The organism is Psychrobacillus faecigallinarum (genome assembly GCF_014836595.1).
Classification (GTDB): domain Bacteria; phylum Bacillota; class Bacilli; order Bacillales_A; family Planococcaceae; genus Psychrobacillus; species Psychrobacillus faecigallinarum.
Window position 1 is genome coordinate 1 of sequence record NZ_JACSQO010000005.1, and the last position, 115343, is coordinate 115343.

Consider the following 115343-nt stretch of genomic DNA (forward strand, 5'->3'; position numbering starts at 1 on the left):
CAACATTTCTAGCTTTATCTCTTAAAAGAAAAAAGATTGTAGGCAAAACACCAAAATTCATGGTGTTTGTCTACAGTCTGAGAGCTGCTGAAGAAACAGCATCTACTTTATTTTCTAATTTTCCAAATATAACAATATTCTTTCCAATCCGATACTTAAAAACTGTATTTAAATCCTTTTCACTTGTACACCTTATTTCTATTATTTCCAACCGTTAAATTCTAAGAATTTATCTGGTATTCTTAATTCAAGCTGTTGTTCCAGTTCTCTTAAAAAGACATTCATATTTGCTTTATCGAACCATTGCTGACTATTATCTAATCCTATGCTAGACTTCCCATAGTTTATAGCACAACCAAAGCTGCCTCTATCATAGGTTAACGTAATGATGAAGTATTTATATGCTTGAAAATCTATGGAAAACGTTTGATGAGGTGTATCTGTTAAGTTATAGATTGAGTAATTATCTACTCGGTCTCCGAAATACTCTCTCATTGCTTTAGTAAATATCTTTGCAGTGTCCTTTGCAGTGACAGTATTATCTTTCTGCATACCACATTCCTCCTTCTTCAATTAGTTCAGTAAAGCCATGCTCCTTTTTTAAATATTCCCACTCCTGGTTAAGATAGCTTCCTTTGTAGTCATTGGGATTGTGAGAAAACCTTATTGCTTTGCCACTAGCAACAGCATCATCTAATGCTGGTACATTTAGGTAATCAAACATCTCTTGGTCGGACAAGTTATATTTTCTTTGAATTGTACCCCAGTCGCCTCCCAAATCAAAGTAAGTGGAATTATTTCCAGCTCTAGCAATATAAGAATCTGGTCCCGGCTTAGTCCAGTCTTCTTTTCCATTCTTGACAGAGGGCGTATATTTTCCAAGCGTCATAGAGCTTGCATCTGGATTATGAATAGAGGCACCTCTTATATGTTGAAATTCCTCTACTGGTATTTTATTACCTACTCTACCATCGACAATCTTTATTCCTCTAGCCTCAAGTACATCATCTATTTTATTTGTAGGGATATCATCAACATTGTCACCTAGTTTAGCTAATTTCCCCAACTTTGTTAACTTACCTACTGGTATAAATCCAGCAGCCGCTAGCCCTCTTTCCCATAAAGAAGAATCTTGACCAAAAAGAGCTTTAACGTCATCTAAAATGAGAAAGTCTAATATCCCTTTTGTCAATTTCATTTCTTCCTCTACCTGTGCATCCATTAACTTTCTTAGGAATAATTCCTTTTCCCCGTCAGACAAGGATGAAATATATTCAATATATTCATCTTCCCCTAATTTATAAGCTTCTTTTGGAGACAATATTTCCTCTTTTACTTCCGAGACAATCTCGTAATAAATGGTGCCGTCTCCTTTTAAACTATATTCTTTAATTACAAGTCCATTTTCATATTCGTGATAATTTATTAAAGTGAAATCACCAAATAATTCTCGCTCTACCGTTCTTTCTAGCTTACCCTTCATTAAATTAAAGGTATCTGCCGATAGCTCAGTGCCAATCAGCTTTTCATGTTCATTTTTAATTGAACAACTTAAAATAGGATACGTTTGAGTTTCTAATGCAACTGTTAGCTCGCTATTGACCGATAGTAAATTCCATTTATTATTTTGAAAGTCTTTATCTGTTAGTCCACTTTGCATTAATGCCTCTATATCAGTAACCCAGTTTTCCATTAAGCTTATACCATTTTCAATAGTTAACAAGGCAGTATACTGTGTATTATCAAACTCATATAGTTTATCTAATGTGTCATCTTTTTTAGTTCTAGATCTTACAACTCCATCCTGCACATCACTATCATCCAGATGAGGTAGCGAAACAATATCAGAGACCTGATCTATAATGCTATTTGTCGCTTCTACTAAATTTTTTGTAAGATCTGAGATCATCTTGAGTCCTTCTTCTATTTCACCATCCATATATCTTTCAACCATATGTCCTGCGGTACTTGGTTCAAGTGAAAGTAATGCGTTCTCGGTGGACTGCAGCACTCGTTTATATTCCGTAGTAAAAAGTTGAAAAAATTCAAGGAAGGGTAAGTGACACTCCTCATAAAAAGCCCGGATGGAATTCCCTCCGCGCCCTTTTAGTACTTCGTTCATACCAACTAACCCTTTAATATTTTGATGAATAGTCTCTGTTTCCGTTTGAAGTCTATCAAGCATAGAAATATTATCTTTTAACCCTATTTGTAATTGATCGACATCTAATACCTTCATAAGCTCCCTCCCATATCCATTTTATTGATAATATTGTATTCCATTTATTAGGATAAATGGAAATGAGAGATAGATATATATATAAAATAATTCTTATGTCGGAAAGTCAGATGAAATAATCATTACTAAAGACTTCTCACATTGTATATTTATGATGTGTTTTATCTTGTTTTATTAAAGTTACTCTCCTATCAAAACTTCTAAAATGTCTTCTTCGCTCATACTAATGAGCATATCCTTTTCGGAATGAATAACTTCCTCGATTAGACTTTGTTTTCTGTGTTGAAGCTGGGTTATTTTCTCTTCAATGGTACCCTTCGCAACTAGTCGAATGACTTGAACCTCATTTGTTTGTCCCATACGGTGGGCGCGGTCAGCAGCCTGCTGTTCAACAGCTGGGTTCCACCATAAATCGTACAGGATAACCGTATCTGCTCCAGTAAGGTTGAGACCAGTACCCCCTGCCTTTAATGACACGAGAAATAAGTCACCCTCACCGTTATTGAAACGTTCGCATAGACTGACACGTTCAACTGGAGGGGTTTGTCCGTCTATATAAAAGTAAGGTGCACCCTGTTTGACAAGCTGTCTCCGAATGATTGCTAGCATTTGAGTAAACTGTGAGAAAACAAGCACTCGTCTACCGGTCATACGACAATCCTCTAGAATCTCCATCAGTTGTTCATACTTTGCCGAGCTACCCTCATAGCCTTCAACAAATAGTGCTGGGTGGCAGCATAACTGTCTAAGTCTTGTGAGTCCCGCTAGAAACTTGATACGATTTTTTCGAAAGGTTTTTTTCTTCAAATGCTTCAGAGCATCATGCTTTAGCTCTGCCAAATGAGCTGCATAAAGCTTTTTCTGCTCCACCTGAAGCTCGGAGTAGATAACCATCTCGGTTTTCTTAGGCAGCTCTTCTAAAACATCTTTTTTCATACGACGCAATATAAATGGGCGAACCTGCTTCGCTATATGCTCTCTTCTCATTTCACTGAATTCTCTTCTGTTTGGCAATAGACCAGGAAATACTACGTAGAAAATAGACCATAGCTCGTCTAAGGAATTTTCTATCGGTGTTCCAGTAAGTGCAAATCGATGCTTGGCCTGTAGCATTTTTACCGCCCTAGCCGTCTTCGTCATAGGATTTTTAAATGCTTGTGCCTCATCAAAAAACACCGTATGAAAGAACATATCCCGATAACGGTCAGTATCCATTCTCAATGTAGGATAGGAGGTAACAATGACATCCGCATCTGTTGCAGTGAGCCATGCTGTATTTCTGTCCGCCTTACTACCGTCAATAATTCGTGCATCTATATGGGATGCGAACTTCTCTAACTCGTTTGTCCAGTTATAAAGCAGTGAGGCTGGGGATACTACTAATATTGGTTGCTTCCGTGCCCGAACTCCAGGTAGCACTGATTCTATAAAAGCAATGCTTTGCAGCGTTTTTCCCAGGCCCATATCGTCTGCGAGTATACCTCCAAATCCATAGGATGCCATAAGCTTAAACCATCTGTATCCTGCTTTTTGATAATCTCGTAGTACATTTTCTAACCCTGTTGGCACATTCTCTTCTAAATTTGCAGGGTCGTTTAAGTTTTTTAGAAGCTTCGCAAATTGTAAACCAGGCTCTAGTAAATCTCCATGACTCAACGACTGTGCAATTTGCATTCCTTTTAGGAGTGGAACTTTCATTCCTTCTCGGAAATGTTCACTGCTTACCTCCATATCCTCCATGAATCTTGCGAGATCCAAAAATTCGGGTGTTTCAAGCGATACTAAATTGCCATTTGGTATTCGATAAAATTTTCTTTTCTCTTCAATGGCTGTCATAAGGTGCTGAATTTCTTTTTCTTTTATACCATCCAGCTCGAACCGAAACTCTAGCCATTCTGTTCTTTCCTTCATCTCAATTCTTATCTTCGGACCCGTATATTCTTTTATAACTCGTATCTTTACAGCAGTAGAAGCATATACCTGCACCCATTTTTCCACGTTAGGCAGTACATAGTATAGGAAGTTATATTCGTCTTCCTCATCCATCAAGAAAAATCCCCCTGGTGTTTGGGTAAACCCACAGTCCAATAGGAGCTTCATGATTTCAAGCTCCTTTTCTCTTTGACGCCGCACTCCAGGAAAATGAGTAAAGGATTCCTCTGTTTCTTCACAGGGATTGACTAGCAGATGGCCATAATGGAATTCTAAGCCTGCTAGCAGTCGATTTTTTACCCTATCTAAAAATAACTTGGCCTTGAGTGGTGTCTCACCCATCCTTTTGGAAATAGGCTCCGCTATATATACCTGACCAAGCTTCATCAAGCCCGGCAAGACTGTTTTCATGAAATGGTCTATATTCTTCTCAAGAATAACTAGCTCGTGCTTCCCGGACTGATCCAGCATGCTTTTGAGTTCAGCGAGTCTGCTTGCTTCCTCTGGCTGAAGTTTATACAGCACCCCCTTGGAGAAGGCATAGCCGTAAGATCGGAAAACAGTCACTAAATCTAGACCTTTTACGTTTAACTGATAATCAGGCTTCTTCGCTTCATCAAATTCAAAACGAATAGGCAGCTCTTGTCCAAGCTGAATACCTTCATAATATAGATCATTATGCAGAAACTTGACCCTTGGTGCTTTTACAAGTAAAGGTAGGAGTCGCTCCCAATCCGATACCGAGATAAGTAAGATATCCTCTTGTATATTAGCCTTACTATTTAAGCGCTGACTTTTCATTAGTAATTGAAGTACCTCATCCGTTTCCTTTGAAAAGCTATAAATTTCCGGTGAGTAGAAGCTGCCTGTAGAATATTCGAAAGGCCTTCTTCTTTCCATCTCGTTTAAAAACTTCGCTACTTGCTTGATTTCATGAAAGGATTCGAGACCAATAGCTAACTGTATACCGAATCCATATGCTTCATCATCCAAGGGTACTGAACAGCAAGTAAACTCCATCTCCAAAATCTTTCTTTCATCAAAATGTAGTTGCTTACCTATAGGTGGCGATGTCTTTTTTTCAAACAAATTCAGCATTTTTTCTGCCAAATAATTATCTATTCGTTGCTTCTCTTCAATTGCAATTAGAACAGCAGCAATATGCTGACAATAGGTGGAAATGAATCCTACTGGGGGACATGTACAAGTTGCTACAACCTCTCCAGCAGAGTCAGCTTTTATAGTAACAATGAAATCTTCTCCAGCCTTCACAGTAGCCTCCATCACCTGTTGATTGTTCGGGCTAGGATGAAGATGTACCTTATCCGCAAGAAAATAAGCCTTACCCTTTTTATAAGCAGTAATGCCACATAGTTCTTTAATTTTCTTTTCGTTTATTGTACTTTTCATCATCTAAAACCCTTTCTATGTTTCTGTTAGCTCTATTTTAGCATGATAGGAATGTTTGTGCGTCCTGTACATACCTTTACCATTTCTAAACGAAAAGAAAAGGACGCCCATTGTTGGACACCCTTTTCCTCCTCTTATTTAGCTTCTAAAATTTCTTGTAAGTTTTCTACTGCCAGCTTATTACCTCTATGCTAGAATTTGCTCAATTGATGTTGTCTTATCAGCCACTAAATCATAAAAACCGATGTGTACGTTTTCTTCATATACCCAAAATAAATCTGTCCCATATGGTGCTTCAAAAATTTCTAGCATCTGAGGTGCCAGTGAATAGATAGTTTCGGCATTCACAATGACAAAATTATCAGGATTGTTCACATATTCATCATCGTCTAACTCCGAAAAAATATTCCATCCGTTTAATTGAGGAATTGTACTCGGTTCTCTAAAGCTATATCGGATGGGTACACCATTCAATACGTTTTTGGATATCATGAAACCGCCATATGCATCATTTCTATTATCCATGCTCATACTCCTTTACTATTTCCAAGAAGTCATTTCTCCAAGGAAACTCTTTCGCGTAGTCTAGAATCGATTTATTAAAAGTATCCTTTATATTTACATCCGATCCCTTTTCCACTAAATAATAATAAATATCCTTCATATCCTCTGTAGTGTTTTTATTGACTGTTATCGCATATTTTAATGGTATAGAGTTAAATTTGTCCACGGCATTTACGTCCACACCATTTTCTACTAGTAGTCTAACAACCGTTTCCATATAATCTTTTGGACCTTTCATAATGTTAAAGAAAAAAGTATGGAGAGCATTTCTATTATACAAAGAGTCTGTAAAGGAGACGTCTATGCCGTCTTTTAATAGATATTTAGTAATGGCAAGCTTATCCTCGGGATTCTTATCATTAAGCATTGCGGTAGACAACAAGTTAAACTTACTATGCGGATTAATCTGATTTGCCTCTCCGTTATAAAAATTTTTAAAATCCTCAAAGGTTCCCTTAAGTACTGCATCAAACACATTTGTAATTTTCATATCCTTATCATTTCCCTTCGAATTTACGACTTCTATTTGCTCCAGGACTCTCTATCCTAAAGTTTTCAGGATTAAACTGGAACTCTTTCAATTCTTCTAAGGTTATTTCACGATTCCTATATTTTTCAAACATAGGATGATACTCATATCCCTGTCGATGTCCAAAGTCTACTGCACCTTTTCTTGGTAGACCTGGCTTCCAATCAAGGACCTCCATCGTATTAGGATCACGTAAAATGCCATCAGGTCCAACATTGTTTTCATATACATTCCGTTCAAATTCTATTTTTTTGTCCCCTGATAATTGTGGTCTACCTCGTGGTTTTCCATTTTTAATATATGGTCCATTTTCAATAGGAGGTAACTTATCTACAATTTTAGAAGCATCTCCCACCTTATCTGCAGCTTTTGAGGCATCAACGGCATTGTCTATAGCTTTTACAGCTGTTGCGCCACCTTTTACTGCTTTTCCTACAGGAAGAGGGATAAGGGAGGCAGCAGCTATTCCTTTATCCAAAAAAGACGCATTTGGATCGGTTAATGTTCGGAAATCATCCATAAATAGAAAGTCAGCGGTAGCTTCAAAAAAGTTTTTGTCTTTAGGTTTATTCGCCTGTGCTTCCTCTACCTTGGATACTATTTCATATTGAATTGGGGCTGATTCGTTAGTTTGAAATTCTTTTACAATAAGTCCGTTGTCATAAATATGATACCTGACAAATAATGTAGTTTCATCTGGCTCACCCTCAACCGATTTAACCCTACCATTTTCCATAATACTCCGTATCTCAGAATCGATTTCTGTTCCTACTAACTCATCTATATTATCTATTCGCTTCGAAATTTACATCTGTTAGACCAGACATAAATATGGATTCTATTTTAGAGATCCATTGATTCATCATCTAAATCCCTTCCCAGGTGTCCTTTTCATTTGTGCTACACGCTTATCTCTATTTTATCACTTTTGAAATTTAGGCTTGATTATAAATACCTTTCATGCCTTACATTTAAAATGCAAAAAAGATTGCCCCTACCTAGGGACAATCCTCTCATATATACTTAGTTTAAAATAGATTATTCACCTTACAAAGCGAACATTTAGGAAATACCAATGGCAACAGCCACTAGTAATGCAAAGCATGCAATAATAGCCCAGCCAAGAATCATTTTCCATATAAATTTTACCCATCGTTCATAAGGAATACCAGCAACAGCCAAATAACCCATCAAAGCTGAAGAAGTAGGAATAATTGAATTGGTAATAGAGTCTCCATATTGGAATGCTAATACCGCCACTTGTCTTTCAAGGCCTAGCAGATCTGTTATAGGAATCATTATTGGCATTGTAGCTGCTGCCTGACCACTACCAGAGGATATAAATAAGTTAAGCACTGCTTGAATAAATAACATGCCGATCACACTAATTGATTGAGGAAGATTACCAATACCTTCTGCAGCATAATACACGATAGTGTCTATAATCTTCCCTTCCTCTAATACGACGGTAATTGCACGTGCAAATCCAACAATTAATGCACCAAATGTTACCGCTTTTGCTCCGTCAATAAAAGAGTCAAAAATACGTGTAGTGTTTAGACCACCTAGTAATCCTGCTATAATTCCCATTATTAAAAACGAGGCTGCCAGCTCAGTGATAAACCATTCCCAGTTAAAAACTCCATAAATATTAAATCCTATTCCAATAGCCATTGTCAAAAAAACTAGCTTGTGTTTACCTGTCAGTTTAGCAAAGTTTTTCATATCTGCATTAACTTCTTTTTGTTCAATATCATATATAACGCTAAGTTCAGGGTTTCGCTTCACCTTGAAGGCATAGCGCATCACATACCAAATCGCAAAGCCCAAAACTAATATGTATACAGCGAAACGAAAGCCAATACCCGAAAATAAAGGTACATCGGCTAACGACTGTGCTACACCTACCGTAAATGGATTTAACATACCTCCAAAAAATCCACTAGCAGCTCCAAGTGTAATCATTGCTGTACCTGTCACTGCATCAAAACCCATTCCTCGAGCTATTGCTATTCCAATTGGGACAAAAATGATGGCTTCCTCTGCCATCCCCATAGTAAATCCTCCTATAGAAAAGAGAATCATACTCATTGGAATCAGAAGCTTTTCTTTACCTTCTAAAGCACGTACTCCTTTATACACTCCAGCTTCAATAGCACCAGTTTTATGGATGATTCCAAATACACCACTTACTAAAAAGATATAGAAAATAATTTGTGCGCCTTTTTCTAAACCCATCGGAATAGCTGTAAACAGCTCAAAAAAGCTCACTGGATCGCTCTCTATTTCTTTGTAACTTCCATCTACTACAAGCGTTCTCCCTGATTCTTCATCTTCTACTCGTTCAAACTCTCCTGCGGGTACTACATAAGAAGCTAGTCCGGCAATTATAATAATAGTAAATATTAATGTATATGTGTGCGGTACCTTAAACCAGGACCTTTTCTTTTTTTCTCTCATCAATTACGCCCCTATTCATAATTTCAGATATTTCAATATTAATCGAATGTTATATTAAAATATAATAAATTAAATAGTAATAAAAGTATATATTTTTTTACTTACCTTAATAAATTTCCTAAAACAAGATAAAAACTTAAAAATATTATTATTTATTAGTAACCTTTTAAATCCTCATTATGCCCTAACATACTCTATTAATTTTGAATTTCTCTATGTTTTATAGAATTCTAACCCAACCAATCAATTTCTTACTATTATAACAATTCTAAATATTAACTTTACATCATCCTTATAAAGGCTTTAATATAGATATATGTTTCACAATTATCTTTAGGGGGTTTGGGAATGGGAAAGACTTTTAAAAAACTATCTATTTTGCTTTCCATTATGATGTTAGTTTTATTGGCAGCTTGTGGAACGGGAGAATCTTCAACTTCAAGTGGAGAAAATAGCAAAGGCGAGAATGGAACAATTTCAGCAAAAATTGGGGTTATCTCATACATGACAGGTCCTGGTGCTGCTTATGGAGAAGCAATCACAAATGGATTGAAATTAGCTTTAGAAGAAATTAATGAAAAAGGCGATGTAAAAATTGAGCTTGCAATTGAAGATTCAGTCGGAAAACAAGAGCAGGCATTATCTGTGGGTCAAAAATTGATGAGTCAGGACGATATTGTTGCAATCATAGGACCAACATTAAGTACAGAGATGAACGTTGTTGGACCTGAAGCTGATCTCAATGGTATCCCAATTATGGGGACTTCCACTACCGCGGCAGGTATTCCTCAGATTGGAGATTATGTATTCCGTAATTCTATACCAGAATCCCTAGCAATCCCTGCTGCATTGGAAAAAGCGGTAGACAAATATGGAGCTAAAAAAGTTGCTATTCTATATGGAAATGATGATCTATTCACTCAGTCCGGATTCGATACGATGAAGGCAGAAGCTGAAAATATGGGGCTTGAAATTTTAACAATCGAGACCTTTCAAAAAGGACAGTCCGATTATAATGCGCAACTTACTAAGATTAAAGATCTTCAGCCAGATCTAATCTTGGCTTCCGCTCTATATAATGAGGGTGCAGTAATCATGGACCAAGCAAGAAAAATGGGGATTGATGTTCCTTTTGTTGGAGGTAATGGATTCAACTCCCCTCAAGTAATTGAAATTGCCGGAGAAGCATCTAACGGATTAATTGTTGCAACTCCTTGGTTTGCGGATAAACCAGATGAAAAAGTTCAAGCTTTTGTAGAAAAATATGAAGAAGCGTATGGTCACAAGCCTGACCAGTTCGCTGCACAGGCCTATGATGCTCTTTATATTATTGCAGAGGCATTAAAAAATGCTGGAGAAGCAGACAGAGATGCGCTTCGTGATGCTCTGGCTGAAATTAAGGATTTAGAAGGCATCCTAGGGAAGATTTCTTTTGACAAGGACGGAGACGTAATAATGGATCCTACAGTTCTTATCATCCAGGATGGAGAATTCCAGTTGTTTGAGTAGTTCAAAATTTAACTAATACAGGTAAGGGTGCATAGCCCTTACCTTATTTTGAAAGGGTGAGCTTTCTTGCTTTTAGAACAAATCATTAACGGAATAACACTCGGAAGCATTTATGCGATCGTTGCCCTTGGATTTACGCTTGTCTTTGGAGTACTAGGTATCCTTAACATGGCCCATGGTGAGATTTTCATGATTGGTGCTTTTATAGGAGTGTTAGTAACAAGCGTATTAGGCTTACCACTGTGGGTAGCCTTTCTTTCAGCAGTAATTGTGACTGCTATCTTAGGGTACTTGTTAGAAAGAATTGCACTTCGCCCCCTACGCGGTAAACAGGGAGTTTCGCATCTAGCCCCTTTGATCAGTACGATTGGGGTTTCCATATTATTGGAGAATCTCTCCCATCATTTATTTGGCGCAGGTAATCATCCGTTCCGCCATTCTTTTGCACAAATTCAAATTCAAGTTGGTTCAATTACAATTTATTTAGTACAAATTTTAATTTTTGCTATTTCTATTACCTTGATGGTTGTACTTTCCTACTGGCTCGCTAAAACGAAAGCTGGAAAGGCATTACGTGCGACTGCTGAAAACTTAGAGACTGCCAGTTTACTAGGTGTGAATACGAAGCGAACCATTACAACTACCGTCATACTGGCATCCGCTCTAGGTGGAATTGCTGGAATTCTAGTAGGCATGGCCTTTAACTCTGTTAACCCTCAGATGGGCTTATCCATGGGTTTAAAGGGTTTAGCCATCATCATTCTAGGAGGAATGGGAAATGTAAAGGGTGCGATGGTTGGAGGATTACTCCTTGGTCTTTCAGAAACAATGATTGTTGCCTATGGAGACTCCGGATACAGAGATGCTGTTGCATTTATCGCCATTATTTTTATCCTTCTCATAAGGCCACAGGGTATTTTCGGCAATAAAACCGCTGAGGCAGGAAGGTGATGATGACATGCTAGGAGAAATCTTAAACCCATACCATCTACAAATTATCTCTTTCATTCTTATCAATATTATATTAGGGATAAGCATTTACATAACGCTTTCCTCTGGACAATTATCTTTAGGAAATGCAGGCTTCATGGGTATCGGAGCCTATACGTCTGCACTACTGACTATCAACTTTGAGGTTCCTCTGTATATAAGTATTATTTTAGGCGCTTTAGTTGCAGGTGCTTTTGGGGTTCTAATCGGTATACCTGCTCTAAGGTTAAGCGGGGTTTACCTAGCTATAGCAACATTAGGCTTTGGGGAAGTAATTCGAGTAATCTTTGTAAACTGGGACTCTGTCACGAAGGGCTCGGTTGGATTGTCAGGTATACCCCATCTTGGTAGAGAACTTTTTCAATTTTTAAGAGACTTAGGCTTTGACCCAGATATGCTTGGTCTTAAAAACAATCAAGCTATCTATTTAATAGTTGTACTTGTTTTACTAATAATTACTATTTCCATCATTTGGTTCTTTATCAGACAGAACAAGTCACGTGTAGGCAGAGCATACGCTGCTATTAAAATGGATGAAAAAGCCGCGGAAGCGATGGGTATTAATATCACTTACTACAAAGTACTGTCCTTCACCCAGGGAGCTATTTTAGCAGGCTTCGCAGGCGCTTTATATGCCCATGTATTAGCTTATATTAGTCCAGCAGATTTCGCTTATCACCGTGCAATAGATATTTTAATATTCTCCATTTTTGGCGGAAGTGAGGTTATTTGGGGAGCAATATTCGGCGCAACCTTTATGACGCTTCTTCCAGAAGCATTGCGATTCATCAGTGAATATAGATACATGATTTACGGAATAATTCTTATTTTGTTGATGGCTTTCCGCCCTCAAGGAATTATAGATGTCCCGGTATTAAATTGGCTAAAGAGAACATTTACATTTAAAAGGAGGGACTCCAATGGTATTAGAGCTAAAAAATATAACTAAAAACTTTGGTGGTATCTCTGCTTTAACTGATGTTTCTTTCCAAATCAACGAAGGAGAGATATTCGGCTTAATCGGCCCTAACGGTGCTGGTAAAACAACTATGTTTAATGTAATCACGAATATGTTCGCCCCTACCTCTGGGGAAATTCTTTTTCTCGGAGAAAATATTTCTGGTATTAAGCCACATAAAATCACTGATAAAGGCATCTGTCGTACGTTTCAAAATATAAGGTTATTTTCTCAAATGTCTGTTTTGGAAAATGTTTTAGTAGGTGCCCACTGTCGAAATAAATCTGGTGTTTTAACAAGCGTACTCAGAACCAAATCTCAAAAGCATGAAGAAAAGAGTAACCATGAAGTCGCTTTAGAATTACTAGAGTTAGTAGGTCTATCGAGATATGAAGATACCATTGCAGAAAATTTAGCTTACGGTCAGCAACGAAGATTGGAAATTGCCAGAGCCTTGGCAAGTAATCCAAAGCTTTTATTATTAGACGAGCCAGCAGCTGGCATGAATGAAACAGAAACAGAGAATTTATTTGATTTGATCAAAAAGGTTCAACAGCGTGGAGTTACTGTTTTATTGATAGAGCATGACATGCCTTTTGTTATGAAGCTTTGCGACAGAATTACCGTTTTAAATTTTGGGAAGAAGCTTGCTGAAGGTACTCCAACGGAAATACAAAACAATCAAGATGTAATTGAAGCTTACCTCGGCTCAGAGGAGGATGAAGAAATTGCTTAAGGTATCTGGTATTGAAACATTTTACGGGAAAATACAGGCTCTTAAAAATGTGAACCTAGTAGTAGAGCAGGGGCAGATTGTAACCCTACTTGGTGCAAATGGCGCTGGGAAAACGACTACGATGAAAACAATTGCCGGTCTGTTAAAACCGCAAAAGGGAACAGTTGAATTTTTAGGAGAAAACATTACAGGTATGAGACCAGATCAGCTTGTTCGAAAAGGTATCGCCCTTGTTCCAGAAGGGCGAGCTATCCTTTCTACGATGACCGTTCTCGAGAACCTGGAAATGGGAGCTTTCCATAGAAATGATAAGGACATAAAAAAGGATATCGAAAATGTTATGCAACAATTTCCTATTTTAAAAGAACGTGAGGACCAATTAGGAGGCACCCTTTCTGGTGGTCAGCAGCAAATGCTTGCTATAGCTAGAGCTCTACTATCTAAGCCGAAACTTTTGCTATTGGATGAGCCTTCTATGGGTCTTGCACCTTTAATCGTAGCGGATATTTTTAAAATGATTCGTGAAATTAAAGATAGCGGTACAACCGTTTTGTTGGTTGAGCAAAATGCGAAGCAGGCTCTTAAAGTAGCAGACTATGGTTATGTCATGGAGACAGGAAAAATAATTATTAACGGTGAAGCGAGTAACCTACTGGAGGACCCAAGAGTTGTCGAGGCATATTTAGGGAAAAAAACTAGTTAAATTTTGAAAGGATGATATGTATGACCAGTTCTATTTCTCATGTGGAACTACCACATTCTATTTCTCTGTTAGAGCAAATGGCTTCCAAGTCTATTGAAAAAGGGCCGTTTACCTATGTCCATAGCGGAGCCGGCAATGAAAGCACGCTTCGTGCCAATGAGGCGGCCTTTGAGGATTGGTATATCGTGCCCCAGTATTTGAATGATGTGAGCTTCAGGGACACTTCAGCTACTTTACTAGGCACTACCTTTCCTTCCTCCTTTGCACTTGCACCAATCGGCGTTCAAAGTATTTTTCATCCAGAGGGTGAGCTGGCTTCAGCACGTGCTGCTGCAGCTTGTGGAGTACCCTTTATAGCTAGCACATTATCCTCTTATCCTTTAGAAGATATTGCCGCCAACCTAGGAAACACCCCTCGTTGGTATCAGTTGTATTGGTCAAACGATGAAGAAATGGCAATAAGTATGGTGCGTCGAGCAGAAAAAGCAGGATACTCGGCTATTGTAATAACGATTGATACCTCTCTTCTTGGTAATAGAGAGCGTGACTTGAATAATCGTTATTCTCCTTTAAAATTGGGAAAAGGAGCTGCAAACTACTTACACGATCCTGTCTTTCAAGGTAGGTTTGCTAGTCCTCCTTCTGCAGACGATCCAGAGGTCATCAAGAATATTGTAGATATTATCTTTAATCCTTCATTAACATGGGAGAATCTCAAAACTATTAAGGAGCATACAAAGCTTCCTATTTTGCTTAAGGGTATTCTTCATGAGGAAGATGCAAGAAAAGCTTTACACCACGGAGTCGATGGAATTATAGTTTCAAATCATGGAGGCAGACAGCTAGATGGATGTATTTCATCACTAGAGGCCCTCCCATCCATAGCGGAAATCGTCCAGGGGAAGATTCCGGTATTATTAGACAGCGGGATAAGACGGGGCTCTGACGTCGTAAAAGCAAAGGCACTTGGAGCAGATGTAGTTCTACTTGGCAGACCTTTTATTTATGGCCTAGCTGTTGCAGGAGAACAAGGAGTAGAGCATGTTTTACGTAATATGATTAATGATATTGATGTAACTTTAGCTTTATCTGGGTTTGCCTCGATGAAAGAGGTCAACTCCTCTCTTATTAGAAGAAAGAAATAAGTTTAGTCAGAATAGCTAAAGGCAAGAATGCTGAAATCATGCATTCTTGCCTTTCTAAATTATATGGTTATAAGTTAGAATTCTGTGAGCAGTTGACCGATTATCAGCTTTAATCAATAGTAAACGTCCTATTCAGCCAGATTTCCTCTAGATTTAAAGCAGCTCTATAAAATATCGTTAATACGTTGAACATAAGGCTCTTTATCATAGGCAGAGTATAGCAGGCTTGCTACGCGTATTGGGTCTCCAAAGAAAAATCGCTCATATATAGTTTGCCTTGTACCGAATGGACTCATCGTGAGATCCCAGGCTAGTCGAAACAATTTTACCCGCTCTACAGCAGAGGCAGCCTTAGCCTGCATATAATGATCGAGATCCTTTCTAATTGGTGAGTTAAAATCATTTTCTGTTGGAATAGACATAAGTCCGCTGGCTCCTAATAGCTGAATGATTTCTGTCAGCCTTGGGTAGATACGTGGAAAAATAGTTATAGCTGCGTGCAATGTTAATCGATCTGGCTCCATGAGTCCGAATCTATTGATTTTCGCTTCCATCTCCGACTTCATTAACAAAGCTTTTAATGATTCTAATGCGACGATCACCTCTGTCGCCTTTTCCTGCACGTGCTGGTACTCTGCTATATTAATAGTTTTAATAATTGATTGTACAATTCCTAGGACAAATTCAGTTTTAATAATCTGTCGTGCTATCACCTGATGAAGGGAGAATGAGTGGAAGGAGCTACTAATCATAAAGTCATTTGCAACGGTCGTATCATCATAAAAAAATACACGCTCCCAAGGGATTAACACATTATCAAAGACTACAATGGTATCCATCTCTTCATACTTGGAGCTAAGTGGATAATTGAAGGTTGACTCACCACCAACTAGTGACTCACGACATATAAACTTTACTCCCTTCGTATTACTTGGGATAGAAAAGCAATAGCCCTTTCCTTCCTCTAATGAAGAACCTGTAGAGAGTACTAATATTTCATCGGTAATTCCACCCTGTGTAGCAAGAAGGCGCGCTCCTTTTATAATGATTCCTTGATCATTTTCACCAATAACCTTTGCCGCAATCGGCTCCTCTGCAGTTTCTAAATAGTAATACGCTCGATTCACTTGGGGCTCGATAAAGCTATGAGTCAAAGTTAAATCATTTTCCCGTACATATTCATAGTAAGATCGGAAATACTGAGGGAAACAGTTTTTTTTGCCTTCTAATAATTTAACAGAAGAGGCAAATGCCATTAAGGTCGTATTCATATAATCAGGACTTCTACCCATCAATCCATGAGTTACTCGAGCCCATTCCTGCACCATCATTCGTTTTTTTGCCAAATCTTCTTTTGACTTAGGCTCTAAAAAGGACAAGCCGACTAAATTTCCCGTGGTTGGCGAATCATAGGTTAATATTTCTTTGTATTGAGGGTCATGCTGCATATCAAACAACGCCGCCTGGGTCTTCATAATGCCTTTGAATGCCGGATGCTCTGATATGTTGCCTGTTACTTGCTTTCCATCAATCCATACTTCAGAATTCAACCTATTTATGCGTTCTATATACTGTTTTCCATTAATTGCAGGCATAAACACACTCCTAAATGTAACTTCAAATTATTTAATTTATCTGCTTATATTATTATTTTTTTTCTAAATTGGTGACAAAGAATAAGGGGTATCATTTGACTTACTAAATTCAGTATTCTAGGATAACTATTCAAGGAATAATTTTTTCATAATTATAAATAGTGATATATTCTCTAAATACAATTAAATAAATAATAAAGGAGTCATGCAAAATGAAAAAGTTATTAGTTGCTATGGTAGGTTTGTCACTACTTGCTGGTTGCTCCGATGGACAAGAAAAAGCTACAGATGGAACACTCACCGAAAACAGCTCTAAAGCAGAACTACCAAAGCAAAACCAAGTACTAAAGGACTTTCCTGAATTCCCAATTCTAGATGACATTATTGATTTACAAGTATATGTGGCAGATATTGAGACGGATAACAAAGGGTCACGAATAATTTTCTTTGAAGATTCTGATGGCAATAAAACATATAAAAGTGTTTTTGTTAAAGACGAGAATTATTTAAAAGTCATTCAGCTTAATGATGAAGGCATTCTTTACAATGAAATATTATAAAAAACAGTCCCCGAATTCTCTCGGGGACTGTTTTTTATATTCAAGCTATAATATTTCATTAAAGTAGTCATTCTTCAATTATCCGTGTTTTATCGGCAAAGTGGATTTTATGATATTATTTCTTAATTGAGCTTTGCTTTTAAAGTTTTTTCCATTTGATTAATGTAAGTAGTAATGCCATCAAACGGATTATCTATTGTTTTTCCATGACAAACCTCTAGCAGTTTCGGCCTTATATCATTTATGGCAGAAATTCCGCTTTCTGTAGCCTGCTTCATATCTCCAGTAAACATTGGCATAGGTTGATGCAGTTTTCCATTGCGCGTCGTAAATAAATCTCCGGCCAAAAGAACATCATCTAACTCATGGTAGTAAACCACATGCCCTGGGGAATGACCAGGAGTATATACTGGCTTAAGTGATCCTACATTTTGAAGCTCTCCTGCTAATTCATACAAAGACTGTGTCAGTCCGTTAGGAAGATTCTGCTCGAGCTTCTTTCGTTTTGGGTAGAGTATTTTGCCCTCTGCATACGGAATTTCTTTTGCGTGTGCAAATACCGGAACTTCCTTCCCCTTTACAATGTGCTCAACTGCACCCACATGATCTGCATGCCCATGCGTCAATACTATTCTTTTCAAGGGTCCAGCGTTTAGCTGTTCAATAAACCCCAATATTCCCTTAGCCATTTTTGGTAAGCCAGCGTCCACTAACGTAACACCGTCCTCCTCCTCCACTACCCATACTTGAACAGGTATCACTAGCCATATCATCCAAGATCTTATGCTCCAAATATTTTCTGAAACCTGTTTAATCTTCAATTTTTTCTCCCCCTATACATTTCCCCTTCATACCCTCTAACATAATCTCTACTGCCAAATCGAATGTCGGAATCAATCTTTCCATTAGCACTTCAAGCGGCTCGTGCTGGTAGGAATAGGTGCTAAGTATGCCATTTAAATTAAAATAAAATATACGAGAATAGGCTAGAATTTGCTGTTCTGATTTAATTTGCAGACAATTTGTAACCGCTGTTTTTAACAAATTAAATATAGAAAGACGTAATTTATTTATTTCCGTCACCGGCTCTTCATCTACCCTAGAAGACATTTCGTTAAAAAATATGCTATACATACTTTTGTTTTGTAGGCAGAAGTAAATATATTTTTTACTAATTATCTTTAACTTTTCTTCTACTGAAAAATTCATTTGTTGAAGCGTTTGTTCCATTTGAATGTATAAATCATTCAGATGTGGCATGGACAACTTGTAGAGAAGAGCCTCTTTATCCTTATAGTAAAGGTAAATAGTGGTATGAGAACATCCGGCCAACTTTGCAATTTCTCGTATGGTAACAGCATCAAAACCCTTTTGAGAAAATAATTGCTCTGCTGCATTGATAATTTCTTTCTTCGTTTCGTCTGAACGTGCACTTTGTCTATTTGTCATCTAATCACCTCAACTAACCATTGGTTATATTATAACCAATGGTTAGTGTTGTGTCAAAAATTGCTCTAAAGTCCTTTAAGACCTCAGAGCATTTTCTTTGCTTATAAATGGAAGCAGCTCAAACATAATCTTTGTCTACGCCTGTAAGGTTACTCCTCTAATGTCTCTTGTTTCTCTTCTCCTTTAACAAAATAGCTAATTGTGTTACCCTCTGTATCGATTTCGATAGCTTGGTCCACATCTACGGCAATTCTGTGCTCAGCAATTACTTGTTCATCTGTTTTAGAGTATTTATAAGTTGCTAGTGTTTTATTTTTATCGTCACTTTCTTGTGTGATGAGTAGCTCAGATCCATTATTAAATGTTATTTTATCGTTTAATATTTCTATTTTCATATTGGTTTCGATAGGTATGTTTTGTGAGATTGCCCACTTTTCCTCAGTCTCATTATACTTCCCTATTAGTAGGCCTTGGGGTTCCTCTTTAGCTTGCGTATAAGGAATAACGACTTCTGGAATAGTATCCTCGTCAAATTGAACAATTACTGCTTGTCCAAATTCTGGCTCAGTTAGTTCATTTTCCTCCCACCATTTGCTTTGGTTAGATAATGCTAGCCATTCTTCATCTGTTACCTCAAGTGAGAACTCCTCATCTTCCACAACTTCTTTCTCACTTCCCTCAACATCGTTATCTTTCTTCACTGTTGTCTCTTCATCTGAGCAGGCTGCAAGTAGTAAACTAAGTGCAGCTAAAAATAATACTTTTTTTAACATACTAGACCTCCTTTAAAAGATGAATGTGCGTAACACTTTGTGTTTAATAACAAAATTCGACATTCATTTTATCTATATAGCCTAAAAACATGGCTGATAAACTCAATACAGGAAAATTTAGTATTTAATTGATTGGAAACATGAATTTTAGATATTCATTCATTTTAAGAACCTTCTTTGAAGAACCACTCATAAATAAGACCAAATCACGAGTGAGTTGGCCTTAGAAGAGTTAAATTATTGCTTTTAGGAAGAAGTTACTTGCCCGCCGTTTACGTGAAGTGTTTGGCCAGTTACAAACCGAGAATCATCTGAAGCTAAATAAACAAAAGTAGGTGCTAGCTCAAATGGTTGACCCTGCCGCTCCATAGGATTGCCAGCTTGTGTGACCTCATCTGCAGAAAAGCTAGCTGGGATCAGTGGTGTCCAAATTTTTCCCGGAGCAATTGCATTGACTCTAATCCCTTGGCTTACTAGGTTATTTGCAAGTGCCCGAGTAAACCCTACATTAGCAGCTTTAGTAGCGGTATAGTCCATCAAATGCTTATGTCCCTCATATGCTACGACTGAGGCAGTTCCTCCATAATGGAGAAGGGTTTTCTGAAGTTAATTAATAGGAAAGCCAGCCTGCATCTGCTGTTATGACAGTTCCATTAACAAAGCTTGAATCGTCAGAAGCAAGAAATAATGCTACAGTTGCTATCTCTTCTGATTTACCCATTCTTGGATTGTTGCCCATTCCTAATCGAATACGCCCCATTCCTTTTTCACTCACACTCGTCATAGAATTATTTATGTTAGTTTCTACCCCACCCGGTGCGATTGCATTACAGCGAATGCCTTGGTCCGCATACATATATCCAGTATTTTTAGTGAACCCCACCACTGCATGCTTAGAAGCAGTATAAGCACCGCCAGCTCTAGATCCTTGCAGTCCACCAACAGAGGCTACATTGATAATAACTCCCTTTTGCTTATCTAAGAAGATTGGTAATACCTTACGTGTGGAACGCATGACACTCGTAGTATTAACTGAAAATATTCTTTCCCAGTTGCTATCTTCGATATCCCCAGCAGGCTCAAAGTTGTCCATTATACCTGCGTTGTTCACTAAAATATCAACAGTACCATACGTATTTACCGTCGTATCAATCAGATTTTGAATATCCTCTTCCTTTGCAACATTCGCAGTTATGGCTATTGCCTCTCCACCATTTGCTTTAATCTCGTCGACCGTAGCCTTCGCCGTCTCTTCGTTTAAATCCGAAACAGCGACCTTAGCCCCCTCTTTAGCATAGAGAACTGCAATCGCCTTTCCCATACCTGAACCCGCACCTGTTACTACCGCTACTTTGTCTTGAAGTCTCATTCCAACTACCTCCTCGGTTTGATTGAATGCGCTTACATTATTGTTTTAGTAGTTCACAAATCATCTCTTACTAGCTTTAGTTTAGTTAAAAAAATCCAATTTTACAATAGATAACCTGTGAACATTTTTGAAAAAATTAAACGTTTTTAATTCAATTCATAGAAAAGCCCAAAGACGAATTAATCGTTTTTGGGCTCTCCAACTTACGCTTTTTGTTCAGGCTCCTCTACAGGATCACTTATTAAGCTTGCCAAAACGTGAACGCGTAAAATCATTCCTTTCATCGTTCCTTCCTCGTCTGTTACAACAAGAGGATACTTAGAATCGAGGACTTGCTGAATCAAGTCTTGTACATATTCTTCAGGATGGACTGTATTCACATCCTTTGACATTGTTTCTTGTAAGGATTTCTTCTGCTTCATGCCCTCGATAGCCTGGTCAATGGTAATGATACCTTGCAACTGACGCTTTCTGTCTACCACAAAAGCACTCGAGTTCCCATTCTCTCTCATCACCTGGATTGCAACATTTAGTCCATCCTTTAATGATACTAATCCGTTGGGCTTAGACATAATATGCTCTGCTTGAAGAATTTTAGTGCGATCAATATCTCGTATAAACTCTGATATATAGCTACTTGCCGGATTTTCCAGAATCTCTTCTGGAGTGCCAATTTGCTCAACTTTTCCGTTTTTCATAACCGCAACACGGTCCCCAATTTTAAAAGCCTCGTTGACATCATGTGTGATGAAGATTATTGTCTTTTGAAGGCGATTTTGGATATCAAGAAGCTCTAGCTGCATTTCTCTACGGATTAATGGGTCAAGTGCACTGAAGGGCTCATCCATTAATAGTATATCTGGATCGTTAGCAAGTGCTCTGGCGATGCCTACTCGCTGGCGCATACCTCCAGAAAGTTCATCTGGATATTGGTTTTCATAACCTTTAAGACCAACTGTTTCTAAATGTTTCTGAGCAATTTCCTGGCGCTCGTTCTTAGACATTCCTCTTATCTCTAAACCATACTCAATATTTTCTAATACCGTACGATGGCTAAACAGCCCAAAATGCTGGAATACCATAGCTATTTTCTTTTGACGATAGTATTTTAACTGTGTCTTATTGTAATCCACGACATTTTCTCCATCGACGTATATAGCGCCAGAAGTAGGTCTATTCAATAAATTTAAACAACGAATTAGGGTAGACTTACCACTTCCTGATAACCCCATAATCACGAAGGTCTCTCCCTCCATGATTTCCATTGATGCATTGTACACTCCGACCGTATGCCCTGTTTTAGCTAATATCTCTTCCTTTGGTACACCCTTCTCTACCATCGGAATAATTTTTTTAGGTCGAGACCCAAAAATCTTCGATACGTTTTCTAATTTTAATTTTACTGTCATGCGGCATCCCTCCTATGTTTCTGAAGGCGATTCGCAATTCCTCCGGTAACGCGGTCGATGATAATCGCTAGGAAAACAATACTGATCCCAGCTTCAAAACCTAGTGAGATGTCTATTCGGTTAATTGCAAAGAGTACTCGTTCTCCAAGTCCCTGCGCACCAACCATAGAACCAACAACCGCCATTGCTAGCGCCATCATTGTTGTTTGATTTATACCTGCCATAATTGTAGGTAAGGCTTGTGGTAGTTGTACTTTCATGAGCATTTGAGAGGAAGAGGAGCCGAATGATTGTGCAGATTCTACAATCTCTTTATCTACACTTCGGATACCTAATTCTGTTAAACGGATTACTGGTGGTAATGCATAAATGATTGTTGCAATAACTGCTGGTACATTTCCGAGCGGAAAGAAGAAAATTACTGGTATTAAGTAGACAAAGCTTGGCATTGTCTGCATCGCGTCTAATATCGGACGCATGATTCTGGACATTGATTTACTAAAAGCCATTCCAACTCCTAGTGGTATTCCTATAACAAGAGACAAAATTACGGAGATTAAAACGATGGAAATGGTGGTCATTGTTTCTGGCCACAAATCAAAGGATCCAATTAAGAAGATAAATGCTGCATATAGCAGTCCTCCATATAGATTATTAAAAAACCATCCAATTAAAAAGATGATAACAATAAATAACCACCAAGGAATTGCTAGTAGACCCGCCTCAAGACCTTTAATCATGGAAGACGAGATGATAAAGATAAAATCAAAGAATGCATCAAAATTCATGGCAAGAAAATCCACGAATTTCTCTACTACATCCCCTATTGGAAATCGTACGTTTGGAAATTCTGTCATAGAATGGGACTGTAAAAGTACAGCCACAACCACCTTTCTTTAGTTAGATTAAGTAATGAATTATTTCAAAGAAGCTTTTACCTTTTCAGCCACTTCTTCGGACACCCAAGCTGTCCAAATATCTTCATACTCTTTCATCCACCAAATAGCGGCTTCATCTGCTTCAACATCATTTTCCTGCATATAGTCTAATGCACTTTCCGTTAAATCGTTACTAGTTTCATATTTACTTAAAAAGTCTACTACGTCCTTAGCTTGTGTTGGTAAATCCTTATGAACTGCAATAACTACATCATTTGGTGGAAACTCAGTTCCTTTTGATTCATTCCATTTTGCTTCGTCGTAAGGTGCGTCTTCTAATAGAGTTAAATCGTAGCTAGCTGTTACCCACGTTGGTGACCAATAATATCCTACCCAAGGCTCCCCTTTTTTATATGCTCCTGCTAAATCTGCAACAATTGCAGAATCAGAGCCGGGTGCTAGATAGTTATATTGTTCGTCAAGGCCATATGTTTCAAGTTTCGTCCCCAAATACTCACTTACTACCCAACTAGATGGAGCTCCGACCACTCGGCCTTTACTGCTATCTTCGGGATCTTGGAAAATTTCTGGATACTTCTCTAAGTCTTGAACTGTCTTTAAATCTGGAGCGATTGGTTCAATTCCTCGTTCTGCATCTCCCTCTATCACGTAAGTTGGAACATATAATCCTTGCGCGTTATCAGCGAAATTAGTAGCTACCTTCATGATATTTCCACTTTCAATTGCTTTTTCGTAGACATCTTTAATGTTATCGGTCCATACTTCCATATAGACATTTATGTCGCCCTTTTCAAGTGATTGCATCGTAGCTGCTGTTGTTCCACTTGTTACCTCGGTTTCATAACCATAACCTTCTTCGATGATAGTTTGAGCAATGCTGTTGTGTAGGCGTATACTATCCCATCCTGCATCAGCAAACTTAATCACCTCAATACTGTCTTTGCTTGTCTCGTTACCACAAGCTGTAAGTACTAAAAGCATGCAAAGTGAAAAAAATAACATAATTTTTTTCATTAGTCTGACTACCTCTTTTCATTCAATTTTTAAATTAGACGTTCGATCGTTCCTCCTTCAATACCTATAAAATAACTGCTAAAATTTCAAAACAATTAAACTTCCTAATACTGAAATTAAAGGACGCCTAATTTATAACTACTAATACTACTAAACAAATTTGTATATTGCAAATTACTTAAAGAGATAGTTGTTAATTTTTTATTTTAATCTGAATATTTAGCATTAATTTAGTAGACCAATACGATTAGATAAATAGGTAAATATTGTACAATATTCTCGTTTAAAAACAGTAATTTTTATCAAGTATTTGATAGATAGTGCTTTTGTATAGTTTTAATTGAAAAGTGCATGCTCACTTGCTTTCTACTAGATTAGGACATAGGATAGTAAGCTTGATTTCAGGTGGACACTTTCTGTTGGGTGAGCGATAAGCCATCCCCGTCGCATACTTACACCTTTCTTACCTCATAAAAAATGCCATGAATACTGGATTCATGGCAGCCTAGATTATAATTTTTTCCTTTAAACAACTCGATTGTCAGGTTCTTGTCCCTCTAAAACATTTTCAATTGCTTTAGCATTTATTTGCATCATAGCAAGTCTCGTATGAATACTTGCACTGCCGATATGGGGGAGGACTGTAACATTAGGCAAGGTTAAGAGTGGATGATCTAAAGGAACAGGCTCCGTCTCAAAAACATCTAGTCCAGCGGCCCATATTCTTTTATTTAGGAGGGCATCATAAAGGGATTGCTCATCTACGATTCCGCCACGTGCAACATTAATAAGAGCAGAGGTTTCCTTCATCAATCCTAACTCTTTTTTTCCAATCATCCTTTTAGTTTCTGGAGTTAGAGGTGTCAATATTACAACAAAATCAGATTCTTGCAATAATGTTTCTAGCTCCACATATGTAAAGTTATTTTGTTGCTCTGCCTCTAATTTTCTTGTTCTATTATGATATAAGACTTTCATATTAAAACCCTTCGCACGTCTTGCTACCGCTTCACCGATTCTTCCCATGCCTATGATTCCTAACGTAGCTCCAAAAACGTCCATTCCCGTCAGTTGCATCGGTGTCCATGATTTCCATTTACCTGCACGAATATCCTGTTCTGCTTCGGTAATACGACGAGCAGTAGCCAATAACAACGCAAAGGTTAGGTCTGCAGTTGTCTCAGTTAATACACCAGGAGTATTTGTTACCATAACCCCTTTTTCTTTCGCTGCTTCCACATCAATATTATTGAAGCCAACCGCTAGATTACTGATAATTTTTAAATTCGGTAAACTTTCTATAAGTTCCCGGTCCACTTTATCAGAGAGAACCGTCCACAGGGCATGGACGTCCTTTGCCTCCTTTTTTATATCTTCATAATCCATTGGAGTTTCCTCGCTGTGCCACATATTCACCTCAAATTTTTCTCTTAATGGCTGTACAATTTCCTCCGGTAATTTTCGAGTAATAAAAATTTTGTCCATTTAGTTTCCCCCTTATGTTTTCTGATAATTTAAGCATGGACGATTAGAGAAAAGAATTCAACCATATTTACAATTATATTTTTATACGCTATACTGTGGGCACATAAAGAAAACAAATTGTGTAAATTTATACACAACTGTAAAACTACATACCGTTTCTGCACTAGGGGTGCCCACTTTGGCTGTGATGAGAGCTTTTTAGCTCCGATCCCTTATTACTCGATCAGGATAATACCTGCGTGAGGAAGTGCGGTGACTTTCCTTTTTTCATAAGGGTTAGTGGCTGCATCTTCACGGATGTAGCTTTTTTTTATGAAAAAATTGAGGGAGGTTTTTAGGATGGAATGTGGTTTAAGCCCAATTGTAGGGTTTCGTTTTTCCCTACATCCGATGAGCAATGAATTTGTAAGTATTATTAAAGGTGCACTACAGAATACAGATGTATCCAATGTGTGGATGCATACGGATGATGTCTCAACCGTTATCAGAGGAAAACAAGTTCATGTATTTAATGTGGCAAAATCTATTACTCTGAATGCTGCCAAAACAGGGGTACATGTAGCTCTTTCTGGAACATTTTCAGCGGGTTGTCCTGGCGACACCACTGCTGACGTTTATTTAGACAAGGGAGATGAAGTGACAAATAAGGATGAAACAAACCAATATGTTTCTTCTCAATTTGCTTTATACCCTATGAACAATCCTAACTATATGGATGTGATCTACAGAGAGATTGAGCACGCTAAAGTGAAGGGTGTATTCAATGAATCTATGCATTATGCTAGCGGGATTCATGGGGATATCCATGACGTGTTTGCTTATTATGAGGCAGCCTTCAGCAGAGCTAGATCAGAAGAGCACAAGCATTTAGTGATGACTTTATCGATGAGCATTAATAGCCCTTCTCACGGAGATGACCTCCATGCTTAAATCATGGAAGCTAAAAGAAATTGTTTTAATGTCGGTCTTTGCAGTAGTGTTTGGGATTGTTTATTTACTCTTCCTTCATGTAGGAAACATTTGGTCTGGCTTCGTCGGACCAATCGCATATGAGTGGATTTTTGGTGTTTGGTTTATCGTTTCAATTATCTGTATGTACATCATTCGGAAACCTGGGGCGGCGGTTATCTCGGAAACTATCGCAGCAGCAATAGAGGTACTTTTAGGTAATGCCGTCGGGCCACGTCTTATCCTTTCTGGTGTCATACAAGGTCTAGGTGCCGAGGCTGTATTCGCCGCTACACGTTACAAACGGTTTGACCTTTGGGTTTTAATGCTTGCGGGAGCAGGATCCGCAGTTTTTAGCTTTGTGTATGGCTATTTCTTAGGAGGATTTGCCGTTTATACCACTGGATATGTAGTTTTCATGCTAGTTGTTCGTATTTTTAGTGGAACTCTCATTGCTGGTTTAGGTGGAAAAGCTGTAGCTGACGGCTTGCTTGCCACTGGTTCGTTAAGAGGATATGCTATTTCGCGTTCAAAAAAAGGTGATATTCGTGCCTAAAGTTATCCATTTTGAAGATGTCACCTTTTCTTATCCAGACAAGGATACTGCTGTTCTATCAAACTTTTCTATGTCTATCGAAAAAGGAGAGCGTGTCGTCATAACCGGACCAAGCGGCTGTGGAAAGAGCACTTTACTTTATTTGTGCAATCGTCTCTATCCAGAAAATTGCGATGGCATAGTGTCCGGTAGAATAGAACTTTTTGGTAAAGAAAATGATTCCTATCGACCTGGCGAGGTCAATCATCGTATCGCAACAGTATTTCAAGATCCCGATGCACAATTTTGTATGCCAACTGTAGAGGAAGAGCTTGCTTTTACTTTAGAGAATTTACTCGTCGCACGGGAAGAAATGGAGACGAAGATTTCTGAAGTATTGGAGTTAACTAGGTTAACGGATTATCGACATTCCATCATTCAATCGCTTTCTGGAGGTATGAAGCAAAGGGTTGCCACTGCTTGTGCAATGATTATGGAGCCAGAAATATTATTGTTAGATGAGCCTATCACCCATCTGGACCCGTATACCGCAAAACAATATATTGAATGGTTGGACTTACTTCAGCAAAAATCGAGTATAACCATCTTAGCGATTGAGCATAGACTCGACCTATGGGACAACTTCTTTCATCGAACAATTAAGTTAAAGGAAGATAGAATTCCGTATGAAAGCTATACCAAAAGGAAGAGCATGGTTCAAGCAGAAAAGTCTCTGCATGTGGAAAATATTAGTACAAAGCATTTTTTACAGCCAACTTCATTCTCTTTAAATAAAGGAGAAATCGCAGTGCTAGCTGGACCAAATGGCAGTGGGAAATCTACATTATTGAAGGCTCTTTCAGGTATTGTACCCTCTAATGGCAAAGTAAAGCCTAGCATGTTAGGCTATGTACCTCAATCACCAGAATTTTTGTTTATTACAGGGCAAGTGAAGGAAGAGGTTTCTTTCGGTGGTGTTCAAAATACGGAGGAAATGTTGGAGCGACTGAATTTATCTACTGTTTCAGATGCACATCCTTTTTCAATCAGTCATGGGCAAAAAAGGCGCCTAGCTATAGCCATTATGCTTTGTCAGAATCGTGAAGTGATACTGATGGATGAGCCTACTTCTGGCCAGGACTCCGCTACTTTAGCCGAACTGTTTAAAGTAATTGATAATCGTTCTAAGGCAGGTACTACCTTCCTAATTGTTACACATGATATGGAGTTTGCTTATAAGGTTGCAGACACCATTTTACTAATGAAAGACGGAGCAATTACAGGAAAATATCACTCTGACAGCTTTTGGGGTAAAGAAGATTTACTGCTAGAACATCAATTACTCTCACCTAGACGAGGTGCTCTCTATGCACACTAGCCTACATAGGATGAATCCGTCTGTTAAGTTTGTGATAGTAATGATTTGCATGCTGACACTTGCGTTTTTTTTCAATCCATGGACTCCACTTATTTTTTGGTTAAGTATTATTGTGGTGCAAATCTTTTTAAGCCATATATCCTGGAGAAAATGGGGCTTACTGATGCTACCATTTTTTATAGCAGCATTTGGCTATCTTTGGACTACTCTTTTATTTGCAGACAGTAGGACTGGTCCTGTTCTTTGGTCTATCGGTTCTGTTGAAATAACTATGAGTCAACTGAATCACGCCTTGTCCCTAAGCTTTCGCGTTTTAGCTTTTTCTAGCCTAAGCTTGTTATTTGCTTTAACTACCGATCCAATTATATTTATACGTAGCCTAATGCAGCAGTTAAAACTATCTCCAAAAATTGCTTACGGAATTATGGTTGGTTATCAATTTCTACCCCTCTTAAAGGATGAATTTATACTAGTTCAACAGGTACAGAAACTTAGGGGATTGGATGACCAATCAAATATTTTCAAGAGAATAATAGGTTTACGGCGCGTACTAATCCCCATGCTCGCTGGAGCTGTTCGTAAAGCGGAGAAAGTTGCATTTGCTATGGAAGCAAGGGGTTTCACAGGAGAACCAAGAAGGGTTTTTTATCATAAGGTTACTATTGAAAAGAATGATTTCATGTTAGCATTCTTGTTTATTGGTTTATTATTAATCAGTTGTTTCAGTAATTTTTGGTTAGTGTAAAAACAAAGAGAGTGACACCAGACTTGGGTGACACTCTCTTCCTTTAAATACAATCATATTTTATCAGCAAACTTTTGTTTTATATTCTCTTGCCAATGAAATAGTTCTTCTGCTCGCATAGGTTTAGCAAAATAATAACCTTGTAAAATAGGATTTTCGCAGGATGCCCTTAAAAATCCTACCTGTTCTTTTGTTTCCACTCCTTCAAAGACTATTTCTAGTCCGAGTGACGTTCCTAGTGCAATAATAGCCTGTACTATTAAAGAATCTTTATGAGAATTTGGAACTTCCTCAATAAATGTTTTGTCAATCTTTAAGGTAGAGATTGGTATTTGCTTTAAATAAGAAAGTGAGGATACCCCTGTTCCAAAGTCATCCAGGGCAACAGAGAAACCTTTCTCCCTAAATACTCCTACCGCCCGCATTGCTTCTTCAATATTACTTACAAAGCTAGTTTCCGTAATTTCTAACTCTATTTCATTTGGACAGATTTCATAACTACTTGTAATACTTATCAAACGTTTTAGTAGAGCTGAAGAGGTAACATAATGTCCAGGTATATTAATCGCTACTTTTCCTAGTGAAATATTTTCTTTCTTCCATTGGTACATTTGTTTACAAGCCTGTTCTACAATCCAGTCCGTAACCATTTCCATCTTCGAATTTTCCTCTAGTATAGGGACAAAGACAGCCGGAGACAAAAAACCATATTTTGAATTATTCCATCTTAGAAGAACCTCTACTCCTGCTACTTCCACATTTCGTAGATTTATTTTTGGTTGATACACGAGATATAACTCTTTGTTAATCATTGCTTTTTCAATTCCATCGACTAATTCTTTTTCAAACGTATGCGTATGTATGACCGGATCAAACATAATTACTTCATGTTTATGTTCAATGGAAGAGTCATTAAACACAGCTAGGGCATTCGAATAGATTGAATGAAGGTCTCGATAATCCTTTACCGCGGAAATAGCACAAACCCCTGGAAGTACTATTTTTTTGTTTTTAATTGTAATGGGTCTCTTTAAAATCTCCGCTATTTTTTCCATTGCTATTAGCATTTCATGGATATTTGTGTCATCAGTAGTTCTCATAATATAAGCGAAACGATTGCTTTCAAATTTAAATAAACGAGCTGATGGCGGCTTGTAATCCATGAAGATTTTAGTTAAATGTTGAATGACCTCGTCACCAAACATGAAGCTAAACTCTTGATTTATTTTTCCAAAGTCATGTAAATGCCAGACTGCTAGTGTTTGACCAATAACAGACTTTTCAATGTATGATTCAAAGCTTCTACGATTAGGTAGCATTGTGAGATTATCAAAATAATTGGCTCTATATTTTACGTACCTATCCATCATACTAGATAAAAGTAATACCCCTATTAGCATTCCAAGGAAAAAGGTTACAGTTACACCTAGAAAAGTATTATGCATCGAGTGATTTTCTGCAGTTGCGACTAAATAATCTCTCGGGGCGTAAACACTTATTGCTAATATTCCTACATAATGAGTTGTAGCAATTGCACAGCCAATTAAAATGGATGAAAAAGTTTTAGTAATAAAGTTTTTTGTCTTTTTAGATGAATATTTAATGGAAAATAAAGCAGTCTGCGTAAACATGATAGAGATACACAAAGCGATAAATATAGTAGGTCTATCGTAAACGTATTGCACATCCATCTCCATGGAACGGATTCCAATATAGTGAACTCCTGCTATCCCTAACCCCATTAAAATACTTGCAATTATATATTTCCACCAAGATTGAATTGGTTTATTTACCCAATAGAAAAAAATAAAAGATGCTAAAACACCTGGAATTAATGACACAAAAGTCAATATCCAATTGTAATGCATACTGATTGGCAACGTAATAGCGGTCATACCTACAAAATGCATAGCCCAAATTCCCAAACCAAGTGAAATAGATGCTAATATTAACCAAAATAAATAGTGAAAAAAACTATTTTTTTGGACTCTTTCATTTAGCGATAGCGCAGTAAATGAAGCAATACAGGCAACTATAATTGAAATTATCACACCGACCATTGAATACTCCGGTTGTAACTCTATAGAATATATGGGTGATATAGCACTAAAAAACAACTTTGTCATTCCTTTCGACGAACAACTTATCTGTTAAACTATACCATATCGACCAGACATATAACATAAAAACCATAATGTAATTGTATAATTTTGATTAAATCTTTTATTTTATAATATTTTTACAATATATGTGTGTCGAATTGTTGAAAATTGGTTCTTTATGATTACTTATTTTGTTATATAATTATTGCTAATATTCCAATACTGTTAAAAATAGGTATTATCAGAAAATTATATAGGAGGCTTTAAATGTCATCAGTAGCTCTGCTAAGAGGAATTAATTTAGGAAAGATTAATAAAGTAGATATGAAATCTCTAAAGCACTCTTTGAAGAATTGGGCTTTCATAATGTACGTACATATATTCAAACAGGAAACGTTATTTTTGATAACGGTGAATGTAGCGAGGGAAAATTAGAGGAAGCACTAAGAATCACCTATGGGTTCTCTATTCCGGTTACTTTAAGAACGAAATCTGAATTGGAAGAAGTACATAACCATCCACTTTTCTTAAATGACCAAACCTTTGTCATGTTTCTACAAAGGAAAATTACCAACGAACAGATTACTATACTTAAGGAAATAGTAGAGGACGAGTTTGTAATTCTTCATAGACGTAATTTGATCATTAATCATTCCAAGAACTATCACCAGACAAAGTATACGAATGCCTTCTTTGAAAAGAAGCTCCAAACGGTTTGCACAGCTAGAAACAAAAATACAGTGATAAAAATATTAGAAAGAATGTAGTATGTTTGACATAAGAATTTCTTATACCTTTTTATGAATTAAATAAATTTTTATTATCAGAAAACTTACGTTAAAATAAAGTTATTCATAAGGGGGTATGAAGCATGTCGTTTACTTTTAAAAAAATCGATCATATTCAATTAGCTGCTCCAAAGGGCTGTGAAGAAGAAGCTCGCCGATTCTTCACTGGAATTTTAAGATTGCCAGAAATAGAAAAACCACCTCTTCTAAAACAGAAGGGCGGTGTATGGTTTACATTAGGTAGCTATCAAATTCACATTGGAGTTGAAGAAAAGTTTTCTCCTGCCAAGAAGGCACATCCAGCATTCGAGGTGGAAAACTTAGAAGCTCTAAAAGAGCATTTATCCGAACAAGGAGTAAGCTTTGTAGTCGATGCAGAGCTACCAGGAGCTAATCGCATCTACATTCATGATCCATTTGGTAATCGAATCGAGATTTTAGAGTGGATGTGACTTAAAAAAAGCGCAGTCGTGACAAAAATGTTCTTCGATTTCCACTCTGCTTTGGTTTACGCTTTCAGGGGTAGCCAATAAGCCATCACCGCCGCTCACGCATCTTGCAGGAACACTTATATTTGAAAAAACGCCTATGGGAAAATGACTCCCACAGGCGTTTTTATTTTAATTAATTATCTTGTACTTCGTTACGTTTTTTCTTAAATAGCTTAGAAAGAACCTCATAAACGATTGGAACTATAATCAGCGTTAACAATGTTGAACTTGCTAGACCACCGATTACGGTAATACCTAATCCTTTAGAGATTAAACCACCGCCACCACCTGAACCAACCGCAAGTGGAACAAGTGCTCCAATTGTTGCAATGGCAGTCATAAGAATTGGACGTAAACGTGTTGCCCCAGCTTCTAAGATTGCTTCACGCATTGTCATACCATCACGTTCCATATGAATAATACGGTCCACAAGCACGATAGCGTTCGTCACAACTATACCTATCAGCATGAGGAGACCCATCATAACAGATACGGAAATTGTTTCATCTGCAAGCCATAGACCTGCAAATGAACCGATTACTGCAAATGGTAACGAGAATAGGATAGCAAATGGCGCTACACCTTCACCAAATGTTACTACCAAGATGAAGTAAACAATCGCAATCGCTGCAAGCATCGCCACTCCAAGCTGAGTAAATGTTTCATTCATATCTGCAGTTACCCCTGCAACTCCAACTGTTACACCCTTAGGTAAGTCTAATTCTTCAATCGCTTCATCTACATCTGCTGAAGCTTTTGAAATATCATCATCTAGGATTGTAGCTGATACAGTAGCATAGTACTCTCCTTTACTACGCGCAAGCGTATTTAAAGCGTACCCTTCTTCTACTGTTACAATTTCAGACAATGGGATTGTTGTTCCCATTGCTGTCGGAACTTCTTTTGCTAAAATATCATCAATTGATTTAGGTGTTTCTGTTTGTTCTTGTTGTACGATAACCTCTAAAGTATTACCGTCTTTTTCAACTGTAGTTAATACTTCCTGAGTAGTAGTAGGACTTAACATCATAACGATTTGACCTGTTGTTAACCCATATTGTAATAATTCATCCTGTGCTACTTGGAACGTATACTCTACATAGCTATCTTCGGCACTTGAAGAAACATCTTTTAATCCTTCTGTTTCTCCCATTACCCCTTCAACCATAGATACAGCTTCATTTAGTTTATCTAAATTTTCGCTATAGAATGTGTAGCTGATTTCATTTGTTGACATAGACATACTCGAGAAGTTTTGGCTCTTCCATTCGCCGGTTTGACCAATGTTAAAGACATACTCCTCAATTTCTTCACGAGCACCAGGGAAATCTTCCATGTCTTCATCAAAGATCAAGTACATTAACGCTCCGCCTGTACCCCCGCCCATCATAGCAGTCATGTCATTTGCACCGTCACCGTTAATAGATACTTGAGCGATATCGATATCTTTGCGTTTTAGCATCTCTTCTTCAACTTTTGTAACGTTAGCTAAGGTATCTTCTTTTAGTTCACCAGCTTTTGGTGTGTATGTTAAATACATTACTTTTTCTTCTTCACTTCCTAAGAAACTAAAGCCAATTAAAGGAGTAAGCATTAGACTACCTACTAATAATGCAATAGAAACAATAGAAGTAATAATTTTATGGTTCAATGTCCATTTTAGAATTTTCTTATAACCTTCAGCTAATTTGCCTTGCTCTTTGTGATTACTTTCTGTTTTTTCAGCATAAAGTTTTTTCTTAAATAAGAAATGAGACATTGCTGGTACAATCGTAATTGCTACCAATAAAGATGCACCAAGAGCAAAAGTCATTGTTAATGCGAATGGCATGAATAATTCTCCAACCATTCCACCGACGAAGATTAACGGTGCAAATACTGCCACTGTTACTAATGTAGATGAAAGGATTGGCTTGAACATTTCAATAGTCGCTTCACGAACTAAAGCACGACCTGATAATGGCTCACCTTTTAAATGTAAACGACGATAAATATTTTCTACTACTACAATGGAGTCATCAATTACCCGTCCAATCGCAACCGTAATTGCTCCAAGTGTCATAATGTTCAACGTTATATCTAACCAATTTAATAGCAGTAAAGCCATGAATATAGATACTGGTATAGATACAATTGAAATAATAGTAGATTTGAAATCGCGCAAGAATAGCAAAATGATTAATACTGCGATCAAACCACCAAAGACTGCTTTTTCTACCATCGTGAATACAGATTCTTCGATAGGAGCACCTTGGTCTAGAGATACATCAATAACAATACCATCAATGTTCTTTTCTTCTTCTGCGATTAAATCCTTCACTGCATTTACTACCGTTACTGTGTTAGCATCTTGATTTTTTACTATTTGAATTGCGATGGCATCCTTGCCATTAGTACGTGAAACAGACTCTACTTTACCAACAACCTCAACCTGTGCAATATCCCCTAATTTAACAAATGGAGATGGGTTGGTAGCAGATGGAGTCACAGGAATTAGCATTTCTTTTAATTCATCAGCAGTCATAAACTTACCATCGACTGCTACTGCCTGCTCACCTTCTTCAAATTCAAACAATCCTAATGATACAGCCATATCACTTGCTTGAATCATTTGCTTGACAGTGTCTTCTGTTACATCCAATTCAGCCATCTTCGCTTCGTCATATGTAAGCTCCACTTCTTCAATATGTTGACCTGTTATAGTCGCCGATGCAACGCCATCGATTTTATCAATTTTTGGAAGTAAAATATCTTCTACTGTCGATGTTAGTTCTACAATATCCTCTTCTGTACTACTTACACTAAGTGCAACTACTGGCATCATATTCATACTGATTGCTGTTATAGTTGGCTCCTGTGCACCTTCCGGTAAAGATATTTTATCCAAGGCAGATTCCATGGCGCGTTTTGCTTCATCCATGTCAGTGCCGTATTCGTATTCCACTTGAATGCTAGACATACTCGAATATGAATTAGAATATACAGACTTAACATCTTCTAATCCTTCTAATGCTTTTTCAAAAGGCATCGAAACGTCTTCCATTACTTTTTCAGGAGTCGCACCAGGATAAACATCCATCACCATTAAGAACGGAATCGAGATATCTGGAATGGTCTCCATTTTCATTCTTGTACCTGAATAAATACCAGAAACAGTTATAATAATCGTTAATAACCAAACTGCTAGTTTATTTTTCAGGACAAAATTTACTAACCCTTTCACCCTTACACCTACCCTCAATTGACTTATCGAACTCATTTATTTATAATAATGACTAATTGGTCATTTGTCAACAATATGCATTAGGAGCGATTATATATGGTAAAGAAACAACTAATTATGGATAAAGCGTTAGAACTGTTTGCTAAACAAGGTTTTGAAGCTACATCAGTCCAACAGATTACTGACCATTGCGGAATTTCTAAAGGTGCCTTCTACCTTTCTTATAAATCTAAGGATGAACTAATCATCTCTTTTGTAGATTGCTTTATGAAACAAATAATTGCTGATATTGACTCATCAGTCAAAGATTGTTCACATTCTGATGATATGCTATCTACATTTTTTTACACTACCAATAAAGCGTTTCAAGATAACTCTACTTTTGCAAAGATTTTCTTTAAGGAGCAAACCCATACAGTAAATGAAAACCTTTTGAATAGATTGTCTTATTATGATAGTAAGGTAAATGACATTATTTTATACATAATTGATCATTTGGTATTAGAAAATGAAAAGACTAAGTTTGATTTGCTAATTTGTATAAAAGGATTTATGAAGGTCTACGTGGATCTTTTCTTAATCTACGAATTACCTCTACTAGATCTAGATATCCTCACTAAATCGCTAGTAGAGAAGACAAACATCTTAGCTAAGTATTCTACTATTCCTTTTATCACCAAGGAAAGTGCACAGATCTTACAGGATCATATTGAAGGTACTGATAATAATTCAAAACAGATTATTGAATTAATCGAGCAGCTCATAATAGAAATTGAGGAGCCGATTGAAAAAGAATCATTGGAGCTCTTAAAAAATTGCTTACAAAGTGAAAACAATAGCCTCGCCATTATTAAGGGTTTATTGGAAAATATTAAAAACAACCCGCAATGTAAGTGGGTTGCCTATTTAATAAGAGAGAAGTACTCCATTCAACAATAAGGGTCATGCTGGGAATACTTATATCGAAAATAAAACAGTTATAAAATAAAGGGTGTCCAGAAATTATCTTTTCTGGACACCCTTTTTTGTTATTGAAATATCCTTCTTGTGAAAGAAAAGATGTTTTTTCCAAAAAGGAAGTTCTTTTATTTTAAAAATGCCTGTGTTGTTTTCACAGTTGCATAGATGCCATTTAATGCGGCCATAAATGCGTAATGAACATGATTAGCGGGAATAATTTTATCTTCAATTTGTAATGACGTAGTTGCACAAGCATCTTCAATCACTTGACATGTATATCCATGTTCAACTGCTGCACGTACTGTTGCATCAATACACATATGTGACATCATACCACATACAATTAATTCTTTAACTCCTTGCTCTTGAAGATGGGGGATGCAGAAACAATTTGTCGGGATATAATTGAATTTCAACAGACGTATCAAGTAGATGAGATCATTGTGATATCTAATATATACGAAACGAAAAAAGAAATTCATTCTTATGAGATTTTAAAAAAAGTTGTGGATGAGCTATTTGATTTAAAAATTAACTAAAAAGGAGGATGTTCATGACGTAGGTCACGAACATCCTCTCTAAATATAGACATTTGCGCTTTTCTTACAAGTCGTCAAAGCCATTATCGATGGCATTAACTTTTACATACTGGCGTGACTTTTGCTCGAAGAAGTCTGTTTTCGTGCCATCTATATTATCCGCATAGGCACGGATCCATTTCATAGGATTCTCTACATACTCTGGGTAGATTTCATGAAGACCGATAAGACGCAGCATCTTATTAGCGCGGTACTTAATATATCCATGCATATCATCTAAATCAATTCCCTCAATGTCCTTGAGTACATAGTTTGACCACTCTATTTCGAGCTCCACTGATTCTTTGTATTGATCGTACACCCAGTTCATCATGTCATCATTATTTAGCTCAGGATTTTCCGCCAGTACAGCACGGAATAACTCTGAGATAAATCGTCCATGCTCTAGTTCGTCTCTATTAATATAGCTAATCATTGTAGAGGTACCTACCATTTTGTTGTAGCGTGCAAGGTTATAAAAATAGGCAAATCCCGAGTAGAAAAATAAACCCTCTAGTAACGTTGTGTAAGTTAATGTTTTTAAAATATTTTCTGTCGATGGATTCTCCACAAATTCATTATAGTATTTCATAATATTTTGGTTGCGCTTTAATAATATCTCATCCGTTCTTCCAAATTCGAAGGATTTGTTTTGTTCATTAAGCGAAACAACTGAGGACAGCACATAAGAATAACTTTCATTATGTACAGCTTCCTGCTGCGCGATTACTGCCATAATAGATTGTACGGATGAATCTGTAGCGTAAAGTGACAGCAACAGAGCTGTACGAGTCTGGGGCGCATCTAATGTAGCAAGTAGACCAATTATTTTCAAATAGGCCTCCTGCTCCGATTTTGTTAAGCTATCAAATTGCTTAATATCATTCGACATATTAATCTCATCTGCTTGCCAATAGTTCCCTAGTAAGCGTTTATAGATTTTATGCCAATGCGGATAAGCTATATCATTCCAGTTTAAAATTCCACTCGATTTCCCATTAAATATCCCTGTGGATTTGTTTGGGTTTCTAGGTTCTAATGTTTTTGCCTTTAACATTTTCCAAAACTCCCTCTAGCCATTTTATAACTATTTTTTCTTGACTTCCTCTTGGTGATTGTTCTATTTTTAAACCTTCATATTCACAAGCATAAAACTCGGTTAGTTTGTTTACAGCATTGCAAAATAAGTCGTCGCCACCGAATTGTGTGTCTCCTGAACCAAAAATATAGACATTTTTCGGTTTATAGCCCACTGCTCGAACAAATTCCTTCACTTCATCCGGAATACCACCCTCGTCCCAAGTGAAGGTTCCTAGAAATAGGAAGTCATATGCAGATAGCTGTGGCACTATCCCATCACCTATTTCATACATGTCCACCATATAACCTTGTTCCTCTAAATTCACTTTTAATAGTTCAGCTATCTCTTCAGTATTCCCGCTATAGCTCAAATAACAAATGATGGTTTTCATTAGCTCGAACAAGACTCACATTCTACCAGTTCTATTGAAGTGGAACGTACATAATAAGTTGTTTTTAGACCACTATTCCAGGCATCTAAGTGTAGCGCTAACAATTCCTTAGCCTTAATAGTATTTTGAACATATAGATTTAGCGAAACACCTTGGTCGATATGTCTTTGACGGGCAGCATTTTGTTTTAACGTCCAATGCTGGTCGATAAAGTAAGCTGATTTGTAATACCATGTCGTCTCTGAATTTAAATCTGGGACTGTCACTGGAATTTTATAATCTTTCTTTTCCTCTGAATAGGTCTTTTGGAAAATCGGATCAATACTTGCCGTACTTCCCGCTAAAATGGAGGTAGATGAGTTTGGTGCAACCGCCATCAAATATCCATTTCGGATACCATTTTCAGCTACTTGCTCACGCAGACTTACCCATTCCTCTCCGTCATATTGACGGTTTTCAAAATAAGCCCCTGTTTGCCAATCAGAACCTTCGAATAAAGGGTAGGCCCCTTTTTCCTTCGCAAGATTTAAGGAAGCTTGAATCGTCAAATAGGCAATTCTTTCATATAAATTATCAGCAAGCTCTACTGCTTCCTCTGATTCCCAACGAATTTGCTTAAGGGCAAGTAAATGATGCCAACCAAACGTTCCAAGTCCAATTCCACGATACCTTGCGTTTGTGCGCTCTGCCTGTGGCACTGGAATCATGTTCATATCTATAACATTGTCTAACATTCTTACCTGGATGTTTATCAATCGTTCTAGTACATCCTCTGGTACTGCTTTACCTAAATTAATAGAAGAAAGGTTACAAACTACGAAATCACCAGGTTTTCTACGAGTTACAATCACATCGTCCTCTAGCTGGATGGATTCAAATTCAGTGGCACTTTGGTTTTGAAAAATTTCCGTACAAAGATTACTACTATAAATCATTCCAACATGCTTGTTTGGATTACGGCGATTCACTTCATCTCTATAAAACATAAATGGGACACCCGTTTCTAACTGGGATCGCATAATTCGCTTCATCAAATCTATTGCTGGAACTGTTTCTCGTGAAAGGCGATGATCCATTACACATTCTTCATACTTTTCTCTGAAAGAACCATCTCCACGTTTTTCATCATAAAAGTCTTCTAATGAGTAACCTTTGAGCTGACGAACCTCGTGAGGGTCAAACAAATGCCATTCTCCTCTTGCATCAACCTTTTCCATGAACAAATCTGGCAAGCATACACCAGTAAAAATATCATGTGCTCGAAGTCGTTCATCGCCATTATTTAGTCTTAAATCTAAAAATGTAAATATATCTTTATGCCACACATCCAAGTAAACAGCTACTGCACCTTGACGTTGGCCTAGCTGATCTACGCTGACAGCTGTATTGTTTAGTTGCTTTATCCATGGAAGAACCCCACTAGACGCTCCCACAAAACCTCTTATAGAAGAGCCACGGCTACGGACCTTGCCCATATAAACGCCTATTCCTCCTCCAAATTTAGAAAGTGTGGCTATGTCTGTGTTGCTATCATAAATTCCTTGTAGACTGTCATCAACCGTGTCGATAAAACAGCTAGAAAGCTGCCCGTGTGGCTTTCCTGCATTAGAAAGAGTCGGAGTAGCAACCGTCATATATAAATTGCTCATCGCCCAATAGGCTTCTTTAATTTTTTCTATGCGGTTTTCTTTTTCGTCCTTCATTAGCGTCATTGCAATAATCATCCAGCGTTCTTGTGGCAATTCTACAATAGTCTTATCAAAATCCTTCGCTACATAACGATCTAAAAGCGTTTTTAAAGCTATATATGTGAAGAGGAAGTCTCTTTCAGTAACGAGGATTTCTGCTAATTGCTCTAATTCCTCTGTAGAATAGGTTTCTATGATACGAGAATCATAAATTCCCTTAGCCGATAGCTTTTGAACGTTATCTGCAAACTTTGTATAGACTGCATCTGCCGTTGTATTTCTTCGTTCCGCTTGTTGCGAATATACTTCTGCTAAATAGATTCGAGCCGCCACAAATGTCCAATAAGGTTCATGTTCATCAAGAAAGCTCAGCGACTCTAAGGACATGGCTTTAGACCAGCTAGCAATATTGCCCTCTGGGTGTTTTTGTAGCCACTTGTCATGTGACCTCCTTAATGGTGCTATCTTTTCTTCCCCAAACTCCTGTGTTAATTGGTATAGTACCTGTTGTTTTTCTGTGTTTGAAATAGTGGTCATTTAGAATTCCTCCCTGTCTTTACATAACAAAAAAGCGATGGCTCTAGCCTCTTCGGCTGAGTCATCGCTCACGATTTTAAAGTAGGAAACAACAAGACGTATCGTTCGTTCAAAGATAGAGTCTCTCGCCCCCACCTCTCAACCCCCGAAGAAAGTGTTGCTTCACCGATAAACAGGCAGGTCTACTGGCTCGTGTTTCTTCCTTCTGCTGGCCTTCCCACGAAAAATCGCAGTGGCATATTCAACAGTCGTCCACACTTACAGTTGCGGGGACAGCTTCGGTATTTCACCGAATTCCCTTTTAAACCATAACGGTACCTTTTCATCGTATAAATACTATATATTGTGTTTTGATTACTTATATACCCTAACATATTGTGTTTAAACTTGTACATAGGTAAAAAGACTAGACGTTTGATACACAGCTTTATTTCTGTACATTAAACTAATTTCATATCCCTTTAATCGCTCTTTCTAATCTCTATTCTATATAAATTTTATAAGCTTTCGTAGCCGTATTATGAAAACTTACTTTCGTATTTATTCATACAGGCTTACCTTGCAGCTTTACCTTCTTTTTCTTAGCTTTCATATGACCGCTCCAGGAGAGGTTTGTACCCATTCGAAGAATCATTTCCAAGGGACCTCGTTTGAATACCTTCAAGTAGTAGTAGCTACCTATACATTGTAGAACAAAAATTACAAAGCCCAGCAAGACACTATTTAGCATGCCCAAAGAGCCAAATTGTCCTAAACCGTATCCGTAATAGATAAAAGTACAAATAACACTTTGCATAATGTAATTTGTTAAAGAAAGTTTCCCAACACTTTCAAAACCAATGAAAACCTTGTTACCTGAGAACTTTATAAATAGGATAGCAAATATACCAATATAGGATATACACAGTAATTGTGTACCCATTTGTAATAGAACTGCTGTCCAATTTGTTTCTTCTCCAATAATAGCGATAGATTTTAAAAGTAAACTAATTGGCAAAAGAGCCATACTTAATATATACCATTTTTGTTCTCGTTCCATGTGTAGAAATAAGCCACCCTTTGCAGCTGCCATACCAAACAAAAACATCGGTGACGTCAACAATGGTCCAAACAAAAGCATAAACAAGCTAAAAAATACTTTTTCCCCTTCACTTTCAAAATACAGTGGATCCTCTGTATTTCTGTGTTGCTTAATTTCCTCATAAGAGCCATTTTGATAGACTTCATTTGTAGTTTCTATGTATAATGATTGCTTTTCCAACTCTTCCTTACTTTTTTCTTCCATTCCATAACTAAGAGCACCAGTCAATACAAACAAAACAGTTCCCCATATAATTAAAGTTTTCTTTTTTCTATTTAAAAAAAGTAATAGGAATAATCCCATTAACCCGTAAAAGGCTAGAATATCCCCTTCCCATAAATAGGTTGAATGAAGTAAACCTAGAATAAAAAGAAATATAAAACGTCTCCATAAATGCCTTTTTACTTTTCCGTTCTTTATTTTAATTGATTCTGCTAGTTTTATTAATGAAAAACCAAACAAAAAAGTGAATATCGGCATAAAACTACCTTCTACTGCTATTTTAAGAATAGCATAAATAGTCTTGTCTGTGGCAGAAGCTGTAAAGTACTCTAATTCTTCCTTTCCCCATATACCGTAATGGAAAATTAACAAATTCGCTAATAATATACCAAACAAACTGATTCCTCTTAAAGCATCTATAAAACGCACTCTTTCTTCTTTCATCATGAAACCTCCTAAAAATATCTCTTAGTTAGTATAAAATGGTAAGCTTATAATAAATTGAAACTAACCTTACAGAAACCTTAAATATTTCTAGGAGTGATTTACTAATGGAAGAAACTAATATTTTGATAGTTGAAGACGAGCTTGCTATCGCTGAGATGGTAGAAATTATTTTAAGAAAAGAAAATTTTCGACATATTGATATTTGTGAAACTTACCAGAAGGCAAGTAATTATATTTCCAATATGCATTATGATTTATATATTCTCGATATAATGCTTCCGGATGGAGTGGGACTTGATTTAGCTAAACAAATTCGTTTTAAATCCGATGCTCCTATATTTTTTCTAACAGCAAAAGAAAGTGATGCTGACAAAATAAGAGGATTTATGAATGGAGCTGACGATTACATAACAAAACCTTTTAATCCACTGGAATTAGCTGCTCGAGTGAAAGCACACATGAAACGCTATACTTCTTCCTTTAAAGCTTCCGATGAAAAAGTATATAAATTTGGCCATTTTTTGTTAGATAAAAGAAGCGCAGAACTTACTGTGAACGGAGAAAAAAGCATTGTTACGGGCAAACTATTTCATTTACTACTCCTATTTTGTGAAAACGCCGGACAGATTTTATCCAAGGAGCAAATTTTTCTTTCTATCTGGGGAGAAGACAGTTATATAGATGACAACACAATCATGGTACATATACGGAGACTCCGAGAGAAGATTGAACAAAACCCTAGTAATCCTAAACAGCTGATTACAATTAGAGGGATTGGCTATAAGCTCCTAAACGAGGAGAAATAGTAATGAGACTTTCAAGTAAAATATCTCTAAGATTTTTAGTTTATTTTGTTGTATTTTATGCTGTATTATTTTTAGTCACATTTGGAATGTTTGCTTATATCATTTTCGATTTGCTTTCAAAGGAAGCTATCTCAGATATTCGTGCATTGGAAGCCTTTGAAATAGAAAGTGACATTGCAAAACAACCGGATGGCAGCTATGTATTTTCGGAGGACTTTATTAAATTGGCTAAGCAAAACTCCGGCCATTTATATCTTGTAGACCAAGCAGGCGAAGTACTTGCAACTACTGAACAAGAAATACTATCTATTGAATGGGTTGCCATACAGAAACAAGATCACGCTGTTTGGGAGTTAACAGACCAGCTGTTCTTACTTTTCATAGAAAACCAACCTGTAGATTTGTTGCTCGGTAAACTTTACATTAATAATAAAATTCAAATGAACGATGAGCTGAAAAAGGAGTTTTCATCTGTAGATGCAGCCGTTGAAATATATAACCAAGATGGGATAAGAGAAGAAATCCTTTATGGAGATGTATATAAAGCATTAAGTAGCATGGAGATAGTTACAAATAGTCAGGATTACTTTGAAAGAAAAGAAATTACTGCCTTTCAAACGATGGAAAACGGAAAAGTCCTAGTAGTACGAATGCCAAATACTAATTATCATCCCTTTGAACCAGCATTAATAGATACTATGAAAAAGCTAGTGTTCTCCATTTTAGCGTTCCATCTCTTCCTGTTTATCTTTACTATTCTTTTTTCCATTTGGATTGGATATCGATTTGGTCGTCCCTTACTATATTTCTTACATAGAATTGAAAAATTAAGCGTAAAGGACTACGATCCTCCAAATGACAAAAGATTACGTTCCCCAAAATCCGGTAGATTTAAACGAAAATACCGTATATACGAGGAAGTGGACAAGTCACTAGCTAGGTTAGCAAATACATTAAAAAGTAACGAAGAGAAAATAATAAAAACGGAAAAACTAAGAGAGGATTGGATCACTGGTCTCTCTCACGACTTAAAAACCCCTCTTAGTTCTATTTATGGATATTCTATAATGCTATCATCTAATGAGTACACATGGACCCCCATAGAGGTACAACGTTTCGCTAAAACAATGCAGGAAAAATCTATTTATATGAATGCGTTAATCGAGGATTTGACATATACTTACCAGTTGAAAAACGATGCGATTCAACTTAACAAAGAAAAGTTGAATCTCTTTGATTTTTTAAGGTCCTATGTTTACGCCTGTGATTGGAATGACATTCAAGAACCTATAGGAAACAAGGATATTACCGTCTATTTAGATGCAAAGCTATTTGAACGGGTTCTCGACAATCTTGTAGGAAATGCAGTAAAACATACTCCGAAGGGCACCAAGGTACACTTAGAAATTTATGAAAAAGATAGCTTAGCCTGTCTGGTCATCCGAGATGAGGGACCTGGTATTCCAAAGGTAGCTTTAGACAACTTGTTTAACCGTTATTATAGAGGTACAAATACTACCTCTGAAATTTCGGGCACTGGGCTTGGTTTAGCAATCTCCAAGCAACTAATAGAAGCACATAACGGAACGATACTAGTAGAATCCTCAAAAATAGGAACACTAGTGACCGTCACTTTTCCAATAGAATAAAAAAGCATTGGGAGCTCCCAATGCTTTTTGTTTTTCTTATAAAAATATAATAACTGCTAGTACTGCAGCTAATACAATACGATAAATTGCGAACGGAGTTAACTTGACTTTATCGATCAGTTTCAAGAAGAAGCGTATCGATATTAATGCAAAAACAAATGCGCTGACAAAGCCCACTGCATAGAAGCCAATGTGATCCATCTCTACATATTCCCAGTTTTTCAAAAGAGAAAGGAAGCTTGCCCCTGCCATAATCGGCACAGCCATGATGAAAGTAAAATCTGCCGCCGTTTTATGGTTCATCCCTAATAATACCCCACCGGAAATAGTTGATCCAGAACGAGAAAACCCTGGCCATAATGATAGACATTGTATAAGCCCTACAAGAATCGCCTGCTTATATGTAATCTTGTCTAGTGTATTCGTTTTCGGATGCTTAGGTCCTAACTTATCTGCTATAATCATTAAAATAGCACCAAGCACTAAACCTATTAAAACCGTCTTTGTTGTAAATAAATGCTCATCGATATAATCCTCAAATAACACACCAAGTACACCAGCCGGAATAAGACCAACAATTACGTGAGTCAGTTTTAACTGTTCACCTTTTGGCGCATCCTTTATTCGATATAAGCCTATTAAACTTAGTAGCCTTTTCCAAAAAACAACAACTACAGCGAGAATCGACCCAAGTTGAATAACAATTTTAAATGTATTTGCTGAATATTCCCCTAAAAAATCTTTTGTTTGCAGCCACATATCATCCACAATAATCATATGACCCGTAGATGATACTGGAGCAAATTCTGTCATACCTTCTACAAAACCTAATATTAGTGCTTTAAATAATTCTAGAATTTCCATAAGATCTCCTTAGTCACGTTTTTTAAAATACCATACTAAAAATGCAATACCTACAATTGCTAAAATAATATAAACTACGTTCGAATAGATATCCATATACCCTACGATATCTTCCCAATTTTCACCAACTGCTGATCCTACTGAAACTAAAATAGTATTCCAAATAAGAGTACCTAAAGTAGTAAATAGAAGGAACAGCCAAAACTTCATGTTTGACATCCCTGCAGGAATAGAAATCAGGCTTCTTACTAATGGAATAAGTCGTCCAAAAAATACTGCCCATACGCCGTATTTATCAAACCAGGCATCTGCCTTATGAATATCTTTTACAGTCAATCTCAAGAATTTACCGTATTTCTTTACAATCTTCTCTAAACGCTCTACATCTAATAACAAACCAATCCCATATAGAATGGCTGCCCCTATCACTGACCCTGCTGTAGCTGCCAAAATAACACCTAGCTTGGTCATGGAAGTAGATGTCGTCATAAATCCTCCGAGCGTTAAAATGACCTCAGAAGGGATTGGCGGAAAAACATTCTCTAATAAAATCAATAAAAATACGCCAAAATATCCAAACTGGTTCATCCATTCTGTGATCCAGGCTTCCATTAAACTTCCACATCCTCTAACTTAATCTCAATCGACCAAAGCTCTGATCGACTACCTAGTCGAATTGGTGGTCCCCAAAATCCAAAACCAGAAGATACAATCGCGTGCATACTCCCTTTTTCCCTATACCCATAATCCAGCTCAAAAATTCTTTGAGTAAACAAATGATTCGGCCACATTTGTCCACGATGCGTATGGCCAGAAACATGAAAGTCTACCCTTTCTTTCTCTGGTATAAGTAAATTGGAAGGTGTGTGATCCATCACAAACCAAGGTAAATTCTTTTCTTTTGGAGCCAATTCAGATAACTCTTTTCGATTTCTATTTGTTAAATCCTCACGTCCTGTCAAATAGAACGTATCTGCCACTAAGATTGTTTCATCTAATAGCATTTGCACACTAGATGCTTCCATTTCTTCTATTAAGAGTGGAATTTTCTTTCCGTAGTATTCGTGATTTCCCAAAACCCCATAATTACCATACGTTGATCGTAGCTGCTTCATCACCTCGGACATGCCTTTTTTTACAAACCAAATCGGGTCATCGTCCACTAAATCTCCAACCAATAAGACAAGATCAGGATTTTGTTCATTTGATTTTTTTACAAATCGCATTAAATGCGCTTTATTGGACAATAAGCCAAGATGGAAATCAGATGCAACGACAACTTTTAGACTGTCCACTGATGCATCCTTTTTTGGCATGGTAATTTTAAGCTCGCGAACAACTGGCGAGAAAGCGTTATATGTTCCTAGTAGCATTATTAACACAAAAAATAATAAAACAATCCCACCTATCAGCTTTAACTGCCCTGGAAAAACCCATGCAAATATAGTTGCAACAGGAAAAAGGAGAATCCCATATTGCATGACGATAAGCCAATAAGAACCTATTATACTAAAAGTTCTAAGTCTGTGGTCAAGCCTTGCGATAATAATCGCAAAAGCAAATAAGAACCAGATAACTAAAAACAGCCAAGAATTGATGGTAAAGAAAGCTTCTAACCATGTTGAAACGCTCCAACCAAAGTAAAAAACAATAGACGAATATATAATGATAGCTAATATAATAGAGCCAATTTTTTTCATTGTGAAATTCTCCATTTTTGTCTTTTCCCATTAGTATAGCAGATTTGAATAATTTACTCTTTCTCAGCCTCTAGACCGAGAAGAAAATCATGTTTAAGACCGTTTGGCTAAACACAAGGAATTGGTAAGCTATATATACAGACGAGAGGAGGAACAAACATATGAAAAAATTTGGTTTAGTTACACTTGGAATAATCGCTGGAATTGTCGCTTTGGTGAATCTTGGTCCGTTGTTAGGATTAGGGATATCCGCGCTATTCGTCTTTGCAGGTGTACATTTTTATCTAAAGAGCGACTCTAGCTTATTGAAAATCTTTTGGGCAATTGTTGGAATTATCGGGTTATTAACAGCTATTTCTAACATACCTGGATTTGTTGGTATCTTATCTATTGTCGCACTTTATTTCATCTGGAAGAAGTGGAAAAAGGACGACATCTCCCTTTCGATACCCAAAACTGATGACCCATTCGTAAACTTCGAAAAACAGTGGAACGAACTTAACAAATAAGGAGGAAACTATCATGACATCATTACTACAACGATTAAAGTATTCAGTCGAAGCAGATCTACACCGATTATTTGATAAAAAAGAGGAAAAAAACCCAATTGCTATGCTTAACCAATACATTCGTGAAGCGGAAAAGCAAACTGAACAAACAGGTAAATGGTTAGAGCGCCAAGGCAAACTAAAATTAGAGCTTGAAAAAGAATTAACAGAAACATTACAAATGGCAGAGAAACGTCAAAAACAAGTGGAGCTAGCTACCGCTACAGGCGAAGAGGATCTAATCTCCTTTGCTCAAGCTGAGGTAAATGCTTATAACGAGCGTGCTAAAACTTTACAAAACAGCATTCGTCAAACAATGGAGGAGCTCTTTGGATTAGAACGTAAGTATGAAGAGATGAAACACAAGGTGAAAGATATGAAGGTCCGACAATTACAGCTGATGGGGAAAGAAAATGTAACTCGCGCCCACCACCAAATGGATCAATTATTAAAGCCTGAAGAAACACAGAAAAACTTTGGTACTTTCCAAGACATGGAGCAATACATTGAACGTCTAGGACAGAAGATCGAAAAAGAGCATGAAATCACTTCAATGGAACAACGTTTAGAACAATTAGAAAAAAACGAACAACCAAAGGCTGAAATTGTGTAAAATATAGAAAAGGTTGTCCATTTTTTAGGACTAATGAGGAGAAGGCAAGCGCCTTCTCCTTCTCATGCATTACTATGCGAAGAAGGGAGAATACAAGCATGAAAGAAAACCAAACAAACAAGCTAGCTTTTTTTCTTATTTGTTTTGTTTTTCTCATTTTTATAGAAGCTACTATATTTGGGAATGGCAATATTATATTAGTCCTTCTTGGCATAGGAATGATGTACTTTAGCTTGCGAAAGCAGTCTAAGTATATTTTCTGGCTAGGTTTTATTTTTCTTATTTTGGCTGTCTTTTCGATGTGGAGTCTACGATTATTTTTAGTAGCCATCATTGTTTATTCCCTTTATAAGCTTTGGAAAAATGAACCCATCAGCCAGGTGATTAAACCATTTGGAACGGTATATGAAGAAACACCGAATAGTATTATTCAAAATAAGCTATTCACATCACAGTCTACTCCATTTCAAGCCTATGAATGGCAAGATGTACATGTGCAAAGCTTTTACGGTGACTACTTGATCGACGTGACGGAAACGGTGCTCCCAAAGGGTACCTCCCTTATTTCTATTCGTCAGTCTTTAGGTAAGGTCACTATTTATGTACCATATGAGATCCCAGTCCGCATACATTATACTACCGTTATCGGCGAAGCCCATATTCTTTCTCGTGGTGCTCGTCGTTTGTGGAACCAAACCGTTCTTGTAAAGGATGGGTATTCGGAAGATGTTGCTCATTCTGCTGAGCTAGTGATTACTGTTTCTACTTGGATTGGAGATATCGAGGTGATCCGGAAATGAGAATATTTTTGGGGCAAGGAATCTCCATCTTTACCTATTTAGTTATTATTATCGCTTTGCTTTTGTATGTTATTTGGGGATGGCCTAATGAAGAGGCATGGTTGTCGTTATTAGAGACGACCTATGCCCAAATCCCTTTTGGTGTGTGGATTGTATTTGTTCTAGCCTTCATAAGCTTTGGTTTTTCATTGAACACACTCCAAAAGGTACGAAGCCAAGAAAAGAAAATAGAAACGAGCCTACGACCTTTACTTGCAGAAACCTTTGAACCGAGCAAGAAGAAATATACTCAAACAAAGCGAATGCAGGCGACTGTTACCCAACTGGAACAGCTAATATTAACTCAGCGAAAAACATTGCAACGTATTACCAACGAAAAGGCAGAAACCCAGGACAGAATTATTCAGGAAAGACTAGTCCAAGAAAGACAAAGACTGGCTAGAGAGCTTCATGACTCTGTATCTCAGCAGCTCTTTGCAGCCTCCATGCTCCTCTCTACTATGGTTGAAATAGAGGAAGCTAAAAATGGAGAAGTGCCAAAGACATTAATGCAAACGGAAAAAATTGTGCAACAGGCCCAATTAGAAATGCGTGCTTTACTTCTTCATTTACGTCCTGCCGCTCTACACAATAAAACCCTGAAGGAAGGCTTAGAAGAGTTACTTCAGGAGCTTCAGGAGAAAGTGTTTTTTACTATTCGATACAGATTAGAAGAGGTTTCCTTATCTAAAGGCGCTGAGGATCATTTATTCCGTATTGCACAGGAAACTCTATCAAATACGTTAAGACATGCTAAAGCAACTGAAGTAGACATTCTATTCGTTGAAAGAGACAATCTTGCCATTTTCCGTGTACAGGATAACGGGGTTGGCTTTGAAGTAGGAGAAGGTAAAAATGGCTCTTACGGAATTCAAAGTGTCAGAGAACGTGCTGTTGAAATTGGAGCTACTTGTAAGGTAGTATCTGTTCCTTCTCAAGGGACAATTGTAGAAGTTAAACTGCCGATTGAAAAGCCAGTAGCCCAACCGATAAATTTAGAAAAAATTACAACCGCAGAGAGGAGTGAATAGAATGATACGCATTTTGTTAGCTGACGATCATGAAATGGTACGAATTGGGGTTTCGGCATACTTACAGGCACAGCCAGATATGGAGGTCGTTGCGGAGGCCGTGAATGGTCAAGAGGCCGTTGACTTGGCTCTTGAGCACAGACCTGACATCATCCTTATGGACATGGTCATGCCTATTTTAAACGGTGCAGAGGCAACTCGGGAAATTATACAAAAATGGCCCACAGCAAAGGTAATGGTTGTCACTAGTTTTATAGACGATGACAAGGTATACCCCGCACTAGAGGCAGGAGCAATCAGCTATTTATTGAAAACATCTAAAGCTTCTCATATAGCTGATTCTATTCGTAAAACTTTAAGTGGGAATGCCGTATTAGAGCCAGAGGTAACCAATAAAATGATGATGCGAATGCGCCAAGGCTCCGGGCATGCACTACATGAAGATTTAACCGATCGAGAAAGAGAGGTACTTCTTCTCATGGCTGAAGGTAAAACTAATCAGGAAATAGCGGACACTTTATACATTGCTTTAAAAACTGCAAAAACACACGTAAGCAACATATTATCTAAGCTGGAGGTCAATGATCGAACTCAAGCTGTCATTTATGCGTATGAGCATAAGTTAGTCTCTACAAAAAAATAACCAATCCTCTCGAGCTGTCATATGCTATTAAAAAGACAGCCAAAGGATGATAGACAACATATGAATCCCAAAAACAACGACAAATCCAGTGAGCAACCAAACTTAGGCGCAACTTTGGACTTCTTGGGCTCTGTCGTCGTGACATTAGGTTTTCTTATTGGCACGATTGGAGAAGGAATTACCCTCCAAGAAAACTTAGAAGAAGAGCAATCCGAAAAAAAATCTAAGAGCAATCAAAAACTTCAGCTTTCTCAAATAGAAAAAAAATTAGACTACGTCATTAACGAACTTGAAGCATTAAAAAGAAAGAGATGACCCTATACATAAGAGGGTCATCTTTTTGTCTGTTTTAGCAGTGTCAGTAAAACTATATATTTTTTTGAACTACTGATAAATCATTTTTTGTTAGTAGTACCACTTTCATCTCATACTTACTAAACTTCTTTAAAAATTCTGGTTTCATCTGTTTTTCAAAGTAGCTTGTCCATTGAAACATTTTTAGAAAAATAGAAAAGGTCGGTTGGTAGTTAGCCTCTTCCAATCTAAGCACTTGACGGGCATACCTCTTTGTAATTCGGAAATACCTAATAGACACAGGAATATCTAAAAAAATAATGTAATCGGAAGCTTCTAATCCTGGATCCGTCCAATCTATATGTACACCCTCGATTATCCATTGGTCGAGGTTAACTGCTTCTTTTAGCAGCTCATCCCTTTTTTCCACAGAATTCCTAATATCCCCTTGCCCTTGATGATTTCTAGTCCAAACAAAGTTATCTGTTTCAAAATGCGGAATTCTATAATGTTGTGCCAACTGGCGAGCAAGTGTTGTTTTCCCACTTCCTACAGAGCCTACAATATATATTTTCATATTTTACACCGCATTTGCTTGATTGATAGAATGAATGACTCCGGCATGAACCCCCTCATGCCAAACAATGAATTGGACAATTGCTTCTACTGTTTCCATGCTATGTAGATTTCCTATTTCTAACGTTTCAATTAAGTAATCCTGAAGATTAGGTGCTAAAAGGGCCAGTATACGGTCTAGCTGGTCTTTTAAACTAACTATTAGTTCTTCCTTTGAAGGTGGGACCTCCTGCCATTCATCCGGATCTGTCCCTGGAGCAAAAAATTGTATCCATTCGGGATGAACAATACTGTAGGTTGGAATTGCTTTTTGAACCAATATTTCCATTTGTACATAGATGTGGCCTACGTTCCATCGAACGGTGTTGGAGAATCCTTTAGGCTTTATATCCCACATATCTTCCTTGCACTGTTTGATCCTTCCTAGTGTATAGATTCTCGCAAAGTTAAGTTGGTATAAAGATTCCATGACTTCCCACCTCTTTTTAATTTGAGTATATCATTTATGGGAAAATTCTGTCTCCTACTACTTGTTTTATATTTTACTAGGTGGTATCTTTTACAAGAAAGGAGAGATTAATATAGACCAACCACGAAGTATTCCTAAAACAATCGAAGTTTACAAGCGTTCCATTCATCGTCTTTCTATTCAACATCCACTAATACCGCACATAGAAAATCGGATTTACAGTCTTAAAGCTGGTTATGCTGGTGAGACTTACGTTGATAATTTTTTAAAACAGAGCCCCTTTTCTAAGCATTACTCAATTTTAAAAGACCTCCACTTTTCTATTTCTGATTCCATCTATCTTCAAATAGACACCATGATTCTTACCCCAAAGTATTTAGCAATCCTTGAAGTCAAAAATATTCGCGGGAAAATCTCCTTCCAAAGAAATCCCGAACAACTTATACGAGAAATCGACGACCAAATCACTGCATTTAAATGTCCCGAGCAACAAGTAATACGCAATACCCAAAAGCTAGCTTTACTACTACATCCCCTAAAAATTCAAATTCCAATTAAATCTTTTATTGTATTTGCATCTACCAAAACTATAGTGGCACAACCTCCTAAACAAGTGAAAGCAGTTATGGGCTGCGATATTGCCACCCACATCGATTCACTCAATGCACTCCCTGATGTCTTATCCATTACTAAATTTCAACAACTAATAAAATATCTAATGACAAATTCGACAGAGTTTATTCCGAAGCCTCTATCTCATAGCTATCCGTTGGAACTTACAGATATAAAACGAGGAACGCTATGTTCACAATGCTTTCAATTTGTAGAAGGTAATTGCCCTACTTGTGGAACAATAAAAAAAATAATGCAGCATCAAGCATTAGAGGACTGGTTTTATTTGTATAAAGAATCTATCTCTAACAAAGAGTGTGTGGACTTCCTGAATCTTAAAGATAAGCATATGGCGTCATACTTAATGAAGACCTCTAGATTATATCCGGTAAACAACACGAGAAGCAGATATTATGTAATCCAAAAAAGATAAATGCCACTGTCTCTGAATAATACATATGTTTACAGAGTGTGGTTGGATTAGGGTCTCATTTCCAATTCCTATTCCTTCTCTCGAGATGGTTTTACGACAATCCGGAGCTCCTTTACTACAATTAAGCTCTACTTTACGACAATTACACGCTACTTTACTACAATGCATTTCCTGCTCCTTACTTCGAGACAGTTTTACGACAATCCGGAGCTCCTTTACTACAATCAAGCTCTACTTTACGACAATTACACGCTACTTTACTACAATTACACGCTACTTTACTACAATGCACTTCCTGCTCCTTAATTTCATACTAAAAACCCCCTCCACAAAAGGAGGGGGGTTACATTTTCTAACTAGATTGTTTGTATTTTCACCGTAACTTTAAACAAGTCTCCGTCTACTTCCATTCTTAGAATTCCGCCATGTAGGTCTACGATGGATTGTGCAATAGCAAGCCCTAGACCAGAGCCGTCTGTATGACGAGATGTGTCGGCGCGCTTAAATCTCTCAGTAAGTTCTGCCACATCATCACCTAGCTCATATTTAGCTATATTTTTAATAACAAACACCGCGTATCCATCCACCTGATCTAAATTTATATAGACCCGTGTGTTAGGTAGGGAGTACTTCAACGTATTAATAATAAGGTTGTCTAGAACTCTCCACCATTTCTGACCATCTACGTAGGACATGATCGGTTTTGTGCCGATAGTTACTCGGTAATCGAGACCTGATTTATCAATATCCTCCTGGTGCTCGGCAACTGCCTGTTGCAAAAGCTGGGTTAAATCTACCTTACGTTTGTCTAATTCAATATTTCCTGTAGCCATTTTGGATACTTCAAATAGATCCTCTATCAATGTTTTTAAACGTAATGACTTTTTGTCTAAAATCGCTATATAAGAAGCTCGCTCTTCCTCCGTAATATCGGGATTTTTCAATAGGTCAGTGTACGTAATAATAGAAGTTAAAGGTGTACGCAAATCATGGCTGACATTTGTGATTAGCTCGGTCTTCAATCGTTCACTCTTCACCTGCTCTGTTTGAGAGGATTGCACACGACCTCTTAGCTCATTAACATTAGCTGCAAGCTCTGCTATTGGTGATTTGCCTTTTACTTTTATTTCCGTTCCATTGTTACCTTTAACCATCTCTTCTGTCTTTCCTATTATCCTGTTCAAGTAAGCCATCCGAGAAGTTAAAATACCCAATACCGGAATACCGATAAATAATGTAGCTGGAATCCAAACTAAAATTAACTCCCAAAACTGAAAGGTTAACATTGTTCCAAATCCCCAGAAGAAAATCACTACTAACAGAATAATCGTTTGTACCCCAATAGAACGTCTCAGGAAGAAACCTTCTAATGAATTAATCCAACTTACTGTTAAGCTATTTTTCCAATCTGCTGTATTAAATGAATTTTTCAGCCATGGCAATTGATATAAGGTTAATGCCGTTAATATAACTGCTGCAATAAAACTACCAATTGGAATGTCATATCCGCCATAATAAAAGATTGATAGCATTGCTTCCTTAGAAAATAGGATTGCTAGATAAGCACTAACGAAAACTAACACAAAACGAACATCAATTGGTAAACTCTGAAATTTTTCTCGCCCAGGCTCAAATTGGAATGTATCTCGATTCTTCCTCCATAAGGAAACAAACAATATTGCTGAAAGAGCCCCTATAACAATGACTCCGTAGAATATTAGCTGTTGTGTTTTAAAGTAATTGTATTGATCAGCTCTATTTCCACTTAGCATACTTGCTTCAGATATGGCAATTGTGCCTTCAAAACGAGAATACTGATCTCCAATGGCATCTCTCAGATCCCACTCTTCACCATCATAATAATTACGTTCCATTTCTGCTAAATCATAAACGTTACTTTTCTTTAAATATCCATTATCACTAGAGAACACTTTCTTAAATGCATTTTTCTTCCCAATATCACCATTGGTAAATACTTCGCCTGTTTCTATATTTTTTAATTCGTAGTTAAAATCATCTCTTTCAATGAGAAATCTATTCTTGGCCTTAGTTAAGTTTCGAAAGTAAGCATCCACTTCTTCTTCTTTTTCTCTTCGAATCTTATCTTCTACATATTCGTCGCTTTCAAAGTTCTTTCTAATATCGGCAATCTTTGCATCACGTTCTGCTATTATACCTTCTTTTAGTGAGGTTTCCTCGGGTTGCTCCTGTGCCGCACCATCAATTGAGGTTTCCTCTGTTTTTGTGGAATTTATTCTTTCCTCATAATTTTGCTCAATTGAATAAATTTGCTCCTCTAAATTTCCAAAACGATTACGATACTCTTCAATTTCACTAGAGGACACTGTTATACTTTTCTTCACTTCTTCTATATCTGGAACGGCCAATACTAATGGGACTAGTGCAGATTCATATTCACTTAACTCTTGTTGAAAATCATAACTATCAAAATAAGAAGTACCAACGTACTCTTTAGCTTTATTTGTGAGAGTGTATAGAGCACCAATTGCTATTACTGCTAACACACTCAATATAACTACTTTTCCTAGCGGACGTTTCATCTTGCTCCCCCTTTCATTAATTCAATTACTTCGGTAAATGTTCTACTAATATCCATGATGGGAATTAGGTGAATTGTGCAATAAAATAAGCAAAGTGCACCGCATAAAATAGCAGTTATAGAAAATATCAGACTCCATTTACTTGTCGATTTTATAGCCAACTCCCCACACCACCTTTAAATATCTTGGGTTTTTAGGATCCGTCTCAATTTTTTCACGTATTTTTCGAATATGAACGGCTACGATATTTTCTGCGTTATAAGCTGGTTCGTTCCATACTCTCTCATAAATCTCATTAATAGAAAAAACTCGACCTGCATTAATCATCAGCAATTCTGTAATCTTATACTCAATAGGTGTAAGCTTAACTGCTTCGCCTTCCACGGAGAGCTCCTTTGCTTCCTGATTTAATATAAGTCCATCTACCTCTACTGTTGCTTGTTTCCCTTGATATGTCCCAAGCTTTGTATACCTTCTTAGTTGAGACTTCACTCGAGCTACAAGCTCCATTGGGTGAAAGGGCTTCGTCACGTAATCATCCGCTCCAACAGACAAGCCATGAATCTTGTCTGAATCCTCGGCTTTAGCGCTTAACATAATAATAGGTATATTTCTCTGCTCTCTTATTTTAAACGTAGCAGAAATCCCATCCATTTGAGGCATCATAATGTCTAGTACAATGACATGAACCTCGTTTTCCTCCAACAGCTCCAGTGCCTCTAATCCATTTCCCGCCTTCAATACACGGTAGCCTTCATTTTTTAAATATATTTCTATTCCATCTCGAATATCTTGATCATCGTCCGTCACTAGTACTGTAAACTCAGGCATCCTTATACCTCCTCCGCATCGCTTTCTTATGTTTCTTATTGTAACCTTCATTTCTTAACATTCCAGCAGTATAATTCTGAAGAAAATCTTAAGAAATTTATATATTTACTTGTATTTATTAAGTTGGTTTCATTGAATTTGTTGACTTTATAGTGTTTTACAGTATTCTAATGTTTATTTTATAGACGTTATCAGCATTTCTAAATGGGGTACAATTGGGGTACAAAGCAATTTCCTGTGGGGTACACTGGGGTACAAATTATTAAATTTAATTTTAATACATCGCTCTTGGATTAAATTATACTTTTCTGTACAAAAAATACCACCAACCATTTTCACTGGTTGATGGTATTCTTTGTTATGAATTTAATCATCCTCAATTCTTTGCATTATTATCTTTTTCTACAATTCTTCCACTTTCTTCCCACTGGTACTTACCTTATTCCCCCATTATATCCCGCAACTTTTGTAACTGATAAATCACTGCATCTAAACTTTCAATCATATTAAAAATAAACGTAACAGGAGCATCGTTTATTCCAATTCCTTTTATGTCAGTTTTAAAATTTTCTCCTATCGGCCTTGGCTCAATTTCAGTAAACTGAACAACTCCAGATTCTGTTATTGATTTATTAAAGAAATAATTAAGTGAAAAAGTTGATAGAATCGGAAACAAAGTAGAAAACTTATTCGATTGTAAAAAGCACGGATCTGAGGCTGAGGTATTCATTACTGAGGGTCATTCGGCTTTAGGCTAGGCTCAATTGTCTTAGCTAGGAATGCTAATATGTTGTTTAGAACTACTATGTACATTTAAAATCTATTCTATTTTTTGACTTTATATGTATGTAATATTAAACTGATAGAGAAAGAAAAATTAATGTAAATTAAATACCAAAAAGGGATTTAGTTTAAATGGAGGTTTATTTATGAACGGAACTTTAAAGCCCTCTAAGCTTTTGAAAAAGAAAAAGTTTTTGATAACGCTCCTACTGTTTTTATTTTTGACAGCGTGTAATGATGAAAATGAAAACTATGTTTTTTTTACCTCAAGTGAACATATAAATGATAGCCTGACTGAGTGTTTGGACGATCAAAAAGTAAAATATAAAATTGATGAAGAGGAAAATTTGGTAGTTGAAGAAGACGATAGTGACAAAGCAATCGCCAAATGTTCGTAAAAAAAAGCTCTATGGAACCTATTATGGGTGTCCATAGAGTTTTTTATTTTTATCTTACGTAATCAGAACTTTTTCCTGTGAAATTTACTCTTTGAGTTGAACTAGGCATATATTGTAAGTCTCCACTTTTATAAGCCTGATCTATAACATTTCTTACTGCTGTCACGCTACTTGAAGTCGAAACCCCCGCCTTTTGAGCTTTGAGTCTTCCTTGAGCATTATTATGCATATCCATATTAAATTCCATAACAGGTTGATTTGTAGCTCCATTTTCATGAGCATTAGTCCACTTTTGTGTAAAAGTAACGTCATCTGTAAAACCAATCATATTTATATTCCAAGCAGAATGACGGAAGGCATCAGTTTTATCGTTGTGACCGTTTCGTCCAAACTTATGAAGTGTATAGTCTTGTGCTTCTTTACCAGCAACACAAGCTTTAAATCCTTTTGTAGGATTGGCATTGAATAGACTTTGTTCTAATGAATTTAAATTACATTCTCCGCCTACTACTTTGTAAATGTAGTTTGTATCATTTGCATATGTTTGAAAATCTGGCGTGTCAGTATTTTTTTTCGGTTCGATTTGTAGGTCCTTGTTATTCCGGTTATACTTCTCAGCTAATTTTAAGAAATGAGCATCTATTTCTTCTTGAGAAAGATTAGGATTAGCTTTTTCAAACTCGATTATTTCTTGAAGTAAATAATCTTCATAACCATAATCAATTTTACTTTGAACATCTACTTCTGGGTTAAGTGCTGAAGTAGAGGCTGAAGCTTGAACTGAAGGTAATACAAGTGAAATACTCATTCCGAATACTAGACCAAAGAACATTAGTGATTTTTTTGCTTTCATTTTTTCATCTCCTAGTTTGTATTGACAGTACTTCCAAATAGTAACATTACTAGAAAAATTATACTACCCGTTATTAGTGAAATGATTATATTGAATTAGTTTGTCTAAAATTCAAAAAACTTTACAAATATTAGGGAGGAGTTGAGGTAGGAGAATTTTAAAGTAAAAAAATTATTTTTTAAAAAAATCGAAAATTAGGTACTTTGTCACTGAAATCGAAAGAAAAAATAAAGAGATATTACATTGATAACTGTCACATAATTCTATTTTATAGAAAACCAAGAAATAAGTATATCTAAAATTTGATATTCAAAGTAGACTGGCAAGCATGTTGCTAGTCTTTTTTTTATTTGTAGAAAAGCTGCTTACGTTTGGCCTTCAACTAGATATAATAATAAATAGAGATAAATTTACAATATTTGGGAGATTGTATAAATAAGAATAATCGGAGGAAGTACTTAGTTGGTCATGAAGATTCAGATAAGAAATGGCAAAAAAAGCCCTACTACAATTAAGTAGCAGGGCTAATTTTTACTTATTATTTAATCGTCCTAACATTGCTGTAGATGGAGTTTCATATTTGATATGTTCTGGCATTTTAGTCACCCACATACCCCCACCTACGTTATATTGACCTTCATGGTCGTCACGATACCCGTATACTCGATACTCTTCACCTGGATTCAATACACGTACCTCTACTAGCTTTCCGTCTTTTTCAGTCCACAGATTAATAGGCTTTAGGATTGTAATTTTGCCTATTTGACCTTTTTTAAGCTCCGTTTTCCCCCACATGATTTTATCAGTGTTCGTGACACCACCAACTGCCTTGTCAGGTATTTGCAGATTCTTGAGTCGTTTTCTCACATTGTCCATATTAATCCCAGGACACGATGTTGCAGTACCAATAAACTCATTATGACCAAGCACATCTTCCACACTTAATCCAAAGTTTTGTAGAGCCAATAAACAACGCTTTTCAAATGTTCTTTCTTGTGCTTCAGTGAAACTACCATTACCAACCACACAGATATGATAAGTTTCAGTATTGTGGTTGCCAATACCATTAGTCGGAAAGTATGGATCATAGCAAAGCTGAACAGTACCATCACGTAAAATGATTTCATGATAGCCGCCCTTAGTCCATCCTAAGCCCTTCCAACGATTGTTCCAAAAAGCAAAATAGTCACCACTCGTTGTTGCTGAATGATGACGCGCTATTTTTTTAATTTGATTAAGGTTTCTTCTAGTTTTGGATGGTGCAACTTTTTGGCGAAGGTCTATTATTTTGACCATTTGCTTCCTCCCTTAGGTATGTCATAATTCATTGCTTGTGAAGAATCTGAGTGGCCATAAGTAGTGGGGTCATTAAGTGTCGCATATACAGCAACAATCATTGTAAATAAAAGAAACGGGTTGCTATAAGCTTGTAGAATTAAATCCCCAACTATGCTCCATGTAGTTAGATCCTCAAATCTTAAGCCTGTAGATGCTAAAAGTGGTATTAGTGCTGATAACACTAATTGAAAGATAAATACAGGATTCTTAAAACGTACTTTCCAGTTGAGTTTCATAATTTTTCTTCCTCCTTGGTTTCTTTTATTAATAATTCTTGCTGTAATACTTCGTTTTCTTTTAACAGCTGTACTTTGTCCATTTTCTGCATTGACGGATGTCTTAGTAAGCTCTGTTCTTTACCTATTGGATCCTTATGAAGTTTTTCTAAGACGTTATAAAGAATAGGTGGTATTGGTAAGCCTATCTGCGCGCAATTTTCTAATATGGATATTCCTTCATTCACAATGAAAAAGCTTGTGACCGCTAATATTACTAACCCCTTACCATCTTGACCGGCTGATAAAGCTATATATTCGACTGCACCAGCCATTCCTATCAACACAAAGATAGCTACTTTTTTAATGATTCCTGCCATTCCGACTGTACTATTCCAACTTTTTGTCAAAAAGGACCTCAATACTCCAGTTACCATGTCTAACAACATGAAAAAAACGAGTACCACAATGGCCTCGTTTACTATATGGAGCATATACATTCCAAAACTTGCTATGAGTGCTCCAATAGATTTAAATCCAGTTATCTGCAACCTCGTCACCTACACTCTCTCCCTCCATCATTCTCAACCCCCTCGAGATATATGGATAAAATAAAAAGAACGTCCTTATGGACGTTCTAAAAATAAGTAGCATTTATTTTAATATCTTCCTCGTCGCACAGTTTTTACTGAAGCCGAAGATCGCTCTTTTACTGAAATCATTTGTATATTTTCAGAGCTTATTCTATAAAGTACATTATTTTCTTTGTATTGAATTATACTATCACCGTGCGGTAATGCCTCATCTAATGCAATTTCCGCACTCTCTGCCTCAATATTTCTAGATTGTACTAAATCTTTTTCTAAATAATAAGTTGCAATAAATTTTTTCAAGAATTATCCCCCCTCTTCCATACACAATTCGACAAAAGAGGGAGGAAATCCTTCTTACCTCACCAAACTCACTACGACGCATTATCGCTATTTCCTTGTAAACTATCATTATATCTCTTATTCTCAATATAATTCAGTAAAAGAATTAAAGTGAAAAGCAAGGCAGTAATGAAAACCAAATAATAGACAAATTGCCACCAATCAGTTGTAACAAGCACAAGAACTAGGAAACCAAAACTTAAAATAGCAAGACCAATAATGGAATTCATCGATTTTTTGCTACCATAAAATTCTTCAAGAATTTTATTTTTATTCCTAATTTTTTTATAGCGCCTATTTTCTTTATTATCCAAAAACTCTTCAATTCCATCAGACTCTACTAACAAGGAATTATTACTACTCAACTTTATTATTCGATAAACCGGTACACCTTCATCATTTACAATGTGATAATCGTACCTAAAAGATAGTAGATTAGCAACAAATCTAATTAACTTTTCAGCTATAAAGGTAGCTACAATAAAAATAATAAAGAAAAATGCTAACATACCGTAAATCAAATTTCCTTTTATCTCTTCAAACTGATCAGAAAGAACAAGCATTATAAACATAGCTGCAACAAAAGTTATACTTAAAAAAACGTACTTAGTAAGTGTTATTTGAAACTTTTTAATGTTGCTTAATCGTATTTTTTCTAATTCTGTTATTCCCCAATTATCTATCGTTAATTTTATTACATAAACTATAATCGGAACAAAAGTAATTAAATAAGCTACTGAACTTTCTGGTAAATCCTTTAATATAATCAACCTATCTCCCCCCCTTCCTCTACACAATTCGACAAAAAGAATAAAATTTCCTTTGATAAGCTTTTGATAGAATAATAGAACTAGCTTATGCCACTTTTAATTGAGTTGTTAATTCCTCATATTGATTCTGGTTAATTCGATCCCCGACTAAGAAAATATCTAATTTTTGTTGCATATCCTCTTTTGAAACATAAGATTGACGTTCAATTTGTGATTTGCATGCTCTATAAGTTAAGTTCATTTTACATTCTCCATTCTATTTTTATAATCCTAGTTCAATCATTGTTACGCGGTAATCTACTTCAATAACATAGTCTGTTAAAATTTCAGTTTCAGAAGGTGGTTGTGGTTCAATTTGGGCTTGTGGGTTTTCGTCATACCATTTTTTTTTGCGTTCTATCGTATGAACCTCGGGTAAACCAAATTCATTTATCCTTTTCTTATACTTGCCATACTCATCTTCAAAGTATTCCCATTTCATTTTCTAACCCCCTTAATGATGAACTTTCCTCCAACCATTTGACCGTTCCCAATAGTTAATGTTAATGAAGGAAGTCTGTAACGACTAGGCCTAGCAACAGTTTGAGTGAAACCAGGGCTAGTGTTAGTCGAACTGGTATAGGCCATAGTAAAACCTTGCGTGTTTAGGTGTTCACTGTTATCTATAAAACACTTAATAAGCCCTTTACCTCCATTTGCAATGTTATTAAATCCGAGTCTATAATCAGAATTAATTTGACCATTATATAAAGAACTACCTGTAATTAGAGTAACCATAAAGTCGTTATATGTTAGTTCTCCAAACGAAAAGGAAATAATCGCTGTATTAGTATGATTATGTTCTATATCCATACAAAAAACTTCTAAATATCTGTAATTTTCCAGTCCCTCCGTTTTCACACTTGCAGCAGGATTGGTCGAAAAATCTATTTCAGTAATCGTTTCTATTGCGCCAGGTATCATACTTGGTAAAGGTTTCCCATCTGGACCTAACCCCATATATCCGTTAGGTTCGTTTTTAGGCACTAAGGAAGGTATTGCTTCTGCCAATCTTAAAGGAGTCATATATTTATTGTTTACTGTTCCTGCTTTTGCCTCTGCGACGGTTGCTACACCATAGTTTTGTACATCGGACAATCCTACTTGTGATTTTGTGACACCATGTGGATTCGTTTTATCGGCCAAGTGCGTCGTAAGGCCTTCTTTAACCACTTTTAGATCTTCCTTTGTAGCTACTCCAGATAAGTCCATCTCATCTTTGTGAACAGCGTACTCTTGAAGCTCTTTCAATGCTTCATATGCTTTATTTTGTAGATAATTAAAATATTCATCAGGCGGCTTAATGCCTGCCTTCCAACCGTTTTCTCTAAGTGAAGTTGGTGGCTCTATTCCTGGTGCTTCCCAATGAGGAAGTGGTTTTGTAAATGGCATTATATTCCCTCCTTAAATCGGTAGTTCTTGATCAGTTGAAGGAATAAAAACAGCGCCGAAATATCCTCCAATTGTCCCTTCTATGTTGCCGAAACCTTTTAGATTATCGACCTCCATTGCTGTTGTTCCGAATTCAAATGTACCTGCCAGTTCAATGACTCCTACCTTTACTCCGGCTGCAACGGTCCTTTGAATAATTCGAATAAAGTTAAGAGGATCTAAGCCAGCCTCATTAATTTTAGTGAGTGGCAACTCAATTAGCTTTATTGCAGCAGGTTCTGGACCATCAATATCATTCCATTTTTCCACTATCTTAATTGTGGATGGGTCTGTGGATAACGCGATGGATATAACCTGAATAATGGTATTAATAGAGCCATCCGAAAGGTTTCTAGCAATCTTGGATTTCAATAAAATACGATAGACTTCATCAGTAGCCTTTCCTCGGGACTGACTTACATTTTCACCAATTAAATCAAGCGCCTTTCCTCTTGCCTTGTCTATATCTCGCCATTCTAATATCGTTTTATTCGTTCGTTGAAGCTCCATTAATTCATCCGAAAAAATACTAATTAATTTGGAAAGGTTAGAGCTTGGACCTTTGGCAAAGTAATCAACAAAACGGCTCATAATCAACTTTGTATTAAACAATCACCGTCACCTCAATGTTGTTAGCATCTAATTGAGCTACCTCTTGTAAACCAATAAATATATTAGAATCGCTATAGTCAATCCCATCCGTGGATAACTGTATGGATACATCTTCTATACCAGGTACTTGAAAGGTACGCGCAATTAAACGAGATTCAATCACGTCTTCTCCCATATTTAGACCTGCATAGATAGTTGAATCTACATCAGAACCTCCAATGTATCTAATCAACATAGACTTAACTTGTTCGATACCATTACTCGGAAATGAGGTGTTCGTGTTGATCGTTGCTTTAATGTAAATAGGTATTTCAATTGCACGGGTAAACCCTACTTGTTGTGGATTCCCACTATCGTCAATAACATCTACATAGGTAGTTCCATATGGTTGAATACCTCCAGCTTTTTTCTCAAATATTGCTGCAGCTATTTCTTGATCGGTACCTCCAAGGACAAACGCCTGAAAAGCCCTCATGGGAGTTCCATATTCATCGGGAACATCTCCAAAGTTCTCTTTCACTGTTGCAGCGCGAATAGAGGGAATCTTTAATAAGTTAGTTCTGATAGCATTAGTAGTTGCTGATCCAATTCCCTCTACTGTAATAGATGCTCTCTCACGAGCCTCTAAATCTGTTTCTTTTTCACGTCCGCCTTTTGTTTCAGTGATATTTGTTACACTTAATACATCTGCATCTGGATTTACTATTTCTGTAATGGTGTTAGCTGCAGTGTTACCAGCAGTTCCTAACTCCAAAGCTTTGATTTCAACTATTCCCTTACCTAAAGGACTTAGAATTAAATCCTCTGTAGTTTCAAAGAATATGTCCGTATTTTTTTTAGAAACTAAAAAACCAGCACTCACCAAATAATTAGGTGTGCCGGTTATTTCTAAAGCTCCAAACGAATATTGATCTAAATTCCTTGTTATCCCTGCGTAGGGTAGAAGCATATCTAATTGTGCTCCTTCTGCAGTTTTTCGATAAGCCGAGTAGTAAACATTTTCATTGTCTTGCCATGCCAAGGAAAGAAACCATGCCATGATTCTTAACAATATGCCCAATACTGACCGTTCAGAAACATTAGCATTTTCACCAAATACTTGCTTTGCTTTAGCTGACATGTCTGATAGTAAATCATCAAACGTCTTTCTTTTATATCCACTGGAATTAAGCGCCACCTAATACCATCTCCTCATTCAGCGTCTGGCCATCTATTAATTGAACATCATATTTTACATTCAGCTTTCTCAGCTTGCGATCTTGTATAATTTGTACGTCATTAATTAGCTCTACTCTATCCTCTTGACCAATTACTCGAATGATTTCTGACCTTATTTCTTCATCCGTTGGCTTTTCAAGAAGCTTCATAAAATCTAGTCCTAAATCTGGGTTTAAAAACCACTCTTTTAAGTTGGTAGACAAGGAGATAGTTAATACTTGCTTTACCTCTAGAACACCTTCTATAAGCTTAAAATCACCATTCTCGAGAAGTAAATCTCCATCATCTGTTAATGCCAATGTTTTCATTTACTCACCTCTCTATAACAAACCAACAATAATAGCATCATGAATATCAAACAATCTTGAAGCACCAGGGTATACAAGCTTTCCTTCTGCAGCATCGTCAATACTTCGTTGAGCAAAGACAACTAGCACCACGTCACCACTCTTTAGAACCGGAACATTCTCCACTTCTTCCTCAAACTTTAATTTCGTGTGAATATGCTTGCCATCTCCACCACTATGCCCCCCATGTTCTCCTTCAGGAATGGTTACTTTGATTTCTTGGCCGTTATTTATTTTCACTCGCTCAAACAGTACAGGCACATCTTCCAAAACGGAAAGCTTTTCAGGAGAGCGATTTACTTCTTTGACCATAAATAACGGCTGAATCTTAGCGGTACGGCTCCCTTCATTGTATGAAAGCACCTCACATGGCATACAGGTATTGATAGAGAGAAGTATTTGATTCTTGAAATTAGAATAAAACTCAGAGGAATTACTCATGCAATCACCTCTACTTCTGTGTAATAAGCGTCTCCTCGTCTATAATGCTTACCTTTGCGGACTCTGTATTTCCCTTTAACAAAAACAGACTGCAGTTCAATAATAGAAGCCGTATTCATCCGATATTGAAGCAATGATTTCACTTTATAACCTTTTACCACCTTGCCATCCTTTTCTTCCTCGAAATATTCAGGTGAACCAATCAACCCAGTGTCAGAGTTAAGGATAAATTGAGTGTTATCTCCCTCTTTGATTGAGCGAATATAAACATTGGAACGACTGATATAGAAGCTTGCTTCACAATCTTTTGCAATCTTCTTCATCGCATCCACGATGGGCCCGTTAACCGAGAATCCTTTTTTATAGACAACATTCTTAGGTAACTTGATAACAGCTATTTTCAAACCGAGGACCTTAGAGAGCTCTTTTAATAGTTGTTCACCTTTAATTCCTTTTTTGAAAGACTTTTTTAATGTCTTCTTATTATCAATTGGCTGGCTATCTATAACAGATACCCTCGTAGCCCTGTCAGCACCGCCCTTTTCAGATGCCACCTTTGAAATGAAGCCAGAAAGTATGACTCCCTTATCCTCTTTATATCCAGCATTCATGGTAACCTGAACACCTTTTTTAAGTTTACTAAGTGTTGTATCTGAAAGGTTGTATACAAGAATTTCGCTTACATTAGGGTCTGGATCATCATCGAATGGTATTTCAAATTCTATTTCTAATGATTCACTAGACATCTTCAAATCACCTGTAATAATCTCGGTGATACGTCCAAATTGAACAGTACTCATCAATCATTCACCAGCCTTAAGAACACTGTCTCGTTCAAATTTTCAAAGGTTACTCGATTCTCCAAACCAGATTCGTCAATCGGTATAATGGTAGGACCAGGAAAGCGAGAATCATATACTTCTGAAAATAATGGCACACCATAGGTTAATTTTTCCCCACAAACCAATACCTCACCATCTTTATATAAATCGATTGTGAAAAAATCATGTACTAAATTATAATGGATCTCGAGTTCAAACAATTCTGCCCCTAGTTCAATTTCAAAACGATAAGGAATAAGCTCTTTTTCAATTTCTATATACTCAAAGTTCATTCCTCATCACCCCACTTTTATTTTTGCTCCGATTGGAATCTGCTTAGCTGGATACTTGTTATTCTTCTGTACATCTTGCCATTTGGCGCCATATTTTTCAGCGATATCGTAGTAAGTGTCCCCTTTTTTGGCTACATGGTAGACTGGAGACTTCTTTTTATTCGCTGTCTGCTTACGACCAACTGAAGAAACCTTTGCAACTGCAGCTTTTGTTTTCTTTGGTAATGAAACATAGGAAGGAGATGCAAACCGAACTTCTTTCAATGTCATACTGAAATTAAATCCGTTCATTATTTTTGAATCGGCATCATGAGAAAAGGCCGCAATCATCATATTGTGATAGATTCTGCGACCTTCATAGATTACAGTGGTACCTTTTGTTTCTATAGTAGATAGTCTACCTAGAAGTGTTTCTAGTGCTGTATTATCTGGTCTTATCAACTTTCCACTGATAGAAAGAACGACTGGTTTTCGGTCAACATAATCAGTAAGGTTAATTCCCTTCTCTACTGGATGAGAGGGCAAATCAACGTCATTCTGAAGACTTTCTTTTTCTACATGTATTTGTATTCCGTTTATCTTTGCCATCTCTAACCCTCCAATATGACTGGAAATACAGTACTTAAATCACCGTACCAACCTTCTAATTCTTCTTTAATACTTCTTGCCGTTTCTTGTGGTTTGTCAGAACCCTGAACAATAATTTGAACTGGTGCTTGTACGCTAGTATTTGTCGTACTACTTCTTATAGCCGGGGCACTGTTGTAACTTGCGCCATCAAAGTCCAAAGTTGGATCTGTGCCGTCGCCTTTTAAGATACCTGCACTTCGTAATGCATCAGCCTCATCCGCAGGTAACACAGCCTCATCTTTATGCAAAAGTGCTGGCATTTCATCATAAGGAACTCGTCCAAGACCTACTTCAAAACCAGGTAAGCTTCCGGTAACTTTCGAAACGACACCACTTATCTTGTCACCGATATCAAAGTTCTTTATGGCTTTTCCAACTGCACCTAATTTGTCGATTACCCATTCAACTGCATCTGCTATACCATTAAAAGCCCATGTAATTGCATCAAGTACTGGTTTCATGTAATTCCAAGTTTCAGCCAGTGTTGCAGAAGCTAAAGGTAATAGAGGAACTATTATTTCTGTTACTAAAAACTTTACAGCTCCAGAAACAACCCCAAACAAACTTCCAGCTATGCGAAGTATAGGAGATATCACGTTAAAAACAGTTTCTATTACAGACTTGGCAGTAGGCATTAAAGGGACTATCACTCCCTCAACAAATCCCATAACTATGCTAGATAGAGTGCTAAAAATATTCATAGCACCGCCTACAATGTTTCCAATGAAGCCCATGGCAACACCGATAAATTCTTGCGCTACAGGCATTAAAGGAACTATGACTCCCTCTACAAAAGAAGATACTGCTGATTTACCTGTGTTAAAGACTCCCATTACTGTCTCACCAAAAGATAAAAAAGTATCAATGATTTCTGGAGGAAGCCCTAATTTATCAGATAAACTAAATATATCTCCCTCTTTTAACATATTAAATGTATCTAAAACTACATCCTTCAATGAGGATAATCCACTGATTCCATCTGAAACAAAAGCCATAAACGGTCCCGGGTTAATATTGGAAATTATGTCACTCATCCAAGACAATGCACCAACAGCTTGATCTAAAATAGGCGTTCCTGCTTTATCTAAAAAATCCTGCCACGCTTGTTTTAAATTTCCCATTTGGTTTTCAAAACTGTCAGATTCAACAGCAGCTTGTCCTAGAGCACCTGCAAGTTTATTTCCGTCTTCAACCATACCAATTAAAGTTAGTTGTTTCTCTGCCTCTGAAAGTTTAATAAACGATTTCCCATATAATTCATTGGCTTTTGCATTTCTTGTTGTTTCTGTTGCAGATATACCTAATGCAGCATCGTTTTCAAAATTACCTTTCAAAAATGACTGCATAGTTTCCGAAACTTCTTCGATGGATTTATCATAAAAAGCCGCACTATCGGCGGCTGCTTTAGTTGATCTTTCCGCCAAATTTAATGCTGCAGCTGTATCCACTCCTGTAGTTTTTGCAAAAGCCGCCATTTGTGTAAAACTACCTTTTAATCGATTGGGTAACATACCTGTTTCTTCAGCAATTTTATTAAGACTGGTTGAAGAATTCTCTTCCATTCCCTCAAATACAGCATCAAACTGTGCGTTCATTGCTTGAGCACTTGCTGCCGCTTCAATAGCTCCTGTGGTAAAATCTTTTAATGCCGAACCTATTCCTAAAGCTAACAATGCTGAACCTACACCTATGACAGCTTTCTTTAAAAAACCCATTCCCTTGTCTGCTTTTTTTACTTCTCCATCTAGCCGACTCAAGTCAGTATCATCTAAGTTTCCAACTTCACCTGTTACATCCCTAACCGATTCTTCTAGATCATCAAATTCGTTTGTTAAGTCGCCAACTTCATCTATTGCACTATCAATCGCAGAGACATCAATGCCTCTTAAAGAACTTATTACTGCATCTATTTTTCTATCAAGTGCAGCAAGGGGCCCATCTGCTATGTCCATGCCAATTTCTACGACTGCATCACGTAAGGACATTCAATCAACCTCCCCTCGCTTCTTTTAATCGATCTACATAGCTATCTATGGCTGCGTTAATTTCTAATAACTCATCCAGTGTCATAGTCTCAGCACGTTCATAGCTAAGTTTCCCTTCCATAATAGGTCGCCAGAATACCCAATTCTCATCCACCGTTTGTCGATGTACATGTATTGGTTTAGCTCTCTTGAAAGGTAAATTTAACTGCCTCGGACATTACTTCTGAAAATCCCCCTACTTCCTCGAAATGTTCGAAGTTTACCTTACTTCCATCTTCTTTAAAGATCACATGTTCCATCATTGAGTCGTAAAGTTTTTCTCCTTGCTGAACACCATGTTCATTCTTAGCATTATCACGCATGCGTACAGCTTCACGTAGCCCCGGGTGTTGAAATATATATTTATCACCTTTTTTTGTTTCAAATGTTTTTTGTTCACCTTTTTTAGCCATTGCTTTTCTCTCCCATTCTTTTCTTTTTAAGTGATTTGTTATATGTCTTTTTTTCATAGCAAATTAAAAAGAGTAAGCACTCGGCTCACTCTCCTTTCGATTTATTTAACTGCGTAGTCAAATACTTTAATTGTGTACACACGACTTGAAGCTGATTTACCAAATTCTTTGTCTGCTGGTTTCGTGATCATTGCTTTCGTCCCGCCGACAACCTCTTTTACTTCGTTATTTGAGTTCACCCAAATTGGCACCATAGAACGAGCATTAGCAAAACCATCTAGCACTGAAATAGATGGCGATGTTTGATTAAGCGTGATTTCAATCGTTCCCATGCCATCTCCATTTATAGATACCACTGCATCACCTTGCGCTGAACTAGAAGCTTCAAAGTTATCATTGTCTTTTGATGCTTTTACCATTGTGCCATCAGCATACCCCGTTATAAATATACCGCCGACAGTCGTTACTACTTTACGAGCATCATATGTTCCAATATGTCCTGTCATTAATTACCCCTCCTTAGTAAACCATTTCTCCATTAACAGTTGTTTCATGAATTGCACCTGCAAGTTCAAAGCTAAATGATAGGCCTTTATAGTGACGTTCTACACGATCGGCAGCATTTGTTTGTGAACGTCTTTTAGCAGTAAGTGTATAAAGTGGTAGTTCAGCTTCATCAAGTGCAATGATGCCCTGTTGTGCTCCTATTTCTAAAATGGTGCGTGCCTCACCTTCTATTTGCGGAATTCCAACATCATCAAAAGAAATCTTGTCATTATTTACAAATAAAGTAGATATTGCTTGCTCCATATTGACTTTCACCCAGTCTTTACCGTGAATGACATCAATATATTCACCTGATAGTAAAGTGCCTTCTGATGTTTGATAGTTGCCGTTTTTAGCAACATATGCGAATCCATTTAAAGCATGGATTACAAGTAACGTGGTGGCATCATATGGTGCAGGATCCACTCCGATTAACTTTTTGAATTTGTATGTGATGGAACCAACAGGCTTAGAACCATGCCCACCTATTAACGCTAAGTGAGGGTATTGATTTAACTTGTCATGCATCATAACAAATGTACGGTCGTATTTTTTAGCTGATAACGTTGTTAAATCTTCAATACTATCAACAGTATGCGCGGCTAATTTAAAACCTTCGCCTTCTACTACATCAGAAATTGCAATATAGTCTGCTACCGTACCTGTTGCTAAAGATACAAAGTACCAATCTTCGTTATAATATTTTGCAAGAGTTTGTGCAGCAGTTATCTCTGTGCCGTCATATGTGGCTATTGCAACCTTAGCCGTGCTTGTATCGCCTTGTTTAAAGGCTACACGAGCTGCTTTATAAGTATCTGTACTTTCAGCAAAGTCTGCCTTTACACCATCAATATCTCCGTAAATTTTAAATGACGGTGCACCTGTTTTTTGAGCCAATATCAACGGTGTTCCAAGTCCTGTTAATGCAGATGGCTTTTTGATGTTGATAATGACTGTAACGTCTTTTAGTGGCATATTTACCCCTCCTAATTAATTGTTATCTTCTCGATTACATCTGTTTCAAACGATTCCTGACCTCGTACACGTAATCGCAAGTCAAATCCGCATCTTCTTTCATAATCAACAGTTAAAAAAACATCACGGTTCGTTGCGTTTAATACGTCAACTACTGTAATTTTTTCATCTGATAATTCAATATGTCCACGCCCTAAGAAGTAAGCACGTGCCTTTTGTGTATAATTTTCTGCATCTTCGATTGCTGATGCATTACAAGTAATCGATAAGACTGATTCAAAGTCTTGTTCAATCCTTGCAGTAGTCCCTGAAATTTTTTGGACTGGTTGACCGACACCTTGTGCAATAGTTGTCTTTTTAATAGAAAAAAACGGGTAGGCGGGTTGTTTTCCTATACCCTCGGCTTGAATCACTTGAATGCCTGTATATGTGGATAATCCTTTTTGCAAGGGAATCCATATATCATCATACTTAATCATGCAAACCGACTCCTTCGCGCCATCTCATCAAATATATATATACGTCAGTAAATTCTCTGTAATCTTTAAAGGCCTGTATGGTATAAAAATCATTCATGTACATTACTTGTATACCAATCTCAAGTGGCAATGTAGTATATAGCTTCTTTTCTTTTACTGTATAAGTGCCGCTTTCAACGTATTTCAAGTCATCATTACTTAAAGGTAGAATGATTCCGCTCATTGGAATTTCCGCTGGTTTACCATTAACCCATTTCCCATTAATATATTGTCCTTCATTTTTTATGAAGGCTATGATTGGGACACTATTTTGATCGATTACTTCTTTAAAAACCATAATTTCAGGCATTATTTTTGCACCACCTTGTAGGTTATACGCCTGCGTAAATCCCCTGAATCGATTAGTGGATTACTAGAACCTTTTTTTCGAATGGTTGAAGATACGTTTGGCGGTGCTTCAATATCGGTTATTTTCTCTTGAATATCTCCTACCATTCGAGCACCTAAACGCTCGTATAGTGTCCTAGCGTCTATTTTAAAATCAAGAACGTTTTTAAGTTGCCTTTTGGCAAATTGAGCCCACTCATTTTGTTTTTCATCAAAAGTAGTCCTCAGAAATGAACGCTCTGGAATAATAATTGACCCACTTGCCTTTTGAATGGTTACTCCAAATTCATGAATATTTGCAATCATTGCATAAAAAGAATCATCATCCCCAAATACCCCGACCTCTACAGTAAATCTTTTCAAATCCCTTAAATTTTTAATTAATTGTGGAATATTGTTTCTGTCAGTAACGCGAATGTTGATACCGGCCATTACAACACCACCAAGTTAATTTTCTTTTTAGATTTTAATTGTTCTTCGATTTCTTCTAAAATACGTTGAAATTCTTGTCCATATTTGGTTGCGAGTAAGCCCATATTTTTATTGGGTTCACTATATTGACGTTCAATTACATCAACTTTTTCTCTAATTACAGCACGGGAAGAAGTCAAACTTAAAGTAACTAAATGAGCCGTTAAATAACGAGCCAATCGTTCTTGGTAAGACTTAGGCACATTTAAAGAGGACACTTCAAGCGAAGCATCCTCTATGTACATTGTTAAGCGTTCTTCAGAAACTGCCGTAAACTCATCACTCAACATGCGAACCCTTTCTATTGTGGTTAACATATAGTTCACTCTCCCTTATTTTTCGGGATTAGATAACTCTTCGATACGTTTGTCGATTGCATCTCGAACAGTCTTACGGTCCTCATCTTCTCTTAACGCTTTAAGCATATCAATGTCAAAAGCATCTTCAATCATAGCTATTACTTCTTTAGCAGATGGTTTTGATTTATCCTTTTCATAAACAAATTCGCCCGCTTCTTCTAAATGAGCCATCAAAGGATGAGCAAGAAATTGTTCAAATTCTTGCTCTCCTACTTTATTTGTACCTGGTACCAGGGTTAAACCATTTGCTTGATATGAGTGATTACCTTTATTTTGTACTAACATGTAGGTTCCTCCTTAAATACCATCCGCACGGCAAATAGCCATTGGATAGCGAATAATTAATCCTGTCGTGCGCTCTTCAAACGGTACTTTCGTGTTTGGAAAAGCGTATTCTTGTGGGTGACGAGTAATATCTAATGGTATTCCAAGTTCAACAACATCAGGAGATGAGTCTAATACAACGAAACAATTGCTATTAGCTACTCCTTTGCCTTTTAAATCATTGATTGTCTCAATTCGTTTAAACCAATTTTGAGAACGGATATACTCCAATACCGTTTGCTGTGTATAGTCGTTAAATGGTTTCTCTAATTCCTCGGAAGAATCAGGGGTAAGAAGTAAAGTATCTGCCTCATGGCCATTTAATTTGTTGATCTTATTTTTTGCTTTACGGATATCTGCGACAATCTCTTTACCGGTTTTATCAGCCCATTTAGTAGAGGTACCACCCTCATTTTGTGGTACTGCATAAACTTGAATACCAACCGCATCAGTTAGACCTTTAATTCTGTGCTTAGAATCACCTGAGAATGCAATTTGGTTCTCTTTTTCAGCAATGGCTTTACGAACCGTATCTGCTTTTGTTACCTCAATTTGGCGACCAGCCATTTGCGCTTCACGTACTTCTTGAACTGAAATATTGAATGCAGCTGCTATAGAATAAATTTTCACTGTTTCTTCTGTTAAATCTGCATCTACTAACGGGACATCGGTAGCTCCTGGAGCTAATATTTTAGCAGCACCAGATCGTGTCATCACATCATAGCTGTATGTTTTTGCTCCTGCAGGGATATCTGTTTTTAATGAGAAAATAGAGCGAGCTTTTAGTTCATTAGCATGTGGCTCATATACTCGCTTGTCAATTGCGTTTAAATCTTGTGGACGAATCAATGCGTCCGCTCTGTATGTTTGTGTTGGCATGTAAAGTTCCTCCTAAGGTAAGTTAATTTCTATTTCTACTAATTGATCAGCTGAAGCATTGCTTTTAAATACTGCACTTGATACGTCTATAACTGCCGCACCAGTAGCTACAAACTTTTGTGTTACCGGGTCTACTTTAACAGCTTGACCGTTAACAACATCACCGCCCGCGATAACAAAAATACGACCACGTTTTACTATTGCAGCAGGTTCACCCACTGGATAGTTTTGGTCGTCTTTCTTCTCTACGTAATCGTGAATATTTTGTGCTAAAGCAATACCGATAACTGCACCGCCTGTAGCTATAGGCTTAATAGCTGTACCTGTAGTGTTTAATTGAACTGCACCACCAAAGCGGACAACTGCCTCTACTGCATACGTATCTGCCATATAATCTTGGAAATTGGATAATTGGCCAGGTTTACCTGCTGGTAACATGTACTCAGGATAATTTGTAATAGGCATGTTTATTTTCCTCCTTCTTTACGCATGTTCAAGCGCTTGTTTTTCATTTCTTCAATTTCTTTTTCATTGGTTTTAGTGTCACCGGTAAAAGCATTATTTGTACCAGTGCTAGAAAATCCGTTAGCTTCAACTTGTACTACAGTTGCATCAAAAAAGGCGTTGATATAGTCATCTGACTTACCATCACCTTTAAATTCTGATTTAGTTGTAGCGATAACAGCTTCTTTGATTTCACGCTCTGTTTTACCGGTAAAATCGTATGAATCACCAAGTAAAGGTTTTGCAGTGCTGATTAAATTCACACGTTCTTCCACTTTTTTATCTAATTCATCAGCAGAAAATTGGTTTTCTTTTGCTGTTGCTAATTCTTTTTCTGCATTCTGAAGCTTAACCTCTAAAGCATCGTAACAACCTTGTAAGGTATCTAAACTGTCACCTTTTACTTTTGCTGTTTCTTTTTTAGCTTTTAAAGACTCAATGTGTGCTTTCACTACTGGATCTACTTCATACTCTGTACCTTCAATCTTAATTTTAACCAATGTACTTCCTCCTTTTTCATCTTGAATTTGCCATGCATCACTATCAGAACGAATAGCAACCTCTGGACCAGCTCTCCCTTGATCTACTATTGCAATATGATTAATTTCAATATTACGTTGTGTAAAATCGTACTGTTGACCATTATAAGTACCTGTTTCTGCCACTACATCAGACATGAATCCGATGCTGATTTCTCGTTTACCGTCATAAACCTTCTGGATAAGATCTTTATCAGTTATTGTCAATGACACATATAACTTTAAATCCTCTACACGTGCATCCGTATGGCTCATGCCTTTTGCGTAACTTTGATAGTTGTCTAACGTCACCGGCTCATTAGGATGCTCATCTGTAACGGGCTTAGAACGTGCAGAACGAATGGTGCGATCATTAAAAATCTCATCTGGCAACTTAGCTTCCATTTGAACAGTACCATCTTGCCGTTGATATGGAAAAACACCAGGACGAGTTATCGGCACTTGTACCGTTAAATAACCCTCTGGTGTCTCTCCATAGTCTTTAATATAGGACCTGTCATAACGTTGAAGTTTCAATTTTTCACCTCCTTCTAATACAAAAAGACACGCCGTAAAGCATGTCCTAAATCTATAATCCGTAAGTAATTGTATATTGATGATTACTATCAAGAAGATATAATTCTTGTTCATTAAAACTCATTAACTCAAAAGATATTTCTTGATTCAAAATTATCCCCCGATTCTCCATATCTAGTTTTATTTCATCTTCAATAGAAATTAAATGTAATTGAATTTCTCTCAGTTTATTCATCGCATCATCATAAATTCTAGTATCTTGAATTGAACTTCTTGCCGTATTTAAACCCATTCCTGGTGGCATTAAACATATATTTTTCCCATTTGAATCTTTGATAGTGAATAAAACTAAAGAGCCACTTTTACGTGTTTCCTTTAGTTCTGAAGATGTTATATCCTTATTTAAAGAAATTGCATCGGGAATAACATATGGATTTATTATTTCTGGCCAATTATCAAACATAGTTTGAATAACTCCAAAATCTGTCCAGTGACCATGTTTATAAATATCTATAAAATAAACCGTATCCTCGTGAAGATAAGCGAATAAAACTGGATTACCACGCTTCACTAAATGTTCGCCTTTGATAAATTCATCTCCTAAATGGAAATGGAGTACTCCCCATTCTGAAAACAAATCGTCGTATTTGGATAAATCAGAAGCTGTTCGATTAAAGTAAGGAGTTATGTCTCCCCCATTACTTATAATCTCTTCTAATTTAGTAAATCCTTTCTTGTATTCTGGTGGACAACTGAAATTTGATGACTTAACTATTTTATGTGGTCCAGCAAATGACTTTTTTCTAAGATAATTGATGTAATGAATAATTAATCTATCATCGCTGAAATTTTCAGGCAATCTCAAATTACTATTATTAATTTTTTCCATCATCAGTTTTTTATAATCTTTTTGTAAGTTAATAATCATAAAATCATCCCCCTTAAATTACATAAAAAGGGTTATTTGTTAATTTGTCAATTTTTTTTACTAACTATAAAACATTTAGTCTAAATTGATTTATTCATCATCAAAAATAGGAATAGCCACACAACGACAACGATAATCTTCACCAGGTATTACACTTCTGCCGTTAACCTCTGGCGGATCACTGTAGGAAAAAACTTTCTTATTCAACGCTTTATGTGTTTCGCGTACACGCTCATCTGCTGACGTTAGCCATTTAAACTTTTCAACCCCGATATTTTGATGTCGTTGAGCTGTCATTTGACCTAAAATAGAGCCTACTTGATCTATCGCAATAAATTGAGCACGGTTCTGCGTTACTTCTACACGCTCCATTAATTGTTGACGTATTAATTTGATTGATGAACCCTTCACAACACCTTCGTTAACTATTTCTTCAATGTCCCTAAAATAGTCAGCTTCAATGGTCTCAATGTACCCGACGTTATCTTTAATCTTTGATTTAAGGAATGAAGGAACCCATGTTTCTGTAGATGTAAGGTCAATCCCTCTCACCCTCATTTGTTGTTCTAAGTTATGTCTGTTGAACCGATTAACACTATTAATAAATGTTTGTGCCGCACGCTCATTCTTACCTGGAGCAAAAACTTTGTTTGCTTTACTTTTTAAGGACCTGAGCATTTTCTTTAAACTATCGAACAATCCATCATTACTAAATTCCTGATTATCTTGTCTTATTGATAGTTCTGGCTCCATGTACTTTTCAAATAGAGCAATTGTCTCAACACCTAACTCTCCTATCATCTTCCTCAATGTACGACTATAAGTAACTGTTGCAGCATCAGGAAAGCGTGTTACTGGTATTTTTTTAGTCATTGGAATCACGCCAACTTCTATAAACTTCATTAGCTATTCGACTAAAATCAGCTTCATCACCGCTAAATTTCACTTCACTTGATAAACCAAACTGACCAAAACGTGATTCTCGAATTTCATCGGTTGTGATAATTCCATTCACTAAATAAATTTGATCCGTTTCTGCAACAATTTTTCGTATTTCAGCATCTGTTTTTGCATCTACATTCCATAGTGGATTGAAATGAATTTCCCATTCCAAAGATTCAGGATCAATACGTCCTCCTAATTCTTTTTCAGACATCAACAACATCCTAATAAGCTTTTCTAAATGGGGTTTCATCTCGTTTTCTTGGTCTGCGACAATACGAGAGTAATAATTCATTACATCATATTGAGCTCCCGTAATTGTTCCTGACTCTTGCCCTTTAATAACTGTTTTTGGCATGCGTGCAGCACCTGCTAATAGGTCCCAAACAAAGTCTAGTAAGTCCTTGATACCTGAAACAGATGTACTTTGTTTTGTCAGATCTTCCCCGTCTGCAATCATGGCCAGCGCTTCTGTTCTAAACATAAAATCCATTATCATGGATAATTGCTGTTTATCTTGAGTAGATAAGTTCTCAATATCCTTTGACTTATAAACCTTAAAAGTGAAATCATGAAGTATTTGACCTACAGACCATACAGAAGTATCAAAAACAGTCAGAATATCATATAAGGGCTCTAACAAAGAAGGTCCTTGAAACTCCCCTTCCATACGTCTTGTTTGGCTATGAAGTAAACGTGAAATGTGTACAGCAGATTCAGTAGTTTTAGTTTGCAGACCATGCCTTGAAGCACGATTGATGCGTAGTTCTTCAAGTTGGCCATATTTAATATCAAATACATCCTCATTGATCAGGAACTCATTAACTTTCATGGAACTAAAAGCATGTAAGTAATCAACAGAGTATAGTTTATTCATATCTAGTTCATCATTTAAATCGAATTTAGTTGCCTGCGTTACCCCTAACGATATAAAACCATCCCCACGCAAACGCTCATAAGTAATCATGTCCTTAAAGGCTTTCTTCGCATTTAAATCAGCAAGCTTACTCATAATGTCGCGAGCTAGTTGATCATTTTCCATCTTAAGAGTGAACCAATTACGAGTCATATCTTCGGCGGGTATATCAATGATATTTTGTACAATACGACTATCTGCATATAGGCTGGATATTTCCTCGTGAGATAACTTCCGGTTAGAGCCAGCAACCTGACGTGTGAGTTTATCTCTACTATTCGCTTTCCCATTTCCCTGCATAAAATCCTCTTTAAAATGTTTTGCCTGGTCGATAGTTTTCATCTGGTATCACCTACTTTCCTAAAAGCTTTTTGTAACGGTCAAGAGGATTGGAGTTATTTGTATACAGTTGATTTAATGCTTGGGTGGTCATATCCACTAAATCATCATGTGCAGCATTCGGAAAGCTGACCAATTCCTCAATCAAATCTTCTACCCACGGACACATATTCGGATGTGGTAAATAAACATTGCCAGCCTCAAATAAAGGAGACACCGCATTAGCGCGTGCCTCCTTACCACCATCTGGATTTACCGGAACGATACCACTTATCTCATCTTTTAACATTTCGATGATAGCTGAACCGTTAGCCTTATCCTCAATATATTTACTTCTTGCATTTGGCCACTTATCAGACATAGCACAAATCGCTTTCATTGTATCAGCAAAACCCATTCGTCTATGGTCAATATCAAACAAGAAATACTGTGCCTTCTTTCTACCCCAAACACCACCTGCAACAAAGTCACTTGTTTCGGAGTCTTTAAATGTACAATCCCAAGATTGGGCCATTTTATCAAAGTGAGTTGGCAATATAATAACCTCATCACTCAAGCCCCACTCTCTTTTTTGCTCAGCTGTACGAACATAGAATTTAATCCATTCCCTTTTAAAAATATTACCTCCTGCAGGAGAAGGACGTTGTTGATACAGAGAAGCCCATATACGTGAACCAACCTCACTCTTTTTCTCTTCTGCCCAATGCTCATCGAATCCAAGTTCAGGACACAAGGGTTCTCCAATTTCACGTCCTAATAGATCGTCTTCATCTTCTGCAATGGCAGGTAAACGTAAACGAACCCATTTTCGTGGACTACGAGCAAGTAATCGACCGATTAAATCATCTTCATGCCAACGCGTCATGATAACAATAAGACTAGCACCATCATGCAAACGTGTAGAAAGTGTTGCTTCCCATTCATCCCATATGTTATCTCGAATAGTTTGAGAGCTTGCTTCCTTCATGTTTTTAATTGGATCATCAATAATCATTAGGTCCGCACCTTGACCAGTGATTGAACCACCAATACCAGTTGCTATCATTCCACCGCGTCTATCCTTCACACCCCAATCTTTTGTAGCTGCATTCGATTCGGACAGTTGAACGTTAAATAGTTCGTGTGAAAACTCATTAAATTTATTTCGGTTTAAACGACCGAATTTAGTAGCAAGTCCATCAGAATATGCAGCAGCTATAACTCTCTTATCTGGATTGCGACCAAGATAGTAACTTGGGAATGATTCGGTTACCGTCATTGACTTACCATGTCGTGGTGGCATTTCGATTAATATGGATAGTTGTTCTCCATCGGAAATCCTTTGTAGTACACTACAAACCAATTCTGTATGCCTAAAATGCGAATAATGACCGTGGTGCACATATTCCACATAATCACGATAATTACGTCTAGCAAGCTCTTTTTCGGCTTCATAGGATAATGCTTCAATTTGTTCAACGCTTAAAGTTGGCAATTGCCCTCAACTCCTCTGTGCTTAAATTACTGAAGTCTACTACGCTGATGTTTGCAGTGCCAGTTCCTTTTGTTTCAGAACGGGTTTTTGCGATATCAGCTTTGGTTTTCTCTTCACGCAATCGTTTCAGTTCATTGTCGTTAAGTAAATCCTTATGCTTCGATAAAAACTCAAGTGCCTTCATCTTGTCAGCTAACTTTACAGTGATTCCATCTTTACCTTGCTTCACCTCAGTAATAAGTGATCCGTCAATTTCAGTGGATTCATTCAAATGAACATAGTTGAAAGCGTAGGTTTTGATATTTCCATGCATATCTATTGCTGGTTGTCCGTTTTCTTGATATTCGATTTCTTCTTGTCTACCAAACTTCAAGTAATCCGTAATATCTGCAAAGGCAATGTCAATCCACTTCTGTATGAGTGTTCTTTCGTCTAAAAGAGCATCTTCCGTTAAGCTATCACGTACTTTAACAACTTCTTCTCGTATCCGAGCATCTCTGAGCAACCTTGGACCATTAGTTAACGCCACTTCTCTACTGCAACCATAAGCCTTTTGATATGCTTTAGTTGCATTCCAGTACTTCACATAATAACTAATAAAAAGGCGTTGTTTATCATTGAAACCATCATCTTCTAACTCAAAGGGTTCCAATGATTCAACGACTTCTTTTTGTTTAGGCGCACTCTCTTTTTTTGTATGCACCCTTTTTGGTTTTGTGTGCACAACTTTTTCAATTACTTCCTTTGACCATTTATGCCTAGTTTTCCACGACTTCACTGTGTTAATAGAAACATTATACTTCTTGGCAATATCCTTATATTTCATTCCATTTACATAATCTTCTTCAGCTCTAACATAATTTTCAATCATCTACATCACCTGCCACCTCCAAAATTTTGAACATACAAAAAAGCATCCCGTAGGATGCTTTTATATGTCCTTATTAATTCTTCACTCTCGTATTACTATCTCTTACCATGTACTCATTTACCTCAGGGAAACCATCTTTTCTTAATTGTAGAATATCTTGTTGATAAATATCACTGAATCTTTCAGGTATATATCTGATATTTATGCTCCCTCTAGTTGACATATCAACTATTGTGTCCACAATAATATCTCTAGACTCAACTGGAAGACTTATAAAGGTATTCCAATCTAATGAAAAGTCTTGAACATATTCTTTTGGAAATCTACATTCAAAGAAAGTGTCATCAAATCTTAATAATATTGTTCTAGGTCTACCAACACCCCTACTATTACTAAATTCTACATCTGTTACACTTATTATATCTTTTATCTCTGCAAAATTTAAAAACTCCGACCAATCAACTGTAGAATTTTTAATATAATTGAAATCTCTTACCTTCAAAGCTAAAATAAAATCAATTAATTTTCTATACTTAACTACACCTTTTGCGACATCCCTTTCTCTTCCATTACCCATAGAACTTAGAATAGCTGTCTTCAAGTCCTCAAACTGTTCTGTAAGATTATCAAGGCGCTTTACTTCTACATCTCTAAAACGTTGTTCATTCAAAAGTTTTTGGAAATAACTCGCCCATTGCTTTTTTATGATTTCTTCAACTTCTTGAATTCTGCTAAAAGAAAAAATATTATTACCTTTAGCTCTTTGTCTAACAAAATTTATGAAATTAAATATATATTTAGCCGTTTCTTGTTTATCGATTGAAGGAAAATATATCTGATTAATAATTTCTTTTTCTTTATTTCTTTCATATAGCTCATGATCATGCCATACTTTTTGTTCAATAAAAGTATAAACGGGGATAGATGATTCTATCGCTTTAAGTACCTCTAGCTGAGTAATTGATAAATTCTCCTGTAATTCTGATAAAGTTCCAGCAGCCATATCTTCTTTTTTTATGTTTTGAAAGTCTACTTTTTCTACTGCTTCTGGTACACCTTTACCCCCAAACCTTGAACCAATTATTAATATTAGCATATCACTGTTTATTACCTCGTCTATGCAGCTCGTATGTGTATGTATCCTTGGATCATATAATACATCATTAAAATCCGACATAATTGGAGTATATCCCATTGCAGATAGAAAAGTTCTTAGTTGTGACCTAACTATTGATAAATCGTAGCAAGTTGATGATACAAATACTCTAAGTCCAGCCATTTATTATCTCCCCCTATATATCAAATTCGACAAAAGGATATTAATTCCTGCAAAATTAAAAACTTCAAAAATAATAATTAATGATACAAGAACAACTCTAGTTATCACATGTGCAATAACTATGATTTTTCTTTTCAAGTTTACACCGCAGATCTTTCTTTTAGCAAATATTGGTCGCCTTGTGCGTTTTGTGCGTTCTGTGCGTTTCGTGCGCTAACAATAATATCTATTATTTGATGCTTGCACTCTTTCACGTAAGTAACTCCTACACCTAACTCACTGGCAATTTGTCGATAAGTCCAACCGTCTAAAATGTGATCATAAATAATATTGGTCCTTAGGTCTGAGAAAGTATTGGTATAGCTTTCTAAGATGAGGACGCAGTATCTCATATAATTTAGACGCTCCATTTGTTTCCTTTCTCTTACATCCATCTTTTTTAATTCAGCTTCACTCTTACCTGAGGATCCTTTTGGCATGGCTGCATCTAAACCATATTGAGCAACACCCCAGTTGTCCATAGGGATTTTAAATCCGTATAAAATCTGTTCTAATCTAGCAATTTCTGTTTTCATCATTTGATAATCCGCAATTATGGATGCTATGGAAGTTCCAGTTTTGAACATATTCAACACTCCTATCGTTTATTTCGTACAGCTCCACCAACACGCTTGTATACTTGTCGATTACATCCCATTAAATCTTCAATTTCCCTGCGAGAAAAACGTTCTTTGTTTTGTTTGCTTGTACTAGTATTCTTTTTAACTATCCCTTGTCTAAGAGGCCGTTTTAGCCCTTTTTCGATAAGTTCCGTTTGTAACGTTCCCATTTCTTTCTCTCCTTTACATGAAATAAAAAAGGAGGACAACAAATGAATCAGCGCTTAGCTGTTCACTGTTGTCCTCCAGTTGGCTGGGTGGACTACTTATTTACTTTTAACGAAATTCAGAATATGATGATATCCCTTATCTGTTAGGTTTCCTGACAAATCTATATAATTAGATGATTTTAAATTTTCTTTGATTATGCTTAAAGGATCTCCCATCAGTTTTTGAAATTCAAGAAACATACGATTCAATTCATCTTTTGTGATAAAAGAACTCTTTAACTGATATGAATACCTAGAGTAAAAAGGTTCCAAGAAGTGAATTAATAAATTTGTATAATAGGAATTTAATTCCATTTCACCGTTGTTCCTAACAGTTATAGTTGCTGCAACCGAGCTATTCCCAACGAAATCATTTGTTTTTTTAACTTTTTCGAAATTTGTATTTATTTTATTTAGTAGTTCTGATTGTTGTTCTAACAGCTCACTGTACCTTTTCTTTTCTTCTTCTTCAATTCCTGATTTATCAATCAGTTCAGCAAATTCACTTCTTAATTCTTCTTGCAATTTAGTTGAAGTATTAATATTCCCTGATAAATTATTCAGCTCATTAAATCTATTTTTCATATAGTTACTTGACTCTTCGATCATTCTTAAGGATGTTCCAAACTCACCTTTCATCCCACTTAGCGATTCAGAGATATTTTTATTATGATTAAAAGCTGTATTGTAAAAGTGATTACTTTGTTCAGTGGACTTAAAATAAAATGTTGCTGATAAATAAATAGAAAAAAACGCTAAAATTAATGATAGTAAGGTTGAACTATCTATATTTACTTTACCTGTTATTAATAGATAACAGATTGTTCCGGTTATCCCTAATGTTGCAATGGTAAATGTCCAACTATTTCTATCCTTAACAGAAGACTCTACTGTCTTTTTTTTAATTAACTTGAACTTTTTTTCACTCAAAACTTTTCCCCCTGTTCGACACGCATCCTCTTCACTTTCCCTTGGTGCGTCACAATTTTATTTTCTACGTCAGGTAAAAGAATATTATATTTCACTGGGTCTCATATAATAATTTATTATCTCTTTGCTTGAGCAAACAATAAGTGAGCATTGGGCAATAAACTCATCATCAAAAATATTAAAGATAATTCACCAATGCTTTCTCTTTCTTCTTTGACCGCTAAAATTTCACCCGCGAACATCGGTAAAAAGCCCATGAACACTGTTATCATTGTAAAGTATGCCAAAAATATTTTTTCATCATAACAACGAGTTACATCTTTAAAAATTTGATTCCTCTTTAACCATCTTTCAAATAGTGAACTACTAATCATTCTAATAAAATTGTAAATATGATATGCAGGTAAAAAAATCATTACTATTAAGATGAAAATAGAGTTTGCACTTACTATACTTTGATTTTTTTCAAATATACTAAACCATTTCACTACTACTATATTAATTCCTAGTAAATTTACAAGTAAAATTACAATGAACCCTGATAATACTATAGCTATACTAGATAATATCATCATGAAAAATATCATAGCAATTCTCATTATATTAATTTCAAACGATTTATGATAATGACTATTGATTTTGCCTACAATAAAAAGCACTACTATCAAAATCACAAAAAATTTAAGGACTATTGAAAATCCAATGTAATATATAGAGATAGATACTATAAGAAACAAAAATAAAAGTTTTAATATGTTGATAAACCGATCAGTCAGAACTCTTCTCCCTCTTCCCACGGCATCTGCTTTCTCTCCATTGATGCGTCTATATATATATATATGTCACCTAATATTGTAAATTATTGATTAACTAATTAAAATGGTATTGGCAGTAAATCTCCTCTTAAATAAATTGGATGTCTTGGATGTTTTCCATTTTTTGTTTTTTTAATACAATCGAGTTTATAATCCACTAATAGTGTTTTTACCATTTGATCTCTATTATTTATTGAACCGTATTTCTCACCCCACCCTAAGATCACCCGATTAGAATCATTAACTGCTTTAAGAATATAATCATTATTTTCTTCCCCTACAGGATTAGGGTGATTTGACAAACCTTGTGGATTTGTAGAAATTAAAGCAAAAATATTTACAATTTTCATGCCACCGTATCCCCATGATTTTGAGAAGTTAACACATCTATTCAGTGTAGGATCACATATCTCATTATCAGCAACGCTAGGATTAAGAAGAATAAAAGTAACAGTTTCTAAGCTTTTATCCCATGTACATCCTAATAAATAACGATATGTCGGGAAATTATTATCATCAAAAACTGAGGTAACTACCTCGTTTTCTTTCCAATACCTATGTCCTGGTTTTAGCTTCAAAACTCTTCTCCCTCTTCCCTCAGCATTCTCTTCACTTTCCCTCAATGTCTTAAAATCATCTTATATTCATTTTTAACTTCAATAACGCCATTCATCTAGCCTATAGCATTTTACTAATAAATAGTTCTAATGACTGTATAGATATAGTAATATTATAATCTACTAGAGGATATAATTACCAATCATTTTCTTTTTCTTACTAAAAAGGACAACAAATGACACAGCTTAAAGCTGTAATCAAATGTTGTCCTCCAATTGGTTGGTGGGACTATGTTGATAAATTAGTTAACTAGATATCCAAATTCTATATTGGTTCTTACCGGTATTCCAGATACCTCACGATGCAAATGATAGACATCCGTGATAACGTCGTTGTAAATCGTTTTATATTTTATAGATAGTTGTGATTCTTTTTGCAATGTACCAGTGTTTGCAACCTTATTTAGATTAACAAAAACTAAACCGTCTTCTGATAAACTAATTTCGCATTTCTGTATATCGTCAAAAAACTCTACTTTTTTTAAAGACTCACTGGTTATACTTGCTTCTAAAAACAAAATAGTTTGGAATCCTAAATTTTTGAAGCCTATTTGATATCCTTCTTTTTCCGTACCATATTTAACGATTTCCAATAGTGGTTTAACTTCGCTTCTTTTTTGTAAATCGTTTTTATTATTAAACACCTGCGTTAACTCTGTATTCTTTTTTGCTTGTTGAGCTGCTAGCCATGCTGCAATAGCAGCTCCTGATGTAGCTATCGCACCTATAATACTAATAATAAATTCTATGCTTTTCAAAACTCTTCCCCCTCTTCCGTCCGCATCCTCTTAACTTTTCCTTGATGCGTAACAATCTTATATTCCCCATGTGTCGGAAGCTCTCTGAGTTTTGCTTTTCCGTCACAGATAACAATCACACAACTGGTAGGTATATCCATTATATCAACTGTTAATTGCATTGTCTCTGTGTCTATTTCTAAATTTTCTATACTCACCAAGATCCCTCCAATGTGTTATAATTTTCTTGTGAGAGACAGGAGGAATCTTGTCTTATTTTTTATGTCATTAATCCGGAGGTTATATATGCAAAACTTCATTAAAGGACTTTGGAACTCTTTTGCAGTCCCAATTATTGCATTGCTTATAGCAGCACTATTTCTTGTTACCGTCGGTTTCTATGGCGAAAGTATTTTTCGATTCCTTTTAAACTTATCTTCATAACGACGCTCTTTCTACGAAATGTTCACTAACTTATGAAGCATCCACAACCGCCCATATCGAAGAAATCAAGTTGTTGTGAACCAGTTTCATATTCTTCCCTAAGTTTTTGTAATGACAAATTTTCACGGTTACCATTTACTGAGCGCTTTAAAATTGTTACTTCTTGCCCCAAGTAATCCTGCATTTCTTTTTCATAATTCTCCATCCACTCAAATCTGTCTGGAAAGTGTCTTAAAAGATTTAGGAAGTGTCCTTGTCCGCCTTTTACACACATTCCTCCACAATTGTTATGAGAAAACCCAAGATCATACAGCCTAGGCGTTGAAATACCCAAGTTATTAAGTTCTTGAAGCATTTCGTCTTTGGTCATTAGTGGTTCTTCACACATCGGAAATTCTACTTTGTATGGCGCCCAGTTTTCAACTGGTTTTATTATTCGATGCTCTTCTGTCCAGTCAATACCTAGATATAAAATACATTCATCTGGCTTGAAGTTGTCCTTTATCCACTTATCAGCAGTCTTTTGTTTTAAATGATGGGAACACTGAGCAAGTCGACTATTCCCCAACCACCTAACATCTTTGAATACTTCCCAAGGAGTTCTTCCGTCCTCGATACGAACATATTCTGTTCCTAATTCTTCAACTGTTTCATCTATGAATCTATATAAATCTTCATCTTCTATGAGAGTATCGGTGAAAAGGAGTATGACGTTTTCTTTCCCATGTTGTTCAACTACTCTTTTTGCAGTCATCCAGCTACCAATCCCACCTGAGTAGAAAACTATATGTTTCATGCTTTTAGCCTCCTTTACTGTTTCTACTTAGTACTCTCTAATCCGCTCTGATGGGATATTGAATTTTTATAAAACATTTCTTGCAATAAAAATGAATGTAGCCTATATAATTCATAGTTTCAGTCCATGGTTTCTTACGACAATTTTCACACGATTTAGTTACTGACATATAATTCACTCCTTCGTTATATGTTTCTAGTGCGTCTTATCAAAAAGCGTTATACTAATTTGCCTGTATTAGAATCTATAATTCCATCACTAAACATTCTTGCTACTTTTGCTTCCATACGGCCCTTCTCGTTAAGAATAGAATCGAAGCTTAAAATAATTTTCGAGCCAATCACGTGATATATTTGTTTTTCTGGGAATCCATTAGTAGCATCGTTTAATACGGCTTGTAATTTATCTGCTGTCATACCGTCTGTTTCAATAACTTGATAGTGTTTAAATGACTTACTCATGTTTTCTCCTTTCAAAAAGCAACCCTAACAACCACCCTCGGCTGCATGCTATAAAATTTCCTAACTGTTAAATTCACCACTTGGCTATCATCCTGCCAGATAATCTTGTTTAAGCCGTCCTTAACACCCTTTACGTAATTATCTACATCAGGCTTAGTGGTTGGTCTTAGTTCTCCTTGTTCTATAAGAGCCTGTTTTGGTTTCGTCTGATACTTTTTAGGAGTTGCCCTATAAATATCTATAGCTAAGTCAATTGGTCCTGTTATAAGCTCTTTTGGAGCGTGCTGACCAGCTACTAACTTTACGTACTGTTTAAAGTCCCTCGACTTAGCAGGATCATAGAGGACAGTTTTACCGCCCCATGATTTCCCTGCCCTTGGTCTTCCTTGTGCGACTGGTTCACCTGGTATTTCGAAGAGGATGTTGTTCATGCTCGCATCCTCTCCTGGTATTCCAATTCCTCATCAATGGTCACCTGACGTTTAAGGAACTCTGCCTCAGCTTCCTCATGCTTTCTCTTACATACAGGTCCGTAACCCTCATCAATGCTTTTAGGAGTTTTCAATGGTTTGTTACATCGTTTACATGTACTCATCTCACACCTCCAACAATATGTTTTTCACGTAAAATCATTTGTTTCTGAGGCGCAAATGATTCGATTAAGCATTTCCCAGAGCAATACAGCTCAGAGCCCTTATGCCAAACCTCGTCTCCTTTATGAATGACTTTTTCACAGTTCTCGTTTTCACATACAACTACTGGTACTTGCATATTTCATCCTCCCAACAATTCTTGTCTTAATCTTTTGCGTTCTGCTTCTATATCCATTACTACAGATTTTGTTTTAGGTGCTGGTTCATCAGCATCCTTACCAAACCATTCAGGTACTTTTTCTTCTCTAACGGACTTCGAATGTTTGTTAGAATGTTGGAGCCTCCATCTTTCTTGAAGAGCAACCACTTCATCGACTGAACTAATTTTTTTGGTGGACCAGTTCTTTAAGATTGATTCAACATAGTTCCATCTAAGAGCTCCATTCTCTATAGCAATCTTCATTGCATGTAAAACTAAGCTTTCAGATAGATCATCTATCCATGCATTAACTTTTTCTCCTACATGGGGAGTGATGGCTCCAAATCCGTTCTTTTCATAAAATTCAAATGGAGTGATTTCATTTTCAACTGTAACTGACGATTTTTTCTTTTCTTGTTGTTGTTCTTGTTGTTGTTCTTGTTGTTGTTCTTTTTCTTCTTCTTTTTCTTCTTCTCTTTCTTCTTCTTGTTCTTGTTCTTCTTCTTTTTCTTCTTCTTCCCCCAGGTCTATGCATAGACTATCCATAGGGTATTGATACGGTATCGAACCCTTGCCATCATTGGAATGTATGTCTTTTTGCTCACTTTGATTTATTGATGGTATTGATATGGTATCGATACTGTATCCATACTGTTTTAAAGAAGTAAGGTAAGCATAAACAAACGGTATATGTTTAACTGCAACCAACTCTTTTTCAATGCATTTTTTTACTTTTGGCGAATTAATGAAGTTATACCGCGCCCAATTATTTATCATGATTTCTTTTGTTGACTCGTTGTAAGTAATTTTTCCATATTCAACAAAACGTTGAAGTAGTTTAAGTACTGTTTCCCTGTTGTATCCTGTGTGCATTTCTATGACCCTGTATGGTAATTCATAGATGCCACATTGCGTTGTATTGCCATTTGTCATTAGATACAGATAGAAGTATTTCTCTTCCGGCGTAAGGTCCAATACAAAGCCGTCATCCCAAAATGTTGTGTGTACTTGTCTGTACTTCGCCATTTGGTTTCCTCTTTTCTTTTATATTTAGAGGGGAAGCCCCCCTCTTTTGTTTAAACTAACTTATCTTCAAAAACTTGCCCTGGTGCTAATCATTCATCTGAATTTTGCTCAGGAGATTCTTCCACAACGCTATAATCTGTAACATCGATAATGTCACTCATATCAGCTGCAATCTCATTTTTAATAGTGGAGTCTGCCTCAATCGTTTTCTGAAGCTCAATTGATTTAGGAGCGTATTTAAGCACCTCTTTTAATACCGTCTTCTTTGCCATTGCATCGAAATTAGTCTTCCAAGGGCTTGTCCATCCTTTTTGTACTGCTTGACTGAACTTCTGTGCATGCTGATCAATACGTTCTTTGGTCCAATACACGAAATCATATCCACCATTTTTAAGATGATAAACCGCGTAATAACCAATCGGTTCACCTTCTGGTTCAGTAGATGGTTTATGAATCAAGTCTTTATTCAATCCGTACTGAAACTCAAACACATCGTTCCCATAAACTTCATGAGCATAAATTGCCTTATACTGTCCACTACGTACTGCTAAATCGATTAACCCTTTGTATCCGAGTTGGAACTGAACGTTCTTTCCATAAGGAATTAGGTAAGCTTGTCCTAGCCCTGTGTTCGGTTCGACTCCTAATTGAGCTGATTGCATGATTGCAGCTAAGAAAGAAGTTTGGTCACACTCTAGTAACTTAGGTGTAGTGCGAACTGCCGTAAGTGCAATGCGAGCAATTCTGTCTGCATCCATGTGCTTTGGTAGAGCTCGTTGAATCTCTGGCCCCATTCTTTTTAATAGAGCGTTTAATGTATTCTCAGGAGACACCTGTTTCTGTACTCCGTTGTTTGCCTTTGTAGCTAATTGATTTTTAACATCGGCTGTTGTTGCCATGGTTCTATTCCTCCTATTTGATTAAGAATTTTCTTTCTGACGTGGTATTCGAATATTTCTTATATAGTTCAGGCTGTTCTGCTTTCAATCGCTTAGAATCGATTCTCGTAACACTATTTGACTTCCAAGTTATCTTTCGAGTGCCTGCATATGCTTTTTCGTTAACACCCATTAAAGCTTTTATTTGATTTTCATACTCTTTCTTTTTAGATTCCGATTCCTTGATATCGGATTTGATTACTTCCAATGCTACTAAGAGTGTTTCAGCATCTTTAGGAAGGTTTATCTCTGACTCTGGTTCCGATTCTGGATAAAGAGCCTTTAATAAATCAACCGAGGCATCAGATCCATCGAATGCTGGAGGAATTTCTTTCAAAACATGGTTTTCCCAAAAGTCTCTTTCAATTTGTATTAGATAGCTGATAAGCTCCTCATCGCGTTCTACTTTTTTATGGATGAACTTGTTTCCACCAATCAGAACAGCAAGGTGCCATGCTTTATATCCGGTAACTGCCATGTAATGCTGTATTTGGAGTAAGTACGCTGCAGGAATTTCTTCATCTTCCCATTCACCTTTTAAGTACTCCGAAGCTGTTTTACATTCCAGGCCTTCTTGTTTTCCGATAATCAAGCGATCCACATTTGCGAACATGAAATGATGTTCTGGATGTTTAAGAATCGCATTTTTTCGTCTAACTTTTAATCCAGTACGTATACTGAACTCTTGAGCCACGATATCCTCCATTACATTGCCCCAATAGGCAGCTTCACCAGCAGTATCTTCTATAGGAGACTGTCCTACTTTATCCAAGTAAACAGCTACTGGAGACTTCCATTTATTTAGTCCTGCGATAGCTGAGACATCACTGCCTCCAATTCCTTTACGCCTAGCTTCTAGCCATTGTTCACGACTCATGTCTACTGTTTGAATCAATGATTGAGCTTGCATAACTATCCCTCCTCTTGTCATATCCAAGGATTCTCGTTATAATAGAGACATCCGTTTTATAAGAGAATCCTTTAAGTCCGCTACTCCAATAGCGGATTTTTTTATGCACTTAAATCAACTGCCAGGTTTTCTTCAACAATGTGTTCACCCATATGCTCTGTTGAACAATACAAGTAACCATCCCACTCATAACCTTCACCTTCATATAAATCTTCCTTGCAATGTCGATAGTTGCAGCACCCAACCTTTCTAGGTTCTCTTAAAGGTTCTTCGTAGCCATAACCTGCTACCATTGGGTTTCCCATTTAATCACCTCTTTCCGATGGTTGAATCCCATCAAGAAGTCTAGGAAAGCAAAGGGGGAATCCTAGACTTCTTGACGGGAGCCATAAGCTCCGTCGAATGGTCTTACTATGCCTTAAACAAATCTGGATTTTCATAAGCGTTCCCAACAATCTCTACATTTTCAAACCTTTCGTCATATCGTTCCATTATGTGAGTACAACATTCATAACCACTCAAATGAAGCCAAGTAAAGTTCCATCCCCATGCACTTAAAGTTTTGCAAACATGGAAAATGGAAAACTCTCCATAATGTTCTTTGTTTCTTGGATAAATTTTTAGAACATCACTTTCACAAATTTCATTTCCATGCATATCCTGCATGCCCGTGTATTGTAACAACGGGAACTCTTCGAAATGCTCACCTACTCCATCATCAAAAACTACAATTAAGAATTCTCGCTCGTCCTCATCCTTTTCGATTCGCATTTCTTCCCAATCAATCATTTTCTTGTTGCTTGTGTCCCACGCTTTGTATTTAATTTCACCATTCATCAATTCATCTCTCCTTTTTTTACTGTTTTAAAATCCCACTTTTCATGTAATTAGTCCGTCATTGTGCTATAATCTATTTAGACATTTTGATAATCGCTGATTAACTTTGCCGAGTTAGTCAGTTTTTTTATGTTCCGTGTTCAAACTTCCCCACATATTCCCTAACAGAAGTGCTGCACCAATAGAGACAACATAGATAATTACACTCTCAGGACTATTGAACATTTCGTTTCACCACCATCACATTAACCCCTGCTGCAACTAAGTCATCCAGTAAACCTTTCATTTGTGATTCAAGCACTTTTCTATCTGCCAATTTTTTTAGTGTTTCTAGCGAATTATTAATATCGCGAACAAATGAGATAGCTTCCTCTAAATCACCCATTTTTACACAATCCTCAATGGCCTTACTGCAATCTAAGATGCTTGCGTGTACTCTTAATGCTGCATGATAATCCTGTTGTCTGAATAGTTCTGGTTTCATTTAGTTCCTCCAAGATATCCGGCACTCATAAGCGCCTTGTAATGTTTATCCCATACTTCTGTATAACTTATTTCAGCCTCTTTACAAACGACGGCAATGAAATGATCTAATGCAGTAATTGCTTCGACAGCTTCCTGCAGCATAGAGTCAACGGATTGTAACTCAAAATGTTGTAGCTTCTTTAAAGGCTTAGCTAAACAAGTATTCACTATCAAATCCAACGCTTCTTTCATTTCTTCTACGGTTTTTTCTTTTACGCTTGATCGATGTAAATCCACATTTGGCCCATCTAACCATTTAGGGCCTGTTCCTGTGTATTCGTTCCTCACCGTTATAGCGAATTTAGCATTATCAAATTTTTTTACTAGAGTTCTAGAAATATCAGAGGGAACTTTAGAACGACCATTTTCATATTTTGAAACAGTTTCGCGTGTTGTATTTATGTCCAAACCTAAAGATAACTGCGTTTGTTCCCCTCTCATTTCTTTCAACATTTCCCCCACCAAAGTCTTGGTCATATTTACCAACCTTTCTAATTTGTTAGAATCACATATCTCATTCAAGTTAACTTGTAGTAGACCGTTGACTATAGGCAACGGAGTTATAATTAAATTAGAAATCCCACTCATTCATAATGATTTCTTGTATAGCTTGGATAGTTGGTTCATAAAGCCAAATCCTTTTACTATGTGCTCCTCTTTTTCTTTGAAATCTTCTAACCCGAGGATCACACAATATTTGCTTTTCTAGAAAGTCGCGTTCAAAAGGGATTATTTCTTTTAGTTGTTCCAAATCTATAAACAGTAACTTGGGACGCGCAGTCTCTTTAACAATTTCTTCAAGGTGTTGTTCAATCTTTTCTTTTGTAATTCCTGACATTTCAAAAAGTGTTTTTATCACACTACTTTCATTTGCAGTTTGTGGAATCATATCGCCACCACCTTGCCTAGAAACTTGTTAATGAAATAAACTTGGCCTTTGCCAGTTACTTTCGAAGTCTTACTAATTGATATACTTCCACTGTTGTGATGAACAGGAGTTTCTTTTATTTCAAACAAACCTAATTCCATAGATTTTTGAGTTGGTGAATTATAATCAGAGCCTTTTCTTTTAACTAAATAACCATTTTCTCTTAGCCATTCGAATAAACGTTTTTGCCCAACGTCTATTCCGTTTTGTTTTAAAAGTTTTGCTAAGTCTCCAACTAATATGGATGTATGACTTGCTTGTACAGCATCAGCAAATAGTACTTTTGGTTTTTGATGCTCTATAAGAGCTTCAAAAGCTTCACGTTTCAATCTTTCTTCTTTTAAACTAGTAAGTAATCCAATAGTGAAATCTGGATTAGCGATTGCTTGTTCCAATGTATCTGGTGTCATGTATGCTCCATGTTTTCTAATAGAAGGAATAACTTCATGAGTTACCCAGCGTTTAAATTGTTTAGCTTCGGGTTTACGACTAGCTAAAATAAGAGAGTATAATCCGTATTCATTGACGATATTTGTTTCACCTTGACGCCCTAAGTTGAACTTAGTCCGTTCATCATTATCTAATCGAGATAAAGCCATCGTTGGATTAGTGAGGCTTAACACATCACATACATCAGTGGCTACAAACCAAGGTGTTCCATTTTTTTCTATAACTCTAATTGAGTGTTTGTCGAAATCGAACATTTGTAATTGATTCATCTTTCCTCCTCCTATGCTAGTTGTTTATGTTCCTTAAAAGAACATTCTTCTTCAAAAAAAATTGACCATTTAAAATCTAATGTTTTTGCTATTTTCTTAGCGACATCGACAGTGGGTGTTTTAATTCCCAATTCGATTTTTGTGTAATAACTTCTAGAAATACCAGATAACTCTGCTACTTCATATTGAGTTTTGCATTTCTTCATTCGAGTTTTTTTTAACCAGTTTCTCACTCTATAACCCCCTCTAGTTCCTTTAAGGAACATCTTATAAATCCATAGTACGTTACTTTTAGGAACATGTCAACTAATAATTTTAAAAAAGTTTTACTCTTAGGAACATCTATAGAAGTTACTGTTAGGAACATTTATAATGATAATATCAATACTAGGTAGGTGATGATCATGGAAAAGTTCGCACAAAGGTTAAAACAATGCAGAGAACAAAAGAAATCATCTAACCCTAATTGGACTCAAAAGTTTGTTGCAGATAAAATCGGTATGGCTAGGACTACCTACACAGCTTATGAGAACGGCACCAAATTACCTCCATTAGATATAGTAGATAATCTTGCTTCATTGTTAGAAGTCTCCACAGACTACTTATTAGGTAGAACAGATATTAAAGAACCAAACAATATAGATTCCAACGCGGAATTCGAAGCCTGGGTAAACGATCCACGCTCTAAAATATTATTTAAGGAATTTAATGAGAGTTCCGAAGAGCAAAAAGAAGCTTTGCTGAAAATGTGGGAAATCTTGAAAAATCAAGGAAAGTTATAAAACAGCAATACGAGATGTAGTTTTCTATATCTCTATTTTTATAAACTCATTGTAGTTATATTTTCACAATTAAATTACAGGAAATTAGTTATGCGAAATTCTTTTATCTGTAAATTACTAATTATTATTACGCAGTTAAAATTAGAGGGGGAAATTAAGTGGAAAAGTTTGCGGAACAGCTAAGGAATTTATCGAAGAGAATTGAAACAATGAAAGAATCAATTACAACGGAAGAAGCAACTAAAACTGCTATCGTTATGCCTTTTTTTCAAATACTCGGTTATGATGTTTTTAATCCTATGGAGTTCAACCCAGAATTTACTGCTGATGTAGGAATAAAAAAAGGTGAAAAGGTAGATTATGCAATTTTGTCAGAAGGCAAACCAGTTATTCTTATTGAATGTAAAGGTATCACTCAAACACTAACAAAACATGACTCACAACTTTTTAGATACTTTGGAACAACTACTTCTAAATTTTCTATTTTGACTAATGGTATCGAATATAAGTTTTTCACTGATTTAGAAGAAACTAACAAAATGGACGTTACTCCTTTTTTCACTTTTAACATTTTGGATCTACGTGATATTCACATTGCAGAGATCGCGAAATTTAGAAAATCGACTTTTGACGTAGATAATATTACAAGTACTGCATCTGAGTTGAAGTATCTAAGTGCATTTAAGAGCTATTTGTCTACGCAATTTGATTTACCATCAGAGAAATTTGTTAAATTTATGGTTAACGAAATTTATGATGGTGTCAAAACAAAAAGTACTATTGAAAAGTTTACACCAATCATTCATAAAGGTCTCAAACAGTTAATTAATGAACAAGTAAACGACAAATTAAATGCTGCATTAAAATCAACGGATGATAATAAGAGTAATACTCCTATAGTGAAAGAAGAAATAATAGAAGAGATAGAATCATCTGATGGTATAGTTACTACTAATGAAGAACTGGAGTCATACGCTGTCGTGAGAGTCGCTCTAAGAGATGATGTTGATCCAGAAAGAATATTCTATAGAGACAATAAGAGTTATTTTAATATTATGCTAGATGACAATATTAGAAAGTGGATATTAAGAGTCTACTTTGAAAAGAACAGAAATTTTATTGTATTAAATGATGCACCAAAGGACAAAGAAAGAACGATCATTGAATTTGTAAAACCACTTGATATACTTGATTCCAAGGATATAATTATCAAGACTACAAAACAATTTTTATAGGCCACACACTTTATTTATGTAAAATAGGAGGAAATTTTTAATGTATTTTTTAGCAGTTTTTTTACCACCAGTAGCGGTATTGTTAAGCGGAAAACCAATTCAAGCACTTCTTAATTTTGTACTAACTCTCTTTTTCTGGATTCCAGGGATAATACATGCAGTACTCGTAGTAAAGGATAACAAAGACAATAAAAGAATGAAGCAACAAGCTGAAATTATAGTAAATGCTAACAAAAAGTAAGTAATAGTTTTACTAATACTCCAATCCCTACTTCCAATATGTAGGGATTTCTTTTATACTAAAAAAGAACATATGTTTGATTTGGAGGTTGCAACATGAGATACACTTACAACTTGATGGAAGAATATGTGAAAAAAATGTATAACACAATTGGGATTTACCTTCCTCACCAACTAGATATGGAGTCAATAGCAGCACGCTTAGGTACAACCCTAATTTACCTGCCTTATGGATCTATGACGGTCGGAAATGCTATTTTAATAGACATCAGACTCTCACCAACAGCACAATGGCAAGAATTCGGTCATGAACTATGTCACGTAGAATGGCATGATGGAAATCAACGCGTACTCCCCTCATCATTTTTAGAATACCAAGAGTGGAAAGCTTCAAACTTTGCATATCACGCTTGCGTGCCGACTTTTATGTTAGACAGAATGAATTTGCCGAGTTCTGAAGTAAAAGCTATATTTGTGGTACAAGAGACCTTCAATGTAGATTATGAATTTGCAAAAAAAAGGTTGAATCAATATTTAAGTAATACATATCATTATTCACAATCGATGTGAAACGGAATCGAAGACGCATGATAGTTCACTAAAGCCCTTGTATACATTTAACACTGTTAACTCAATAGATAAGACCGTCAATATTTCTACTTAGTGTTAGGTTTTAGATTAGGAGAGTATAAGAAAGTGGGGGACTGAATGGCTAGGCAACAATATAATAAAACCAAAAAAGATAATATCTATTGGTACAAAGATAACAAAATTAAGAAATTCGCTTATCGTTATAAATATTATGATGCTTATGGACAACGTAAAGAAAAATCAAAACAAGGTTTTGACACTGAAAAATCTGCAGAGCTCTCTCTAACAGAATTAAAGGCAGAAATATTAAAAGGCAATCACCAAAGAGTTGATAATCAACATTTAACAATTAGTAAATGGATGGAGATGTGGTATGAAAGAAACGAATCTAAATGGAAAATCAGCACTCGCGCACAATACCAGAATGCTATTGAACATCATATAGCTCCAAACTTAGGACATATTAAACTCTCTCAGCTTACAAAATCAACATATCAATCTCTAATAGATAAATTAATTTCTTCTCACGCTCCTACTTCGATTAGAACAATGCATGCAGTATTTAATAGTGCTATCAATGCTGCAGTAGAAGAAGAGATTTTAACAAGGAATAAAATAACTAAAGTTAATCTACCACAACTCAATCCTAAGCACTTGGAAGTTGGAGATAACTTCTTAAGTGAAGAAGAATTACGTAGGCTATTGGAGTACGTAAAGAAAAATGAAGAGTTTACACATTATATGTTAATTCTATTACTAGCGTTTACTGGGATGCGCAAAGGTGAAGCACTTGCACTACGATGGGCGAATGTGGATTTTGATAATGCTGAGATTACTATTATTCACACAAGAGATCATCTTGGTGAAAGGTCAGCTAAAACAGATAACAGCATAAGAAGAATTGACGTAAGCGATTCCTTAATCACTCATTTAAAAAAGTATAAATTGTGGGCAATGAAAAAAAAGCTATCTCAAGGAATTAAATTAAATGAAGATAATCTAATCCTCATTAACCCGTCTACATGCGAACCAATATCTCGATCTTTTCCAAACTATTTAACCGAAAGAGCATTTGAAGCTGGTGTTATAAAAAGAATAACTCCACATGCTCTGAGACACACTTGTGCAACCATTTTAATCTCAAAAGGAATCCCTGTGACCACCGTCGCAAAAATGCTAGGAGATTCTGTTGAAATGGTTTTGAAAGTATATGCTCATTCTTTAAGAGTGAAAGAGAAAGAAGCTGCAAAAGTTTTAGGTGAAGTAATCAATTTTGAGTAAAATATATAAAAAGCCTCTAATTTTGGGGTACTTTTTGGGGTACAAGGAAAAACAGTACCCCCCAAACCCTCATAGATATTGCGTTCTTGACATAGTCAGTCCTTAAGAAAATCTTAAGAAATTCATATATTTACTTGTATTTATTAAGCTGATTTCATTGAATTAAAATTAAACGTAACAAGAGCATCGTTTATTCCCATTTTCTTTATATCAGTTTGAAATTTTTCTCCAATCGGCCTTAGCTCAATTTCAGTAAACTGAACAACTCCAGAACTTCTATCATTCAGACCCCCTATTAGGGCGGAGATATCTCCTGTTCCAAATACCACTTGTATATTTTTATTTATTATAGGCAATATAAAAACCCCTCATCTTAACTTATAAATGCGCTTCGTTTAAATACCTTCACTCTACTCTTATATACTAATTGCTATGGTGATTGCTCATATAGGGTAGTTTATAAAAAACACTACTGATAAGAAAAAAAGAAATCGATGCTAATCGATTTCTCTTTTTCTTGAATATCAGCTAGTTAATTCCCAGCCTCTTTAAAATTATATTGGTCTTGCATAAAGCTGTTTTTTTATTGGATCCCAAATGATAATTCCAACATTTTGATTTAGATCTGTAAAAGTAATAGTAATAGGTATAGGAAGATAATCAACTAAAACAGTATTTAATTTATCACCAGTGAGTTGTAAAAGACCAATCAATTCAGGGTCATTTATTAAAGGCACGTTAACATCTAGTTTTAAATCAATTAATTCCCCGTTTTGATATCGAAGTTTGCCACTTATTTTAGGATTTAAATGTCCAAAAAATTTCTGAATATCTTCTTTGAAAATTAATAATTTATCATAAGTTCCTTTGTCTAAACTATATAATGAATCTGAAGGGAACGTATAATTTTTTATATCTATATCAGTCCATTTATCTATTCTATCTCCTTCTGGAATAAATGTTTCAGCTAAAAATATTCCTGGAAGTATACCATTTATATTTGATTCTTGGTATAAAGTTAAATAAATAGGGACATTAGGTATTTTATTATTGTTTCTAATATTTTTAATTATAACTTCGGATATTTCCTTCCCGTAATTTTCCACATCATTTACATTATCATCGTTACTATCGACTTTAACTTGACCTGTATGAACTAAACCTTTATCATCAGTTACTCTAAAGTCATAAAACTCATTCAAAGATATTGCTAAAGATATTCCGTCTAATTTTCCATTCTCTTTGTTAATAAAATTATGTTCTAATACATGAGATAATATCCTAGGATTGTTTTTTTGATCTTTTACAACATCTCCCGTACTATCTTTTATAGATGGGTTTAAACCAAAACCTTCTTTTGATTTTCTATCTAACCATTGACTAATAATATTTTCATCTAAATATTGACCTTCCTGCATATAAAACTTGTTTGTAGAAAAGTGATTTACTGATAATTCCATTAGTCCTTGCTCAATTTCAGTTACATCTAATATATTGTTTATATTACTCAGTATCAATCCTCTTGAAACGTTAGTCTTTGCAGGTTGCATAATTTCATATATGTTCTTTTCTTGAAATAGTGATATTTTATTTTCAACAACTTGTTCATCATTACTACAAGAAACTAAAAAAAATAGTGGTGTTATAAAAAACAACATCCTCTTCCATATTTCCATTTATCGCAACCTCCTTACCAATTTATATATAATAAAACCATACATTTCCATTTTAGTTAACTTAGACTAAAAAGTAAAACAGACAACCAAATTAGTTACATAAGGTCTAACTTAAGATCCTTTATAAAACACTTGGCAGTAGTCTATTTAAAAGGCGTACGATTAATTACTTTAAATCGTATTTACTATATAAAAATCGAAATTTTTTCGTAAAAATTGGTGTATCTAACCAAATTTTTATTTAATTTATCCATTTATTCATATCTCATAAAAAAAATGACCTTGAGCAAATGCCCAAGACCAATGTAAAATTAATGGTGGTCGATTATGGAAGGTATCCCTCATGCCTCCTATAAACTATGTAGGAAGCTCACTTTTACTCTATAAAAATAACGCTAGCTTATGCTGTCCGTTTCAGCAACAATTTTTCGTATTTCGGTATCTGTTTTTGCATCTACATTCCATAGCGGATTAAATTTAATTTCCCACTCCAATGACTCAGGATCAATACTCCAATCTACGACGCTGATGTTTGCACCGCAAGTTCCTTTAGTTTCACTTCAGAGGATAAACTCGTATAATATTTTTCGGAAACCTGTTGCATAAATACGTCACACTCTTTTTTATACAATAAGCCCTTTTCTCCAAGTTCCACTGAAAATGTACGCTTATCTTCCGCGTGTTGCTTTCTAATAATATATCCTTCTGCCTCAAGTTTAACTAACTGTTGGCTGATTGCACTCTTGGTTATATTCATTTTTTCCGCCAACTTTGTAGTGGTAGATGATGGGTGGCGAATAATTAATGTTAACAATGTATATTGCTGATTATTTAATTGAAAATTCATGTAATTTCTTTTTTTCTTCTAGCAACAGCCATAGTTCTTCAATTGTTTGATTGATTTTCTCAGCTATATTTTCATTCTTCATGCTTTTGACTGTCACCTTTTCTTCTCCAGTTTTTCGGGTTTAACTTGTTTTTGTATTTGTTCACTACTTCTTTCCCAACAAATACAGCACCTATCAAGAATATGATTTCGCCAATTACTATACATACGGGAATGATAGTAGCCTTTATATGGGTTGGCAATGAGGTGAAAGGTACGATGGCTGCGGCCCCCCAAAATATAGGATAAAGGATTAGAAGTACTATTCCAAGTTTAAATAGAAATGGTTTCTTTTGTTTATTTTTATTTTCTAATAGTTCTTTTTCCAATGCTAAGCCCTCACGTATAATTTATTTTAGTTAACTTAACTAAAATAAATTATATGGGAAAGATGGTTTAATTACTAGGTAATGCATCCTCTAAAATCAAGCTATTATATAATAGTTTGTTCTATAAATCCGTTACGATTTTCACCTTTCCTAATTCAAATTTTCCTACTGTATAAGTTCAATAAGAAAAGTGCATTTTGTTCCTACCAAATATTAAAAGAGCACCCGATTGGATGCCCTCAATGTTACTTTTTATTAAATTACTGCCCTTTAACCGTTACGATAGTATCTTATTTATCTATCTTGGCCTCTACGATGCCGAAGCCATCTCGAAACTGCTAATCTCTAACTATTGAGGTTCAATGAGATCAGTGTCTGGCGGGATATACCCAAGTTGTCTTCCTATTTTAACGATTTGTCCTTTATGGTGAAATTCATGAGTGATGGTATGGGTAAAAAGCCATAATGCTGTAAATTCCCCTCTTCCATCAACCTTATTAGTTTCATCCCATTTACCACTAAATTTATTTAGAAATTCATAAACCAAGTCATCCGTTCCCCTAAAAATTTCGCGCATTTTCTCAACATCGTTTACTGATTCTATTTCTATTTTGGAAAGTGATTTCCCAAGTGCACGATTTCCTAACCATACTCGATAACAGTTAGCTACATGAACATGTAGACTTTGAACTGAATCACCACCGAAATTTTCAAGCTCTTTAACATAATCGGCAGGTGACAACGTTTCGCAATAATCAAATAAAGATTCCCTTGTACGTTGTATCCAATCATACTGGGTTTTGAAAACATCCATCTTATCGCCCTCCTTTAAAAAACATTTTTTAATCGACCAGCCTCACTAACCTATTAAAATTATTCAACATCCATCTAAATAATCCCTCTTTCTTCAAAAAACCTTCTCAGTTATTTGAAGAATGAAGATAGTCCTTCATAGATACTTTATTTAAAAGTTATTTCTATATTCTTCGTTCAAATCATTAATAAGTTCAACCGCTCCATCTACATGTTCAACATCATAGACTTCCATATTTAGTTTTAATTCTTTTTGAATAGCTACCGCTTCTTTTGCATTTTCGCTCGGGATAATCATAAAGAGAAAATCGTATTTATCTGCAGTTTGTAGCTTTTCCTTCAAGCTTCCGATAGCTGATACGTTTCCGTCTCCATCTATCGCCCCCGTAACAGCAATTTTTAACCTATTTTGCAATTCGCCTTTTATAATGAGTTCTGTTAGTAATAAGCTAAGCCCCGAGCTATCTCCTATAGCTTGATCATCATTAAAATAATCAGTAATCCTTGTCTCTTCTTTCCCGAAATATTGCTTCAGATTCTCTCTCATCTTTTCTTTTGGAGATTTTTCATTTAGGTGTATCCAACTTAATAGCGTCTTATTTTTTTCTTCATAAAGTATTTGATTCGTCAATTTAGTAATCTTATAAAAATCTTCATTTTGTCTTATCAAATATTCCTGTGCCTCCTGTTTGCTTTCCATATTATCTAAAGGTAAAGAAGCAACACTTACTATAAAGATCCCTGAACCTACTACTGTCTGCCTTGGCTCTATGTATACGTCTGCTACGTGTGTTTTTGAGATAAACCCTAACAGCGGCAGCTCATAGCAAAATAATAGGAGTAGTATGGATAGAGAAATTCCAATTTTTCGTCTCGTTGCACGTTTTTTTCGAAGCGCAATCATTGAGATAGATAAAACAATTAGGCTAATCAGTAATATTAGTAAAAACGAGATTCCATCAATGTAATCTTGAAGATATAATACTAGAAATAAAAGATAAAAAAAGATCGTTAAAATGACTTGGACTACATTTAATGAACGAAATTTATCAATAATTTTCAACTCCAATCTAAAATTATATGTTGTTCAACTTACATGTCATCGTTCTTATATATAAATTAATTAACAAATAAATAAATAAGAATATTTCGCCCTATAAAATACCATTTTTATCTAATTGTAGCATCTATTCTATTATTTTTCCGTCTTATCTGAAACTTTCTCGCGCAAAAACTGTCTAATGTTTTAAAGGAGTGAACAAGATGAAAAAAATGCTATGGAGTTTGCTAACTGTTTTTATGCTCTTAATTCTTGCAAGCTGCGGAACTAATGATAATGATGAAAATAATCCTACGACGGGAAGCGAGCAGCAAGAAACTGAGCCTAAGGTGTCTACTCAGTTAAATGTGGACGCTAATGGAGAAGCAGTTTTCCTTATAAAAAACGAGTCAAATAAAGAAAGTACCTTATCATTTACAAGTGGCCAGGAAGTGGAATATCAGCTACTGGACCAAGATAAAACAGTAGTATATACGTACTCTGCAAATAAAAGCTTTACACAAGCAATTCAGGAAAAAAAGCTTCAGCCAAATGAAGAAATTTCCTTTGACCTAGACCTGGAAAATGAGCTCGTGGATGTACCTGCTGGAAAGTATACGCTGGTGGCTTGGTCATTAGCACCTGAACTTAGTGACCAAAAAGTTGAAACTACTTATGACTGGGCTGGTACGGAAAAAGCAGAGGAGAGCGCCCCTCCTGCAGAAGAAATAAGTAAAGTTACTCTTTATCGCGAGGACGATAATGCTGAATTCGTGGAGCCTTATGAGGTAGAAATCGATCCATCTGGAGATATGGTGAAGCAAATATTTGAGGAAATAGATACAACTAAAGTCGGTTTGTTGGACTATCGATTTGAAAATGACGATAAAAAGCTAGTGCTTGTTATGGATAAAACTACAGAAAACGTACAAGGTACGGCTGGGGAGTATTTATTCATTGGTAAAGTCCTTCATTCCTACTTTGAGAACTTCCCTAAATTAGAGGAGATTGATTTCGTGCAACAAGATGGGAGCCCGGCTGTTCTTCCACATATGGGAGCAGTTAGCACCTTTACAAGAGATGAACAATATACAAAACCAAATTAATGTAATGAAAAGAGCTTGGATTGACTCCAAGCTCTTTTTATTTATTCACTTCTTTTGTTTAGACAGCGTTCGCATTCGAATAATGGAGATTCTACTTGCTCTTGGATGACACATCCACATTCGCGACAAATCTTTGAATTTTTTTCACTTGTTGGCTTATTCATTCCAATCACCTCCTATAGTTTTGCATAGCCTGGAATTGTTAGAAATTCAATGAAGTTATCCTCTTTTACAAGAGTCAAAAATAGCTCTGCTGCCTCCATATATCTTCCGGACAAATAGATATCATTGCCGAAGTCTGCTTTTAGCTTTCCTAGCTCCTCTGTTAGAACCTGCTCGACAAGCGGCATTGTAATTTTCCTTCCATCCTCTAGCTTTCCTTCTGGATGTCTAACCCATTGCCAAACCTGCGTACGAGAAATTTCTGCCGTCGCTGCATCCTCCATTAAGTTGTTAATAGGTGCAGCTCCATTTCCTTGAAGCCAAGAAGCGATATACTGAACCCCAACACTACAGTTTAATCGAAGTCCTTCTTCCGTAATTGTTCCAGTTGGCACTTCAAGTAAATCCTCCGCAGTTACCTGCACATCCTCTCGTTTACGATGGATTTGGTTTGGGGTTGGCATATGCTCATCGAATTGCTCCCATGCTACTGGTACTAGCCCTGGATGGGCCACCCAAGTTCCATCATGACCATCAGAGGCTTCCCTTCTTTTATCTTCACGTACTTTGGCAAAGGCTGCCTCGTTTGCCTCTTCATCATTCTTAATGGGGATTTGGGCTGCCATGCCACCGATTGCGGAAGCATTTCTCTTGTGACAGGTTTGAATACAAAGCTGCGTATATGCTCTCATAAACGGAGAAGTCATTGTCACCTGGCCTCGGTCTGGTAAGATTACCCCTGGCTGATTGCGGAGGCGCTTGATGTAGCTGAAAATATAATCCCAGCGTCCACAATTTAATCCTGCAGAATGTTCTTTTAGCTCGTATAAAATCTCATCCATTTCAAATGACGCCATAATTGTTTCTATTAATACAGTTGCTTTTATAGTCCCCAGTGGAATATCTAGCTTCTCCTGAGCGAGCACAAAGATATCGTTCCATAGTCTAGCCTCTAGATGACTTTCTAGCTTTGGCAGATAAAAGTACGGTCCTGTTCCTCGCTCGATTGCCTCTTTTGCGTTATGGAAAAAATATAAACCGAAGTCAAAGAAGCTACCGGAAATCGGTTTTCCATCTATATGAATATTTTTCTCCATGAGATGTAGGCCTCTTGGACGAACGAGCAACACTGCTGTTTCATCCTTTAGATGATAGCTTTTACCCGTTTCGGGTTGAGTATAAGAAATCGTCTTTTTAACTGCATCCCTCATATTGATTTGACCCTCAATCATATTCTCCCAAGTAGGAGATGTTGCATCCTCGAAGCAGGCCATGAATGCTTTGGCTCCAGAGTTTAAGGCATTGATGACCATTTTCCGATTGACCGGCCCTGTAATCTCTACCCTTCTATCCTGTAGATCCTGAGAAATTGGAGCAATTGTCCAATCTCCTTCTCGGATATGCTTCGTCTCTGCTAGAAAATCTAACTTTTCACCATTATCTAGCCTTTCTTGGCGTTTTCTCCGAGCAATCAGTAATTCCTTTCTTCGATCATCAAATATTTGATGAAGAGAAGCGATGAAATCCAAAGCCTCTGGCGTTAATATTTCGTACATTCCTTCAACTTCATTCCCTACTACTTCAATATTTTTTGCAGTTGTTTGTTCCATTCCTTTACCCTCCCATTTCTTCAATGATCAAGCAAATTGTGCTGTTTCTGTGGATCCCTTCATTGCAGTTGTAGAGGAAGTTCCACCAGATACAATTTGAGATACCTCATCAAAGTAGCCAGTACCAACCTCACGCTGATGTTTGGTAGCTGTATACCCCTTTGACTCATTGGCAAACTCTGCTTGCTGCAATTTAGAATAAGCTGCCATGCCTTTAGTTTTATATTCATGCGCAAGCTCAAACATGCTGTGATTCAGTGAATGGAAACCTGCAAGTGTAACGAATTGGAACTTGTAACCCATCTTGCCTAGTTCTACTTGATACTCAGCTATCGTTTCTTCATCCAGATTGGCCTTCCAGTTAAAGGATGGAGAGCAGTTGTATGCAAGCATTTTATCTGGATATTTAGCATGGATGGCATCAGCAAATTGTTTTGCTTCCTCTAGGCTTGGATGGGACGTTTCACACCAAACTAGATCTGCATATGGTGCATATGCTAAACCACGTGCAATTGCTTGGTCGATACCTGCCTTTGTTCGGTAAAAGCCTTCTGGCGTTCTTTCCCCAGTAATAAATTCATGGTCACTTGAATCGATATCACTTGTAACCATATCTGCAGCGTCTGCATCTGTACGTGCGATTAAAACGGTTGGTACCCCTGACACGTCTGCTGCTAGACGAGCTGCTACTAAATTGCGGATAGCATTTTGCGTAGGAAGTAGAACTTTCCCTCCCAAATGACCACATTTCTTCTCGGAGGCTAATTGGTCCTCTAAGTGAACGCCTGCTGCCCCAGCTTCAATCATTCCTTTAATTAATTCAAATACATTTAGTGGTCCACCAAAACCAGCCTCAGCGTCTGCAACGATCGGTGCAAACCAATCAAACTCATCCTCACGCCCCTCTGCTTGGTCAATTTGGTCTGCCCGTTGTAGAGCTTGGTTAATACGCTTAACTACTGCTGGCACGCTGTTTGCCGGGTAAAGGCTTTGATCTGGGTACATTTGACCTGAAAGGTTAGCATCTGCTGCCACCTGCCAGCCGCTCAAGTAAATTGCTTGAAGACCTGCTTTTACCTGCTGTACTGCTTGGTTTCCTGTTAGGGCTCCTAAGGCATTTATGAAATCTTCTGTATGAAGAGATTTCCAAAGGCGTTCTGCTCCCTTGCGCGCCAATGTATGCTCGATTTGTAGCGATCCTCGAAGTTTAATAACCTCTTCTGGAGTATAAGGGCGCTCTATTCCCTTCCAACGGCTATCCTCTTCCCATTGCTTTCTAAGCTCTTCTACTTGTTGTTGTCTATTTATCATAATTCAACACACCTCTCCTTAATTTTTCGATAATTGAAAATATGTCTTTTTTACTGTATCATAACAGCTGTGTTTCTTGTAATCTAATATATAACAGAAGGAATTATTCTGTATCGGTTTTTGGATAGGTTGCTTTTTTAAAGGGATGAATTAGAAATAGGATGGATGAATGCAAATAATTGACCTTGGAGGTGTATAAATGGAAATAACGAAAAACCAATTAAAGAGATATAGTAGCCTGCTAGAGGAGTGGATTCCTAAGGAGGCTTCCATCGCAATTGCCGTTAAAGACCAGTACATCTATTACTACGCAGGAGAGCATGATCTCCAGTTAAAAGAAGGACAGAAGGTACAGCCAGGAAGTATTGCAGATGTAGTTTTGAAGAGTGGATGCAGAGCGGAAGCTGTGTTAGACGATAAATTGTTTCATATACCTTATTACGGGGTGGGATACCCAATAGAGATTAATGGCGAAGATGCAGTATTAGTTGTAATACTCCCTCCACAACATAGCGTGAAGAAGTTTCAACCCTTTCGATTTCTTACAGGAAAAAAGGAAGATGAATGGAAGCCAGTGCCCATTGAAAAAATAGAATACATGGAAAGTTTGCAAAAGAAGACCTGGTTTTACGCAGACGGAGAGACGTATAAAACAACTATTCCTTTAAAGGATCTTCAAAAGCGGCTACCCGATAATTTTATACGTATACATCGCTCTTATATCGTCAACATCTCCTTTATTGATCGAATCATTCGAGACTTTTCATCAAATTTATTAGTTGTATTAACGAACGGTACGGAATTACCCGTTAGCCAATCTTATATGGCGGAGGTTAGGAACGTTTTGGGATTTTGAAAGCTGAACGGTCATAAATACTTGTATCCGGTCATAAAAAAATCTATACGGTCATATTTTCCTTATGAACGGTCATAAAATTTTTTATGCGGTCATAAATCTCGCTAAATGGACATAAACAAAAGGAGCTGCCAATTGGAAGCTCCTTTTTAGTTTCAAACCTCGGTTGTTTTCACGAAAAGTTTTCTATATTATAAAAATAATACATATTTGGAGGATAATCATGGAAATATTGAACACTTATATAGCAGCAACTAATACCCACAACTTTGAAGAAGTACAAAAAGTATTGCACAAAGATGCCGTTTATTTTTTTTCTGATCAAACCTGTACCACTCATCAAGCAATTCAGACTTATTTTGAAAATGCTTGGACCATTGTAAAAGACGAAAACTATGAAGCTCGCAATGTATACTGGCTTCATCAAGGTGAAACTTCAGCCACTTGTATTTATACTTACTTTTATGAAGGGTACATCAATGGAGAGTATTCAAGTGGAGAAGGTAGAGCTACGAATGTGTTCGTGAAGGAAGAAGGAAGGTGGTTACTCATTCATGAGCATTTAAGCAATAAAATAGTAAAGGAGGAGAAGTATATTAATACAATTATTGCAATTATCCCTCTTATTCTTTTCTTTGCATTTTGGATTTTTATTATCTGGTTTGTCATTACATTGGTTCATTCGAGCAAAGAGCGCAATGAACTATTAAAAGAGATTTCTAGAAAGCTAGATAATCTTCAGAACACAAACAAATTAGATTAAAAGAGAGGGATAATCACACCCTCTCTCAAGGCTTTGGTAAAGGCAATGTTTCTTCTTCTATATGACTCTCAGAACTTTCCATGGCATCTGTATCATATACATGCAAATGGTATGTGAAAGTTCCGTCTTCATTAACCTTTACAGACATAACCTCTTCCTTGTTAGTTAAATCTGTAATAATTGGTTTCACTTCATTCTTCTCGATATCCAACATGTACAGCTTTCCACCAGCTGTTACCATTCCGTATCCATATCCGATAATCACAAATAATCGTTGTTCGTCAATCCACGCTACTTCTTTTGGTGTATACTGACTGTTTTGCTCTGCCTCAAGCAGTTTAAAAATAAGCGAATCTTTTGTTTCAATGCTTTCAATCACTAGTGTGCCAATGCCCTCCTCTCCTGCTTGTTCTCCAAGACCTTCGATTGTCGCTCGAAGTCCACCATTTGGAGAAGGTACCCAAGTAGAGTGGAACTCAGGTTTGTAATCAGATTTTATAGTCTTTGCAAATGACTCTGGAGTTTTGTTGTCAACATCATCATTCTCCTTAGTATGCTTAAATTCTGTAATATCCTCTGTTAACCCAATCACATAATCGCCTTTCTCTTCATCCCAGTATTCAGATATTCCTTTTATATACCCATAATTTGGAGCATAGTAGCTTCTAGCACGATAAGCATCTGCGGTTGTTTCTACTACCATGACGTCGGTAAAGGTGCCTAAGGGAGTTGTAATCTCTTCATTTAATGAAACAATAACTCCTTCACCAAGTGTACCTCCATACCCATATTGATCTCCTGCTTGAAAAGGCGCTTCTAAAATTATTTCTATGGTAGGCAGGGACTCTAGCTCTTCGAATGTCATATTTGTTGAAGAAGTAGCCTCCATCACTTCTCTGTACACTAGTTCCAACTTATTTTCTTTTATTCGATAAATACTTTCGAAAGTTTCTCCTGCATTACTTTTTATTTGTTTTATATAGAATTGATTGATCCAAATTGTATCTATAGTAGAACCACTATCCTCATATCCTCCTGCAAATACAGATTTGCTATTGCTCGGGAAATACTCTCTTAAAGTCCAAGTAAGGTCTTCTTCCTGATTCGGTTCCTCTTTGTTTTCTTCGTTAGGAGTAACCGTCATAGGTGATTCCTCTGAAGGCTGCGCTTGCTTTTCGGTTAAAAAGTTAGGAATTATTAATATACTAGCGACAGTTATCATGCCGAGAAACGCAAGAATAGTTGCATAATAGGTTAATCGCTCTGGTTTTCTTTTTACGCGCTTTCTCTTATTCTTTTGGATTTGTTCCTGCACTCTAGCAGCCCGGTCAGAGGTGTCCCCTATTTTCAATAGCAGTTGTCGTTTGATATCATTCATGTATAAGCACCTCCCATTCACCATGCTTTAATTTTTCCTTCAAAAGTGCCCTGGCCTTCCTGAGTCTTGTCTTTATAGTATTATCTGAAATGGTCAATAGCTGTGAAATCTCCAGCACTGATAACTCTTCAAAATAGTAATGAATGATAACCTCGCGATATTTTAAGGGCAGTTCCAGCACGGACTCTGCCAGTTCTGACTTTTCATCGTTTTCTACGATTCGATTTCTTGATTTTTTAGATGGTGTCTTAAATGAATTAGTTAATATATGAGTTCGATATCGCCAGCTCTTTAAATAGTCCTTGCATCGGTTAATGGTCATTCGTCCAAGATACGTCTTCAAGGATGCACGTTCCTCAAACTGCTCGAATTTTTGATAAAAGGTCAAAAAAACCTCTTGAACAATATCCTCTGCTGCCGACCATTCCTTTACATATAAATAGGCAAGCTTCAGCAAATAATCCATATGCTCCTGCATGACCTGCTGAAATCTCTGTTCCTCTAGATAACCGTTCACTTCCCATCCCCCTTCCCATTACCTTTTACTAATAGACGAGGCTCCCTACTCGCACGTTTTAAAATGTGGATATATTAACAAAAGCTGCTCCGATATATATTCGAAACAGCTTGTTACTTTAGAATGGTTATCTCTTTTGTATATGGGTTAAACACTAATGAAATTTTTTTTGAATCCTGAATAGCTTTTATAGAATAAACTTCTTTTCCAGTTTCAATTTGAATTGATGTGGTTAAAAAATTTTCTATTACCTCTACCTTGTACTCCCTCTCCACTATTTCCTGTGCTTCTACATACGTATAATTAGGCTTAACAATTTCATAGAACAAAGTAATGCAACCAATTCCAATTAAGCACGATATGATCGTTTTAAAGAGTTTTTCTTTTTCATCCATCGACACTATATAAATATGAACATACGATAATAATATTAAAGGTATCGAAGCTGATAAAAAGTATAAAGTTGGATCAATTCGTAAATATTCGCGTGAATCATAAAGTAAGTGGAGAAAGAAAGCAATTGAGACAATAAAATAAATGATTGATGCGAATATGTTCTTCATCGTCCAACCTCCTCCCTTTTGGAGCCACAATATAAAACAAGCTTTCCTCTCCTGATTAGAACTTCTTTTTATATTATTCAACAAGTCGCACTCATTCACCTTTCCCTGAAAACAAAAAACACAGCCCCTTTTAAAAGGCTGCGGTTCCAATTAAGATTTTAGTTTTATCACATTAAATTTAAATAATATCGTAATACCAACATTGTTTACAAAATGAATAAATAAAGGGACCAATAAATTGTCTGTATAAAAATAACTCCAGCCTAACACTAAGCTTGGAACTGTGATATTTAGCAGCATCCACGGCTTCCTATAGTACTGTATGTGAAATGCAATAAACAAAAAAGCAGTTAAAATAATTGCAAGCCATTGATGTTCCAAGGTTAAAAACAAGACATTTTGGATAATTCCTCGAAAAAGTAGTTCCTCAAAAAGTGCAGCTACAAACATAAACGAGACAATAATAAAAATCGAGTTGTTTTGATATCCCTTATTCGTATCATTTATATGTTCTGCTGAAGTTAAATAGGTAAGTAAAATTCCATATAGGGTTAAAACAATCGATGCGAAGATTATTAAGATAATCATTTTCGAAACTTCATTAAATGATAAGACGCTTGAAAGTGCCAAATAGTCTTCTATCACCATAAAAAGGAGGATTGCCAAGCAACATAGATTCAAGCCCATAAATGCTGGTATAGCACTCTTCAGATTCATGTGATTTACTTGTCTTTCGCTTACATTTTTCAACCTATACCTCCACCTGTTTCGACTCTTTGTTTGCTTTACTGCCTACAGTCAGAATGACAATACTTCCAAGCAGGAGGCCAATACCGACCCAAGAAGTAGCACTCAATATCTCACCTACGACAACCACACCAAGAAGGGCTGCTGTAGTCGGCTCTGCTAGAGACAAGGTCAGTGCAGAGGAGGCTGGGATTTTGCGAAGACCCCAACCATACAAAACGTAGGCCACGCTTGTTGTAGCTAATCCTAAATAGAAGATGATTCCCACGTTCCCTGCATCAGCTAGCCAACTTATGTCATACACAAAGAGAAATGGTGTTAACAGAAACGCACTAAGCGAGAATGTCATCGCTACCACGGGTATCGCTTCTTCCTTTTGCAAAAGAGATTTGCTTGTTAATGTATAAAAGGCAAAAATAAGTCCGGCGATCAGTGAATACGAAATGCCGACGGGATCTATAGTGACTTCACCCTTCGTTAAAAATAAAAACAGACAGCCTACTATTGCTAGTCCAGTAGAGAGACCCCATACTCTTGTCGGTCTCATTTTAAAGAAGATCCACTCAACCATTCCGGAGAATACCGGTGCACTTCCTATAGCCACCACACTAGCAATCGCCACTCCTGTTAAACGAACCGATGAGAAAAATAATAATTGAAACAGGGATATGCAAATAGCAGCGTATAATGTTTCTTTCCATGGCCAAGAGCGAAACTTAAATTTTTTTAGTAAAATCATAACGATCAGTAAAGGAATTCCTCCCGTTGCTGAACGCCCTGCGCTAATAATAAATGGGTGTGCATTATCTGGTAAAAATGTTTGGGCAGTGCCTGTCGTTCCCCAAAGCATGGCACCGAGTAATACGAATATGTATGGTATAACAGTCACTCATTTCATCCTTTCTGCTATCACTAAAATATAAGTAGGAGCGTTGAGTTACTTCTTTTTCTCTATTATACTAATATGTAGGAGGGATTTGTACATGTACATGACAGTAGAAGAAACGGCTGATTTCTTGTCTATGCCACTTGATCAGGTCAAAAGGTATATAGCCGAAAAAAAGATACGTGCTGTCTTTGACGGAGAGCAGTATGTCGTCAATAGTGCACAGTTCGAAACCCATTTAGAGCAAGTGGAAGAATTGAAACGCCAAATCGACGAGTGGCGAAACACTCCTATTCCAGAAGACATAGACGTTAAAGACGAAGACTAACAGTTTTAAGCATACATCAAACAAAAAGGACGTTTCCTTGGGAAATGTCCTTTTGTTTTTTTATATAGTAATGAAAAAACCTGCGCGTTTTCCAATGATCTCTGCATAATCCTCTACCATTACACTAGCAGTAGGATACATACCAGCTCCAGGTCCTACCAATGTTAGTGTTCCAATATAGTTCGTATCTAAGGATACAGCATTATTTACACCTTCAATAGCA

General features: G+C 36.5%; 133 protein-coding genes, 6 pseudogenes and 2 riboswitches (1 of these 141 running past the window's edge). Of the genes and pseudogenes, 36 read left to right on the plus strand and 103 right to left on the minus strand.

Annotated elements, in window-relative coordinates:
- The coding region (locus H9650_RS20455) for a hypothetical protein (protein WP_225216034.1) at window positions 1–218 on the plus strand (218 nt) is incomplete at its 5' end.
- Here the strand turns inward: H9650_RS20455 and H9650_RS10970 are convergent.
- From H9650_RS10970 to H9650_RS11000, 7 genes are all read right to left on the minus strand, one after another.
- Window positions 202–552, minus strand: a complete 351-nt coding sequence (locus H9650_RS10970) for a hypothetical protein (RefSeq protein ID WP_225216035.1) — start codon at window positions 550–552, stop codon at window positions 202–204. The genes H9650_RS20455 and H9650_RS10970 overlap by 17 nt on opposite strands.
- A complete protein-coding gene (locus H9650_RS10975) occupies window positions 539–2239 on the minus strand; it encodes an LXG domain-containing protein (RefSeq protein WP_191697215.1) in 1701 nt (566 codons plus the stop codon). Before H9650_RS10975 ends, H9650_RS10970 begins: the two co-directional genes overlap by 14 nt.
- 180 nt (window positions 2240–2419) lie before the next feature.
- Window positions 2420–5581 (minus strand): DEAD/DEAH box helicase, encoded by a 3162-nt coding sequence (locus H9650_RS10980; RefSeq protein WP_191697216.1) that lies wholly within the window; start codon window positions 5579–5581, stop codon window positions 2420–2422.
- Window positions 5582–5767: 186 nt separating this feature from the next.
- Window positions 5768–6106: a DUF2185 domain-containing protein gene (locus H9650_RS10985; protein WP_154311869.1), complete on the minus strand. Its 339-nt coding sequence runs from the start codon at window positions 6104–6106 to the stop codon at window positions 5768–5770.
- Complete coding sequence (locus H9650_RS10990; RefSeq protein ID WP_144538408.1) at window positions 6099–6635, minus strand: ankyrin repeat domain-containing protein; 537 nt, start codon at window positions 6633–6635, stop codon at window positions 6099–6101. Before H9650_RS10990 ends, H9650_RS10985 begins: the two co-directional genes overlap by 8 nt.
- A 7-nt stretch (window positions 6636–6642) precedes the next feature.
- Entirely contained in the window at window positions 6643–7410 is a 768-nt protein-coding gene (locus tag H9650_RS20460) for a GH-E family nuclease (RefSeq protein ID WP_225216036.1), read from the minus strand.
- A gap of 326 nt (window positions 7411–7736) precedes the next feature.
- Entirely contained in the window at window positions 7737–9134 is a 1398-nt protein-coding gene (locus H9650_RS11000) for a YfcC family protein (protein ID WP_144538407.1), read from the minus strand.
- Window positions 9135–9482: 348 nt separating this feature from the next.
- On the opposite strand from H9650_RS11000, the gene H9650_RS11005 reads away from it, so the two are divergent.
- From H9650_RS11005 to H9650_RS11030, 6 genes are all read left to right on the plus strand, one after another.
- The gene (locus H9650_RS11005; RefSeq protein ID WP_144538406.1) at window positions 9483–10643 is read left to right on the plus strand and encodes an ABC transporter substrate-binding protein; all 1161 of its coding nucleotides are present in this window, start codon (window positions 9483–9485) and stop codon (window positions 10641–10643) included.
- 66 nt (window positions 10644–10709) lie between these two features.
- Entirely contained in the window at window positions 10710–11594 is an 885-nt protein-coding gene (locus H9650_RS11010; RefSeq protein WP_144538405.1) for a branched-chain amino acid ABC transporter permease, read from the plus strand.
- Window positions 11595–11601: 7 nt separating this feature from the next.
- Window positions 11602–12582, plus strand: a complete 981-nt coding sequence (locus H9650_RS11015) for a branched-chain amino acid ABC transporter permease (RefSeq protein WP_144538404.1) — start codon at window positions 11602–11604, stop codon at window positions 12580–12582.
- Complete coding sequence (locus H9650_RS11020; RefSeq protein ID WP_144538403.1) at window positions 12554–13327, plus strand: ABC transporter ATP-binding protein; 774 nt, start codon at window positions 12554–12556, stop codon at window positions 13325–13327. Before H9650_RS11015 ends, H9650_RS11020 begins: the two co-directional genes overlap by 29 nt.
- Window positions 13320–14030 (plus strand): ABC transporter ATP-binding protein, encoded by a 711-nt coding sequence (locus H9650_RS11025; RefSeq protein WP_144538402.1) that lies wholly within the window; start codon window positions 13320–13322, stop codon window positions 14028–14030. Before H9650_RS11020 ends, H9650_RS11025 begins: the two co-directional genes overlap by 8 nt.
- 20 nt (window positions 14031–14050) lie before the next feature.
- Window positions 14051–15175 carry an alpha-hydroxy-acid oxidizing protein gene (locus H9650_RS11030; RefSeq protein WP_225216037.1) on the plus strand — a complete coding sequence of 375 codons (1125 nt, stop codon included), beginning with the start codon at window positions 14051–14053 and terminating at the stop codon, window positions 15173–15175.
- Between the two features lie 164 nt (window positions 15176–15339).
- Here the strand turns inward: H9650_RS11030 and hpaB are convergent, their stop codons facing one another.
- The gene (gene hpaB / locus H9650_RS11035) at window positions 15340–16770 is read right to left on the minus strand and encodes a 4-hydroxyphenylacetate 3-monooxygenase, oxygenase component (protein WP_154311872.1); all 1431 of its coding nucleotides are present in this window, start codon (window positions 16768–16770) and stop codon (window positions 15340–15342) included.
- A gap of 212 nt (window positions 16771–16982) precedes the next feature.
- Here hpaB and H9650_RS11040 point away from each other — a divergent pair, with 212 nt between their 5' ends.
- On the plus strand, window positions 16983–17330 hold the full coding sequence (locus H9650_RS11040) for a hypothetical protein (protein ID WP_144538399.1): 348 nt from the start codon (window positions 16983–16985) through the stop codon (window positions 17328–17330).
- A 122-nt stretch (window positions 17331–17452) separates the two neighbouring features.
- Here the strand turns inward: H9650_RS11040 and H9650_RS11045 are convergent, their stop codons facing one another.
- The 9 genes and pseudogenes from H9650_RS11045 to H9650_RS11085 form a co-directional block, all read right to left on the minus strand.
- Window positions 17453–18151: an MBL fold metallo-hydrolase gene (locus H9650_RS11045; RefSeq protein ID WP_225216038.1), complete on the minus strand. Its 699-nt coding sequence runs from the start codon at window positions 18149–18151 to the stop codon at window positions 17453–17455.
- Complete coding sequence (locus H9650_RS11050) at window positions 18141–18779, minus strand: TetR/AcrR family transcriptional regulator (protein WP_191697217.1); 639 nt, start codon at window positions 18777–18779, stop codon at window positions 18141–18143. Before H9650_RS11050 ends, H9650_RS11045 begins: the two co-directional genes overlap by 11 nt.
- A 149-nt stretch (window positions 18780–18928) precedes the next feature.
- Window positions 18929–19552, minus strand: coding sequence for a hypothetical protein (locus tag H9650_RS11055; protein ID WP_191697218.1), 624 nt, complete (start codon window positions 19550–19552; stop codon window positions 18929–18931).
- A gap of 246 nt (window positions 19553–19798) precedes the next feature.
- Window positions 19799–20128 (minus strand): annotated as a pseudogene (locus tag H9650_RS11060) (SDR family oxidoreductase); the annotation flags it as partial.
- A 34-nt stretch (window positions 20129–20162) separates the two neighbouring features.
- Complete coding sequence (locus H9650_RS11065; protein ID WP_191697219.1) at window positions 20163–20921, minus strand: SDR family oxidoreductase; 759 nt, start codon at window positions 20919–20921, stop codon at window positions 20163–20165.
- A 203-nt stretch (window positions 20922–21124) separates the two neighbouring features.
- Window positions 21125–22330, minus strand: coding sequence for a quaternary amine ABC transporter ATP-binding protein (locus H9650_RS11070; RefSeq protein WP_144538393.1), 1206 nt, complete (start codon window positions 22328–22330; stop codon window positions 21125–21127).
- Window positions 22327–23214: an ABC transporter permease gene (locus tag H9650_RS11075; RefSeq protein ID WP_318245411.1), complete on the minus strand. Its 888-nt coding sequence runs from the start codon at window positions 23212–23214 to the stop codon at window positions 22327–22329. The genes H9650_RS11070 and H9650_RS11075 overlap by 4 nt, the downstream gene beginning before the upstream one ends.
- A gap of 33 nt (window positions 23215–23247) precedes the next feature.
- On the minus strand, window positions 23248–24243 hold the full coding sequence (locus H9650_RS11080) for an ABC transporter substrate-binding protein (RefSeq protein ID WP_144538391.1): 996 nt from the start codon (window positions 24241–24243) through the stop codon (window positions 23248–23250).
- 525 nt (window positions 24244–24768) lie between these two features.
- On the minus strand, window positions 24769–25728 hold the full coding sequence (locus tag H9650_RS11085; protein WP_154311876.1) for a 2-hydroxyacid dehydrogenase: 960 nt from the start codon (window positions 25726–25728) through the stop codon (window positions 24769–24771).
- A 155-nt stretch (window positions 25729–25883) separates the two neighbouring features.
- A riboswitch (TPP riboswitch) is annotated at window positions 25884–25991 on the plus strand.
- Between the two features lie 76 nt (window positions 25992–26067).
- Here H9650_RS11085 and H9650_RS11090 point away from each other — a divergent pair.
- The 4 genes from H9650_RS11090 to H9650_RS11105 are packed head-to-tail and all read left to right on the plus strand — an operon-like array spanning window position 26068 to window position 29334.
- Window positions 26068–26658: a YkoF family thiamine/hydroxymethylpyrimidine-binding protein gene (locus H9650_RS11090; RefSeq protein ID WP_154311877.1), complete on the plus strand. Its 591-nt coding sequence runs from the start codon at window positions 26068–26070 to the stop codon at window positions 26656–26658.
- Window positions 26651–27232: an ECF transporter S component gene (locus H9650_RS11095; RefSeq protein ID WP_144538389.1), complete on the plus strand. Its 582-nt coding sequence runs from the start codon at window positions 26651–26653 to the stop codon at window positions 27230–27232. Before H9650_RS11090 ends, H9650_RS11095 begins: the two co-directional genes overlap by 8 nt.
- The gene (locus H9650_RS11100; protein WP_229653972.1) at window positions 27225–28589 is read left to right on the plus strand and encodes an ABC transporter ATP-binding protein; all 1365 of its coding nucleotides are present in this window, start codon (window positions 27225–27227) and stop codon (window positions 28587–28589) included. The genes H9650_RS11095 and H9650_RS11100 overlap by 8 nt, the downstream gene beginning before the upstream one ends.
- A gap of 49 nt (window positions 28590–28638) precedes the next feature.
- Window positions 28639–29334 (plus strand): energy-coupling factor transporter transmembrane component T family protein, encoded by a 696-nt coding sequence (locus tag H9650_RS11105; protein WP_229654135.1) that lies wholly within the window; start codon window positions 28639–28641, stop codon window positions 29332–29334.
- Between the two features lie 53 nt (window positions 29335–29387).
- Here H9650_RS11105 and H9650_RS11110 read toward each other — a convergent pair whose 3' ends face one another.
- Window positions 29388–31394 carry a bifunctional diguanylate cyclase/phosphodiesterase gene (locus tag H9650_RS11110; RefSeq protein ID WP_191697220.1) on the minus strand — a complete coding sequence of 669 codons (2007 nt, stop codon included), beginning with the start codon at window positions 31392–31394 and terminating at the stop codon, window positions 29388–29390.
- A gap of 366 nt (window positions 31395–31760) precedes the next feature.
- Here H9650_RS11110 and H9650_RS11120 point away from each other — a divergent pair.
- Window positions 31761–32203 (plus strand): annotated as a pseudogene (locus H9650_RS11120) (DUF1697 domain-containing protein).
- A gap of 104 nt (window positions 32204–32307) precedes the next feature.
- Window positions 32308–32676, plus strand: a complete 369-nt coding sequence (locus tag H9650_RS11125) for a VOC family protein (RefSeq protein ID WP_151111679.1) — start codon at window positions 32308–32310, stop codon at window positions 32674–32676.
- Between the two features lie 172 nt (window positions 32677–32848).
- On the opposite strand, the gene H9650_RS11130 is transcribed toward H9650_RS11125, so the two are convergent.
- Window positions 32849–35938, minus strand: a complete 3090-nt coding sequence (locus H9650_RS11130) for an efflux RND transporter permease subunit (protein WP_191697223.1) — start codon at window positions 35936–35938, stop codon at window positions 32849–32851.
- Window positions 35939–36034: 96 nt separating this feature from the next.
- Between H9650_RS11130 and H9650_RS11135 the strand changes: the two genes are divergently transcribed.
- Window positions 36035–36877, plus strand: coding sequence for a TetR/AcrR family transcriptional regulator (locus tag H9650_RS11135; protein WP_191697224.1), 843 nt, complete (start codon window positions 36035–36037; stop codon window positions 36875–36877).
- 146 nt (window positions 36878–37023) lie between these two features.
- Here the strand turns inward: H9650_RS11135 and H9650_RS11140 are convergent.
- Window positions 37024–37269, minus strand: a pseudogene (locus tag H9650_RS11140) (isochorismatase family protein); the annotation flags it as partial.
- On the opposite strand from H9650_RS11140, the pseudogene H9650_RS20775 reads away from it, so the two are divergent.
- Window positions 37270–37437 (plus strand): annotated as a pseudogene (locus H9650_RS20775) (LLM class flavin-dependent oxidoreductase); the annotation flags it as partial.
- Window positions 37438–37501: 64 nt separating this feature from the next.
- Here H9650_RS20775 and H9650_RS11145 read toward each other — a convergent pair.
- The 4 genes from H9650_RS11145 to H9650_RS11160 all read right to left on the minus strand — a co-directional run bounded on the left by H9650_RS11145 (window position 37502) and on the right by H9650_RS11160 (window position 42920).
- Window positions 37502–38533, minus strand: a complete 1032-nt coding sequence (locus tag H9650_RS11145; RefSeq protein ID WP_144538381.1) for a ribonucleotide-diphosphate reductase subunit beta — start codon at window positions 38531–38533, stop codon at window positions 37502–37504.
- Window positions 38505–38960 (minus strand): flavodoxin, encoded by a 456-nt coding sequence (locus tag H9650_RS11150; protein WP_144538380.1) that lies wholly within the window; start codon window positions 38958–38960, stop codon window positions 38505–38507. Before H9650_RS11150 ends, H9650_RS11145 begins: the two co-directional genes overlap by 29 nt.
- A complete protein-coding gene (locus H9650_RS11155) occupies window positions 38948–41173 on the minus strand; it encodes a ribonucleoside-diphosphate reductase subunit alpha (protein ID WP_144538379.1) in 2226 nt (741 codons plus the stop codon). Before H9650_RS11155 ends, H9650_RS11150 begins: the two co-directional genes overlap by 13 nt.
- A gap of 158 nt (window positions 41174–41331) precedes the next feature.
- Window positions 41332–41510, minus strand: a riboswitch (cobalamin riboswitch).
- Window positions 41511–41717: 207 nt separating this feature from the next.
- On the minus strand, window positions 41718–42920 hold the full coding sequence (locus H9650_RS11160; protein WP_144538378.1) for a DUF418 domain-containing protein: 1203 nt from the start codon (window positions 42918–42920) through the stop codon (window positions 41718–41720).
- Between the two features lie 107 nt (window positions 42921–43027).
- Between H9650_RS11160 and H9650_RS11165 the strand changes: the two genes are divergently transcribed.
- Window positions 43028–43729, plus strand: coding sequence for a response regulator transcription factor (locus tag H9650_RS11165; RefSeq protein ID WP_144538377.1), 702 nt, complete (start codon window positions 43028–43030; stop codon window positions 43727–43729).
- Window positions 43730–43731: 2 nt separating this feature from the next.
- Complete coding sequence (locus H9650_RS11170) at window positions 43732–45378, plus strand: sensor histidine kinase (protein WP_191697225.1); 1647 nt, start codon at window positions 43732–43734, stop codon at window positions 45376–45378.
- A 36-nt stretch (window positions 45379–45414) separates the two neighbouring features.
- Here the strand turns inward: H9650_RS11170 and H9650_RS11175 are convergent, their stop codons facing one another.
- Genes H9650_RS11175 through H9650_RS11185 form a run of 3 tightly spaced genes read right to left on the minus strand, consistent with a single transcriptional unit; the run spans window position 45415 to window position 47942 of the window.
- Window positions 45415–46242: an undecaprenyl-diphosphate phosphatase gene (locus tag H9650_RS11175; protein WP_191697226.1), complete on the minus strand. Its 828-nt coding sequence runs from the start codon at window positions 46240–46242 to the stop codon at window positions 45415–45417.
- Window positions 46243–46251: 9 nt separating this feature from the next.
- A complete protein-coding gene (locus tag H9650_RS11180; RefSeq protein ID WP_144538374.1) occupies window positions 46252–46854 on the minus strand; it encodes a DedA family protein in 603 nt (200 codons plus the stop codon).
- Window positions 46854–47942 (minus strand): metallophosphoesterase, encoded by a 1089-nt coding sequence (locus H9650_RS11185; protein ID WP_191697227.1) that lies wholly within the window; start codon window positions 47940–47942, stop codon window positions 46854–46856. Before H9650_RS11185 ends, H9650_RS11180 begins: the two co-directional genes overlap by 1 nt.
- Before the next feature lie 161 nt (window positions 47943–48103).
- Here H9650_RS11185 and H9650_RS11190 point away from each other — a divergent pair, with 161 nt between their 5' ends.
- The 6 genes from H9650_RS11190 (at window position 48104) to H9650_RS11215 (ending at window position 51931) form a co-directional block, all read left to right on the plus strand.
- A complete protein-coding gene (locus H9650_RS11190) occupies window positions 48104–48451 on the plus strand; it encodes a lmo0954 family membrane protein (RefSeq protein WP_144538372.1) in 348 nt (115 codons plus the stop codon).
- Window positions 48452–48464: 13 nt separating this feature from the next.
- The gene (locus tag H9650_RS11195; RefSeq protein ID WP_144538371.1) at window positions 48465–49103 is read left to right on the plus strand and encodes a PspA/IM30 family protein; all 639 of its coding nucleotides are present in this window, start codon (window positions 48465–48467) and stop codon (window positions 49101–49103) included.
- 98 nt (window positions 49104–49201) lie between these two features.
- A complete protein-coding gene (gene liaF, locus H9650_RS11200; protein WP_144538370.1) occupies window positions 49202–49903 on the plus strand; it encodes a cell wall-active antibiotics response protein LiaF in 702 nt (233 codons plus the stop codon).
- Complete coding sequence (locus H9650_RS11205) at window positions 49900–50973, plus strand: sensor histidine kinase (protein ID WP_144538369.1); 1074 nt, start codon at window positions 49900–49902, stop codon at window positions 50971–50973. The genes liaF and H9650_RS11205 overlap by 4 nt, the downstream gene beginning before the upstream one ends.
- Before the next feature lies 1 nt (window position 50974).
- Window positions 50975–51616, plus strand: a complete 642-nt coding sequence (locus H9650_RS11210; RefSeq protein ID WP_144538368.1) for a response regulator transcription factor — start codon at window positions 50975–50977, stop codon at window positions 51614–51616.
- Between the two features lie 60 nt (window positions 51617–51676).
- The gene (locus tag H9650_RS11215) at window positions 51677–51931 is read left to right on the plus strand and encodes a hypothetical protein (RefSeq protein WP_154311896.1); all 255 of its coding nucleotides are present in this window, start codon (window positions 51677–51679) and stop codon (window positions 51929–51931) included.
- Window positions 51932–51983: 52 nt separating this feature from the next.
- On the opposite strand, the gene H9650_RS11220 is transcribed toward H9650_RS11215, so the two are convergent.
- Entirely contained in the window at window positions 51984–52487 is a 504-nt protein-coding gene (locus tag H9650_RS11220; RefSeq protein ID WP_144538366.1) for an AAA family ATPase, read from the minus strand.
- A 3-nt stretch (window positions 52488–52490) separates the two neighbouring features.
- Entirely contained in the window at window positions 52491–52955 is a 465-nt protein-coding gene (locus tag H9650_RS11225; RefSeq protein ID WP_144538365.1) for a DinB family protein, read from the minus strand.
- Between the two features lie 61 nt (window positions 52956–53016).
- Between H9650_RS11225 and H9650_RS11230 the strand changes: the two genes are divergently transcribed.
- Window positions 53017–54000 (plus strand): nuclease-related domain-containing protein, encoded by a 984-nt coding sequence (locus tag H9650_RS11230; protein ID WP_225216040.1) that lies wholly within the window; start codon window positions 53017–53019, stop codon window positions 53998–54000.
- Window positions 54001–54356: 356 nt separating this feature from the next.
- On the opposite strand, the gene H9650_RS11235 is transcribed toward H9650_RS11230, so the two are convergent.
- The 3 genes from H9650_RS11235 to H9650_RS11245 all read right to left on the minus strand — a co-directional run bounded on the left by H9650_RS11235 (window position 54357) and on the right by H9650_RS11245 (window position 58122).
- On the minus strand, window positions 54357–56561 hold the full coding sequence (locus H9650_RS11235; protein ID WP_151111687.1) for a sensor histidine kinase: 2205 nt from the start codon (window positions 56559–56561) through the stop codon (window positions 54357–54359).
- A 138-nt stretch (window positions 56562–56699) separates the two neighbouring features.
- Entirely contained in the window at window positions 56700–57392 is a 693-nt protein-coding gene (locus H9650_RS11240; protein ID WP_144538363.1) for a response regulator transcription factor, read from the minus strand.
- Window positions 57393–57831: 439 nt separating this feature from the next.
- On the minus strand, window positions 57832–58122 hold the full coding sequence (locus tag H9650_RS11245) for a hypothetical protein (protein ID WP_191697228.1): 291 nt from the start codon (window positions 58120–58122) through the stop codon (window positions 57832–57834).
- Between the two features lie 199 nt (window positions 58123–58321).
- Here H9650_RS11245 and H9650_RS11250 point away from each other — a divergent pair, with 199 nt between their 5' ends.
- Window positions 58322–58573, plus strand: coding sequence for a hypothetical protein (locus H9650_RS11250; protein WP_191697229.1), 252 nt, complete (start codon window positions 58322–58324; stop codon window positions 58571–58573).
- Between the two features lie 49 nt (window positions 58574–58622).
- Here H9650_RS11250 and H9650_RS11255 read toward each other — a convergent pair whose 3' ends face one another.
- The 41 genes from H9650_RS11255 to H9650_RS11455 form a co-directional block, all read right to left on the minus strand.
- Entirely contained in the window at window positions 58623–59426 is an 804-nt protein-coding gene (locus H9650_RS11255) for a DUF6973 domain-containing protein (protein ID WP_144538360.1), read from the minus strand.
- A gap of 531 nt (window positions 59427–59957) precedes the next feature.
- Window positions 59958–60722 (minus strand): peptidoglycan recognition protein family protein, encoded by a 765-nt coding sequence (locus H9650_RS20900; RefSeq protein ID WP_225216041.1) that lies wholly within the window; start codon window positions 60720–60722, stop codon window positions 59958–59960.
- On the minus strand, window positions 60710–61000 hold the full coding sequence (locus H9650_RS11265) for a phage holin (RefSeq protein ID WP_191697230.1): 291 nt from the start codon (window positions 60998–61000) through the stop codon (window positions 60710–60712). The genes H9650_RS20900 and H9650_RS11265 overlap by 13 nt, the downstream gene beginning before the upstream one ends.
- On the minus strand, window positions 60997–61539 hold the full coding sequence (locus tag H9650_RS11270; RefSeq protein WP_191697231.1) for a phage holin family protein: 543 nt from the start codon (window positions 61537–61539) through the stop codon (window positions 60997–60999). Before H9650_RS11270 ends, H9650_RS11265 begins: the two co-directional genes overlap by 4 nt.
- A 99-nt stretch (window positions 61540–61638) precedes the next feature.
- Entirely contained in the window at window positions 61639–61872 is a 234-nt protein-coding gene (locus H9650_RS11275; RefSeq protein WP_191697232.1) for a hypothetical protein, read from the minus strand.
- Between the two features lie 71 nt (window positions 61873–61943).
- Window positions 61944–62681 (minus strand): hypothetical protein, encoded by a 738-nt coding sequence (locus tag H9650_RS11280; protein WP_191697233.1) that lies wholly within the window; start codon window positions 62679–62681, stop codon window positions 61944–61946.
- 85 nt (window positions 62682–62766) lie between these two features.
- Entirely contained in the window at window positions 62767–62922 is a 156-nt protein-coding gene (locus H9650_RS11285) for a hypothetical protein (RefSeq protein ID WP_191697234.1), read from the minus strand.
- A gap of 21 nt (window positions 62923–62943) precedes the next feature.
- Complete coding sequence (locus H9650_RS11290) at window positions 62944–63162, minus strand: hypothetical protein (RefSeq protein ID WP_191697235.1); 219 nt, start codon at window positions 63160–63162, stop codon at window positions 62944–62946.
- Window positions 63159–64112 carry a hypothetical protein gene (locus H9650_RS11295; protein ID WP_191697236.1) on the minus strand — a complete coding sequence of 318 codons (954 nt, stop codon included), beginning with the start codon at window positions 64110–64112 and terminating at the stop codon, window positions 63159–63161. Before H9650_RS11295 ends, H9650_RS11290 begins: the two co-directional genes overlap by 4 nt.
- Before the next feature lie 12 nt (window positions 64113–64124).
- Window positions 64125–64763: a hypothetical protein gene (locus H9650_RS11300; protein WP_191697237.1), complete on the minus strand. Its 639-nt coding sequence runs from the start codon at window positions 64761–64763 to the stop codon at window positions 64125–64127.
- The gene (locus H9650_RS11305) at window positions 64756–65940 is read right to left on the minus strand and encodes a baseplate J/gp47 family protein (protein WP_191697238.1); all 1185 of its coding nucleotides are present in this window, start codon (window positions 65938–65940) and stop codon (window positions 64756–64758) included. The genes H9650_RS11300 and H9650_RS11305 overlap by 8 nt, the downstream gene beginning before the upstream one ends.
- Window positions 65930–66289, minus strand: coding sequence for a GPW/gp25 family protein (locus tag H9650_RS11310; RefSeq protein ID WP_191697239.1), 360 nt, complete (start codon window positions 66287–66289; stop codon window positions 65930–65932). Before H9650_RS11310 ends, H9650_RS11305 begins: the two co-directional genes overlap by 11 nt.
- Before the next feature lie 12 nt (window positions 66290–66301).
- Window positions 66302–66769: a Gp138 family membrane-puncturing spike protein gene (locus H9650_RS11315; RefSeq protein WP_191697240.1), complete on the minus strand. Its 468-nt coding sequence runs from the start codon at window positions 66767–66769 to the stop codon at window positions 66302–66304.
- Entirely contained in the window at window positions 66766–67569 is an 804-nt protein-coding gene (locus tag H9650_RS11320) for a phage protein (protein ID WP_191697241.1), read from the minus strand. The genes H9650_RS11315 and H9650_RS11320 overlap by 4 nt, the downstream gene beginning before the upstream one ends.
- Window positions 67569–67883, minus strand: coding sequence for a phage baseplate plug family protein (locus tag H9650_RS11325; protein WP_191697242.1), 315 nt, complete (start codon window positions 67881–67883; stop codon window positions 67569–67571). Before H9650_RS11325 ends, H9650_RS11320 begins: the two co-directional genes overlap by 1 nt.
- 6 nt (window positions 67884–67889) lie before the next feature.
- A complete protein-coding gene (locus tag H9650_RS11330; RefSeq protein WP_191697243.1) occupies window positions 67890–68471 on the minus strand; it encodes a LysM peptidoglycan-binding domain-containing protein in 582 nt (193 codons plus the stop codon).
- Window positions 68472–68473: 2 nt separating this feature from the next.
- On the minus strand, window positions 68474–70498 hold the full coding sequence (locus H9650_RS11335) for a phage tail protein (protein ID WP_191697244.1): 2025 nt from the start codon (window positions 70496–70498) through the stop codon (window positions 68474–68476).
- Window positions 70499–70677: 179 nt separating this feature from the next.
- Window positions 70678–70950, minus strand: coding sequence for a hypothetical protein (locus H9650_RS11340; protein WP_191697245.1), 273 nt, complete (start codon window positions 70948–70950; stop codon window positions 70678–70680).
- Window positions 70951–71051: 101 nt separating this feature from the next.
- Window positions 71052–71456: a phage structural protein gene (locus H9650_RS11345; RefSeq protein ID WP_191697246.1), complete on the minus strand. Its 405-nt coding sequence runs from the start codon at window positions 71454–71456 to the stop codon at window positions 71052–71054.
- A 13-nt stretch (window positions 71457–71469) separates the two neighbouring features.
- Window positions 71470–72471, minus strand: coding sequence for a DUF3383 family protein (locus H9650_RS11350; RefSeq protein WP_191697247.1), 1002 nt, complete (start codon window positions 72469–72471; stop codon window positions 71470–71472).
- Window positions 72472–72482: 11 nt separating this feature from the next.
- Entirely contained in the window at window positions 72483–72950 is a 468-nt protein-coding gene (locus H9650_RS11355; protein ID WP_191697248.1) for a phage neck terminator protein, read from the minus strand.
- Window positions 72943–73299 (minus strand): hypothetical protein, encoded by a 357-nt coding sequence (locus tag H9650_RS11360; RefSeq protein WP_191697249.1) that lies wholly within the window; start codon window positions 73297–73299, stop codon window positions 72943–72945. Before H9650_RS11360 ends, H9650_RS11355 begins: the two co-directional genes overlap by 8 nt.
- Complete coding sequence (locus H9650_RS11365) at window positions 73299–73769, minus strand: phage virion morphogenesis protein (RefSeq protein WP_225216042.1); 471 nt, start codon at window positions 73767–73769, stop codon at window positions 73299–73301. Before H9650_RS11365 ends, H9650_RS11360 begins: the two co-directional genes overlap by 1 nt.
- Entirely contained in the window at window positions 73769–74125 is a 357-nt protein-coding gene (locus tag H9650_RS11370) for a DUF4054 domain-containing protein (protein ID WP_191697250.1), read from the minus strand. The genes H9650_RS11365 and H9650_RS11370 overlap by 1 nt, the downstream gene beginning before the upstream one ends.
- A 15-nt stretch (window positions 74126–74140) precedes the next feature.
- The gene (locus H9650_RS11375) at window positions 74141–74452 is read right to left on the minus strand and encodes a hypothetical protein (protein ID WP_191697251.1); all 312 of its coding nucleotides are present in this window, start codon (window positions 74450–74452) and stop codon (window positions 74141–74143) included.
- A 12-nt stretch (window positions 74453–74464) separates the two neighbouring features.
- Entirely contained in the window at window positions 74465–75370 is a 906-nt protein-coding gene (locus H9650_RS11380; RefSeq protein WP_191697252.1) for a DUF2184 domain-containing protein, read from the minus strand.
- A gap of 12 nt (window positions 75371–75382) precedes the next feature.
- Window positions 75383–75835 carry a structural cement protein Gp24 gene (locus H9650_RS11385; RefSeq protein ID WP_191697253.1) on the minus strand — a complete coding sequence of 151 codons (453 nt, stop codon included), beginning with the start codon at window positions 75833–75835 and terminating at the stop codon, window positions 75383–75385.
- Window positions 75836–75837: 2 nt separating this feature from the next.
- A complete protein-coding gene (locus H9650_RS11390) occupies window positions 75838–76929 on the minus strand; it encodes a DUF2213 domain-containing protein (RefSeq protein ID WP_225216043.1) in 1092 nt (363 codons plus the stop codon).
- Between the two features lie 52 nt (window positions 76930–76981).
- On the minus strand, window positions 76982–77857 hold the full coding sequence (locus H9650_RS11395; RefSeq protein WP_191697255.1) for a hypothetical protein: 876 nt from the start codon (window positions 77855–77857) through the stop codon (window positions 76982–76984).
- 90 nt (window positions 77858–77947) lie between these two features.
- On the minus strand, window positions 77948–78730 hold the full coding sequence (locus H9650_RS11400) for a phage head morphogenesis protein (RefSeq protein ID WP_191697256.1): 783 nt from the start codon (window positions 78728–78730) through the stop codon (window positions 77948–77950).
- The gene (locus H9650_RS11405) at window positions 78723–80057 is read right to left on the minus strand and encodes a DUF1073 domain-containing protein (protein ID WP_191697257.1); all 1335 of its coding nucleotides are present in this window, start codon (window positions 80055–80057) and stop codon (window positions 78723–78725) included. Before H9650_RS11405 ends, H9650_RS11400 begins: the two co-directional genes overlap by 8 nt.
- Before the next feature lie 10 nt (window positions 80058–80067).
- Window positions 80068–81528, minus strand: a complete 1461-nt coding sequence (terL, locus tag H9650_RS11410; RefSeq protein WP_191697258.1) for a phage terminase large subunit — start codon at window positions 81526–81528, stop codon at window positions 80068–80070.
- Complete coding sequence (locus H9650_RS11415; RefSeq protein ID WP_191697259.1) at window positions 81509–82399, minus strand: terminase small subunit; 891 nt, start codon at window positions 82397–82399, stop codon at window positions 81509–81511. The genes terL and H9650_RS11415 overlap by 20 nt, the downstream gene beginning before the upstream one ends.
- 73 nt (window positions 82400–82472) lie before the next feature.
- A complete protein-coding gene (locus tag H9650_RS11420; RefSeq protein WP_191697260.1) occupies window positions 82473–83678 on the minus strand; it encodes a DUF4062 domain-containing protein in 1206 nt (401 codons plus the stop codon).
- Window positions 83679–83818: 140 nt separating this feature from the next.
- Window positions 83819–84304, minus strand: a complete 486-nt coding sequence (locus tag H9650_RS11425; RefSeq protein WP_191697261.1) for a sigma-70 family RNA polymerase sigma factor — start codon at window positions 84302–84304, stop codon at window positions 83819–83821.
- 11 nt (window positions 84305–84315) lie between these two features.
- A complete protein-coding gene (locus tag H9650_RS11430; RefSeq protein WP_191697338.1) occupies window positions 84316–84507 on the minus strand; it encodes a hypothetical protein in 192 nt (63 codons plus the stop codon).
- 96 nt (window positions 84508–84603) lie between these two features.
- Window positions 84604–85476 carry a hypothetical protein gene (locus H9650_RS11435; protein WP_191697262.1) on the minus strand — a complete coding sequence of 291 codons (873 nt, stop codon included), beginning with the start codon at window positions 85474–85476 and terminating at the stop codon, window positions 84604–84606.
- Window positions 85477–85592: 116 nt separating this feature from the next.
- The gene (locus H9650_RS11440) at window positions 85593–86063 is read right to left on the minus strand and encodes a hypothetical protein (RefSeq protein WP_191697263.1); all 471 of its coding nucleotides are present in this window, start codon (window positions 86061–86063) and stop codon (window positions 85593–85595) included.
- 287 nt (window positions 86064–86350) lie between these two features.
- Complete coding sequence (locus H9650_RS11445) at window positions 86351–86869, minus strand: DUF1643 domain-containing protein (protein ID WP_191697264.1); 519 nt, start codon at window positions 86867–86869, stop codon at window positions 86351–86353.
- A 281-nt stretch (window positions 86870–87150) separates the two neighbouring features.
- Window positions 87151–87666 carry a hypothetical protein gene (locus tag H9650_RS11450; protein ID WP_191697265.1) on the minus strand — a complete coding sequence of 172 codons (516 nt, stop codon included), beginning with the start codon at window positions 87664–87666 and terminating at the stop codon, window positions 87151–87153.
- Window positions 87663–87827, minus strand: a complete 165-nt coding sequence (locus H9650_RS11455) for an XtrA/YqaO family protein (RefSeq protein ID WP_404814886.1) — start codon at window positions 87825–87827, stop codon at window positions 87663–87665. Before H9650_RS11455 ends, H9650_RS11450 begins: the two co-directional genes overlap by 4 nt.
- A 124-nt stretch (window positions 87828–87951) precedes the next feature.
- On the opposite strand from H9650_RS11455, the gene H9650_RS11460 reads away from it, so the two are divergent.
- Window positions 87952–88089, plus strand: a complete 138-nt coding sequence (locus tag H9650_RS11460; protein ID WP_191697267.1) for a hypothetical protein — start codon at window positions 87952–87954, stop codon at window positions 88087–88089.
- A gap of 25 nt (window positions 88090–88114) precedes the next feature.
- Here the strand turns inward: H9650_RS11460 and H9650_RS11465 are convergent, their stop codons facing one another.
- From H9650_RS11465 to H9650_RS11535, 15 genes are all read right to left on the minus strand, one after another.
- A complete protein-coding gene (locus H9650_RS11465) occupies window positions 88115–88885 on the minus strand; it encodes an adenine nucleotide alpha hydrolase family protein (RefSeq protein WP_191697268.1) in 771 nt (256 codons plus the stop codon).
- Between the two features lie 218 nt (window positions 88886–89103).
- Window positions 89104–89346, minus strand: coding sequence for a hypothetical protein (locus H9650_RS11470; RefSeq protein ID WP_191697269.1), 243 nt, complete (start codon window positions 89344–89346; stop codon window positions 89104–89106).
- An 11-nt stretch (window positions 89347–89357) separates the two neighbouring features.
- Window positions 89358–89777, minus strand: coding sequence for a RusA family crossover junction endodeoxyribonuclease (locus H9650_RS11475; protein WP_191697270.1), 420 nt, complete (start codon window positions 89775–89777; stop codon window positions 89358–89360).
- The gene (locus H9650_RS11480; RefSeq protein WP_191697271.1) at window positions 89774–89941 is read right to left on the minus strand and encodes a DUF6011 domain-containing protein; all 168 of its coding nucleotides are present in this window, start codon (window positions 89939–89941) and stop codon (window positions 89774–89776) included. Before H9650_RS11480 ends, H9650_RS11475 begins: the two co-directional genes overlap by 4 nt.
- Window positions 89938–90117, minus strand: a complete 180-nt coding sequence (locus tag H9650_RS11485) for a hypothetical protein (protein ID WP_191697272.1) — start codon at window positions 90115–90117, stop codon at window positions 89938–89940. The genes H9650_RS11480 and H9650_RS11485 overlap by 4 nt, the downstream gene beginning before the upstream one ends.
- Window positions 90118–90120: 3 nt before the next feature.
- Window positions 90121–91164, minus strand: coding sequence for a DnaD domain-containing protein (locus H9650_RS11490; RefSeq protein ID WP_191697273.1), 1044 nt, complete (start codon window positions 91162–91164; stop codon window positions 90121–90123).
- A gap of 89 nt (window positions 91165–91253) precedes the next feature.
- On the minus strand, window positions 91254–92063 hold the full coding sequence (locus H9650_RS11495) for a recombinase RecT (RefSeq protein WP_191697274.1): 810 nt from the start codon (window positions 92061–92063) through the stop codon (window positions 91254–91256).
- A gap of 13 nt (window positions 92064–92076) precedes the next feature.
- Window positions 92077–93012 carry a YqaJ viral recombinase family nuclease gene (locus H9650_RS11500; protein WP_191697275.1) on the minus strand — a complete coding sequence of 312 codons (936 nt, stop codon included), beginning with the start codon at window positions 93010–93012 and terminating at the stop codon, window positions 92077–92079.
- Between the two features lie 101 nt (window positions 93013–93113).
- A complete protein-coding gene (locus H9650_RS11505) occupies window positions 93114–93317 on the minus strand; it encodes a hypothetical protein (RefSeq protein ID WP_191697276.1) in 204 nt (67 codons plus the stop codon).
- A 106-nt stretch (window positions 93318–93423) separates the two neighbouring features.
- Window positions 93424–93849: a YopX family protein gene (locus tag H9650_RS11510; protein WP_191697277.1), complete on the minus strand. Its 426-nt coding sequence runs from the start codon at window positions 93847–93849 to the stop codon at window positions 93424–93426.
- A 214-nt stretch (window positions 93850–94063) separates the two neighbouring features.
- Window positions 94064–94333, minus strand: coding sequence for a hypothetical protein (locus H9650_RS11515; protein ID WP_191697278.1), 270 nt, complete (start codon window positions 94331–94333; stop codon window positions 94064–94066).
- Entirely contained in the window at window positions 94330–94827 is a 498-nt protein-coding gene (locus tag H9650_RS11520) for a helix-turn-helix domain-containing protein (protein WP_225216045.1), read from the minus strand. The genes H9650_RS11515 and H9650_RS11520 overlap by 4 nt, the downstream gene beginning before the upstream one ends.
- A 118-nt stretch (window positions 94828–94945) precedes the next feature.
- A complete protein-coding gene (locus tag H9650_RS11525) occupies window positions 94946–95263 on the minus strand; it encodes a hypothetical protein (protein WP_191697280.1) in 318 nt (105 codons plus the stop codon).
- Window positions 95260–96021, minus strand: a complete 762-nt coding sequence (locus tag H9650_RS11530) for a phage antirepressor (protein WP_191697281.1) — start codon at window positions 96019–96021, stop codon at window positions 95260–95262. Before H9650_RS11530 ends, H9650_RS11525 begins: the two co-directional genes overlap by 4 nt.
- Window positions 96022–96032: 11 nt before the next feature.
- Complete coding sequence (locus tag H9650_RS11535) at window positions 96033–96254, minus strand: helix-turn-helix transcriptional regulator (RefSeq protein ID WP_191697282.1); 222 nt, start codon at window positions 96252–96254, stop codon at window positions 96033–96035.
- A 171-nt stretch (window positions 96255–96425) separates the two neighbouring features.
- Between H9650_RS11535 and H9650_RS11540 the strand changes: the two genes are divergently transcribed.
- The 5 genes from H9650_RS11540 (at window position 96426) to H9650_RS11560 (ending at window position 100150) form a co-directional block, all read left to right on the plus strand.
- Window positions 96426–96803, plus strand: a complete 378-nt coding sequence (locus tag H9650_RS11540) for a helix-turn-helix domain-containing protein (protein ID WP_191697283.1) — start codon at window positions 96426–96428, stop codon at window positions 96801–96803.
- Window positions 96804–97012: 209 nt separating this feature from the next.
- Complete coding sequence (locus H9650_RS11545; protein ID WP_191697335.1) at window positions 97013–98038, plus strand: type I restriction endonuclease; 1026 nt, start codon at window positions 97013–97015, stop codon at window positions 98036–98038.
- Between the two features lie 40 nt (window positions 98039–98078).
- Window positions 98079–98279 (plus strand): YqaE/Pmp3 family membrane protein, encoded by a 201-nt coding sequence (locus H9650_RS11550; protein WP_191697284.1) that lies wholly within the window; start codon window positions 98079–98081, stop codon window positions 98277–98279.
- A 95-nt stretch (window positions 98280–98374) separates the two neighbouring features.
- Window positions 98375–98848: an ImmA/IrrE family metallo-endopeptidase gene (locus tag H9650_RS11555; protein WP_191697285.1), complete on the plus strand. Its 474-nt coding sequence runs from the start codon at window positions 98375–98377 to the stop codon at window positions 98846–98848.
- 138 nt (window positions 98849–98986) lie between these two features.
- On the plus strand, window positions 98987–100150 hold the full coding sequence (locus tag H9650_RS11560; RefSeq protein ID WP_191697286.1) for a site-specific integrase: 1164 nt from the start codon (window positions 98987–98989) through the stop codon (window positions 100148–100150).
- Between the two features lie 143 nt (window positions 100151–100293).
- Here the strand turns inward: H9650_RS11560 and H9650_RS11565 are convergent, their stop codons facing one another.
- The 6 genes and pseudogenes from H9650_RS11565 to H9650_RS11590 form a co-directional block, all read right to left on the minus strand.
- Entirely contained in the window at window positions 100294–100506 is a 213-nt protein-coding gene (locus H9650_RS11565) for a hypothetical protein (protein WP_191697287.1), read from the minus strand.
- Between the two features lie 198 nt (window positions 100507–100704).
- Window positions 100705–101826 (minus strand): CamS family sex pheromone protein, encoded by a 1122-nt coding sequence (locus H9650_RS11570; RefSeq protein ID WP_191697288.1) that lies wholly within the window; start codon window positions 101824–101826, stop codon window positions 100705–100707.
- 517 nt (window positions 101827–102343) lie between these two features.
- Window positions 102344–102755, minus strand: a pseudogene (locus H9650_RS11575) (MarR family transcriptional regulator).
- On the minus strand, window positions 102745–103041 hold the full coding sequence (locus H9650_RS11580; protein ID WP_151111694.1) for a transporter suffix domain-containing protein: 297 nt from the start codon (window positions 103039–103041) through the stop codon (window positions 102745–102747). The pseudogene H9650_RS11575 and the gene H9650_RS11580 overlap by 11 nt, the downstream one beginning before the upstream one ends.
- 349 nt (window positions 103042–103390) lie before the next feature.
- The gene (locus tag H9650_RS11585; protein WP_191697289.1) at window positions 103391–103855 is read right to left on the minus strand and encodes a DinB family protein; all 465 of its coding nucleotides are present in this window, start codon (window positions 103853–103855) and stop codon (window positions 103391–103393) included.
- A 150-nt stretch (window positions 103856–104005) separates the two neighbouring features.
- Window positions 104006–104917: a S16 family serine protease gene (locus H9650_RS11590; RefSeq protein WP_191697290.1), complete on the minus strand. Its 912-nt coding sequence runs from the start codon at window positions 104915–104917 to the stop codon at window positions 104006–104008.
- Window positions 104918–105117: 200 nt separating this feature from the next.
- On the opposite strand from H9650_RS11590, the gene H9650_RS11595 reads away from it, so the two are divergent.
- On the plus strand, window positions 105118–105999 hold the full coding sequence (locus H9650_RS11595; protein ID WP_144538355.1) for a BsuPI-related putative proteinase inhibitor: 882 nt from the start codon (window positions 105118–105120) through the stop codon (window positions 105997–105999).
- A 41-nt stretch (window positions 106000–106040) separates the two neighbouring features.
- Here the strand turns inward: H9650_RS11595 and H9650_RS11600 are convergent, their stop codons facing one another.
- Genes H9650_RS11600 through aceA form a run of 3 tightly spaced genes read right to left on the minus strand, consistent with a single transcriptional unit; the run spans window position 106041 to window position 109082 of the window.
- On the minus strand, window positions 106041–106163 hold the full coding sequence (locus tag H9650_RS11600) for a YhfH family protein (RefSeq protein WP_191697291.1): 123 nt from the start codon (window positions 106161–106163) through the stop codon (window positions 106041–106043).
- Between the two features lie 12 nt (window positions 106164–106175).
- A complete protein-coding gene (gene aceB / locus H9650_RS11605; protein ID WP_191697292.1) occupies window positions 106176–107771 on the minus strand; it encodes a malate synthase A in 1596 nt (531 codons plus the stop codon).
- Between the two features lie 27 nt (window positions 107772–107798).
- Entirely contained in the window at window positions 107799–109082 is a 1284-nt protein-coding gene (aceA, locus tag H9650_RS11610) for an isocitrate lyase (protein ID WP_154311904.1), read from the minus strand.
- A gap of 199 nt (window positions 109083–109281) precedes the next feature.
- Here aceA and H9650_RS11615 point away from each other — a divergent pair, with 199 nt between their 5' ends.
- On the plus strand, window positions 109282–109938 hold the full coding sequence (locus tag H9650_RS11615) for a LytTR family DNA-binding domain-containing protein (protein ID WP_191697293.1): 657 nt from the start codon (window positions 109282–109284) through the stop codon (window positions 109936–109938).
- A gap of 223 nt (window positions 109939–110161) precedes the next feature.
- Window positions 110162–110506 (plus strand): annotated as a pseudogene (locus H9650_RS11620) (YybH family protein); the annotation flags it as partial.
- 220 nt (window positions 110507–110726) lie between these two features.
- Here the strand turns inward: H9650_RS11620 and H9650_RS11625 are convergent.
- The 5 genes from H9650_RS11625 to H9650_RS20790 all read right to left on the minus strand — a co-directional run bounded on the left by H9650_RS11625 (window position 110727) and on the right by H9650_RS20790 (window position 114795).
- Window positions 110727–112079, minus strand: a complete 1353-nt coding sequence (locus H9650_RS11625; RefSeq protein ID WP_191697294.1) for a DUF4652 domain-containing protein — start codon at window positions 112077–112079, stop codon at window positions 110727–110729.
- Window positions 112072–112596 carry a sigma-70 family RNA polymerase sigma factor gene (locus H9650_RS11630; protein ID WP_154311908.1) on the minus strand — a complete coding sequence of 175 codons (525 nt, stop codon included), beginning with the start codon at window positions 112594–112596 and terminating at the stop codon, window positions 112072–112074. Before H9650_RS11630 ends, H9650_RS11625 begins: the two co-directional genes overlap by 8 nt.
- A gap of 113 nt (window positions 112597–112709) precedes the next feature.
- Window positions 112710–113159 carry a hypothetical protein gene (locus H9650_RS11635; protein WP_191697295.1) on the minus strand — a complete coding sequence of 150 codons (450 nt, stop codon included), beginning with the start codon at window positions 113157–113159 and terminating at the stop codon, window positions 112710–112712.
- A gap of 150 nt (window positions 113160–113309) precedes the next feature.
- Complete coding sequence (locus tag H9650_RS11640; protein ID WP_225216046.1) at window positions 113310–113909, minus strand: CPBP family intramembrane glutamic endopeptidase; 600 nt, start codon at window positions 113907–113909, stop codon at window positions 113310–113312.
- Between the two features lies 1 nt (window position 113910).
- Window positions 113911–114795, minus strand: coding sequence for a DMT family transporter (locus H9650_RS20790; protein ID WP_154311910.1), 885 nt, complete (start codon window positions 114793–114795; stop codon window positions 113911–113913).
- Window positions 114796–114889: 94 nt separating this feature from the next.
- Between H9650_RS20790 and H9650_RS11650 the strand changes: the two genes are divergently transcribed.
- Window positions 114890–115120 (plus strand): excisionase family DNA-binding protein, encoded by a 231-nt coding sequence (locus tag H9650_RS11650; protein ID WP_144538346.1) that lies wholly within the window; start codon window positions 114890–114892, stop codon window positions 115118–115120.
- A 60-nt stretch (window positions 115121–115180) separates the two neighbouring features.
- Here H9650_RS11650 and H9650_RS11655 read toward each other — a convergent pair whose 3' ends face one another.
- Window positions 115181–115343, minus strand: the 3' portion of a protein-coding gene (locus H9650_RS11655) for a homoserine dehydrogenase (RefSeq protein ID WP_144538345.1). 824 nt of this gene lie beyond the right edge of the window; 163 of the gene's 987 nt are visible here — the last part of the coding sequence; its start codon lies beyond the right edge, outside the window — the gene reads right to left on this strand; the stop codon is at window positions 115181–115183.

What these genes read in the sequence shown, in the direction of transcription:
- H9650_RS11290 (WP_191697235.1), bottom strand. Translation starts at nt 63,162, where the DNA reads ATGAAATGGGAATACTTTGAAGATGAGTATGGCAAGTATAAGAAAAGG.
- H9650_RS11000 (WP_144538407.1), bottom strand. Translation starts at nt 9,134, where the DNA reads ATGAGAGAAAAAAAGAAAAGGTCCTGGTTTAAGGTACCGCACACATAT.
- H9650_RS11135 (WP_191697224.1), top strand. Translation starts at nt 36,035, where the DNA reads ATGGTAAAGAAACAACTAATTATGGATAAAGCGTTAGAACTGTTTGCT.
- liaF (WP_144538370.1), top strand. Translation starts at nt 49,202, where the DNA reads ATGAAAGAAAACCAAACAAACAAGCTAGCTTTTTTTCTTATTTGTTTT.
- H9650_RS11650 (WP_144538346.1), top strand. Translation starts at nt 114,890, where the DNA reads ATGTACATGACAGTAGAAGAAACGGCTGATTTCTTGTCTATGCCACTT.
- H9650_RS11070 (WP_144538393.1), bottom strand. Translation starts at nt 22,330, where the DNA reads ATGACAGTAAAATTAAAATTAGAAAACGTATCGAAGATTTTTGGGTCT.
- H9650_RS11065 (WP_191697219.1), bottom strand. Translation starts at nt 20,921, where the DNA reads ATGAGACTTCAAGACAAAGTAGCGGTAGTAACAGGTGCGGGTTCAGGT.
- H9650_RS11350 (WP_191697247.1), bottom strand. Translation starts at nt 72,471, where the DNA reads ATGCCACTAAAAGACGTTACAGTCATTATCAACATCAAAAAGCCATCT.
- H9650_RS11385 (WP_191697253.1), bottom strand. Translation starts at nt 75,835, where the DNA reads ATGCCTATTACAAATTATCCTGAGTACATGTTACCAGCAGGTAAACCT.
- H9650_RS11110 (WP_191697220.1), bottom strand. Translation starts at nt 31,394, where the DNA reads ATGGTCGGTGTGATAATTTCAATTATAGTTGCCTGTATTGCTTCATTT.
- H9650_RS11235 (WP_151111687.1), bottom strand. Translation starts at nt 56,561, where the DNA reads ATGAAACGTCCGCTAGGAAAAGTAGTTATATTGAGTGTGTTAGCAGTA.
- H9650_RS11365 (WP_225216042.1), bottom strand. Translation starts at nt 73,769, where the DNA reads ATGGCCGGTATCAACATTCGCGTTACTGACAGAAACAATATTCCACAA.
- H9650_RS11050 (WP_191697217.1), bottom strand. Translation starts at nt 18,779, where the DNA reads ATGACAAATAGACAAAGTGCACGTTCAGACGAAACGAAGAAAGAAATT.
- H9650_RS11475 (WP_191697270.1), bottom strand. Translation starts at nt 89,777, where the DNA reads ATGAACAACATCCTCTTCGAAATACCAGGTGAACCAGTCGCACAAGGA.
- H9650_RS11165 (WP_144538377.1), top strand. Translation starts at nt 43,028, where the DNA reads ATGGAAGAAACTAATATTTTGATAGTTGAAGACGAGCTTGCTATCGCT.
- H9650_RS20900 (WP_225216041.1), bottom strand. Translation starts at nt 60,722, where the DNA reads ATGGTCAAAATAATAGACCTTCGCCAAAAAGTTGCACCATCCAAAACT.
- H9650_RS11470 (WP_191697269.1), bottom strand. Translation starts at nt 89,346, where the DNA reads ATGAGTAAGTCATTTAAACACTATCAAGTTATTGAAACAGACGGTATG.
- H9650_RS11285 (WP_191697234.1), bottom strand. Translation starts at nt 62,922, where the DNA reads ATGAACTTAACTTATAGAGCATGCAAATCACAAATTGAACGTCAATCT.
- H9650_RS11295 (WP_191697236.1), bottom strand. Translation starts at nt 64,112, where the DNA reads ATGCCATTTACAAAACCACTTCCTCATTGGGAAGCACCAGGAATAGAG.
- H9650_RS11145 (WP_144538381.1), bottom strand. Translation starts at nt 38,533, where the DNA reads ATGTTAAAGGCAAAAACATTAGAACCTAGAAACCCAAACAAATCCACA.
- H9650_RS11490 (WP_191697273.1), bottom strand. Translation starts at nt 91,164, where the DNA reads ATGGCGAAGTACAGACAAGTACACACAACATTTTGGGATGACGGCTTT.
- H9650_RS11375 (WP_191697251.1), bottom strand. Translation starts at nt 74,452, where the DNA reads ATGTTAGTACAAAATAAAGGTAATCACTCATATCAAGCAAATGGTTTA.
- H9650_RS11540 (WP_191697283.1), top strand. Translation starts at nt 96,426, where the DNA reads ATGGAAAAGTTCGCACAAAGGTTAAAACAATGCAGAGAACAAAAGAAA.
- H9650_RS11160 (WP_144538378.1), bottom strand. Translation starts at nt 42,920, where the DNA reads ATGAAAGAAGAAAGAGTGCGTTTTATAGATGCTTTAAGAGGAATCAGT.
- H9650_RS10980 (WP_191697216.1), bottom strand. Translation starts at nt 5,581, where the DNA reads ATGAAAAGTACAATAAACGAAAAGAAAATTAAAGAACTATGTGGCATT.
- H9650_RS11195 (WP_144538371.1), top strand. Translation starts at nt 48,465, where the DNA reads ATGACATCATTACTACAACGATTAAAGTATTCAGTCGAAGCAGATCTA.
- H9650_RS11205 (WP_144538369.1), top strand. Translation starts at nt 49,900, where the DNA reads ATGAGAATATTTTTGGGGCAAGGAATCTCCATCTTTACCTATTTAGTT.
- H9650_RS11455 (WP_404814886.1), bottom strand. Translation starts at nt 87,827, where the DNA reads ATGCAATTAACAGTTGATATAATGGATATACCTACCAGTTGTGTGATT.
- H9650_RS10975 (WP_191697215.1), bottom strand. Translation starts at nt 2,239, where the DNA reads ATGAAGGTATTAGATGTCGATCAATTACAAATAGGGTTAAAAGATAAT.
- H9650_RS11320 (WP_191697241.1), bottom strand. Translation starts at nt 67,569, where the DNA reads ATGAGTACTGTTCAATTTGGACGTATCACCGAGATTATTACAGGTGAT.
- H9650_RS11095 (WP_144538389.1), top strand. Translation starts at nt 26,651, where the DNA reads ATGCTTAAATCATGGAAGCTAAAAGAAATTGTTTTAATGTCGGTCTTT.
- H9650_RS11600 (WP_191697291.1), bottom strand. Translation starts at nt 106,163, where the DNA reads ATGAATAAGCCAACAAGTGAAAAAAATTCAAAGATTTGTCGCGAATGT.
- H9650_RS11345 (WP_191697246.1), bottom strand. Translation starts at nt 71,456, where the DNA reads ATGACAGGACATATTGGAACATATGATGCTCGTAAAGTAGTAACGACT.
- H9650_RS11310 (WP_191697239.1), bottom strand. Translation starts at nt 66,289, where the DNA reads ATGAAAACATTGGCATTAACAGATGATGGAGATTTACTTCTCGAGAAT.
- H9650_RS11015 (WP_144538404.1), top strand. Translation starts at nt 11,602, where the DNA reads ATGCTAGGAGAAATCTTAAACCCATACCATCTACAAATTATCTCTTTC.
- H9650_RS11485 (WP_191697272.1), bottom strand. Translation starts at nt 90,117, where the DNA reads ATGCAAGTACCAGTAGTTGTATGTGAAAACGAGAACTGTGAAAAAGTC.
- aceB (WP_191697292.1), bottom strand. Translation starts at nt 107,771, where the DNA reads ATGGAACAAACAACTGCAAAAAATATTGAAGTAGTAGGGAATGAAGTT.
- H9650_RS11030 (WP_225216037.1), top strand. Translation starts at nt 14,051, where the DNA reads ATGACCAGTTCTATTTCTCATGTGGAACTACCACATTCTATTTCTCTG.
- H9650_RS11370 (WP_191697250.1), bottom strand. Translation starts at nt 74,125, where the DNA reads ATGTTAACCACAATAGAAAGGGTTCGCATGTTGAGTGATGAGTTTACG.
- H9650_RS11220 (WP_144538366.1), bottom strand. Translation starts at nt 52,487, where the DNA reads ATGAAAATATATATTGTAGGCTCTGTAGGAAGTGGGAAAACAACACTT.
- H9650_RS11020 (WP_144538403.1), top strand. Translation starts at nt 12,554, where the DNA reads ATGGTATTAGAGCTAAAAAATATAACTAAAAACTTTGGTGGTATCTCT.
- H9650_RS11495 (WP_191697274.1), bottom strand. Translation starts at nt 92,063, where the DNA reads ATGGCAACAACAGCCGATGTTAAAAATCAATTAGCTACAAAGGCAAAC.
- H9650_RS11355 (WP_191697248.1), bottom strand. Translation starts at nt 72,950, where the DNA reads ATGATTAAGTATGATGATATATGGATTCCCTTGCAAAAAGGATTATCC.
- H9650_RS11635 (WP_191697295.1), bottom strand. Translation starts at nt 113,159, where the DNA reads ATGAAGAACATATTCGCATCAATCATTTATTTTATTGTCTCAATTGCT.
- H9650_RS11005 (WP_144538406.1), top strand. Translation starts at nt 9,483, where the DNA reads ATGGGAAAGACTTTTAAAAAACTATCTATTTTGCTTTCCATTATGATG.
- H9650_RS11360 (WP_191697249.1), bottom strand. Translation starts at nt 73,299, where the DNA reads ATGCCTGAAATTATGGTTTTTAAAGAAGTAATCGATCAAAATAGTGTC.
- H9650_RS11515 (WP_191697278.1), bottom strand. Translation starts at nt 94,333, where the DNA reads ATGAAACCAGAACTATTCAGACAACAGGATTATCATGCAGCATTAAGA.
- H9650_RS11105 (WP_229654135.1), top strand. Translation starts at nt 28,639, where the DNA reads ATGCTGACACTTGCGTTTTTTTTCAATCCATGGACTCCACTTATTTTT.
- H9650_RS11585 (WP_191697289.1), bottom strand. Translation starts at nt 103,855, where the DNA reads ATGGATGTTTTCAAAACCCAGTATGATTGGATACAACGTACAAGGGAA.
- H9650_RS11330 (WP_191697243.1), bottom strand. Translation starts at nt 68,471, where the DNA reads ATGGCAAAGATAAACGGAATACAAATACATGTAGAAAAAGAAAGTCTT.
- H9650_RS11240 (WP_144538363.1), bottom strand. Translation starts at nt 57,392, where the DNA reads ATGCCTGAGTTTACAGTACTAGTGACGGACGATGATCAAGATATTCGA.
- H9650_RS11525 (WP_191697280.1), bottom strand. Translation starts at nt 95,263, where the DNA reads ATGATTCCACAAACTGCAAATGAAAGTAGTGTGATAAAAACACTTTTT.
- H9650_RS11185 (WP_191697227.1), bottom strand. Translation starts at nt 47,942, where the DNA reads ATGAAAAAAATTGGCTCTATTATATTAGCTATCATTATATATTCGTCT.
- H9650_RS11550 (WP_191697284.1), top strand. Translation starts at nt 98,079, where the DNA reads ATGTATTTTTTAGCAGTTTTTTTACCACCAGTAGCGGTATTGTTAAGC.
- H9650_RS10985 (WP_154311869.1), bottom strand. Translation starts at nt 6,106, where the DNA reads ATGGATAATAGAAATGATGCATATGGCGGTTTCATGATATCCAAAAAC.
- H9650_RS11530 (WP_191697281.1), bottom strand. Translation starts at nt 96,021, where the DNA reads ATGAATCAATTACAAATGTTCGATTTCGACAAACACTCAATTAGAGTT.
- H9650_RS11420 (WP_191697260.1), bottom strand. Translation starts at nt 83,678, where the DNA reads ATGGCTGGACTTAGAGTATTTGTATCATCAACTTGCTACGATTTATCA.
- H9650_RS11460 (WP_191697267.1), top strand. Translation starts at nt 87,952, where the DNA reads ATGCAAAACTTCATTAAAGGACTTTGGAACTCTTTTGCAGTCCCAATT.
- H9650_RS11425 (WP_191697261.1), bottom strand. Translation starts at nt 84,304, where the DNA reads ATGTTCAAAACTGGAACTTCCATAGCATCCATAATTGCGGATTATCAA.
- H9650_RS11380 (WP_191697252.1), bottom strand. Translation starts at nt 75,370, where the DNA reads ATGCCAACACAAACATACAGAGCGGACGCATTGATTCGTCCACAAGAT.
- H9650_RS11500 (WP_191697275.1), bottom strand. Translation starts at nt 93,012, where the DNA reads ATGCAAGCTCAATCATTGATTCAAACAGTAGACATGAGTCGTGAACAA.
- H9650_RS11085 (WP_154311876.1), bottom strand. Translation starts at nt 25,728, where the DNA reads ATGGACAAAATTTTTATTACTCGAAAATTACCGGAGGAAATTGTACAG.
- H9650_RS11335 (WP_191697244.1), bottom strand. Translation starts at nt 70,498, where the DNA reads ATGTCCTTACGTGATGCAGTCGTAGAAATTGGCATGGACATAGCAGAT.
- H9650_RS11180 (WP_144538374.1), bottom strand. Translation starts at nt 46,854, where the DNA reads ATGGAAGCCTGGATCACAGAATGGATGAACCAGTTTGGATATTTTGGC.
- H9650_RS20460 (WP_225216036.1), bottom strand. Translation starts at nt 7,410, where the DNA reads ATGGAAAATGGTAGGGTTAAATCGGTTGAGGGTGAGCCAGATGAAACT.
- H9650_RS11625 (WP_191697294.1), bottom strand. Translation starts at nt 112,079, where the DNA reads ATGAATGATATCAAACGACAACTGCTATTGAAAATAGGGGACACCTCT.
- H9650_RS11510 (WP_191697277.1), bottom strand. Translation starts at nt 93,849, where the DNA reads ATGAATGGTGAAATTAAATACAAAGCGTGGGACACAAGCAACAAGAAA.
- H9650_RS11405 (WP_191697257.1), bottom strand. Translation starts at nt 80,057, where the DNA reads ATGAAAACTATCGACCAGGCAAAACATTTTAAAGAGGATTTTATGCAG.
- H9650_RS11560 (WP_191697286.1), top strand. Translation starts at nt 98,987, where the DNA reads ATGGCTAGGCAACAATATAATAAAACCAAAAAAGATAATATCTATTGG.
- H9650_RS11175 (WP_191697226.1), bottom strand. Translation starts at nt 46,242, where the DNA reads ATGGAAATTCTAGAATTATTTAAAGCACTAATATTAGGTTTTGTAGAA.
- H9650_RS11595 (WP_144538355.1), top strand. Translation starts at nt 105,118, where the DNA reads ATGAAAAAAATGCTATGGAGTTTGCTAACTGTTTTTATGCTCTTAATT.
- H9650_RS11440 (WP_191697263.1), bottom strand. Translation starts at nt 86,063, where the DNA reads ATGATATTTTTCATGATGATATTATCTAGTATAGCTATAGTATTATCA.
- H9650_RS11520 (WP_225216045.1), bottom strand. Translation starts at nt 94,827, where the DNA reads ATGTTGAAAGAAATGAGAGGGGAACAAACGCAGTTATCTTTAGGTTTG.
- H9650_RS11250 (WP_191697229.1), top strand. Translation starts at nt 58,322, where the DNA reads ATGAACGGAACTTTAAAGCCCTCTAAGCTTTTGAAAAAGAAAAAGTTT.
- H9650_RS11215 (WP_154311896.1), top strand. Translation starts at nt 51,677, where the DNA reads ATGAATCCCAAAAACAACGACAAATCCAGTGAGCAACCAAACTTAGGC.
- H9650_RS10990 (WP_144538408.1), bottom strand. Translation starts at nt 6,635, where the DNA reads ATGAAAATTACAAATGTGTTTGATGCAGTACTTAAGGGAACCTTTGAG.
- hpaB (WP_154311872.1), bottom strand. Translation starts at nt 16,770, where the DNA reads ATGCCTGCAATTAATGGAAAACAGTATATAGAACGCATAAATAGGTTG.
- H9650_RS11155 (WP_144538379.1), bottom strand. Translation starts at nt 41,173, where the DNA reads ATGACCACTATTTCAAACACAGAAAAACAACAGGTACTATACCAATTA.
- H9650_RS11190 (WP_144538372.1), top strand. Translation starts at nt 48,104, where the DNA reads ATGAAAAAATTTGGTTTAGTTACACTTGGAATAATCGCTGGAATTGTC.
- H9650_RS11125 (WP_151111679.1), top strand. Translation starts at nt 32,308, where the DNA reads ATGTCGTTTACTTTTAAAAAAATCGATCATATTCAATTAGCTGCTCCA.
- H9650_RS10970 (WP_225216035.1), bottom strand. Translation starts at nt 552, where the DNA reads ATGCAGAAAGATAATACTGTCACTGCAAAGGACACTGCAAAGATATTT.
- H9650_RS11040 (WP_144538399.1), top strand. Translation starts at nt 16,983, where the DNA reads ATGAAAAAGTTATTAGTTGCTATGGTAGGTTTGTCACTACTTGCTGGT.
- H9650_RS11340 (WP_191697245.1), bottom strand. Translation starts at nt 70,950, where the DNA reads ATGGCTAAAAAAGGTGAACAAAAAACATTTGAAACAAAAAAAGGTGAT.
- H9650_RS11225 (WP_144538365.1), bottom strand. Translation starts at nt 52,955, where the DNA reads ATGGAATCTTTATACCAACTTAACTTTGCGAGAATCTATACACTAGGA.
- H9650_RS11430 (WP_191697338.1), bottom strand. Translation starts at nt 84,507, where the DNA reads ATGGGAACGTTACAAACGGAACTTATCGAAAAAGGGCTAAAACGGCCT.
- H9650_RS11570 (WP_191697288.1), bottom strand. Translation starts at nt 101,826, where the DNA reads ATGGAAATATGGAAGAGGATGTTGTTTTTTATAACACCACTATTTTTT.
- H9650_RS11615 (WP_191697293.1), top strand. Translation starts at nt 109,282, where the DNA reads ATGGAAATAACGAAAAACCAATTAAAGAGATATAGTAGCCTGCTAGAG.
- H9650_RS11170 (WP_191697225.1), top strand. Translation starts at nt 43,732, where the DNA reads ATGAGACTTTCAAGTAAAATATCTCTAAGATTTTTAGTTTATTTTGTT.
- H9650_RS11055 (WP_191697218.1), bottom strand. Translation starts at nt 19,552, where the DNA reads ATGTTAAAAAAAGTATTATTTTTAGCTGCACTTAGTTTACTACTTGCA.
- aceA (WP_154311904.1), bottom strand. Translation starts at nt 109,082, where the DNA reads ATGATAAATAGACAACAACAAGTAGAAGAGCTTAGAAAGCAATGGGAA.
- H9650_RS11080 (WP_144538391.1), bottom strand. Translation starts at nt 24,243, where the DNA reads ATGAAAAAAATTATGTTATTTTTTTCACTTTGCATGCTTTTAGTACTT.
- H9650_RS11245 (WP_191697228.1), bottom strand. Translation starts at nt 58,122, where the DNA reads ATGAATACCTCAGCCTCAGATCCGTGCTTTTTACAATCGAATAAGTTT.
- H9650_RS11545 (WP_191697335.1), top strand. Translation starts at nt 97,013, where the DNA reads ATGAAAGAATCAATTACAACGGAAGAAGCAACTAAAACTGCTATCGTT.
- H9650_RS11210 (WP_144538368.1), top strand. Translation starts at nt 50,975, where the DNA reads ATGATACGCATTTTGTTAGCTGACGATCATGAAATGGTACGAATTGGG.
- H9650_RS11505 (WP_191697276.1), bottom strand. Translation starts at nt 93,317, where the DNA reads ATGGGAAACCCAATGGTAGCAGGTTATGGCTACGAAGAACCTTTAAGA.
- H9650_RS11325 (WP_191697242.1), bottom strand. Translation starts at nt 67,883, where the DNA reads ATGAACTTTGAGTATATAGAAATTGAAAAAGAGCTTATTCCTTATCGT.
- H9650_RS11480 (WP_191697271.1), bottom strand. Translation starts at nt 89,941, where the DNA reads ATGAGTACATGTAAACGATGTAACAAACCATTGAAAACTCCTAAAAGC.
- H9650_RS11265 (WP_191697230.1), bottom strand. Translation starts at nt 61,000, where the DNA reads ATGAAACTCAACTGGAAAGTACGTTTTAAGAATCCTGTATTTATCTTT.
- H9650_RS11255 (WP_144538360.1), bottom strand. Translation starts at nt 59,426, where the DNA reads ATGAAAGCAAAAAAATCACTAATGTTCTTTGGTCTAGTATTCGGAATG.
- H9650_RS11400 (WP_191697256.1), bottom strand. Translation starts at nt 78,730, where the DNA reads ATGACTAAAAAAATACCAGTAACACGCTTTCCTGATGCTGCAACAGTT.
- H9650_RS11090 (WP_154311877.1), top strand. Translation starts at nt 26,068, where the DNA reads ATGGAATGTGGTTTAAGCCCAATTGTAGGGTTTCGTTTTTCCCTACAT.
- H9650_RS11315 (WP_191697240.1), bottom strand. Translation starts at nt 66,769, where the DNA reads ATGAGTAATTCCTCTGAGTTTTATTCTAATTTCAAGAATCAAATACTT.
- H9650_RS11415 (WP_191697259.1), bottom strand. Translation starts at nt 82,399, where the DNA reads ATGATTGAAAATTATGTTAGAGCTGAAGAAGATTATGTAAATGGAATG.
- H9650_RS11465 (WP_191697268.1), bottom strand. Translation starts at nt 88,885, where the DNA reads ATGAAACATATAGTTTTCTACTCAGGTGGGATTGGTAGCTGGATGACT.
- H9650_RS11395 (WP_191697255.1), bottom strand. Translation starts at nt 77,857, where the DNA reads ATGATTATTAACTTACAAAAAGATTATAAAAAACTGATGATGGAAAAA.
- H9650_RS11555 (WP_191697285.1), top strand. Translation starts at nt 98,375, where the DNA reads ATGAGATACACTTACAACTTGATGGAAGAATATGTGAAAAAAATGTAT.